The sequence below is a fragment of the Pseudomonas sp. VS40 genome (genome assembly GCF_018587885.1).
Classification (GTDB): Bacteria; Pseudomonadota; Gammaproteobacteria; order Pseudomonadales; family Pseudomonadaceae; genus Aquipseudomonas; species Aquipseudomonas pergaminensis.
In genome coordinates, this window is record NZ_JAGYWD010000006.1 from 1 (window position 1) to 115,000 (window position 115,000).

Consider the following 115,000-nt stretch of genomic DNA (forward strand, 5'->3'; position numbering starts at 1 on the left):
TTCTTTTCGGCCACTTGATTGACCGCTTGGATTTTGAATTCTTCGGGATAACGTGGGTTGCTCATGGCACCTCCTAATTGGCCTCAGTTTAAGGCAAAGAGGTGTCTACGAAACCCGAGGCGATTCAAATCCCACCCACACAACCGATCCCCTGTGGGAGTTGTCGAGCTTTAGCGAGGCTGCGAAAGCGGTGGGTCAGTCGATAAAAATGCCCGCAGTGCCGCCGCCTTCGCAGCCTCGCTGGGGCTCGACAGCTCCCACATTAGATCTCCGTCGCCGCCAAGATTGCGCCAATACAATCGATCCCCTGTGGGAGCTGTCGAGCTCTAGCGAGGCTGCGAAAGCGGTGGATCAGTCGATAAAAATGCCAGCAGTGCCGCCGCCTTCGCAGCCTCGCCAGGGCTCGACAGCTCCCACACCTGATCTCCGTCGCCGCCAAGATTGCGCCCACACAACCGATACTCTGTGGGAGCTGTCGAGCTTTAGCGAGGCTGCGAAAGCGGTGGGTCAGTCGATAAAAATGCCAGCAGTGCCGCCGCCTTCGCAGCCTCTCTGGGGCTCGACAGCTCCCACACTAGAGCTTCGTCGTGGCACAAATCCCACCCACACAACCGATCCCCTGTGGGAGTTGTCGAGCTTTAGCGAGGCTGCGAAAGCGGTGGATCAGTCGATAAAAATGCCAGCAGTGCCGCCGCCTTCGCAGCCTCGCCAGGGCTCGACAGCTCCCACACTAGAGCTTCGTCGTGGCACAAATCCCACCCACACAACCGATCCCCTGTGGGAGCTGTCGAGCTTTAGTGAGGCTGCGAAAGCGGTGGGTCAGTCGATAAAAATGCCCGCAGTGCCGCCGCCTTCGCAGCCTCGCTGGGGCTCGACAGCTCCCACATTAGATCTCCGTCGCCGCCAAGATTGCGCCAATACAATCGATCCCCTGTGGGAGCTGTCGAGCTCTAGCGAGGCTGCGAAAGCGGTGGGTCAGGCGATAAAAATGCCAGCAGTGCCGCCGCCTTCGCAGCCTCGCCAGGGCTCGACAGCTCCCACACTAGAGCTTCGTCGTGGCACAAATCCCACCCACACAACCGATCCCTTGTGGGAGCTGTCGAGCTTTAGCGAGGCTGCGAAAGCGGTGGGTCAGGCGATAAAAATGCCAGCAGTGCCGCCGCCTTCGCAGCCTCGCAGGGGCTCGACAGCTCCCACACTTGATCTTCGTCGTGGCACAAATCCCACCCACACCACCGATCCCCTGTGGGAGCTGTCGAGCTTTAGCGAGGCTGCGAAGGCGGTGGGTCAGGCGATAAAAATGCCAGCAGTGCCGACCCCCCCCACACTTAGATCCATGTCGCGGCTGACACTGCGTCCGTGCTCTTTTACTCGGCGCCAGCTGTCGGTTCGTCAAAGGTGTCAGTCAACGGCACAAACACCCCCGGCGAGGTTTCGGCGTAGCCAAACGCCCCATAGAAGCGGTCCAGTTCGCGCCGCTTCAAGGCCTTGCCGGTGAATACGCTGACGTACTGGGGAATTCGCCGGAACCGCACCACCACGTCTTCGGTGGTTTTCATCGAGATGTAGCCGATCTGTGTGAGGTAGATGGTTCGCGCGCGCACATCGGCGGCTTCGTCATCGTAGCCAAAGCGCCGGAACATGCCGGCCAAGGCGTTGATGCGAGTGTCGTCGGCCAGGGCGATTTCGGCGCTGACCTCCCCCGACTGCATTGCCCAACTGCGCACGGCAAATTCGAACTGCGAGTCGAACAGTTCCGGGTTCAGCCAGCATTCGAAGACGTTGAGGATCGCCTCGCAAATACTTTCGGCATAACGCTCGCACTGGCGCACCAGGTTGCCGGTGTTCTTGTCGCGCCAACGGGTCAGCAACGCGGCGAGCAGTTGCTCGCGGTCTTCATAGAACCAATAGAAACTGGTACGCGACAAGCCCAGTTGCTTGGCCAGCGGCATGACGCGCACGGCGTCGATGCCGGACTCTTTCAGCGCTGTGTACGCGGCGTCCAGCCACACGTCGACCGAGCCTCGCCAGCCCGTGTCCTGGGTCTTGCCTCGGGGTTTTGCGATCATCCGGGTCACCTTGCCTGGGAATTGCAGGCCACTCTACACGCCCAGCTGCATGGTGCACAGGGAGTGTACAGCGACGTACATTTCGACTCGCCCTGGCGCACCGCCTTTTGCGCAACCTGGAGGTTTAACGCACTAAATTGAACGAATCTGACCCTGTTCCGCTCAATACTTCAGGACACACAAACACCCACACGGACGAGGTTGAGGTAGCGGACATGGCAGCGAAAAAGTGTGAAGCATCGACCACACCTGGCTGGGACGAACAACTGGCCGGCAACACCGAACTGTTCTTCGAAGCCGATCGGCTGGAGAAGGCAGCCTACGACATCATCGGCACCAGTCTGGCCGACGCAGCCGCGTGGTTGCGCTTTAGCGAGGCCAAGCAGATTGCCGATGCAAAGCGTACCGAGGCGTACCAAGACTTGATGCGCATACGCCGGGGCATGCTGGACCGAAACTCGCGGCCCTCCCCCCGCGCCGATCACCCTCCCCAGCGCGGCCCCTCCGCCGCCCATTGAGACTGCACGCGTCTCACCCACCGCGAGAAAAAATATTATACAAACCCGCCCCGCTCCCCAAACATCCAGGGGCAGCCCGCGTCAGCGGAACTTCCCTGGTTTTTTAGAGCAGGCCCCTCTATGGCACGATTTAAAACCACGCTGTTGGCTTTCCATTTCCTGACAATCGCAGGCCTATTCATGCCCTCATTGAATGCCCACGCCAACACCCTCGACTCAACTGTGGCAACCCCTTCGCAAGACGCCGTCTACCAACTGCGCATCTACGAAATTTTCGAGACCAACAAGGTTGCGTTTCATCAGCGATTTCGTGATCACGCCATGCGCATCATGGCCCGCCATGGGTTCGATATCATCGCCCTGTGGGAAGCCAAGACCCACCAGCGTACCGAATTCCTCTACGTGATCAGATGGCCTGACGCCGATACGATGCGCCAGGGCTGGAAAAACCTGATGGCTGATCAGGAGTGGTCCGCCATCAAGGAAAAAAGCGCCGCGGAACACGGCGCGATGGTGGGCGAGATTCAGGAAAAGGTGATGGCGTTGACCGACTATTCACTGATACCCGCCGGCCTGCCACGGCCATGACGCAAAGGTAACCTACAGTTCCTTGAAGCGGTGCCGCGGTATTCCCGGCACCGGCAACCGGATGCTGTAGATATTGCCCGCCGCCGGATAGTCCGCGTGCTCCGCCGCCGACATGCCGAACTTGGCAGTGGTGATAAACAAGGTGCGCCTATCCGCCCCGCCAAAGCAGCAACTGGTGGGGCGTGGCACTGGCATTGGCAAGGTCTGGAGCAGGACGCCATTGGGGTCGTATTGGAGCAGGCAGCTGCCATTGAACTGGCAAACCCAGAGGTTGCCCTCGACATCCAGGGCCAGGCCGTCCGGGCGCCCCAGTTCAGCCGGGGTCTGGGCAAATACCGAGACTTGTTCCAGGTAGCTGCCATTTGCCGGGTAGCGGGCACGGTAGAGGGTCCGGGCTACCGAGTCGACGAAGAACAGCTCGCGCCCATCACGTGACCACACCAGGCCGTTGGGCAGGCTGATGTTGTCCAGGATCACCGAGGCGTTCAGGCCGGCGTCGTAGCGGTAGAACTTGCCCGTATTGCGGCTGTGCGCCTCATCCATCAAGCCGGTGATGAAACGGCCCTGGGGATCGCAGGCACCATCGTTGAAGCGGTAGGACGACAGCGTGATGGCCAGCTTTGAGTGCTGGATGACCCGCAGACGGGTGCGGTCGAGGATGGCAACTCCGGCATTCTGGGTAAAAATCAGATTGCCCTTTTCGGTCAATGCCAAGGCGCCAATACGCGAAGGCGACTCATACAACCGTGTCAGGTTGCCCTGTAGATCCAAGGCATTGATCTGGCCGCCACTGATGTCCACGAACAGCAGGCACTGGTGGGTTTCATCCCAGACCGGGCTCTCACCCAGGTCAGCCTGGCAGGGCGAAAAAAGACGAAGCTCTTCCTGAGCAGGCATAGTCAACACTCCTTGATCTGGTCCCAACGTTGGGCGACTTGTTCGGCAGTGGCGGCCTTCACGCGAGCCAGATCGACGGGATAGTCGACACCCGGGTTTTCCACAAACCGCGTCGCCGTAAACTGGCCATTGCTGGCGCGCAGGACGTAACCGGAATCCTGGCATTGCCGCGACGCCAGGAACACCACGCCAGGCGTCACCCATTCGGGCTTGAGGTTTTCCGGTTCGCCCGTCACGCCCCACATGCGGGTCTTGGCCACGGGTGATACCGCATTGACCAGAATGCCCGACTCCGCACCTTCCATGCTCAACGCATTCATGATGCCCAGTTGCGCCATCTTGCCGGCGGCGTACGCCACCAGGCCGGGTTGCGCATAGTGCTGGTACATCGCACGGTCTGACGAGGTCAATATCACCCGGGCGGCAGTAGAGTGTTGGAGGTGTTTCCAGGCATGTTTGCATAACCAGATCGGCGTGTAGATATTGATATCCACCGCGCGACCTATGAATGTTGCATCAGCCTCATCAATGGGTTGATAACCGACCCAACCGGCGTTGTGAATTAAAATATCGAGTTGACCAAACGCCTCGATGGCCGTCGCCACCAACTGCTCGCAACCCTGTTCGGTGGACAGGTCACCGTGATGTCCGACCACGTTAAAACCCTGGTCTGCAAGGGTGCGAGCCGCTTCCATGGCAATCGAGCCATCGCCCCCCGCGCCCAACTTGTCCGCACCAATATCACTGATCACGACATTGGCGCCCAGCGTAGCCAGGGCTTGCGCGTAACTGAACCCCAAGCCTCGGCCTGCGCCCGTTACAACGGCGGTCATTCCTGTAAAGTTCATTGGCTATTCCTCTTGAGTGCCACCTCACCTTAACAATGTATATCGGTGCTGTTTAATACTAACGGCGGCGCAAGTTGATACTTGGCTCATATCAAGTTGATGTTTATTGCGCGCAAACCCGGAATGAACGGCCCCTCCATGAACTTCACTGCGGGATTCAGGTCTGCTGGGTAGTCTTGCAAGTTTTGGATCCAAAGTTTAACTGGGCGATGTTTATTCCTTAGTCGAACACTGGATTAACGGTACCATTGCTGCACCTAGTCCACTGATCAGTTCAAATGAAGGAACAGAAGAAATGATCGAAACCCGCCTGCTACGCCAGTTCATTGCCGTGGCTGAAGAGCTGCATTTCCACAAGGCTGCCATCCGCCTGCACATGGCCCAGCCCCCGCTGAGCCAGGCCATCAATCGCCTGGAAGACAAACTGGGGTTCAGTTTGTTTACCCGTAATAAGCGCGGGGTCAAACTGACCCCGGCCGGCGGTGCGTTCCTGGAGGCCGCGTATAGCACCCTGAAGGCGTTGGAGCAGGGCATCGAACACGCACGTCAGGTGTCCGAGGGGATTGCCGGCAAACTCACGGTGACTGCGGTGTCGATCGCCTACTACGAGTCGCTGCTCAGTACGCTGCGCCAGTTTCGCGAGACCTTTCCCAAGGTCCAGTTGGTCATCAAGGAGATGCCCTCCTCCAGCCAGGCCAAGGCCATTCTGTCGGGAGAGGCGGATATTGCCTTCATGCGCAAGCTGCCAATTTCGGCGGAAAACGTCGAGTCCCGCCTGTTGCTGGATGAAGAGATCGTGATGGCGCTGCCCGCCCATCACCCTAAGGCAAAGGACGGCCAGATAGACTTGAGGGACTTCGCCGGCGAAGACTTCGTGTTCACCCCCGAAGCCCTGGGTACCGGCTATCACAGTCAGCTTATTGCATTGTGTGAAGCCGCCGGTTTTTACCCCAAGGTTGTGCAAGAGGCCGCACAGATCCATACCCTGATCGGTCTGGTAGCCTGTGGCTTCGGGGTCGCCCTGGTACCCGAGTCGATTGCCAACTCAATCATGCGCGACAAGGTACTGTTTCGCCGGATCTACCCGGTGACCGCCTCTCCCAACCCGGCAATCGGCCTGTACATGAGCTGGAACACCCACAACGAATCGCCGTTGATGGACAGCTTTATTTCCATGCTCGACTTCAACGCCGCCCCCGGGGTTGAGGGGGCACTGGCCGTACAGGTCGGTTAGAGTGCCAGCCGATAATCCTTGAGCCATGCGGCAAGGGACAAAGCGGTTTCCAGGTTATTGCGCTTGAGCTGGGAGTTGAAGGCCCCCACAGGCTGTTCAAGCTCGCGACGCAATTGCGTGCGATCAATGATCTGGAAAACCGCGTTGTCGGCTTGTTGCAACAGCGCACGGGTTTGCGCGCGCAGGAACTGTTCATACGCCAGGTTGGCAGACGTCGGGTAGGGACTCTTTTTGCGCTGCATGACAGCGTCAGGTACCAGGTCGGCACAGGCCTGCTTGAGCAACCACTTTTCCACGCCCTCCTTGCCCTTGATGCTCCAGGGTACGTTGTAGACGTACTGCACCAGTTCATGGTCGGTGAACGGCACACGCACTTCGAGACTGGCGTACATGCTCAAGCGGTCCTTGCGATCCAGCAGGATCGGCAGCCAGCGATGCAGGTGCATGTGGCAGACTTCGCGCATCTTGCGCTCCTCAAGGCTGTCGCCCGGCAGATGTTCGACGCTGTCCACCGCCTGGCCATAACTGCTGCGTTGGTATTCGGCGAAATCACACAGTTTGTTGAAGTCCGGGTTGATCATCTCGGCCTGCAGCAGCTGCATGCGCGACAGCCATGGAAAGCGCTGGGCTTCCAGGGCCTGGGGGTCGCGGAACCAAGCGTAGCCACCAAACACCTCATCCGCTGCTTCGCCGGAAATGGCCACGGTGGAGTGCTCGCGGATGGCCTTGAACAGCAAGTGCAGTGAGGTGTCCACATCGCCGAAGGTCTGGGCGGAGTCGTTGGCCCTGAATACCGACTGCCGCGCCACCTCGCTCACCAGTTCCTGGTTGTCGATCAGGATGGTCTGGTGATGGCTGCCGATCGCTTCGGCCGCCGCCAGCGCAAAGGGTTGGTCGCGGTCAGGGCGAAAAGTGTCGGCACGGAACTGTTCGGCCTGGCCGACAAAGTCCACCGAAAACGAGTTGACCACACCGCCTTGTTCGGCTTGCAGTTTTTTCTGCGCCATGGCGGTGAGGACGGTCGAGTCCAGGCCGCCGGAGAGCAAGGTACAGACCGGCACATCGGCATACAGCTGTTCGCCCAGGGCCTTTTCCAGCAAGGCGCGGGTTTTCTCGACGGTTTGTGCGTCGGTGTCGGTGTGCTCATGACGTTCGACAGCCCAATAACGCTGCACCTTCGGTGCGCGCCCCGCCAGCAATTGCAGGCTGTGGCCCGGAGGCAGTTCGCGAATGCCCTTGAAGGCCGTTTGCGCGGTAGCCTTGGACAGGGACAACGCGTCCACAAGGCCGACAACGTCCAGCGCTCGCTGGAACTGCGGATGGGCGAGAATGGCCTTGGGCTCCGAGGCGAACAGCAGGCCAGCGTCCAGCGCCGCATAAAACAGCGGCTTGACGCCCAGACGGTCGCGCAGCAGCAGGAAACGCCCCTGGCGCTCATCGAAAATAGCCATCGCAAACATCCCGGTGAGGTGGTCGACGCATTGCTCACCCCACTCCAGATAGGCGTGCAACACCACTTCCGTATCGCTGCGAGTCGTGAACTGGTGCCCGGCCTTGCTCAAACGTTCACGCAGTTGGACATAGTTGTAGACCTCGCCGGTGTACACCATCGCCACCGTCGCCCCGCCCGCAGTGGTGAATGTCATCGGCTGCACGCCGCCGCTCAAGTCAATGATTGCCAGCCGCCGGTGCCCCAGTAGCGCGTGCTGCCCCTGCCAGATCCCTTCGGCGTCCGGGCCACGTCGCGTGAGGCTGGCGGTCATTTCGGCCACCAGTGGACGTTGATCTTTGAGGTCTCGCGCAAAGTCGACCCAGCCTGTAATTCCACACATATCAAAGGATCCTTATTGGTCGAGTGCAGCCGCCGGCAATGGGCCACGCAGCGTTTCAAGTCGTTTAGCCAAGTCGATCAATTGCAGCTCGCTGTCGCGGCGCCCCATGATCTGCAGGGCCAGGGGGGCCTTGCCGTCAGCACTGAGCATGATCGGCAAGGTGATTGCCGGCAGGCCACTGAAGCTGGCTAAGGGTGTAAAGCCGATTTTGCGTGAGTAATCCGGGTCGGCAGGCGACGGAATGGTCGAATCGCCCGGCAGCGGACGGCGCACATCGAATGGCCGGCAAGGGTCGATGGGAAACACCACCACGTCCACGCCTGCAGCGTCAAAACAACTGTCAATGGAGGCACGCACCGCCTGCATGCGCGCAGTTATCTGCTGATACTCGGCGTCGCTCACCCCGGCACCTACCTCCAGCGCGGCCTGGGTCGACCAGTGCAAATCCGCATCGAAAATTTCACGCCATACCTGGGAAGCCAGCCACGCGTCCCGGGCACATAACTGCCACGCCGAACCACGGCAGTCCCACAGTTCGGGCAACTGCATGGGCACTTGAGGCATACCCAGGTCTGCCAGGAGGCTTTTTGCCTGGTCCATCATCGCCAGCATCGGTGCCGTGGTGACACCGTCGTCAATGTGGCTCAACACGCCAATCCGGTAGGTGCCGGCCAGCGGCTTTTGCACGCCCAGGTGTCGCTCAAGCCCCAGCCTGGGCATCAGGAAGTCCAGGTCATCGGCGGTACGCGTGACCCAGCCGAGGGCGTCCATGGAGGGTGACAACGGGAACACACCGTCCAGATTGGAGGCCTTGTGGGTCATGCGCAGCCCCACCATGCCGCAATGGGCTGCAGGCCAACGCACGGAGCCGAGCACATCGGTGCCCAGGGCGATGTCACACAGGTGTGCGGCCACGGCAACCGCCGAACCGGTGCTGGAGCCGGAGGGGTCTATGCTCGGATACAACGGATTGCGCGCCCCGCAGCCGAAACCGATATTGAGTTCGGTGGTGGCGACCTTGTACAGGATGCGCACCTCGGGATGTACCGCCCACAAGGCGCTGGCTGACACATCGGGATAGTGCCGGTAACTGCGTAACCCCAGACGCGTGGGCATGCCCGCCACGTCGACGGTGTCTTTGACCCCCATGCGGAACGTGGCTGTGTCGTCGGTCACACTCGAGACCAGGCAACGGTATTGGCTGTCCGCCGAGCCTGCCCAGTGGTTGTACTGCCCGGCCCATTGATGCCGCAGTTGCGGCTGTTCCAGCAGCAAACTGTAGCGCTGGCGCAACGGTAACCTGAGAAATTCCGGCACCGCCGTGGCCTGTTCACGTTGGCTCGCGTGGCCGGACAGGTAGGCAGTAATGCTCTGCTCTGCAGTACGGATGCTCATGACTCTCAACTCCCTGTTTGCTGGATAGCCCAAGCCTGCGGCTTGCCGCTGGCCGACAAGGGCAACTGCTCGACGCGTCGAATCTGCACCGGCTTGGGAAAATGAACGCCCAGGCGCTCGATGGCCTGGGCAAGGCTCGCCTCCGTGAGTGTGGGCGAGCTGAAAACCACTTCGTAGGCCTCACCGCGCAACTCATCGCGCAGGGGCATGCACGCCAGGTGCTGGCACTGGGTCACGGCACTGAGTTCAGCGCGCAGGACACCCAGGTCCTGGCGCACACCATTGATTTTTATCAGCTGGCTGGCACGCCCCAACCACTGGAATTGCCCATGCCCAACCGCCAGGATCCAGTCGTCGCTCTGGTGCGTCAGTGCCGACACTTGTCCCTCAGCGGCCCTTGCGATTCGCGGGCTGTGCACGTTGAGTCGCGACTCCACCCCCACCGGGCTGAGCAGCGAGACATCCTCGAATACCGTCCAGGCCGTGGCTGCCTCGCCAATGGGACGATGTGCAATGGCACCGGTCTCGGTCGAGCCGAGCAGTTCGATAAACGTCGCGCCCTGGCCGGCATAACGATCAACGATCGCGTACGCCTTGGAAGGCAGCGCCGAAGCGCTATGCAGTACCAGTACGGGCACCTGCGGCACCAGGCGTTTGAGCAGCGATGCGAGCAATGTCCAGGTGCTGGCGATACACAGGATCACTGTCGGCCCCCTGACCTGCAGGTCCGGCAGCAGGAGTGCTTCCAGGGAGCAGGATTGCAATCGGGCCCGGGTCACATCGGCACCGACCTGCCCCAGAATCATGCCGTAGCTGTGTTCGGTAGGGGCGAACGACAGGATATCCGTGACACCCGCGGCCCACGTACCGAGGATCATCCGTGCTTCCTGCTCCATCTGCCGCCGGGTGCGGGCCCACTGGCGCGGCGCGCTGGTAGACCCGGAGGTACGGAAGACATGCTCCGCGCTCATCGCCTACACCGCCTGCAAGGTGGCAGTGTCTTCCAGGCGCTCCTTGACGAACTGCTCCATTTTTTCCAAGGTCTCGAACCAGTAGCGAACGTCGTCGCCGACATAGTCCACCTCGATACCAAACCGCTCCTCGATGGTGGTCACCACTTCAACCGCCATCAGGCTGTCGAAACGCTCGCCGATAAAGTCGCGAAAACTCTCGTCCGCGCCAATGCTGCGAACTTCAGGCCCCAGTAGTGTTTCCAGGGCGGTGCGGATATCGTCTTTTACAGTGCTGACGTTAGTCATGTTATTAACCCTTGGTGGCAGCGTTAGTCAGTGTTTCATCCGTGGCGTAAAAAACACTTTCAGGAAACACATCCTCGTACTGCAGATAAAAGAATGAATCGGCAAACTGCGTGGTAAAGAAGTTGAACAGTTGCGTGGCAAAATCCTTGCGGAAAAACTGATCACGGCTGGCGGCTATCGAGGCGCGAATAAAGAACACACGACTACGCTTTGTTTCACCATGGTTGATCGCCATGGGTAGGCCGGCACTGAATACACTGTCTTCATCCAGCGCACTAAAAATCACCATGCAGTGCCCCGGATCCAGCCCATGGCCCTTGAGTTCCCGGGCAACTTTCAAGGCGATTTTCTTTTTCTCGCTTATTCCCAGAAACCCGGAGCGAATGTTGATCGTCGGCACATGAGCCTCTCAAGACAAATACAAGTTAGGAAGTACCGGCAACTGCCCCTTGAACCACTGCCCCACCAGACTGCCCAGGCAGGTGGACAGCGCGTCGTGCCCTTCGCGGTACATCGGTGACCAGGCGTAACCGCCGTCCGTCTCGACGTTTTCCAGGAAATACAGCACGTGAGCGCGGTCTACCTCGAGGCCGAAATCGCAGGACGCGGCCATGGCTTCGTAGGTACTGAGCAGGTCCGGAATGCGATTGCCGGTATTGGCGAAACCACCCTGCTTGACCTTGTGCCGCCGCAACAAGGCAAGCATTTCGTCATCATCGCGGTGGCCCAGGTATCGCAGGCATTTGAGCGCCTGGACACTGGATCGGAACGTCGGCACACCGCCCGGGAAATTGGCGAAGGCCAGCGGTTCCTGGGTGACGGCGCAACGCCTTACAAAGCGCTCCAATTGCCCGCAGTCGATTCCGTCACTGCGGCCCAACCGGGTGATGATTGAAACCGCGGAAGCCGTCGACACCATGTCCGAGCCTCGCCCCTCCCAGAAGCCGAAGCCGCCATCGGGGTTCTGGATCCGCCCCAGCCACGCCAACACGGCCTGCCGCGCCTGCGGCGAGTCGCGCAGCGCACCGGCCGCCAAGGCCCACGCCGTACAACGTACTTCTGCGCCACGGCCGGGCATATACATGACGCCGGCTTCGTTGGGCAGTTGACAGCCCTCGATCCACCTCACCGCCGAGGCACGGGCCTGCGGGGAGAGGCGGCCATCCAGGACGGTGGCGGCAGTGGTCAAGACATCCGCCGCCGCGCTTTTTTCACGGTAGGTGTAGCCGCCATTGTCGACATAAAGCTGCTGGACAAACCGGCTGACGCCCAAGGCCAGCCCACTCACATCCTGGCCCAGGGCCTTGAGCGAACCGACCGCACAAAACACCGCCCATACGTCTTCACAGTCATAGCCTTGCCAGCGCACAAACCCGCCTTCAGGGCCACGCAACGACTCGATCCACGCGACGCAATCGGCACTGTGCAATGGCGCGGTTCCCAGTGCGGCGAGGGTCGCAGTGGTGCGATAGGTGGCCCACAGGCACGGTGTATCCGCCGCTTCACTGAAACGAAACCCGCCCCCTTCCAGCTGCTGGGCCTGCATCCAGTGGACCAGTCGATCCATATCCCATGCAGGCACCCAGTCGCCTTGCTGGCTGAGCGCCTTCCAAGCCATCACGCCATAGAAGCACGCGCGCACATCGGCCTTGTTACGCTGGGCAAACGCGGGCGACCAACTCAGCCCGCCATTTTCACACTGCAATGCACTGAGCCACTCGAGCAGCATGGCCGGCTCTTTCACTTGACCGTGGCACACATTGATCAAGGTGCGTACGGCGTAGTGCGTCGCCCACACGTCCGCGCCCTGCCCCGCGCACATGGCGTAGGCCTGCCCGTCCCACAGGCTGTCCAGCCATGGTTCGGTCTTTTCCGACACCTGTTCCAATGCGCCGAGATCGTTGAGGGTTTCCGTGCAGTAAAACGTTGCCCAGGCATCCGAAGGCATGCCTTTGCTCCAGGCATAGCCACCATCGCGATTCAATCGCGTCTCGATGTAGCGACGAATCTGCGGCTGGTCGACGGAATGCAACTGATCGATCCAGGCCAGGCTGCGGATGGCCGCATACGTGCACCAGAGGTCCGGTTGGCCACTGACCACCGCGCGGCCCTCGGGGAAACGTGGCGGGATCGGACTGAAGGCATTCATTGCTGGCCACCGACAAAGCGCAGGTTGGTTTTTTTCCAGCTTTTTTGCGAGGCGCCACTCTTGCTGACCGCCGCCAGGTTGTTGACGAACAGGATCCTGTCCCACTGCAGGTTCATGCGTTCCTGGGAGCACTCGCGCAACGAGTCTGCGAGCCCGGCTTCCAGCGCGTTGTCCCAGACCACGTCGCGCTCCAGGATCAGGCTGGCACTGTCGGTCGTACGGTCCACCTCGATCATGTAGCCGGTGGCGTTGCTGGTGCCGTAGACGATTTCCTCGATCTTGCGGATTTCAAGGTCCACTCCAGAGACCATGACAGCGTCGGAATCTCGACCGTTGACCATCATTGTCGGTCCAGGCAAACCGACTGCACACTCGGACGTGATGGTCACGCTGTCGCCGGTGTCCAGGCGCAACAGGGGGCGGGCGTAAAGATTCAGCGGGGTGACGACCAGGCGCCCGCTGGCGCCTTTGCTCAAGGGTACGATCTGACCGCTGGCGGTCACCAATTCGAAGTAGTTGGTACCCGTGGTCAAACGTTGCACCTTGCCCTGGGTCACCGCCGCCAAGGTGCCGGTTTCGGTGCTGCCGTAGCTGGCGTCGTGAATATCGCAAGCCCACCACTGCGCCAGTTTTTCCCGGAATGGCCGGGTATTGACCTCGCCCAGCAACATGATCGCCTTGATCGACTCACTGACACGCTCCAGCATCTGCCGCTGCTTGAGGTAGCGCGTGAGCTGGACGAGGACCCCCGGCGCGATAAAGATCACCGTCGGACGGTACACCTCGAACATCTTGCACAGGCGCTCCCAATCGGTGATACCGGTGGTGAAGGGGTAGGCACGCACATGGGAGACATCGAGGTATTCGCACACATTGGCGATCAAGTCGCCCACTGGAACGATGTCTGACGGCATCAGATTGGCGACCCGCGAACCGGGCTCGATAACGTGGCGCCAGTGGAACGCTACCGACACCGCGTTCCAAATGATGTCTTCCTTGAGCCTGGGGCTGGGGGTCGGCTCGCCGGTGGTGCCGGTGGTTGCGTAATACTTGGCGGCCTGGCCGTATTCAACGGTGCAGAATGCACGTGGAGAACCTTTCAGGCTGGCCTTGGGTGTCAGCGCCAGGGCCTGGAACCCGGCAAAACTGTAGTCACCCAGGGCGTGGTAGAACTCGCTCTTGCGAGCACGTTCCCATACGGCCCGCAGTTTTCGTTCATAGAAAGGGGCGTCGGGGATCAACTCCCCATGACGCAGGATTTCGCTTTCGGCGCCCTGCAAAACCCCATAGTAATGATCGTTATGCACTAACATTAACTTGCCCTCGTTAAAAAACCCCAGCGAGAATTGGCGAGCCGAGCGATAAAGTAAAATACTTTCGCGGTCTATTTGTAAGAGCCTGCAGATATCAGAGAAAACGCCCGATACTTGGCGACCCGGCGATATTATTTAGTTAGGGTCGTGCCCCCGCGATACGCGAGTCGCCCGCACATTACAACTAACTAAACAGTTCACAGCTCTCTAACACTGGGGGGCACCACGCGCCGACTAATACCCGCCAAAAGTATTAAACAGAGACTTTTATAGTATTTCTCATCTCACTGTTGTCACCGCACTATCACCGCCACCTTGCAAAAACGAGTTCCGGGCATAACCACGACAGTCGCTTAAAAGACGGCGCCAACTTAGTGCACTTGCACCGGTGGGACCTTCGACTTATGCACCGACAAGGAGACGCTGAATGCTGACGACACACAAACACTTCCAGGCCAACGCCACTGGCTGGACACCCGATACGTGGCGCTCACGCACGGCCCTGCACCAGCCCGTCTACCCCTGCCCCACCGAACTCCAGCATACCTTGCAGCGACTGGCCCAGCGGCCCGCGCTGGTGAGCGCTGGCAAGATCCTGCAACTCAAGACCTTGATCGCCCAGGCGCAGGACGGCCAAGGCTTCATCCTGCAAGGCGGCGATTGCGCGGAGTCTTTTGACCACTGCTCCAGGGAGACCACCGCCAGCCAGGTCAAAGTGCTGCAACAAATGACTCAAGTACTGATGCAGCGCCTGCAAATGCCGGTGATCTGCCTGGCGCGCCTGGCTGGGCAATACGCCAAGCCGCGTTCCAGCGACAGCGAAACCCTGGGCCAGGAAACCCTGCCGGTGTACCGCGGTGACATCGTCAACGGCAGCACGTTTAGCCCACAAGAACGCCGCGCCGACCCGCAACGCCTGCTGCAGGCTTACAGTTGTTGCGCTTCAACCCTGGGGTTTATCCGTGCCCTGTATGAAACCGGTATCGATGACCTGCTCAAGCCCGCGCACTGGAGCACGGCATGGATCGACACGCACCCTGAGAGAGCCGCCTTCCATCGCACAATCCAGGGTGTGCAGCACACCGCGCAATTCATGGCGGCGCTGGCAGGCAGCGACACCGACCGTTTTCTGCACCGTGAAACCTTTGTGTCCCACGAAGCCCTGCTGCTGGACTACGAGCATGCCCTGACGCGCCAAGAACCGGGTTTCGACGGCTGGTTCAACCTGTCCACGCACTTTCCCTGGATCGGCAAACGCACTGCAGACCTGGAAGGCGCGCATGTGGAGTACTGTCGCGGCATCCGCAATCCATTGGGCGTGAAAGTGGGTGCCGAGGTCAGCCCCGACGCCTTGCTGGCGCTGATCGAGCGACTCAATCCCCACAACGAACCGGGCCGACTGACGCTGATTCACCGCATGGGCGCTGACCAACTACGCAAGGCACTCCCGCCCTTGCTCAACGCCGTCACTCGCTCAGGCGCCAAGGTGCTATGGCTATGCGACCCCATGCACGGCAATACCGAGACCCTGGCCTGCGGTACAAAAACCCGACGTTTCGAGCAGATCATGGGCGAGATCGAGGTGGCCTTCAGTGTCCATCGCGAACACGGCACGCGTTTGGGCGGCCTGCACTTGGAGCTCACAGGGGAGCACGTCACCGAGTGCCTGGGCGGGGCACGCGACCTGCAGCCCGAGGACCTGTCCCGTCGTTACTTGAGCAAGGTCGACCCGCGCCTCAACTATGAACAAGCCCTTGAACTGGCGTTGCGCGTTGCACACCTGACCTGAACCCGCCCTCCTCCCACCACTGAGTTCCTATGCCAGCTGTCATCTATATTTTTTCGCTCTGCACCTTCACCTTCGGCTTGTCCGAATTCGTTGTCGCCGGCTTGGTATCCGCGATTTCGCTGGACCTGCACGAGTCCATTTCGAACGTCGGCTCGGCCATTGCAGCGTACGCCCTGGGTGCCGCCATCGGCGCCCCGGTCATCACGGCCATGCTGGCCAGCTGGCGCGACAAATCCGTCCTGCTGCTGACCCTCGCCGTACTTGCCGTCGGCAGCGTGGTTATCAGCCTGGCGCCGGATATCCTGACCTTGCACGGCGTACGCCTCATCATCGGCTTGGCGCATGGCGTGTTCATGGCCGTGGCCTCCAACGCGGCAGTCAAACTGGTCGACCCGATGCGTGCAGGGCGCGCGCTGTCGCTGGTGTGGATCGGCCTGACGCTTTCGATTGCCTTTGGCGTGCCCATCGGCACCTTCTTCGGCAGCTACTGGTCCTGGCGGATAGTGTTCCTGGCTATCGGTGGCCTGGGCCTGATCAGCACGGTGGGGCTGGTCCTGCTGATGCGCCGGCAACCCACCGCGTCACCTAACGCTGGCCAAGGCTTGAAACAAGGCCTCGCCGCCCTGTTGCACCGCGAACTGTTGATGGCTGCCACGATCGCGATGCTGGTGAGCGTCGCCACGTTTTCGTTTTTTACCTTCGTGTCGCCGTTTCTGCTGGACATCACCCGTATCCAACCGCAGGTGCTGAGCCTGGCGATGCTGGCGTTCGGTGTCTGCTCCATTCTCGGCAATGTGCTCGGCGGCTATCTCGTGGATGCATTCGACGCGGACCGATGCTTGCTCGGTGGCTTGAGCGCCTTGATGCTCAACCTGATGAGCTTGTATCTGTGGGGGGACTCGGTGATCGCCACCCTGACGCTGGTGGGGCTATTGGGGGTAGTGTTCTTTGCCATTGTGACCATGTCGACCCTGCGCATGCTGCGCCTGGCACACCACTATATTCCGCAATCCAGTGCCGTGGCGTCGGGACTCAATATTGCGTCATTCAACCTCGGAACAGCGTTGGGTGGCGTCGGCGCAGGGTGGGTGATTACCCATTTCGGTCTCGCCTACATCCCCATCGCAGGCGCAAGTGCGGCCCTGTTGGCCATGGGTACACTTGCCCTGCAAATGAAAAGCCGGCCGGGGCTGCAGGAGGCCTTGCGGGAAAGCCCCTGATAGCCAGGGGCCGCCGATCACGGTTTGGGGGCCTCAGTCCGACACTTGCTCGAGGAAAATAAGCTGCAAAGGCTCCTTGAGCAAACCGTCGGCCGCTGCTGCAAATGCCTTGAAGTACGGCGTGGCAAAATGTGCGTCGAGGGCGGCCTGGTTCTTGAAAGCTTCCCGCATGTAGAACGTACCGGGCTCGTCACGCAGCTCAAACAGCACATAGTCAAGGTTACCGGGCTCGGTGCGCGTTGGTTCAACCAACGCCAACAAGCCTTGCTTGAGTGCCTGCTGCTGGCCGGGCTTGGCCTTGAGCACGGCGATGGATACCAAGGGTTTTTGCATGGTGGGCACTCCGTTGGGGGAAAGGCTCGGGTGTTGGCTGGCGCAGCCTGCGGTCAACGACACCAGCAGCGTCAACCCCATCGACCTGATCAAGGTGTTCATGCAAACCCCTCCAGCACAATCTTGCCACGCGCCTTGTTACTCTCGACCAACGCATGGGCACGGCGCATGTTGGCCGCATTGATAGCGCCGAAATGCTCACCCAGGGTGGTCTGCAAAATGCCTTGGTCGATCAGTGTGGCGATGCGATTGAGCAGGTGATGCTGGTGGATCATGTCCGGGGTTTCGAACAGCGAGCGGGTGAACATCAACTCCCAGTGCAGGGACAATGACTTGAGTTTGAGCGGCATCACATCCAAGGTGCGGGGATCATCGATCACCCCCAGGCGCCCTTGGGGTCGCAACACTTCGATCAATTGCGCCAAGTGCTCCTCGGTGTGCGTCAGGCTGGCCACATGACTGACCTCGCCAACCCCCAGCGCTTGCAGTTGGGCCAACATCGGCAGGCGATGGTCGATCACATGATCGGCGCCCATGCGCTTGACCCAGTCGACGGTCTCCGGGCGCGAGGCAGTCCCGATCACGGTCATGCCGGTCAGCTCGCGGGCCAATTGCACCAGCATCGAGCCCACGCCGCCAGCGGCACCCACCACCAGCAATACATCGCCGTCGCCGCCGTCTTCGCGCACTCCGAGGCGATCAAACAACAATTCCCAGGCAGTGATCGAGGTCAGCGGCAAGGCCGCCGCGTGGGCAGCGCTCAACGACTGCGGGCGGTGCCCGACAATACGCTCGTCCACCACCTGCAGTTCACTGTAACTGCCTGCCCGGGTCAGCGAGCCGGCGTAGTAGACCTTGTCCCCCGGCTTGAACAACCGGACGTCGGCGCCGACGTCGCGCACGGTACCGGCCGCGTCCCAGCCGAGCACCTTTGGCTCCTTGGCGAAGCTGCCGGAGCGGACTTTGGTGTCCACCGGGTTGACCGCGACCGCCTCGACTTCTACCAGCAAGTCCCTGGGGCCAGGCGTGGGTGCGGCGATGTTGACGTCTTGCAGTGAGCGCGGGTCGTGGATGGGCAGACCGTGTTCGGTAAAGGCGATGGCTTTCATGGCAGCTCATTGATGAAGGAAGTGGCGAGCATCTTTACCGTTCCCACTACAAAGAAAAATCAACACAATGCAGCAACACTTTCACTCTGGAAGAGAAAATGATCCGTATCGATGACCTTGGCTTGTTCCTGCGCAGCGCCGCCCTGGGCAGCTTTACCGCCGCCGCAGTCGAGGCCGATTTGCTACCTGGGCAGGTGGCCGCTGCAATCAAGCGTCTGGAGCGGGAACTGGAAGTGCGCCTGTTCACCCGCACGACGCGCAGCCTGCGCCTGAGCGCTGAAGGTGAGCAGTACTTGCCCACGGCGCGGTCAGTGCTCGAACACCTGGAGCAAGGTCGGGCCAACCTGCACGGTGACAATGCGCCGCTGCGTGGCACCCTGCAGATCGCCGCCCCGTCGGACCTGGGGCGCAATATCCTGCTGCCGTGGCTCACCGAATTCCGCCGGCTGCACCCGGAGTTGAACCTGCGCTTCCTGCTCTCGGACCACGTGAGCAACCTGTTTCGTGACCCGGTGGATGTGGCCATCCGCTACGGCCTGAACGAAGACGCCAACTATATCGCCCTGCCCCTGGTGCCCGGCAACCGCCGGGTACTGGTGGCGTCCCCGGACTACCTGGCACGCCAGGACGCGCCCCGAACGCCGCAGGACCTGTCGCGTCACACGTGCCTGCCGTACCTGCAAAGCGGTCGGCTGCATGACCGCTGGCAACTGGGCACGCAAACCGTGCACGTCGCCGGCCCGCTATTCAGCGATGACGCGGATGTGGTGCGCCGATGGGCCCTGGAGGGTGAAGGGATCGCCTACAAATCCTGGCTGGATGTCAGCGCCGACGTCCAGGCAGGCCGTCTGGTGGTACTGCTGACCGACTATCCCGGTGATGTGTACCCCCTGAGTTTCGCCTGCCCCCATCGCGGGCAGGTCTCGCGATCAGTGACTGCGCTGCATCAATGGCTGAGGCAGCGGTTCAGTGCTATGGCGCCTTTTGCGATCGAGCACTAGCCCACCGTCGTGACGGTGCTCATCAAATTACTGCTGACTCTTGCGCTTCCGGTATTATGGTATACCATCATACACAAACCCACCGTACCCAGATGGAGCAGCCATGAGTTTCGAAATCCGCAAGATCGTCAGCTACGTAGAAGAAACCTTTATCGAAGGCGGCAAGGCTTCTGACACGCCGGTGACCATGGTCGGCCTGGCGGTCGTCCTGAAGAACCCGTGGTTGGGTCGCGGCTTTGTCGAAGACCTGAAACCCGAGATCCGTGCCAACTGTTCGGATCTCGGCGCGCTGATGGTGGAGCGCCTGGTCGGCATCATCGGCGGCGCAGAGAAGATCGAAGCCTATGGCAAGGCCGCCGTGGTCGGTGCCGACGGCGAGATCGAACACGCCTCGGCCATCATCCATACCCTGCGCTTTGGCAACCACTACCGAGAAGCGGTCAACGCCAAAAGCTACCTGAGCTTTACCAACAAGCGCGGCGGCCCGGGCACGTCGATCCAGATCCCGATGATGCACAAGGATGACGAAGGCCTGCGCTCGCACTACATCACCCTGGAAATGCACATCGAGGATTCGCCGCGTGCCGACGAAATCGTCGTGGTCCTGGGCTGTGCCGATGGCGGTCGCCTGCACCCACGCATCGGCAACCGTTACATCGACCTTGAGGAACTGGCCGCTGAAAAAGCCCAGTAATCAAGGCTCGTCACTCAAACAAAAAGGTATGCAGGAGCGCTCCATGATTCGGCTCACCGCTGAACGCACCCCGGCTGGCACCAGTTATCTGGCGACCGGCCAAGGCCAGCCTGTGGTTTTGATCCACGGCGTGGGCCTGAATAAAGAAATGTGGGGCGGGCAAGTCGTTGGCCTGGCCCCGCACTATCGCGTGATTACCTATGACATGCTCGGACACGGCGCCAGCCCGCGGCCGGAAAACGGCACACCGTTGCTGGGGTATGCCGACCAACTCCTGGAGCTGCTTGACCACCTGCAATTGCCCCAGGCGACGGTGATCGGTTTCTCCATGGGCGGGCTGGTGGCACGCGCGTTTACCCTGCATTACCCCGAGCGCCTCAAAAGCCTGGTGGTGCTTAACAGCGTGTTCAATCGCAGCCCCGAGCAGCGCGCCGGCGTTATCGCGCGCACCGCCCAGGCCGCCGAGCACGGGCCGGATGCGAATGCCGAAGCCGCCCTCTCGCGCTGGTTCAGCCGTGAATACCAGGCAGCCAACCCGGCGCAGATCGCGGCGTTGCGCCAGACGCTGGCGGGGAACGACCCACAAGGCTACCTGACCACCTACGAGCTGTTTGCCACCCAAGACATGTACCGCGCCGACGAGCTGGGCAACATCAAGTCTCCCACCCTGGTGGCGACCGGCGAACTGGACCCCGGCTCGACACCGCAGATGGCCCGCCAATTGGCTGATCGGATTCCGGGCGCCACCGTGGCTATATTGGCCGAGCAACGGCATATGATGCCGGTTGAATCGCCGCGCCTGGTCAACCAGCTGTTGCTGGACTTTCTCGAAACGGCACACGCCCAACAACAAACGATAAAGGGGATCGTGGCATGACGCTTGAACGCTTCCAGATGTGCATCGGCGGTGAATGGGTCGATGCCCTGTCCGGCAAGACCTTTGACAGCCTTAACCCGGCCCTGGCAGCACCCTGGGCGCAACTTCCGGATGCCGATGAAGCCGATGTGGAGCGCGCCGTACAAGCCGCACAGACGGCTTTCGACAGCCCGGCCTGGCGTGGCCTGACCGCCACGGCACGCGGCAAAATGCTGCGCCGCCTGGGTGACCTGATCGCCGAGAACAAGGAACACCTGGCCCAGTTGGAAAGCCGCGACAACGGCAAGCTGATCCGCGAGACACGCGGCCAGGTCAGCTACCTGCCGGAGTTCTTCCACTACACCGCCGGCCTGGCCGACAAGCTCGAAGGCGGCACCCTGCCACTGGACAAGCCCGACCTGTTTGCCTACACCGTGCACGAAGCCATGGGCGTGGTGGCAGCGATCATTCCGTGGAACAGCCCGCTGTACCTGACCGCGATCAAGCTTGCGCCTGCCCTGGCGGCGGGCAACACCATCGTGATCAAGCCGTCGGAGCACGCCTCGGCGACCATCCTCGAACTGGCGCGCCTGGCCCTTGAAGCCGGCATCCCGCCTGGCGTGGTCAACGTGGTCACCGGCTACGGCCCCAGCACTGGCGCCGCCCTCACCCGTCACCCGCTGGTGCGCAAGATCGCCTTTACCGGCGGCGCGACCACGGCACGGCATGTGGTGCGCAGCAGCGCCGAGAACTTCGCCAAGCTGTCCCTGGAACTGGGCGGCAAGTCACCCAATATCATCTTTGCCGACGCTGACCTGGACAGCGCCATCAACGGTGCGATTGCCGGGATCTATGCGGCATCCGGCCAAAGTTGCGTCTCGGGCTCGCGCCTGCTGGTGCAGGATGAGATCTACGACGAATTCGTCGAGCGCCTGGTTGAGCGTGCCCAACGCATCCGCATCGGCAACCCGCAGGACGACGCCAGCGAAATGGGGCCGATGGCCACCGCGCAGCAACTGGCCGTGGTCGAAGGCCTGGTGGCGGACGCCATCGCTGAAGGCGCACGCCTGCGCACCGGAGGCAAACGCCCGCAGAACCTCGGCGAAGGCTGGTTCTATGAGCCGACGCTGTTCGAATGCGACCGCAATTCGATGAAGATCATGCAGGAAGAAGTCTTCGGTCCGGTGGCCTCGGTCATCCGTTTCAAGGACGAAGCCGAAGCGCTGGCCATCGCCAACGACTCGCAGTTCGGCCTCGCCGCCGGCATCTGGACCCGCGACCTCGGACGTGCCCACCGCCTGGCCCGGGACGTGCGCTCGGGGATCATCTGGGTCAACACCTACCGCGCGGTGTCGGCCATGGCCCCCATCGGTGGTTTCAAGAACAGTGGCTACGGACGCGAAAGCGGCATCGACTCGGTGCTGGCCTACACCGAACTGAAAACAGTGTGGATCAACCTCTCCCAGGCGCCCATGCCTGATCCTTTTGTGATGCGTTAAGAGACCCAGACCATGATCGAACCCGGCATTTACAAAGACGTCATGAGCTCATTCCCATCCGGGGTCACGGTGGTCACCACCCTCGACCCGGACGGCGGCATCGTCGGCATCACCGCCAGTGCATTCAGCGCGCTGTCGATCGACCCGGCCCTGGTGCTGTTCTGCCCCAACTATGCCTCGGACACCTACCCGATCCTGCGCGACAGCAAGCGCTTTGCGATTCACCTGCTGTCGGCTGACCAGACTGCCGAGGCCTATGCCTTCGCTGGCAAAGGCAAGGACAAGGCCAAGGGCATCGAGTGGCATTTGAGCGAGTTGGGCAACCCGCTGCTGGCCAAGGCCACGGCGATCATTGAATGCGAGTTGTGGCGCGAATATGACGGCGGTGATCATGCAATCATTGTCGGCGCGGTGAAAAACCTGATCCTGCCTGCGCAGCCGGTCACGCCGATGATCTACCACAAAGGCAAGCTGGGCCCGTTGCCCACGCTGGCGTGAGGAGCGCCGGGGGCCGGATGGCGGGCGCCGCGAGGGTTTGTCGCTTAAAGAACGCAGCATGATAAACTTCGGCACGATTTCGGCCTCAATCGGCGCAGCCGCCCCTGGCCTCCAGTTAACCGCCACATTCAGAGCAGACCCCATGAAACGCCTGCCACTCGACGACAGCTTCAAGGTCAATCACAACCCAGTTACCCTGCGCGAAATCGTGCTGGAGAAACTGCGCAGCGCCATCATGAACTTCCAACTGCTGCCGGGTGACCGCCTGGTGGAGCGCGACCTTTGCGACCGCCTCGGCGTCAGCCGCACGTCGGTGCGCGAAGCCTTGCGTCACCTGGAATCCGAAGGCCTGGTGGAGTTTGCCGATGCCAAGGGTCCGCAGGTAGCGATCATCACCCTGGCTGATGCCGTCGATATCTACGAACTGCGCTGCGTGCTCGAAGGCCTGATCGTGCAGCTGTTCACCCTGCGCGCCAAGGCCAAGGACATCAAGGCCCTGGAAAAAGCCCTGGAGGAAAACCGCAAGGCCCTCAAGGATGGCGAGTTGCAACAGGTCATCGACTCGGTACAGGGCTTCTACGACGTATTGCTCGAAGGCTCCGGCAACCACGTGGCCGCCACCCAGTTACGCCAGTTGCAGGCCCGCATCAGCTATCTGCGCGCCACTTCGGTGTCCCAGGAAAACCGCCGTGGCGACAGTAACCAGGAAATGGAACGCATGGTCCAGGCGATCAAGAGCGGTGACCCCCTGGCCGCCCACCAAGCCTGTGTCGATCATGTGCGCGCCGCCGCCGCCGTGGCCCTGGACTACCTCAAGCGCAAGCAGGAAGAAACCGGCAAGCTCCCGGAAATCACCCTGCCCATCGCCCTCAAAGAACCCCGCATAGGCCATTGACCGTGCCCAGCCCACGCTTTTGCCCGACGTGCGGCGCCAGTGACCTCAGTCACCAGCTGCCACCGGGCGATACGCATGAGCGCCTGATGTGCCGGGGCTGCGGCTATATCCACTACATCAACCCCAAGATCATCGCCGGCTGCATCATCGAGCAGGACGGCAAATACCTGCTGTGCCAACGGGCGATCCCGCCCCGCCCCGGCACCTGGACCCTGCCCGCCGGCTTCATGGAAGGTGGCGAAACCACCGAGCAGGCCGCGTTGCGTGAAGTGTGGGAAGAAAGCGGCGTACGCGCGGAGATCCTTTCGCCCTACTCGATCTTCAGCGTGCCCAGGATCAGCGAGGTGTACATCATCTTTCGCGCCATCGCGCTGGAGGTCACCGGCCAGTTCGGGCCGGAAACCCTCGACTACAAATTCTTTGCGCCCGAGGATATCCCTTGGGACAGCATCTACTACCCGGCGATCCGGCAGATCCTCGAGCGGTATATCGAGGAACGCCGGGCGGGGGTGTATGGCATTTATATCGGGAATGACGACAGCGGCAGGATCCACTTTATTCGCTGACCTTCAGGCGGAACCGCGTCAACGTGTGGGAGCGGGCTTGCTCGCGAAGGCGGCCTACCAGACGGCCCCCCTCTAACTCTAACCCCGCGATCCAAATGTGGGAGCTGGCTTGCCTGCGAAAGCGGCCTGACAGCCGACCACCCTCCAACTGTCCCCCCGCGATCCAAAAATGTGGGAGCTGGCTTGCCTGCGAAGGCGGCCTGACAGCCGACCACCCTCCAACTTCCCCCCCGCGATCCAAAAATGTGGGAGCTGGCTTGCCTGCGAAGGCGGCCTGACAGCCGACCACCCTCCAACTGCCCCCCCGCGATCCAAAAATGTGGGAGCTGGCTTGCCTGCGAAGGCGGCCTGACAGCCGACCACCCTCCAACTGCCCCCCCGCGATCCAAAAATGTGGGAGCTGGCTTGCCTGCGAAGGCGGCCTGACAGCCGACCGGGATGTTGGATCAGACCGAGTACATATCCGTTACTTGGGTAACGGCTGCTATGGGTTCCGCCCTTACGGCGGCTCACTTTTGAAAAGCGCAAAAGTAAGCAAAACGCTCTTGCCCCAACACTCGGCACCTCGCCTAGGCTCGGTGTGCCCGTAATCCGCCAGGTATTTGGGGGGGCCGCCGCCACGCGCCATCCATGGCGCGGGGCGGCTAAACCGGCATCCCTGCCGGTTTACCCCCCAAATCCCTGTCGAATTCCGGCCAGCGTGTTTGATGGGGCGCCTGAGATCAACAGCAAGAGCAAGAGCAAGAGCGGCTCGCTTCGCATCGTGGTGAGTGTTGGGGGTTACAACGTTGTGTAGATACCTATGCTGATCTACCGAGGTGCCTGCATCGCAGGCATGCCTGCTCCCAGATTCGAGCTGCCTTGGCCTGATAGACCTAGGGTGCCAGCCCTTCAACAATAATGATCTGCGCGTGTCCCGCGCCCTCGCGGTGTGCTTTCGCCTCCTGGTACTCCGCCGATTCGTAACACGCCACGGCCTGTTCGTAGCTATCAAACTCGATCACTACATTGCGCTGTCGTGCCGGCCCGCCTTCCAGCGCCACACTGCGCCCGCCCCTGGCCAGGAAGCGCCCGCCAAACTTCGCAAACGCCGCCGGCGCGCGTTGGGTGTATTGCGTGTACTGCTCTGCATCGGACACATCCACGTGGGCAATCCAGTAGGCCTTCATCACGACATCCTCTTGTTGAGTTTTTGTGGTATACCATAATACATACAACCAACAGACCGAGCATCCCCAATGTCTTTCAACAGCATCGCAGACATCATCGAAGACTATCGCCAGGGCAAGATGGTGCTCCTGGTTGACGACGAAGATCGGGAAAACGAAGGCGACCTTTTGCTGCCTGCGGCGTGTTGCACCGCCGAGACTATCAGTTTCATGGCCCGCGAAGCCCGTGGCCTGATCTGCCTGACCCTGACCGATGAACACTGCCAGCGCCTGGGCCTGGAACAGATGGTGCCAAGCAACGGCAGTGTGTTCAGCACCGCGTTTACCGTGTCCATCGAAGCCGCCACCGGCGTGACCACCGGCATCTCCGCCGCCGACCGCGCGCGCACGGTGGCGGCAGCCGTGGCTATCAACGCCGGGCCTGCGGACATTGTGCAGCCAGGGCATATCTTCCCGTTGCGCGCCAAGGACGGCGGCGTGCTGACCCGAGCCGGCCACACCGAGGCTGGCTGCGACTTGGCACGCCTGGCCGGGCATGCACCGGCCTCGGTGATCGTCGAAGTGATGAACGACGACGGCACCATGGCCCGCCGACCTGAGCTTGAGGTGTTTGCGCGCAAGCACGGCATCAAGATCGGCACCATCGCCGACCTGATCCACTACCGCCTCAGCACCGAACGCACCGTGGTGCGCATCGGCGAACGTGACTTGCCCACGGTGCATGGCACCTTCCGCCTGATCACCTTCGAAGACCGCATCGACGGTGGCGTGCACATGGCGATGGTCATGGGCAACCTGCATCGCGATACGCCTGCGCTGGTCCGCGTGCATGTGATCGACCCGCTGCGCGACCTGGTCGGCGCCGACTACAGCGGCCCGTCCAACTGGACCCTGTGGGCGGCCTTGCAACGCGTCGCGGCAGAAGGCAGCGGCGTGGTAGTGGTGTTGGCCAACCATGAATCGTCCCAGGCATTGCTGGAGCGCGTGCCACAGCTGACCCAGGCGCCACGCCAGTTCAATCGCTCGCAGTCGCGGATTTACTCGGAAGTGGGCACCGGTGCACAGATTCTCCAAGACCTCGGCGTGGGCCAGTTGCGCCACCTCGGCCCGCCGCTGAAATACGCGGGCTTGACCGGTTATGACCTGGAAGTCGTGGAGAGCATTCCGTTCGTTGAGTGACGTCGGCCAGATGGCCGGTATGGCAAAATGCTTGCGCAAAGTTTGGAATACCATAATATGATATCCCATAGGTTGAATGACCCTTCAAGGGTCATCCACACCGACTGCTCCCGATAGGCGGGCACTCAAAAGCCCCGCTCATAAACACAACAATGAGGGCGTAAAAATGGTGTTGAACACACGTATCAGCGCAGTCCTGTTCGCGGGTTTGCTGGCCACCGCCAGCCATGCCGCCATGGCGGCCGAAAGCGTCAACTTCGTGAGCTGGGGCGGTAGCACCCAGGACGCACAGAAGCAGGCGTGGGCCGACCCATTCAGCAAGGCCAGCGGCATCACCGTGGTACAGGACGGCCCGACCGACTACGGCAAACTCAAGGCCATGGTCGAAAGCGGCAACGTGCAATGGGACGTGGTGGATGTGGAGGCTGATTTTGCCTTGCGCGCCGCCGCCGAAGGGCTGCTCGAACCCCTGGATTTCTCGGTGATCCAGCGCGACAAGATCGACCCGCGCTTCGTCTCCGACCATGGCGTGGGCTCGTTCTTCTTCTCCTTCGTGCTCGGCTACAACGAAGGCAAGCTCGGCGCCGGCAAGCCGCAGGACTGGGCCGCGCTGTTCGACACCAAGACCTACCCCGGCAAACGTGCGCTCTACAAATGGCCAAGCCCCGGCGTGCTCGAACTGGCACTGTTGGCCGACGGCGTCCCCGCCGACAAGCTCTACCCGCTGGACCTGGATCGCGCCTTCAAGAAGCTCGACACCATCAAGAAAGACATCGTCTGGTGGGGCGGCGGCGCGCAGTCGCAACAACTGCTGGCCTCCGGTGAAGTCAGCATGGGCCAGTTCTGGAACGGCCGCATCCACGCCCTGCAGGAAGATGGCGCCCCCGTGGGCGTAAGCTGGAAGCAGAACCTGGTGATGGCCGACATCCTCGTGGTGCCCAAAGGCACCAAGAACAAGGCCGCCGCGATGAAGTTCCTGGCCAGTGCCAGCAGCGCCAAAGGCCAGGCCGACTTCTCTAACCTGACTGCTTATGCACCGGTGAACATCGACAGCGTACAGCGCCTGGATTCGGTCCTTGCGCCCAACCTGCCGACGGCGTATGCCAAGGACCAGATCACCCTCGATTTCGCCTACTGGGCCAAGAACGGCCCGGCCATTGCGACACGGTGGAATGAATGGCTAGTCAAATGAAAATGACGGCAACCACGCCGACCGGGAGCGCCCTCGGCGCTGCCGGCACGGTTTCCCGCAACAGTCGGGCACCGTCCCTGGCGCAGCGCTGGCGGGGGTCGAGCAACCTGATCCCGGCCCTATTGTTCCTCGGTCTGTTCTTCCTCGCACCGTTGATCGGCCTGCTGCTGCGTGGCGTGCTGGAGCCGGTGCCGGGCCTGGGCAACTATGAACAACTGTTCGCCAACTCGGCGTACGCGCGCGTGCTGCTCAACACCTTTTCGGTGGCCGGCCTGGTGACGCTGTTCAGCCTGTTGCTGGGTTTCCCGCTGGCGTGGGTCATTACCTTGGTGCCACGTGGATGGGGGCGCTGGATCCTGAATATCGTGCTGCTGTCGATGTGGACCAGCCTGCTCGCCCGCACCTATTCCTGGCTGGTCTTGCTGCAAGCCTCCGGGGTGATCAACAAAGTGCTGATGGCGATGGGCATCATCGATCAACCGCTGGAAATGGTGCACAACCTCACCGGCGTGGTCATCGGCATGAGCTACATCATGATCCCGTTCATCGTGCTGCCGCTGCAGGCGACCATGCAGGCTATCGACCCGATGATCCTGCAAGCCGGCGCCATTTGTGGTGCCAGCCCGTGGACCAACTTCTTGCGCGTATTCCTGCCGCTGTGCCGGCCGGGGCTGTTCTCCGGCGGCTTGATGGTGTTCGTGATGTCGCTCGGTTACTACGTCACCCCGGCGTTGCTTGGCGGTGCGCAGAACATGATGCTGCCCGAGTTCATCATCCAGCAGGTGCAATCGTTCCTCAACTGGGGCCTGGCCAGTGCCGGCGCGGCATTGCTGATTTTCATCACGCTGGTGCTGTTCTACTTCTACCTGAAGCTCCAGCCGGAATCCCCGGTTGGCGCCAGCAACGCGAGGTAAGCTGTCATGCTCCTGACTCCCAATGCCATGAGCCGCAGGATGCGCTTGGGCCTCTATACCACCACCGGCTTGATTGGTTTGTTCCTGCTGTTGCCGATCGTGTTCATCGTCCTGCTGTCGTTCGGTTCATCCCAGTGGCTGGTGTTCCCGCCGCCGGGCTGGACGCTGAAATGGTACGGCCAGTTTTTCTCCAATGCCGACTGGATGAACGCGGCGATGGCCAGCCTCAAGGTGGCGGTGCTGACCACCGTGTTCGCCGTCGCGTTGGGCCTGCCCACCGCGTTTGCCCTGGTGCGTGGCCGCTTCCCCGGCCGCGAACTGCTCTATGGTCTGTTCACCTTGCCGATGATCGTGCCGCTGGTGATCATCGCCGTGGCGGTGTATGCGCTGTTCCTCAAGCTCGGCTACACCGGCACGATGTTCGCCTTTGTGGTCAGCCACGTGATCGTTGCACTACCGTTCACCATCATTTCGATCATCAATTCGCTGAAGCTGTTCGACCAATCGATTGAAGACGCGGCGGTCATCTGCGGCGCGTCACGTGTGCAGGCGGTGTTCAAGGTGACCTTTCCGGCAATACGCCCTGGCATGGTGGCCGGTGCCCTGTTCGCCTTCCTGGTCTCGTGGGACGAGGTGGTGCTCAGCGTGATGATGGCCAGCCCGACCCTGCAAACCCTTCCCGTAAAAATGTGGACCACCCTGCGCCAGGACCTGACGCCTGTGATCGCCGTCGCCTCGACGTTGTTGATCGGCCTGTCGGTGCTGGTCATGGTGATTGCCGCCGTCGCTCGTCGACGCACTGAAACCCGCGCTTGAGCGCCGAGGATTAAGACATGAGTGCAGTGATCAAAGACCCCGCCCAGCACCCAGGCCAACCCCTGGTCAGCCTGCGCAACCTGAACAAGTACTACGGCGAATTCGCCGCCGTGGACAACCTCTCGCTGGACATCAAGGACGGAGAATTCCTCACCTTCCTTGGCTCCAGCGGCTCGGGCAAGAGCACCACCCTGTCGATGCTCGCCGGCTTCGAAACGCCAAGCAGCGGCGAAATCCTGGTAGGCGGCCAGTCGCTGGTCAATGTGCCGCCGCACAAGCGCGACATCGGCATGGTGTTCCAGCGTTACTCGCTGTTTCCGCACTTGTCGGTGCGCGACAACATCGCGTTCCCCCTGGCGATCCGCAAACTGGCCAGCGCCGAGCGTGAGAAGCGTGTCGACGCCATGCTCAAGCTGGTGCAGTTGGAACCGTTCGCCCACCGCCGCCCCTCGCAACTGTCTGGCGGCCAGCAGCAACGGGTCGCCATCGCCCGGGCACTGGTGTACGAACCGCGCATCCTGCTGATGGACGAACCTCTCGGCGCCCTCGACAAAAAACTGCGAGAAGACCTGCAGGACGAACTGCGCCAACTGCACCGACGCCTGGGCATCACCATCGTCTACGTGACCCACGACCAGGAAGAAGCCATGCGCCTGTCCCAGCGCATCGCGATTTTCAGCCACGGCAAGATCGTCGGCCTGGGCAGCGGGTTCGACCTGTACCAGAACCCGCCGAATGCGTTCGTCGCTTCGTTCCTTGGCAACTCCAACTTCCTCAAGCTCAACGCCCAGGGCAATGCGGCCGCGTCGTTTGAAGGGCAGTCGTTGTCAATCCGCCTGACCAGCGGCCTGCACACCGAGCAGGAGGTGCTGCTGATGGTACGCCCGGAAAAAGCCCTGGCGCTGAGCGCGGAACAGGCTGCTGAACAACCTTTGAAGGCGGGCTGGAACGAAGTGTCGGCGATTGTCGATGAAGTGCTGTTCCTCGGCGAAAGCCAGACCTGCACGGTGAAAACCCTCGGCGGTACCTCGATGACGGTCAAGGCGCTGTCTGCCGCCGGCATGCCGCTCAAGGCCGGCGACCCAGTGCGTGTACGCTGGGCAACGGCGGATGCGTGTGTGTATACCGAGTGGACGGAGAGCGATTTGAACAAGGCGGCTGGGGCGCATTGACGTGCGGACGGTTCAGGGTTGGGGAGTGGATTTCAAACGCTTCAAGAAATCCGCCGTCCATTCCTGAACCATCACTGTGTAGGGCGCATCGGGTTCTCCCATTTCCTTCATTTGCTGGAGCAAAAGATCCCGCAGGCTGCTCAGGCGCCCCATCACCTTCTGCTTGCTCGTCGGCGCGATACCCTCCTCGTCTTCCAGCTCCATCATCAGCGAACTCAACTCCATCACCATCCGCTCCAGAAATACCAGATGCCTCAGAACTCGCGTGCGGTCCTGCACCAGGCCGAGCCTGTTGAGTCCATAGGTTTGAATCGACACAGCGCCCTTCACACTGAGCCTTGTCGCGCGGGCCCTGCTGATCTCGGCCGCCAGCTCATCCGCGGCCCCTTCCACATCGCCCACAGGCAAGCCTGCCCCGTCGTGGGACCGGGGCAGCACGAGCCCGATCAAGTTATCCCGATCAATATGAAAACGTAAATGCTCGCTGGGGTTGTCCCGGCAGGGATCAAGCAATAGCGGGTATTCAGCCAGATAGTTTGGCTCGGACTCGGTGGCGCGCTTACCCAGGATAGGAAAGCTGTCGTGCTTGCCGCTTTGCACCTGGCTGGACGCACTGAACTGCGTCCCCGCCTTGATCAGTTGAACCAGTTGCGCCGAAAGAGTGGGAGTAACCTGACCGCTGCGCCGGTTGCAATGGATGCAGCTCGGCAAAAGGTTGTCCCACGTCGCCGCCAACCACCAGTAACCGCCATGTTCGGCATCCTCCTGCAACCGCCCCTTGGGCCGAAAATGCTCGGTATCGACCGGCGCCGTAGAGAAGTAAAAGCTCTCACAGTAGGCACACTTTCCATGAAACAGTTCGTGCAGACGCTCCTCGACACTCGAATGCTTATAAACGCTGAAGGTCGGCTTGGATTCCTTCGCCTCATCATCTGCTTCAGCATTTTTAATCACAGGGGCCTGCCCGATGGCCGCCGCATGCTGGGCGGCCAATGCAGCGTCGTTTTTCTGCGCAAAGTACACCCTGAACCGAGCAACTTCCCTGTCGGCAGGCGAAGGATCCCCATTGGATTTTTTTTGCATCGCCTTGGGTGTCACCGTACCTCGATCGACGAATCGCATAGTCAGAATTGCTCCAGGATATTGATTATCTCGTCGCGATACTGCTTGCGCAGGTTGGCCATTTGGCTGGAGGGCTCACTGGCACGTGCCTTGAGAAACTCGGCAACGGCTTCCTGGACCAACCGTTGCGCCTCAGAACCGCCAATCGGAAGGACGGACCTGAGCTCCCCTTCGAAAGCCTTCACAGCGGCACCTTCATCTGTGCTGAGCGCTTCGCCCGCGGACTTTTTAGCGAGTAAATCGGCGATATGCGCCAGTTGAAACGCCACCTCGGGTTGATCGGTCGTCATCAGGTTGAAAAAGTCCGACGTCAGCAATTGCTCAATCGTGAGTTTTCCGACATCAGGCAGGTGGCTCAAACACTCAACGCGCACCGACACATCCGCATCCACATCGATCCGACGGCGCATCACCACCACTTCGCCGTGATGCATACCGCGCAGGCACAAAGGGTCATGGGAGGTCGCAATGATCGTCACCCCAGGGAGTGCCTCTCGCAACGCGCTCATCACGCGGATTTTCCAGCGCGGGTGCAGATGTGCTTCGACTTCATCAATTAACACCACTGCCTGTGCGGTGGGAAAACTCTGGAAATAGGGGCTGATGTCAGGGTCCATCAACCCGCGCAGGATGTCGCACACCATGGCCAACAAGGAGCGATAACCCGATGACGCCAGTTGCAAGGGGGTTTTACCAGCGGGTTTTTCGTCTTTGGCGTTGGTCACCAGCAGGCAACGCATGTGCTTCTTATCTCTCAACATGAAGGCAAAGTTGCTATCGACAGAAAAGATGATGCGCAAAACCCGTACCACCTCATCGAACGCACGTTTTTCCAGACTCATCAACCAAGTTTCAGGGTTGAGCAGGAAACGATTCGGGTGGAACAAATTGACGATTGAACCGGGCGGTGCCGCATCCAGCGCGTTGGTATCCAGGTATTGGCGAAACGCGCCGTAGGCGAACACAGGAGGCGTGGAGAATGGCCCACTGACATCCAGCCCGCCCTTCTTAATGCCAAGCACCCTATTTTCACCTCCCTGGAACCTTAGAGTCACAGTCGTGGTAAGCGCGCGTTTTTTTTGTGCAACCCCGAGCAGGGAGGTATCGAGTATCAGCGTGTCTGTGTTTATTTCCAGCGCCCTCCTGCCACCCTCCTGCGCCAACGCCAACGCCATACCTTCAAGAATGGAGCTCTTACCCGTCGAGTTTTCCCCGAGGATCAGCAGCGCAGGCGCCTGATTGGGCAGTAACTGAGCGGACTGGTTGATTTCAAGGCTAAGGTCCTCAACGCTTCTGAAGTTTTTAATGGTCAAGCCGTAGAGGGCTGGATACTCCACCGGCGGTAAGCCTTGCGCGCCTTTTGGCTTGACCCATTTGCCACGTTTTTGCGTCATTCGAAGCGAGTAACCATAGGGGGTCCGGCGAGCCATCCCCCGTAGAGCCTCCAATGCCACGGCAAAGTGCGGCAATCGCACGATCAAGGCAAAGGTCTCGCCGATGCGTTCGGGGCTCAGTGCTTCTTCATTGGTCAAGTAAGATTTGGAAGTCAGCAGCCGGGCAATTTGCCTGCACTGCAAATACCAGAGCCCGCCAAATTCCAGTCTTGCAAAGTCCAGCCCTTCGAACGGAAGGGCGTCACTGTCGCGCAACTCCTTAAAACCACGCGTGAAGAGCAGTCCCAAATACTCTTGCAGGCGCTTTGCACGCAAAGGCTCGAGTTCAGGCCGATCCAGGTGGAAAAATTCGAGCGTGGTTTCACCCTGATGGCTGCAAGGTTTTACTTGGCCCCCGAAGGTGATATTGAGGTGTTTATGAAATGAGTGCTCGTAACAGGGGTCCAGAAGGTGGCTTCGTTCCTTCAGGGGATAGTCGCCCCATAGCCCGGAATCGCTGATTACATAACTGTCCAACTTGCGTCGATCAGGCAATGCAACCCGTGCGCCCGAAACAGGAAAATAATCGGGACGGTGGGGAATACACTCTCGACAAATGGGATAAATGTTCTCCCAGGCCAGAGTCAGCCAGGAATAATAGAGGTGCTGGTCCTTGGCTTTGGCCGTCGGCAGTGCCTCGGCGACGGGACGAAACCGATAGGGCTGCAGGTCCACGTGAAGACGCTCACAGAACGCGCATTTATCGCGAAACAATCTCCGTAAAGCCTGCATGACATTGTCGTTATCCAACACCACGGCAGAAGATGGCGTGGCAGTCTGTGAGCGCTGAGCGAGCGGCAGCAACAGGAACTTTCGTATTTCACGCCTGGCCTTGCCGACCTCTTCACTGAGCAGAAAATCCGGTGGGCTCACCCAACTGCGCTCGAACCGTTGCATGCATCTCGTCCTTGAAGATCAAAAAACAACGAGATTAATAGCATTAAGCCATTAAGTGAACGCACCACCCGACATTTACTTTACATACTTCAATTTCCCCACCAGCTCACGCGTCTCTTTCCCCCGCGTCGCCAAGCAGTAATACAACGGACACGTCACCACCAACCCCACCAGCCACGACAGGTCCGCACCTTCCACCAGGTTGGCCCACGGCCCCACATACAGCGATGTATTGGCAAACGGCAGTTGCACGATGATGCCGATGAAATACGCGACGATCGCATGCAGGTTGAACCGCCCGTAAACCCCGCCATCCGCGCGGAAGATCGAGGCAATGTCGTAGGCGCCGCGCTTGATGATGTAGAAGTCGATCAGGTTGATCGACGCCCACGGCACCAGCACCAGCAACAGGGCGAGGATCAGGCCGATGAACTGCGAGATGAAGTCCGCCGACGCGCCCAGCGCGACCACGCAGCAACCGGCAAGGACCACGCCCGACAGCACCACGCGCACCTTGATGCTCGGCGTCCACTGGCTGGCGAAGGTCTGGATCGAGGTGATGATCGACAGCACCGCGCCATACAGATTCAGGGCGTTGTGGCTGATGATGTTGAGCAGGAACAGCACCATCAAAATCGGGCCTAGCCAGCCGGTGGCTTGCTTGACCGCGACCATGGCTTCGGTGCCCTCCGGCGTCGCCAGCGCCGCAACCAGGCCAAACGCGAAGGACAAGATGGTGCCCAGGGTCGCGCCCAGGTAGGTCGCGATAAACGGCCGGGTAATGCCGATATCTGCCGGCAGGTAGCGTGAGTAATCGCTGGTGTAGGGCGAGAAGCTGATCTGCCAGATCACGCCAAGCGACACCGTGGCCAGCCAGCCGGCGGCATTGAAGCCGCCACGGGTGAAGAAGTCTGCCGGCAGGTCATGGGCAAAGATGTAGATGAAGCCGGCCAGCAACGCGCTGCCCATCACCCAGGTGCCGATGCGGTTGAGGCTATGGATAAAGCGGTAGCCGATCACGCCGATGGCCGTGGCGCTGAGTGCGCCGATAAGGATACTCGCCGGCACCGGAACCGAAGGCACGATGCCAACGATGGACTTGCCCGCCAGCACGATGTTGGAAATGAAGAAACCGATGTAGATCAACGCCGCGAAGAACACAATCAGCAGCGCGCCATAACGGCCGAACTGCCCACGGCTCTGCACCATCTGCGGGATACCCATACGCGGGCCCTGGGCCGACGCGAGGGCAATCACGACGCCGCCGAGCATATGCCCGAGGGCAATCGCCAGCAGCCCCCACATCAGGTTGAGATGGAACACCTGGGCCACCATGGCACCGGTGACAATCGGCAGCGGTGCGATGTTGGTGCTGAACCATAAAGTGAACAGGTCGCGGGCCTTTCCATGGCGCTCTGCGGGAGGAACGTAATCGACCGTGTGATTCTCGATCAGGGGATCTTGCCGGGACATCTGGGGCATGGAAATGAACTCGCGTTTGTCTGATCTTATAGTTGTTTGACGCCATACCGGGGACGCTTCATGGCCGCCCCTCAGATGAAGACCATATTATGGTATTCCAACATTTTCACAAGACTGATCCGTAGTCCTGGCGCGCATCTGATCCGTAATTGTGCCACAGGATTTCACCTCACCTCATGGCAAAACCCCCGTATTTATTGGTTATAAGATCAAAGACAGACGTTCATCGGCTGGCTTAAAAAGCTGTTGCATCGATTGTATTACGGTATACCATCAGACCTATAAATTCATAAAAACCGCTCTACCCTAAGAGGACCGTCCCATGATCGATGCCGCCATCTACAAACAAGTGATGGGTTCTTTTCCGTCCGGGGTCACCGTGATCACCACACTGGACGACGACGGCCAGATCGTCGGGCTGACCGCCAGTGCCTTCAGCTCGCTGTCGATGGACCCGGCGCTGGTGCTGTTTTGCCCCAACTACAGCTCCGACTCGTACCCGGTGTTGATCAAGAACAAACGCTTTGCCATCCACGTGCTCTCCGGTGGGCAGCAGACCGAAGCCTACGCCTTCGCGCGCAAGGGCAAGGACAAGGCCCAGGGCATTGAATGGACCTTGAGCGAGCTGGGCAACCCGATCCTGGCCAATGCCACGGCAGTGATCGAGTGCGAGTTGTGGCGCGAATACGAAGGCGGCGACCACGCGATCATGGTCGGCTCGGTCAAGAACCTGATCGTGCCCCAGCAGAACGCCGGGCCACTGGTGTATTGCCACGGCAAGATGGGCGCCCTGCCCCTGCCGGCCTGATACCCCTATTTGAAGGCTCCACACATCAAAATGTGGGAGCGGGCTTGCTCGCGAAGGCAGTTTTTCAGTCGATGCATTCAGTGACTGACACACCGCATTGGCGAGCAAGCCCGCTCTCACCTTTTTTGCATTTCAAATAAAAGCAAGCGGCGGTGGTCAGGTACGGAAACGACTGACCAACTGATTCAACGTCTGCGACAACGCCGTCAATTGCTGGGCATCCTGGCGCGTGGCATCGGCCAGGCTTGCCACCAATTGTGCGTCCCCGTGAATCTGGCTGATATGCCGATTGATGTCTTCAGCCACCTGATGCTGCTCTTCAGCGGCGGTGGCGATCTGGGTATTCATGTCACGGATCACGTCTACCGACTCCCGGATCAGGCCAAAGCTGGCCCGCGCCTCATTGATCGACACCACAGTTTCCTGGGACACCTCCAGGCTCGCGTGCATCTGCTTGCCCATCTGGTGAGTGCGGCGTGCTAGGTTGCCGAGCAGCCCGTCGATCTCGCCGGTGGAGTCTGACGTGCGCTTGGCCAAGGCGCGTACCTCGTCCGCCACTACCGCGAAACCACGGCCCTGTTCGCCCGCTCGCGCGGCTTCGATGGCGGCGTTGAGCGCCAGCAGGTTGGTCTGTTCGGCGATGGAGCGGATGGTGCCGAGAATCGACTGGATGTCGTTGCTGTCTTTTTCCAACTGCTCCATGGCCTGGGCAGAATGGCCGATCTCTTCGCTCAAGCGCCCGACACTGCTCACCGCCGCGTCGATTTGCTGCTGCCCGGTATGGGCCTGACGCTGGCCGTTGTCGGCCGAGTCAGCCGCCTGGCTGCACGAGCGTGCGACCTCGTTGGAGGTGGCGACCATTTCATGAAACGCCGTGGAGACCATGTCCACCGCTTCGCGCTGGCGCTCGGCGACGTCGGCCATTTCCACCGACACGTCGGTGGCGCTGCCAGAGCTGCTGTGGATCTGCCCGGCGGCCTGGCCGATGCGCTGGATCAACGTGCGTATGGCTTCGAGGAACTGGTTGAACCAGCCGGCGAGCTGCGCCGTCTCGTCGCGGCCTTTCACTGCCAGGCGCGCGGTCAGGTCACCTTCGCCCTGGGCGATGCTTTCCAGGCCACTGGCCACGCCGCGAATTGGTTTGACGATCAGCCCGGCAAACCACGCACCCGCCACCGCGAACAACACACCGCACACCAGTGCGATGCCCGCGATCAGCCACGTCAGGCGTGCCGCGCCGGCCATCACCTCACTCTCGCGCACCAGCCCGACAAACCGCCAGCCCAAGGCCTTGGACGGCCATACCAGGGCCATGTAGCGCTCACCCGCCAACTCGACCTGCACCAGGCCTTGGCCGGCCTCGCTCAACTGCCGATAGCCTTCACCCAACTGGCCCAACTGCTTGAAATTGTGGGACGGGTCATGCGGGTCGACCAGCACGGTGTTGTTGGCTTCCATCAGCATCAGGTAGCCGCTTTCGCCCAGCTTGATCTGCTTGACCAGGTCGGTCAGCTGCTTGAGGGAGACGTCGATGTTGACCACCCCGCTCGCCTTGCCCTGTTGGTCATTGAAACTTTGCACGGTGCTGACCAGCACCACATCGTCGGCGGCCCAGTAATAGGCTTCGGTGCGCAGGGTCTTGCCCGGCTGCGCCATGGCCGTCTTGTACCAGGGCCGCGTGCGGGGGTCGTAGCTGGCAAGCTTGGGGTCGCCGGGCCAGAACACGTAGCCGCCGTCCTCGGTGCCCAGGGACAGGTAGGTATAGGCCGAATGACTCTTGGCCAGCCCCTCAAACAAGGTGAACAGTTGCTGGTCGCGTGCGCCGGGAGCGATTTGCGCGGCATCGCTGGCCAGGTAGCGTTTCACATCGGCATTGATCGCCTGTAACTGCGGATGCGCGGCCAGGTAAGCGACGTTCTGGCTGATCCCTTCGAAAAACAGCTGCATCGCGTTGTCGACCTGGCGAATCTCGCGCCCACTGCTGTCGACAAAGCCGTCCCGTGCCTCATGGCGCACATTGAGGATGATCAGCACAGCCACCAGAATCACCGGTAGGCTGGCAATCACCGCAAAGGCCAGGATTAGTTTTTGTTTTATGTTCATCGAGCTCGCCTTCCTTGTGAGGTGAGGGTGTAACCGTTGGAGAGAAAAGTTTTGCGGATATGCCGTATTATGGTATACCAACAATCAATCCGCCGAACAGCCGTCTTCACCGGCATGCTTCACCCAGGCGAGAGTACTTAAGGGCCCGCAGTCGACAGGCCGATCACAATAGATCCGAGGTAAGCGTCATGAAGTTTTCCCTGTTCGTACACATGGAACGTTGGGATGAGAGTGTGAGCCATCGCCAGTTGTTCGAAGACCTGACCGAACTGACCCTGATGGCTGAGGCCGGTGGCTTCAGCACCGTGTGGATTGGTGAACACCACGCCATGGAATACACCATCTCGCCAAGCCCGATGCCGCTTCTGGCTTACCTCGCGGCCAAGACCACCACCATTCACCTGGGCGCCGGTACCATCATCGCGCCGTTCTGGCACCCTCTGCGCGTGGCGGGCGAATGCGCCCTGCTCGACGTGATCAGCAACGGGCGCATGGAAGTCGGCCTGGCCCGAGGCGCCTACCAGGTTGAGTTCGACCGCATGGCCGGCGGCATGCCCGCCTCAAGCGGCGGCCAGGCGCTGCGCGAGATGGTGCCGGTGGTGCGCGCCCTGTGGAAAGGCGACTATGCCCACGACGGCGATATCTGGAAATTCCCCACCTCCACCAGCGTACCCAAGCCGATCCAGCAGCCCAACCCGCCGATGTGGATCGCCGCCCGCGACCCCGACTCCCACAACTTCGCAGTGGCCAACGGCTGCAACGTGATGGTCACCCCGTTGATGAAGGGCGACGAAGAAGTCCTCGACCTGAAAAACAAATTCCAGGCCGCCCTCGACAACAACCCCGACGTGCCGCGCCCGCAATTGATGGTGCTGCGCCACACCCACGTGCACGCAGTCGATGACCCCGAAGGCTGGAAAGTCGGGGCCAAGGCGATCTCGAAGTTCTATCGCACCTTCGATGCGTGGTTCGGTAACAAAACCGTGCCCGTCAACGGCTTCCTTGATCCAAGCCCGGAAGAGAAATTCGTCGGGCGCCCCGAATTCGAACTGGAAAGCCTGCACAAGACCGCGATGATCGGTACACCGGAAGAAATCATCCCGCGCATCCAGTACTACCAGGAACTGGGCGTCGACGAGTTCAGCTTCTGGTGTGATAACAGCCTGCCCCACGCCGAGAAGAAAAAATCCCTGGAGCTGTTTATCAAGCACGTGGTGCCCGCGTTCCGTTAAGCGTGCGGTGAAGTGCACGGCGGCCAACTGTGCACTCAGCCAATGTGTAGATCGAAGCGCTGCGGGCACGCCGTGAAGCCTTGGTGGATACCAGGCGCGCTCGGCAGCGTTTTCCTTCCGGCTTTTTCAGCCGGCAATTCTCTAGATTTGCGAAAGACCGCCATCGACCATCAGCTCAACGCCGTTGACATATTTGGCATCGGCGGACGCCAGGAACAGGGCTGAACTAGCGATCTCTTCTGGTTGGGCCATGTAGCCCAAAGGGGTGATCTGCTCGACGTATTGGCGAAGCGCGTCGATCTCGGTCTCGCTCATTTTCAAACCGTTATCCATCAGTGGGGTGCGGGTGAAGCCAGGGCTCAATACATTCGCGCGAATCTTGCGGCCTTTGAGCTCATTCGCCCAAGTGCGTGCAAAGGATCGCACTGCTGCCTTGGACGCGTTATAGAGACTCAGCCCCTCCATACCGTTGCTGGAGCAGATGGAAGCCGTCAAGACCACTGACGAGCCGTCTTTCATCAACGGCAAGAGCGTTTGGACCGTGAAGAAGACACCCTTCACGTTAATGTCGAAAACGCTGTAGTACGTTGCCTCTTGGGTCTCGCCCAGCGGATTTTTTTCACAGATACCCGCGTTGGCAAATACCGCGTCCAACTGATCACCCTGCGCCTCGATTGTCGCCCTGAGGCCATCAAGATCGGACTGACGTGATACATCGGAAAGGACCGCAACCGCCTTGTCGCCCAACGTGGCGACCGCTGCCTCGAGCGTGCCGAATGAACGTCCAGTGATGTAAACGCGCCTTGCCCCCTCGGCAATCAACGCCTGCGCAATCGCAAATCCGATCCCGGTGGAAGCGCCCGTCACAACGGCAACTTGATCACTGAATTTACCTGACATACCTGACTCCTCGGCGGTGGTTGTGTGGATCATTGACATAACAATGGCCCTATTGTGGGAGTCATTCGGGGTGAGCGGCACTGCCATAACTGAACGCCGGACGTACATATTTGTGCGGCGAAATCCGGCGATGAATCGTTTAGTTTTGAACCCGATCGGCTCTGGGAATGCCCCGAAATCCAAGAGATTGTGCCGATGAGTCATTCAAACAGCCCGAGGCGCCCTCAAGTGATGCTGGACGCCGTGGATGCCTGATCGGGTACACGCTGCGTCTGCCCGACGGGTGTTCAGGCCTCTAATAAATTTGGGAACCCTACGGTCTCAAACAGGACACCCCTTATGTCTCAGATCGAAGTGATGCCAGTCGAACGGCGACGCTGGTTTATGTTCGCAATCCTGTTGGTCGGCGCTTTTCTGCCACCTCTGGACTTCTTCATCGTCAATGTCGCACTACCGTCTATTCAAGAGGAGTTAGGCACCTCCTCCTCCGCCGAACAGCTGGTCATTTCGTCATATGCCGCGCTCTATGCCGTCACGTTGATCACCGGCGGACGACTCGGCGATCTTTACGGTCGCGGGCGGATGTTTTTCCTCGGCTTGATAGGTTTCGCGGCAGCTTCGCTGATATGCGGGCTGGCCTCTTCGCCTTGGGTTTTGATCAGCGGTCGTGCGCTACAAGGCATCACGGCCGCGGTGATGGCGCCCCAGGCGCTCGCTTCGGTGCAGGCGATTTTCCCGGAATCCGAAAAGCCCTTGGCGCTCAGCCTCTATGGGGCTGTCTTTGGTCTGGCGTCGGTGATCGGCCAGGCTCTGGGCGGAATCTTGATTTCGCTCAATCTGATGGGCATGGGGTGGCGGGCGATTTTTCTTGTGAATCTGCCGATTGCACTGCTGGTCATTCTGTTTGGCATCCCCGCATTGAGGGAAACGCGTACCCGCCATGCGAGCAAGCTGGATCTGGGCGGCACGGCGCTGTCGATGATGACGCTGGGCGCGCTGATCGTGCCATTGATCGAAGGGCGTGAAGCGGGTTGGCCTCTGTGGTCATGGCTTTCAATTGCTGCCGCGCCGTTGTTGGCCTGGTTGTTCTGGCAATACGAAACGCGTTTGCGCCTGGTCGGTGGCGCACCGTTGCTCGACCCGGCCGCGCTGCAGGCGCCGGGGCTGGGTCGAGCGCTGCTGGTTGCCCTGTCCTTCTACTCGATCGGTGTGTTTTTCTTGTTGTTTTCGATGTATTTGCAAAGCGCACTGCATGCAACCGCACTCAGCGCGGGGCTGATCTTCCTGCCATTCGGCACGGGATTTCTGCTTGGGCCGTTGTCGACTTCGCAAGGCAGGCGCTTGTTAGGCGCTTACGTAAATTGCGCAGGCATGGGATTGGAGGTCGTCGGGTTGCTGGCCTTGACCTGGCTTGTGTTGGTGACACCGACCGGCGTCACTCCGCCATCCCTGCTGCTTGCGGTGATCCTGTTTGTGATCGGCTTCGGGCAAGGGCTCGCCATGCCAACATTGATGCGAATGGTCACCGGGCGCGTGGCGCCGGCCTACTCCGGCATGATTGCAGGTATTACCAGTTCCACGTTGCAAGTCAGTACGTCGCTGAGCGTCGCGTTGATCGGCGGTATTTTCTATACCTTGCTAGGCGCGCGCACAGACGCGGCGGCCATCACTCACGCCTTCACCATGTCCATACTGTGTATTGCCGCGTGCCTGGCCCTGGGCGCGGGACTGAGCGTCACCCTGGCGCGCCAGCCTGCGCCCATACCGGATGCATCAAGGGTGCGCCCAAGCTGAGTGGACCGGCCCACCCCTCACTCGGAGCCGATCATGCTGGACGCTAGGTCGGCGAGCGCGCGCAGCCTGTCCATCTGCCGCATGTCCTGGTGATACCCCATCCAGATATCACGGCCCGGTGGCGGCTCATCCGGATCAAGCAGCTTGAGTGCAGGCACCTGGTCGCCAAGCGAACGCGGCAGCACTGCCACGCCGAAGCCTTGCGCACACATCTGGGCCTGAACCGTGCGGCTGCTGCTGGTGAACACGGTCCGGGCAAGCGGATAACGCTGCTGCAACCATTGCACATCCGGGTAGTGGGCTTGGGCGATGTTCATGGTGATCAAACCCAGGCCTTCACCCTGGGGCTTCGGCACAGGTAATCCAACGGCCGAATACAGGCCGTAGGGCATGGTTGTCAGCTTGCGGTGAACGATGTCGGGTTCTGTGAAGGGGACGATACGAAAAGCGATATCCGCATCGCGGCGAGACAGGTCAAATAGCCGATGCCCGGCGATAACCTCAGGGACGATCAAAGGGTAACGTCGCGCCAACTCGCTCAGGACCGGGGACAGGACGTAACAGGCAAACCAGTCCGCAGATGAAATCCGCAACAGACCTTCAGGCTGGGCACTGTCACCCGCCATGCGCCGCTCGATGGCCAGCGCACTGTGCTCCATCTCTTGCGCCAGGCTGAGGATCTTTTCACCACTGTCGGTCAGTACCAACCCTTGGGCAGTCCGAAGAAAAAACGGCTGCCCGCTGCCCTGTTCAAGTACCTGCAAGCGTCGCCCCACTGTCGGGTGGCTGACACCCAACTGTTTGGCAGCACCGCCCAAAGAGCCGCTGCGGGCAATCGCCAGGAAGACCCGCATGTCACTCCAGTCCATCCCTCACCTCGTACAAACATGAACGATGAGAGTGCAACATTGACCCTCCCGTAGCAATCCCCTCGCCCACATACTCAGCGGCCTGGATGCTCGCCCGAGCCGAAAAGCGGGGACCCGTATGAATATCGGCTTAATCGGGACGGGAAGCCTGGGCAAAGCCATCATCCCGCTGCTCATCGTAGAAAAGGCCAAATCGCAGGCAAAAAAAAGCCACTCGTTAGAGTGGCTTTTTCTTTGTATTTGGAGCGGGAAACGAGACTCGAACTCGCGACCCCGACCTTGGCAAGGTCGTGCTCTACCAACTGAGCTATTCCCGCGTCTTGGTGATGCGCATTCTATAGAATTATCAGAACCCGTCAACCCCTTGATTCAAAAAAGTTTTATTTCTTTTCAACGGTGGTGCGCAGATGCGGCCAAGCGGCGCGCAGATACTGGAGCATGGACCACAGCGTCAGGCCCGCAGCAATGAGCAGCAAGGCGTAGCCCAGCAGGACCCAGAAGGTGAAGTCCGACGGGTTGGCCAACAGGATAACCAGCGCAAGCATTTGCGCAGCGGTTTTCCATTTGCCCATATTGGAGACGGCGACGTGAGCGCGGGCGCCGATTTCGGCCATCCATTCGCGCAGGGCCGAGACCACGATCTCGCGGCCGATGATCACGGCGGCCGGCAGGGTCAGCCACAGGTTGCCATGTTCTTGCACCAGCAGGACCAGGGCGACGGCGACCATGAGTTTGTCGGCCACCGGGTCGAGGAACGCGCCGAACGGCGTGCTCTGTTCCAGGCGGCGGGCCAGGTAACCGTCGAGCCAGTCGGTGGCGGCCGCGAAGGCAAACACCGAACTGGAGGCCGCGTAGCTCCATTCATACGGCAAATAGAACAACAGGATAAAAATCGGAATAAGCAGGACGCGTAGAACGGTGATCAGATTAGGGATATTCATCGGCACAACTGGCTACGAGGTGGAAAGGCATTCTATTCGCTATGCAGATTCGCATAAATCAACTCAGCGAGCTTTTTACTGATACCGGGTGCTTTGGCTATTTCGTCAATGCTGGCACGGGACAGCTCCTGCAAGCCACCAAAATGTTTAAGCAAGTCGCGACGCCGTGTCGGCCCAACCCCCGCCACCCCTTCCAGGGTTGAGGTTCGCCGGGTTTTGCCACGCCGGGCGCGGTGGCCGGTAATTGCGAAACGGTGGGCTTCGTCGCGGATCTGCTGGATCAGGTGCAGCGCGGGTGAGTCACCCTTCAAGGTGAACTCATGGGCGGCATCATTCAAGTACAACGTCTCGAAACCAGCCTTGCGCGTGGCGCCCTTGGCCACGCCGAGCAGGATCAAGTCGGGCACCGCCAGCTCGTTGAGCACATCGCGGGCCATGGACAACTGACCCTTGCCGCCGTCGACCAGCAGGATATCCGGCAACTTGCCCTCGCCGTCCTTCAACTTGCTGAAACGCCGGGTCAAGGCCTGGTGCATGGCCGCGTAGTCATCGCCGGCGGTGACGCCTTCGATGTTATAGCGCCGGTAATCGGATTTGATCGGCCCTTCCGGGCCGAATACCACGCAGGAGGCCACCGTGGCCTCGCCGCTGGAGTGGCTGATGTCATAGCACTCCAGGCGCTGCGGCGGTTCGTCCAGGTTGAGGACTTCGGCCAAGGCATCGAAGCGTGCAGCGACGTGCTGTCGATTGGCCAGCCTCGCGCCCAGGGCCTGTTCGGCATTGGTCACCGCCAGTTGCTGCCACCGCGCGCGGGTGCCGCGTACGCGGTGGCTGATGTCCAGCTCGCGGCCGCGCAGTTCGTGGATCGCCTCGATCAGCGTGGGGAAGTCTTCATGCACCACATTGACGATCAGTTCCGACGGCAGGTCGCGCTCGGGGCTGCTGACGTAGTACTGCCCAAGGAAGGCCGCCATGACTTCGGCCACTTCCTCATCGATACCGGTCTGCGGAAAGAAGTTCTTGCTGCCCAGTACCCGCCCGCCCCGCACGCTGATCAGGTGCACGCAGGCGCCGCCCGGATTGACGAAGGCCGCGATGACATCCACGTCACCGCTGCCGCCTTCCATGCTCTGCTGATCCTGCACACGGCGCAGCAGCGAGATCTGGTCACGCAGCTCAGCGGCGCGCTCGAAGTCCAGGGTGCTGGCGGCCTGCTCCATGGCGCCGGAAAGCTCGTCGGTGAGGGCATTGCTGCGCCCTTCGAGGAACATCACCGAATGGCGTACATCCTCGGCATACTCGGCCGGCTCGACCAGGCCGACGCACGGGGCCTTGCAGCGCTTGATCTGGTATTGCAGGCACGGCCGCGTGCGGTTCTTGTAGAAGCTGTCTTCGCACTGGCGGACAAAAAAGGTTTTTTGCAGCAGGCTCAGGCTTTCGCGGATCGCGCCGGCGCTCGGATAGGGGCCGAAGTACTTGCCCTTCTGCTTCTTTGCGCCCCGGTGAATGCTCAGGCGTGGGAAGTTGCCGTCGGACAAAAACACGTACGGGTAGGATTTATCGTCGCGCAGCAGAATGTTGTAGGGCGGCCGCCATTCCTTGATCAGCGTCTGCTCGAGCAGCAGCGCTTCGGTTTCATTGGCGGTAATGGTGGTTTCGACCTGGGCGATACGCGCCACCAGCGCCGCGGTCTTGGGCGCGAGACCGCTCTTGCGAAAGTAGCTCGCCAGGCGGTTTTTCAGGTTCTTGGCTTTGCCGACATAGAGCAGGCGTGCCTCGCTGTCGAACATGCGGTACACGCCGGGGCGGCCACTGCAGGTAGAGAGGAAGGCACTTGGATCAAACGGTGTGGTCATGTCAGGCGCTGGCGTCCACCATGCCGTGGCGCACTGCGAGCAGGGTCAATTCAACATCACTGCTGATGGCGAGCTTCTCGAAAATGCGATAGCGGTAGGTGTTGACGGTCTTGGGCGACAGGCACAGCTTGTCGGAGATCGTCTGCACCTTCTGGCAACCGACGATCATCAAGGCGATCTGGATTTCCCGCTCCGACAGCGCATCGAATGGCGAGTCGCTGACGGGCTGGAAAGATTTGATGGCCAATTGCTGGGCAATCTGCGGACTGATGTAACGCTGGCCGGCAAACACCAGGCGGATGGCTTGCACCATCTCGGCCAGGCCTGCACCTTTGGTCAGGTAACCGGCTGCGCCCGCCTGCAACAGGCGAGTCGGGAACGGGTCTTCTTCACACACGGTCACCACCACGACTTTGATGTCCGGATGGCTGCGCAACAATTTGGTCGTGGCGCCAAGACCGCCGATACCAGGCATCTTGACATCCATCAGCACCACATCGGGTTTCAACTCCCGGGCCTTGATCAGGGACTCTTCACCCGATTCGGCCTGGCCGACTACTTGCAGGCCATCGATGTCAGCCAGCATTCGTGTAATGCCTGTACGAACGAGATCATGGTCATCGACTACTAGCACCCTAATCAAGCAGACACCTCGCGATATGGTCTTATAGGTTGCTGAACACCTTAGCAAAAAACCAAGGCGCAGACCTAGCTGCAAGCGTCATATATATAGCGTTTGAACACACAGTGGCCGCCCACCAAGGGGTGAACGGCTGTATTTGTTGGGCAGCGGGTCAGGAATCCTGGGGCTGCGGCTTGGTTTTCCCGTTCTGCAAAACGGAGTGCTCGGCCAGAGTTGACGTCAAGCGGCGGATCGCAGCCTGGTCTTCCTTGAACATTGCGCGGTAGTCACCCAGTACCTTTTCTTCGATCTGGCTGAGGTTTTCCAGCTGGATCGGCGTAGTCACACCGGTCAGCACGTACAACACATCTACTCCCTTTTCGGCCACACGCGACAAGTAGTCAGCCTTGGGTGCTCGCCCTCCGCTTTCGTATTTACCTTGCGCGTTGGCTTCAACGCCTCCTATTTCACCAAATACTTTTTGCGACAGGCCAAGTCGCTCTCTCTCTTGCCTCAAACGCGAACCGATTCCACTCATTTGGATGTATGATCCTTTTTGGCACACCCCAAGAGGTGACACCCTCATCTCATTGTTAAACGAATTTGAACGGTTTTGAACTATGCCCGGAATCCGTACTGCTGCACAAGCCAAGGCCTGGCTGGAACATCAAGGCAAGTCAGTCCAAGCGTTCGCTCGTGAACATGGCGTTGATCCGGCAACCACCTATCAAGTGCTCGCTGGGCGCAAAAAGGGACGGCGTGGAGAAGCCCACAAGGTGGCGGTCCTGTTGGGCATGAAAGAAGGGATCATCCTTGCTGAGGCCGATAGCCAGCACAACGCTCAGGAAGTCATTTCCTGAAGCCAGTATGCGCTTATTAGCGTCAGATGCATGGTTTAGCTTGAATGGCAGACGCGCTCCATGCGCCAGAAGCAGTCTTCCTCACCGACAATGCTCAACCCGCAGCGCTGATAGAGCCTCCTCGCCGGATTGGTCTTGAACACGGTCAGGCGCAACAAGCCCAGGGCCTGGGCCTTGATTGCCATCTGCTCCAACACCCAACTGCCCGCGCCCAGCCCTCGACAGGCCTCGAGCATATGCAACTCGCGGATATAGAGCGCTCGGCTGTCGCGGCTCAAACTGATAAAGCCCATCACCCCTTCCTCGTTGCAGACCAGCCAGTTCTCGCGGCCCGCCCAGGCGACGTCGAAGCCATCGTTGGACCACACCAGGCCGTACTGCCGGTAGTAACGGCTCATGGCTGCAAAGGTCAGGTTTCGTGCAAACGGCAGGTCCTGGTCTGTCGCCGCGCGCAGATGGAACGCCATTCAGACGGCAACCACTTGACCGGCCCACTGCCCGCCCTGGCGACGGGCAATCACCAGCGCCTCGCCGACACCAGGAACGGCGGCGAGTAAACCGCCGTCAGCCGTCCAGATAGCGCTGCGACCGGCGCACACATAACCACCGGATGGGCCACCATGGTTGGCCATCAACACCAGCAGGCCATGCTCGGCCGCATAGCCCTGGAGCAACGCGCTGTCTGTGGCGTAGCCGCCCTCGCTGATCAACACGCCGGCGGCGTAAACCGTGGCGCCGGCCTCAGCCGCGAGACGCGGATGGCTGCCATGGGTGAAGTCCGCGCACACCGCCAGCGCAATTCGGTCGCTCCCCCGTTCCAGGGCCGCGCCGCCCTGCCCCGCGACAAATGCCAGTTCTTCGCCAGGATGCAAATGCTGTTTGGTGTAGACCGCCACGGAGCCATCCGCGGCCAACACCAGCGCACCGATCAACACTCCCCCTTCAGGCGCCAGGCGGATGGGCATCCCCACCACCGCCGTCAGCCGCAGTTCCCGCGCCATGTCCCGCAGTGGCGTCAACACAGGGTCGTCAGGCGCAATCGCCAAGCCTGCCGCCAATGACGGTTCGTACCCGGTCAACGACAGCTCCGGAAACACCAGCACTTGCACGCCATGGCCGGCAGCCGCTTGCATGAATGCCAGGTGGCGTTCGATATTGGCCGGCAGGTCGCTCGCGATGGAAAGGGTTTGAGCAGCAGCAAGGGTCAGGGCAGTCATGGTCGCGTCCAAGCATCATCAAGTGCCTACAAGCATATCTCGCCCCATAGCGGTTGGGGTCGGTGCGCGATAGAAATTACTGATTGAATCCTCCTGCATGCCTCTAGTAAGCTCCCCCCATCATTTGGAGACCTACCATGTTGCAACTCACCCACACTCAGGTTTGCCCTGCTGCCAGCGCCTCGCGCTCGGTGTCGGCTACCCGTGTGAGCGGTTCGAGCGCAGCGGTAAGCTTTTATTTTGGGTATTGGTTTAGCCACTGGCGCGCCTGATACCTGAAATCGGCGCCCACTACTCAAGGGGTCGCCTACCAGAGAAATCTAAACCCCCGGTCGGCTCCCCGACCGGGGGTTTTGTTTTTTCAGGCCTCTATCAATTTTGCAGAACACTTTAAAGGACACACGACATGAACTACGCCACCTATTACCGCTACGAAACCTCCACCGCATGGCGATTTAGCCAGCTCCGCTCGGGACAGCCTGCCGCCTCCGATCGGTCACCTATTGGTGGCAAGCCAACACACGTAGCCAACACGGCCAATTGTCGAACACCCCAGTAGGGCAAAGCGCGCGGGAACTGCCCGCCGCTTGCCCAGGAAGCCTTGAATATGAACTCTGCCACCGCCGCTCTGCCCGTTTCTGCCCTCACCAGTGCCAATGAAGCCCTGACCCAGCGTCTGCCCAGCTCCCTGGATGTAAAGCTCAAGCTGCCGCTCAGCCCCTTCCTCAACGAACAAGTCCACGCCCATCGCCACGCCGTGCGCGCCATCCTCAATGGCGAAGATTCGCGTTTGCTGGTGATCGTCGGCCCGTGCTCGATCCACGACCCGGAATCGGCCATGGAATACGCGCGCAACCTGAGGAAGCTCGCGCTGGAAGTCAGCGACCAGATGCTGCTGGTGATCCGTGCCTACGTCGAAAAACCGCGCACCACCATCGGCTGGAAAGGCCTGGCTTACGACCCGCACCTGGATGGCAGCGATGACATGGCCGCCGGCCTCACGCTGTCCCGCGAACTGATGCGAGAAATGCTGCGCCTGGGCCTGCCGGTCGCCACTGAACTGCTGCAACCGATGGCCGCCGGCTACTTCGATGACTTGCTCAGCTGGGTCGCGATTGGTGCGCGCACCACCGAATCGCAGATCCACCGCGAGATGGCCAGCGGCCTGGGCATGCCCGTGGGCTTCAAGAACGGCACCGACGGCGGCGTGGCGATTGCCTGCGACGCGATGCGCTCGGCCTCTCACCCGCACCGCCATTTCGGCGTCGACAGCCAGGGCCACCCGGCGATTATCCAGACCCCGGGCAACCCCGACACGCACCTGGTACTGCGCGGCGGTCATCGTGGGCCGAACTACGATGCGCAGAACGTAGCGCAGGTGAAGCACGACCTGGCCAAGTCCAAGGTGGCGGCGCGGATCATGGTCGATTGCAGCCACGCCAACAGCGGCAAGGACCCGTTGCGTCAACCGGCGGTGTTCAACGAAGTACTGGAACAACGCCTTAAGGGCGACACCTCGCTGATCGGCATGATGCTCGAAAGCCACCTGTTCGAAGGCTGCCAGCCGCTGAGCGCGTCGATGAAATACGGCGTGTCCGTGACCGACGGCTGCCTGGGCTGGGACGGCACCGAGCAATTGCTGCGCAGTGCGGCCGAGCGTTTGCGCCAACAACACAAAACCAACTGATTGGTCGAGATCGAAATGTGGGAGCCGGCCCGCCTGCGATGGCGCAGTGTCAGGCTACAAAACTGTAGCTGATGTACTGTTATCGCAGGCAAGCCAGCTCCCACATTTGATCAGTGTTTGGCTCACGACAGGGGATACAGCGCCTCATCAAACTGCTCAAGCTTCGGAAACACCAAGGGCTGTTCATCCGCCAGCCCTTGCAACCGCTGCGCATACCCCACCAGGAACTCCTGTCGCGCTTCAGCACTGATATACGGCACATGCCACGCCACGTACGGTGCCAGTACGTCATAGCCCACATACGCCAGCGTTCCGCGCAGAATCGGCCGTAACATATCCTCCAGCGGCCCGTGGATCGCGCCCTCACCAAACATGTGCTCGCGTCCGCCCAGGGTCACCGTGACCAGCGCACGCTTGCCCGCCAGCCCACCCTGATCGTAAAAGCGCTTGCCGCCGTAACACACCCCCGACACCAGCACCCGGTCGATCCAGCCCTTGAGCATCGCCGGCGCCGAGAACCAGAAGATCGGAAAGTTGAGGATCAACAGATCAGCCCACAGCAGCTTGTCCAATTCGCCCTGGATGTCCGCCGCGATCGACTGCTTTTTCACCCCAAGGCGCTGCTCCAGGGCATACACCAGGTAGTCGGGATTTTCCCGCGACGAAAAGTCCGCCGCCGACGCCACCGGGTTCCACTGCATGGCGTACAAATCACTGACCTGAACCTCATGCCCCTGGCGCTCCAGCGTGGCGACCGCCTGGTCGCGCAAGGCAGCGGTAAACGACTGCGGCTCAGGGTGGGCGTGAACAATCAAAACCTTCATACAAATTCCTCAAACGGTGTGCGCTGCCCGTTGGGCCAGCAAGTGATCGAGCCAGTCCGGGTCCATTTCCGGCTCCGATGAAAACAGCAGGCCGGTGTAGTCCTGGTACGGCGGGGTAAAAATCGCGTTGCGGCTGCCCTGGTCCACCACCCTGCCCCGCTGCATCACCACCACCTCGTCGGCAATCGCGCGCACGGTGGCCACGTCGTGGGTGATAAACAGGTAGGCCACGCCCAATTGCTGTTGGAGGCGGTCGAGCAGTTTCAACACGCCCTCGGCCACCAGTTGATCGAGGGCCGAGGTGACTTCGTCGCAGATGATCAGTTGCGGGTCGGCCGCCAGCGCGCGGGCGATGCAAATCCGCTGTTTCTGGCCACCGGACAGCTCGCGCGGCTGGCGCGCCATGAACACCGCCGGGTCCAACTCGATCATCTCCAGCAACTCGGCGACCCGCGCGCGCAGGGCCTTGCCTTTGAGGCCCAGGTAAAACGTGAGCGGCCGGCCGATGATGTCGACGATGCGCTGACGCGGATTCAGCGCGGTGTCCGGGACTTGATAGATCATCTGGATACGTCGCAATTGCTCCTTGCTGCGCTTTCGAAAGTCCGCGGGCAAGGGCGCGCCGTCATACATCACCTGCCCCGCCGTCGCCGGCAACAACCCGGTGATCAAACGCGCCGTGGAGCTTTTGCCACTGCCGGACTCGCCAATCACCGCCAGGGTCTGGCCACGATAGAGCTTCATCGACACCTCATGCAGCACCGGTTGATGCCCATAACTGGCGCTCACCTGCTGCACATCCAACAACGGCACTTGCTGGACCGGACACGCCTTGGGCTCGGTGCGAAAACTGCGCACTGCCCACAGGGACTTGGTGTAGTCCTGCTGCGGCTGGCTGAGCATGCTGCGGGTATCGGCCTCTTCCACCAGCTTGCCATGGCGCAGCACCATGATGCGGTCGGCCATCTGTGCCACCACCGCCAGGTCATGACTGATGTACAACGCGGCGCTGCCAAAGGTTTTTACCGCGTCGCGGATGGCTGCCAGTACTTCGATCTGGGTGGTGACGTCGAGGGCCGTGGTGGGTTCATCGAAGATAATCAGGTCCGGGTGACAGGCCATGGCCATCGCGGTCATCACCCGTTGCAACTGCCCGCCGGAGACTTGATGGGGGTAGCGCTGGCCAATGGTCTGCGGGTTGGGCAGGCGCAGCACACGGTACAATTGCACCGCTTCGCGCTCGGCCTGGGCACGGTCGACGCCGCCGTTGATCACCGCCGTTTCCACATGCTGGTCGATCAGGCGATGCGCCGGGTTGAACGACGCTGCCGCACTTTGCGCCACGTACGCAATGCGCAAACCACGCAGCTGGCGCAGCGCCTCGGGTTTGGCCCGCAGCAACTGGATGCCGTCGAAACACACCGAGCCGCCGGTGATGCGGCAACCGTCCCGCGCATAGCCCATCGCTGCCAGACCGAGCGTGGATTTACCCGCACCCGACTCGCCGATCAGCCCCAATACTTCACCGCGCTGCAAGGTCAGGTCGATGCCCTTGATCAGCGGGTGCCAGGCGTCTTCGTAATGCCCTTCGATCTGCAGGTTGCGGATTTCCAGCAGTGGCTTGTCCATCCTCAGCACTCCTTCAAGCCGCTGGATTTATGCAGCATCCAGTCGACGACAAAATTCACGCTGACGGTGATCAACGCCACCGCCAGGGCCGGCAGCAAAGGGCTGATGTCGCCGAAGGTAATCAACACCGCGTTGTCGCGCACCATGCTGCCCCAGTCGGCGGTGGGCGGCTGGATGCCCAGGCCGAGGAACGACAGCGCGCTGATAAACAGAAACACAAAGCAGAAGCGCAGGCCGAATTCGGCAATCAGCGGCGCGGCGGCGTTGGGCAGGACTTCGCGGGTGACCAGCCACCACAAGCCTTCACCGCGCAGGCGGGCGGCCTCGACAAAGTCCTGCACCACCACGGTCATCGCCACGGCACGCGAGAGGCGAAACACCCGGGTCGAATCCAGCAACGCAATCACCAGCACCAGCGACGTGGCGTTGGTGCCCACCACACTCAGAATCAGCAAGGCGAAGATCAACTGCGGAATGGCCATGAGCACATCCACCACCCGCGACAAACCCTGGTCAATCCAACCGCCCTTGATCGCCGCCACCAAACCGCTCAAGCCGCCGAGCAGAAACGCCAATGTGGTGGTCAGGAACGCGATGCCCAGGGTATTGCGCGCGCCGTACACCAGGCGGCTGAACATGTCGCGCCCCAGGTTATCGGTGCCCAGCAGGAACTGGCCGCTCCAGGGCGCAAAACCCTCGCCCACCACCTGGGTTTCGCCATAGGGCGCCAGCAGCGGTGCGAACAGCGCAACCAGGACGTACAACACAATGATCAGCAGGCCGAACTTGGCGCTCAACGGCGCGCGGGCCACTTGGCTCAGCAGGTTCATGGGCTACCCCTTGGGATGCATCAGGCGTGGGTTGCTGGCGATGGACAACACGTCAGCCCCGGTATTGAGCAGGATGTAGGTCGCGGCAAAGATCAGGCTGCAGGCCTGCACCACCGGGATGTCACGCTTGGACACCGAGTCCACCAGCAACTGGCCGAGACCGGGATAGACAAACACCACCTCGACCACCACCACACCCACCACCAGGTACGCCAGGTTCAGCGCGACCACGTTGACGATAGGCGCCAGTGCGTTGGGTAACGCGTGCCGCCAGATAATCCGCGATTGACTGATACCCTTGAGTCGGGCCATTTCGATATAGGGACTGGCCAGCAGGTTGATCAGCGACGCGCGGGTCATGCGCATCATCTGTGCGATCACCACCAGGCTCAGGGTGGCTACCGGCAGTACCGAGCGTTCCAGGATCGTGCCAAGGGTGGCATCCGGCGCCAGGTTGGAAAGGCTGGGGAACCAGCCGAGTTTCACCGAGAACACCAGGATCAGCAGGTAGGCCACAAAGAACTCCGGGAACGACACCGCGCTCAACGCCGAGGTATTGAGCAGGCGATCGAACCAGCTGTTGCGATACAGCGCCGCCAGCATGCCCAGCACCAGCGCCGTGGGCACCGAGACCAACGCTGCCAGTGCGGCCAGGCTCAGGGTGTTGCCCAGACGCGCGCCGATCAGCTCGGCGATGGGTCGCTGGTTCGCCAGGGATGCACCCAGATCACCGTGCAGCAGTCGCAGCAGCCATTGCGCAAACCGCGTGAACGGCGGCAAATCCAGGCCGAGTTGCGCCCGGAACGCCGCCACGGTTTCCGGGGTGGCAGACTGGCCGAGCATGGCCTGGGCGATATCTCCCGGCAGCATGCCCACGGCCAGGAAGATGATCACCGACACGGCAAACAACGACAGCACGCCGAGGGCCAGGCGTTGGAGGACCAGTTTCAACAAGCTATTCATCGTGGGATTCCTTGAAAGGGCACGCGTTCAAAGACATCACCGCCCTGATGTAGGAGCGGGCTTGCCAGCGATGAGGCCAGCGGCATCACCGCCAACCTCCGGTCCGCCATCGCCGGCAAGCCGGCTCCCACAAGGGTCAGGCCTGCCACCACCGCTCGATCAACCGCAACCCATCCAACTCGCCATAAGGCGCCGTCAGCGGCCCATGGTTGACCCGGTTCGAACGCGCCGCCACCGAGCTGGCAAACAGCGGCACAATCGCGCCGCCATCGTCCCGGCACAGCGCCTGCATTTCGTTGTACATCTCCTGGCGCAGCGGCGCGTTCATCTCGCCACGGGCGGCGTTGAGCAGTTGGTTGAAGCGCGGGTTGTCCCAGTGGGTTTCATTCCAGGCCGCCCCCTTGGCATAGCCGATGCTGAACATGCGGTCGGCGGTCAGGCTGCTGTACCAGAAGGAGGTGGTGAACGGCTGCTTCATCCACACATTGGAAAAGAACCCGTCGGCCGGTTCGCGCACCACATCGATGTCGATGCCGGCCTGGCGTGCCTGTTCCTTGAACAACACCGAGGCGTCCACCGCGCCGGTGTAGGCGGCGTCAGAAGCTTGCAGGCGTACCTTGAGCGACTCCACACCGGCCTGGCGCAGGTAGAAGCGCGACTTGTCCGGATCGTAGGCACGTTGCTCCAGGGCGCTATTGATAAAACGGCTGCCGGGCTGGATCGGGTGGTCGTTGCCCACCAGGCCATAGCCGTGCAGCACCGAAGCCAGAAGCGTCTCGCGGTTAATCGCGTGCTTCATTGCCATGCGGATGTCGTTGTTCTTGAACTCATTGCTGTCGCACAGCATCGGGAAGGTGTAGTGCTGGGCGCCCTTGGTTTCTTCAATCACCAAGCCGGGGTTGCGCTTGAGCAGTGCCACGGTTTTCAGGTCGACCTTGTTGATCACATCCACCTGCCCGGTGACCAACGCATTGACCCGCGCGGCGCCGTCGGCGATGGCGAGCAATTCGGCGCTGGCGAAGTGCGCGCGGCCGGGTTTCCAGTAGTCGGGGTTGCGCTCCAGGTCCATGCGCACGCCGGGTTCGAAGCTTTTCAGGCGATAGCCGCTGGTGCCTACGCCGGCTTGCCAGTCAGCCACGCCGTCCTTGGCAGGCATGATCACCAAGTGGTAATCGGCGACCACGTAGGCGAAGTCAGCATTGCCCGAATGCAACTCGAACACTACCGCATCCGTACCTTTGGCCGTGACGCTGGCGACATCGCCGAGGACGGTCTTGGCGGCTGAAGTGGACTTGGCGTCGAGGTGATGATTGATCGACGCCACCACATCCTCGGCGGCCAGGCTCTTGCCGTTGTGAAAGGTCACGCCCGGGCGCAAGTAGAAGGTCCACACCCGCGCATCGGGCGTGGATTCGAACCGTTCGGCCAATTCGGGAATCGCGCTGCCATCCACCGCGATTTCGGTGAGGGTGTTGTACACCGCCGAAAAGCCGACAAAGGTGAAGGTGTCGACCCAGGAGCCAGGGTCGCGGGAATCGGTGGTACTGCCTCCGGCCAGGCCCAGGCGCAACACGCCGCCAGGCTTGGGCGTGGCTTCGGCGGCAAAGGCGTGCAACGGCAGGCCCATGGAAAACGCCGCGGCCACCGCGCCAGCCACGGCGCTGTGTTTGAGGAAGTCGCGGCGGTGCATCGCTTGAGTCATTTTGTTGTTGTTTTCGCTCATGGTCTTGTCTCTCTAAAGGTCAACAGGCACAGGCATGTTTCAACTCGATCAAGGTCACGCCGTTGCGTTTGAACGCGTTGCGCAGGTCCGTCTGCAATTCATCCAGGTTGCGGGGCTGGTTCACGGTGCAGCCGAACGCCTGGGCGAACAGCGCGAAATCCGGGTTGCGTGGCAGCACGCCGATGGGTTCGATGTCCAGGTCGAGCATGTCGTCGCGGATCTGGCCGAGGGCGTCGTTGTTCCATAGCAGCACCACCAGCGGGCTGTCCAATTCCTCGACGGCAGTGGCCAGTTCCTGGGCGGTGTAGAGAAAACCGCCATCGCCCACCAGCACCAGGCCCGGTCGTTGCGGCGCGCCGAACTTGGCGCCAATACCCGCCGGCAGGCCATAACCCAAGGTGCCGTAGCCGGTGGGATGCAGCCAGCTACGGGGGGCGCGACTGCGGTAGGCGTAGTTGCCGGTGTAGGCCAACTGGGTCATGTCGCTGCTCACAAAAGCGTTGGCAGGAAGCTCGGCTGCAATGCGGTCGAGAATGGCTTGGTGGATGGACTGCAAGGGGCCGTGGCCCAACTCGACCGCCTGCAGCAAGGCAGACACCTTCGCGATGGCATCATCCGCGTTACGCGGGGTGGACGGCAGGCGTTCCAACAAGGCTTGAACGGTCTGGCGGGCATCGCCTTGCAGCGCCACGGCACAGGGGTAGAAGTCATTGAACTTGCGCGGGTCGATGTCGACCCGCAGCAGCTCACCGCCGAGGGGCAGACGCTCGCGCCAATAGTCGGTGTCGGCCATTTCCGTACCCACCGCCAGCACCACATCCGCCTCGCTGATCAGTTGCCAGCCCGGAGCGACACACAGGGTGGAACCCGCATTGAGCGGGTCGTCGACCGGTAACAAGCCCTTGCCCGCCACACTGGTAAAGAAGGGCGCCGCCAAGTGGGTGCTCAAGCGCTGCAACGCCTCGCCCGCCCCCAGTGCACCGCCGCCGGCAATGATCATTGGCCGCTTGGCCACCGAGAGCTTGGCCGCGGCCTGATCCAAGGCTTCAGCAGACGGCAGGCCGCGACCTGGGCGACGCACCACTTCGTGGCTCCAGTCGCGCTTGATCGGCGCGGCCAACACATCCAGCGGCACCGAAATATGCACTGGGCGTGGTCGCTCACTGTCGAACACCGCGTAGGCGCGGGCGACCAGCTCGGGCAAATCCTCCGCGCTCAACGCCACCGCCGAAAACGCCGTGATCGGCGCGGTGATCGCACGCTGGTCCTGGGTTTCGTGCAGGCTGCCCCACCCTTTGCCGAGGCTGGCGGTGCTGTTGACGCTGGAGATCACCAACATCGGAATCGAGTCGGCATAGGCCTGGCCTATAGCGGTGGCCGCATTGGTCACGCCAGGGCCTGTAATCACAAAGCACACGCCCGGCTTGCCGCTGACCCTGGCATAGCCGTCGGCCATGAAACCGGCGCCTTGCTCATGGCGCGTGAGCACATGCCGAATGCCACTGCCGGGCAGGCCGCGATACAGTTCCAGGGTATGCACGCCGGGAATGCCGAACACCGTGTCGACGCCATACTGCGCCAGCAACCGCACCAGGGCCTGGCCGCCGGTCATGGTTTTATCGTGCATGTTCATCTCCTAGACGAATCAATGCATCGACCGCCACGGCGCCCTGGGCATTGACCAACAATGGGTTTACATCCAACTCCAGCAACTGCCCGGCGTTGGCGCAGGCGTAATCCGCGACCGCGCGGATCGCTGCCACCAACGCGTCCATGTCCGCCCGGTCTCGACCGCGAAAACCGTGCAGCAACGCGGCGCTGCGCAGGCTGAACAGGGCATTGCGGATTGCGCTGTCGGTGGTGGGCAGCAGCAAGCTGCGGCTGTCCTTGAGCAATTCGACCAGGATGCCGCCGGCGCCAATGACCAGCGCCAGGCCAAAATCGTTTTCGCGCTTGATGCCCACGATCAACTCGGCCAGCGGTGGTGCAGCCATGGACTCCAGCAGCAGTTGGTCAAAGGCGACACCCGGCGCATAAGCCGCGATGTGCTCGCGCATCTGCGCCAATGCGGTGGTCAGCGCCATACCGTTTTGCAGGTTGAGCACCACGGCACCGGCTTCGGTCTTATGCGGCAGCTGGGTGCTGACTGCCTTGAGCACCAGCGGATAACCCAGTAGTTCTGCATCGCTGACAGCCCTTCCCGGCGTGCTCAGCACCCCGGCGGGCGTAGTCAGGCCGAATGCACGCAACGCCTGCTTGGAGGCCCATTCGTCGAGCGCCTCGCCGCTGCCCGTAAGGCCTTGGGGGCACAGCGGTTCGAGGATCGATTCGCCCCGCTCCAGCAAGACGCGTCGGTTGTTCTGGTAGTCGGCAATCCGCCCCCAGGCCGCCAGTGCGTCTTCAACTCCCTGCAACGCCGCAATGCCTTGGGCATGCAGGCGCTCACGGGCATGGGCCGGCAGCAATTCGGGAAAGGCTGAGGTGACAAAGCCGGGCTTGCCATGGCGACTGACCGCGTTACAGAACAGCTCCAACAGCAGGTCGCACTCCTGGCGCTCGCCCGTGAATTCGGCGGGGTAATCCAGCACCAGCATGGCGGCATCGGCTTCGGTGCGCAGGGCGGTGTCGAGCATGGTGTTCAGGGCTTCACGGTTGCCCCAGATGGCGGTCGTGAAATCCAGCGGGTTGACCAGGTTGGCATAGCTGGGCAATACCTGCGCCAGCTCACTGCGCTGGCGTTCATCGAGCTTGGGCAGGGCCAGGTGATTGCACTCGGCATAGTCGGCAATCAGCCCCGCATCGCCTCCGGAACAGGCCAATGCGATCAGGCTATTGCCCGCAGGAAGATTGCCGCACGCCGCAGCCTTGAGGGTTTCGACAAAACTCACCGGCCCGCTGACGCGGATCACGCCCAGCCGTGCGAACAGGCTGTCGTACAGAACGTCGGAGCCGGACAGCGAACTGGTATGACTCAAGGCCAGCTCGGCACCGATCTGCGAGACACCGGTTTTCAGCGCGATAATCGGAATGCCTTTCTCCAGCGCTTTGTGCGCTGCGCGGGCAAACCCCGGCACGTTCTTCAAGCCTTCCAAGTGCAGACCGATAGCGGTGACGCGCGGCTCATCGAGCAGCACATCCATCAATTCCGCAACGCCCAATTGCGCCTGGTTACCCACCGAGGCCATGTAGGCCACCGGCAGCGAACGGTCGCTCATCGACAGGTTGTAGGCGAAGTTGCCGCTTTGGGTCAGCACCGCTACGCCCTGCTCTACCGCCTTGCCGCCGTGGGCTACCGGCCACAGCGCCGAGCAGTGCAGGTAGTCCAGCAAGCCGTAGCAGTTGGGGCCGAGCAAGGCCATGTCACCCGCCGCCGTCAAGAGCTGTTGCTGCATGACCGCCCCGCTGGCCCCGGTTTCGGCAAAGCCCGAGGCATAGCAGATGGCGCCGCCCGTGCCGATGGCCGCGAGTTCGGCGACGCAGGTCAACGTGAGTTCGCGGTTGGTGGCGATAAATACCGCGTCCGGCCCACAGGGTAAATCGGCAACATGGCGCACACAGGGGACGCCATCGAGGCTGTCATGCTGCGGGTTGACCAGCCACATGGGCCCGGTGAACCCGCCATCGGCGCAGCGCTTGAGCGCACGCGCCATGCTGCGCCCGCCGACGAAGGCCAGGTGCCGGGGCGCCAGCAGGCGCTTGAGATTGTCGCGAATAGCCTGGGACATAAGCGTTCTCCGCGCCGATCAGCGCAACAGCGGCCGCAACAGTTCACGGGCAATGATATGGCGCTGGATTTCCGAGGTGCCCTCCCAGATCCGCTCGATCCGCGCGTTGCGCCAGATGCGTTCCACTGGCCCCTCGTCCATCAAGCCCATGCCGCCGAAAATCTGCACCGCCTCGTCAGCGACCTTGCCCAGGGTTTCACTGGCAAACAGCTTGGCCATGCCGGCCTCGCCGTCGGTCATGGTGCCCTGGTCCATCTTCCAGGCGGTGTGCAGGGTCAGCAGTTCGGCTGCGCGAATCTGCGTGGCCATGTCCGCCAGCTTGAAGCTCACGCCTTGATAGGTGCCGATGGGCTGGCCGAATTGCTTGCGGTCCGCCGCCCATTGCAGCGACACCTCCAGCGCGCGCTGGGCCTGGCCGACGCAGTTGGCGGCGACCATCACGCGGCCGGCGGTGAGCCAGGCGTTGGCCACGTCCCAGCCCTTACCCACTTCGCCCAGTACTTTGGAGGCCGGGACACGGCAGTCGTCGAAGAACATTTCATAGGTGTGGTAGCCCCGGTTGCTCACGCATTTGGGGCCACGGCGGATGGTCATGCCGGGGGTGCCACGATCCACCAGGAACGCGGTCACGGCGTTGCGCTGCCGACCATTGTGTTCATAGGTATCGGTGACCGCGAACACGATGGCGAAATCGGCGTGCCCGGCATGACTGATAAAGTGCTTGCTGCCATTGATCACGAAGTCATCACCCCTGCGCACCGCACGGGTCTTGATGGCGTTGGCATCGGAACCGGCGCCGGGTTCGGTGAGGGCAAAGCAGTCGATTTTCTTGCCCTGCACGCACGGCAACAAGTAGTCGCCAATCTGTGACCCCGTGCACGCCATCAAGATCTTGGACGGCCGTGCGACAAACACGTGCAGTGCCCACGAGACCTTCGACAACTCCCTCTCGATCAGGGCCTGGGACAGGTAATCCAGGCCTCCGCCACCCACCTCTTCCGGCATGTTGAACGCGTAGAAACCGGCGGCAATCGCCTTGTCGCGAATCTGTGCAGCCAGTTCGGGCGAGACCTCATCGGCACGGTCCACCGCCTCCTCATGAGGCAACAATTCCTTGGCAACAAAACTGCGTACCGCGTCCACCAACATGTCTTGTTCTTGGCTGAGTTGGAAATTCATGGCGCTACCTGTTCGGAGGTGTTGTTGTTATTTGCCGCAGAAATTCGGGAGGCGTTTTTCCATGGATGCGCGCAGGGCTTCGGCGCCGTCGGCACTGCGACCGCACAACAGGCCGGCGGCCAGTTCGGCCTGCAACTGCTCGGGCAGGCTGCGGTCGGCGCCTTCGCGGATCAGGGTTTTGGTCTGGGCGAAGGCGAAGGTCGGGCCGCTGGCCAGGCGTGCGGCCAATTCGGTGGCATGCGCCTGGAGCTGATCATCGGCGACCACTTCACCCACCAGGCCAGCGACCAGCGCGCGGTCGGCACTCCACAGCTCGTCGAGGAACAGCAGGCGCTTGGCTTGCTCGCTGCCAATCAGGCGTGGCAAGTGCCAGCTGGCGCCTGCGTCCGGCGAGTAGGCCATGCTGGTGTAGCCGGCCTTGAAGCGCGCCGATTGGGCCGCGATGCGCAGGTCGCAGCACAACGTCAGGTCCATGCCGGCGCCGACGGCCGTGCCATTGATCGCAGCAATCGTGGGTTTATCGAGGGTGTGCAGGCGGGTCATCAACGCGTGGGCGGTTTCGGTCCAGCCGTAGGTTTCGAGGGCGCCACGGGCTTCGGCGTCGGCCCATTCGGCCAGGTCGGCACCCGCGCAGAAACTGCGACCGTTGCCGGTCAATACCACGACGCGCACAGCGGCGTCGGTGTTGAAGGCATCGAGCAAGGTGTGCAGGTGCTTGAGGGTGGGGATGTCCAAGGCGTTGCGCTGCGGGCCACGGTTGAGGGTGATCCAGGCAACGCCTGCTTGTACCTGACTGAGCACGGGCGAATCGGTCGTCATGGCTTCCTCGAATTATTTTATTTGGCTTGAGGGGTGCGACATGAGGCGATACTAAACAAGTGTTCAGTAAGAAGGCAATCAGCAAACCGCAAATATTTTCAAAGCGGGAAATGCCGGCCCGAACCTGGCGTTCGGGCGGCGGGATGGGCTCAGGGTTTGAGCTGATATCGCTGGCGACCACCGGCCTGCAGCCCGTCCACCCAGGCTTCACAGATTTGAATGCCCTGCTCGGGTGTGAAGGTGCCGGGGTTGAGCCCCGACTCCAGCCATAACCCGTCGAGCAATGCGCTCAAGCCGATGGCGGCGAGGTCGGCGTCGAAGTGCTTCCAGCCCTCCTCCCTGGCCATGTCGGTCAGGGCCGAACGCATGATGGTGCGGTATTCGCCATAGGAGTGTTCGTGAGCCAGGTTGATTGCCGGCGCCGTCTTTACCGCGCCCCAGAACACCAGCCAGGCGTCCAGCAGGTGCGGGTCGAGCAATTCGGCGGAAAACGAGCCACGGAACAACGCCGACAGACGCTCCCTGGGGTTCGGCGGTGCCTTGGCCATGGTCTCGCGCAGCAGGCTCATGACCTGGCCGGTGATGGTCCGGTAGGCCTCGGCCACCAGTTCATCCTTGCCCGAATAGTGATGGCTGATCAGCCCCACCGACACCCCGGCCTCGGCGCTGATCTTGCGGATCGACGCGCCCTGGAAACCATCTCGCTTGAGGCACGTGAGCGTGGCCTGCACCAGCGTGGCCTTGCGCACTTCCGGCTCCATCCTGGAAAAACGGGATTCCTGGGTCATACGGCGGTGTCCTTGGGTTGAGTCGGCAGCACGACTCTACATCAGTCGCGATACCCCGGCGACACCCGATCCAGCATCCGCAGCAACGCCGCCCACGCCAATTGCATGGCGTCCAGGTCGACCAGCTCGCCCTCCTCCAGTGGTCGCCCAGGGTTGTTGAATTGCTGCTCGGTGTAGGCGCAGACCTCGGCAGGCGGCAGCACCAGCGGGCCGCACGCCTGGGCGGCAATCTGGATATCGCAGGCCTTCTCCAGATAGTACATGCGCAGGAACGCCTGGCTGACCGTCTCGCCGACGGTGAGCAAACCGTGGTTACGCAGCATCAGCACCGGCTTGTCGCCCAGGTCCTGTACCAGCCTCTGCTGCTCATCCATGTCGAGGGCCACGCCTTCGTAGTCGTGGTAGGCGACTTTGCCGTAGAACTCCATCGAAATCTGGTTAACCGGCAACAACCCGCACGCCAGCGCGGCCACCGCACAGCCTGCACGGGTGTGGGTGTGCAACACGCACTGGGCGTCTTCACGCGCACCGTGGATCGCGCTGTGGATCACAAAACCCGCCGGGTTGACCGCATAGGCGGAGGGTTCCACGGCGTGGCCGTCCAAGCCGATCTTGACCAGGCTGGACGCGGTGATTTCGTCGAACATCAGCCCATACGGGTTGATCAGGAAGTGATGTTCAGGCCCAGGGATGCGCACCGAGATATGCGTAAAAATCAGGTCGCTCATGCGGTAGTGCGCGATCAATCGATAGCACGCGGCGAGCTGTTCACGCAGTTGTTGTTCGGTGGAGTGCGTCATTTTTATTCTCCAGGCACGGGTTGGTGAGGGCGACGCTAATCCAGCCGCCAGTAAAAAAACAAGTTGATTTTTTACTGGCGCTCGCCTCCTATAGAACGATAACAATAACAGCGCCTGGAGTATTCGCACCATGTCGCACCCTGCCTTTCCCCATCTGTTCGAACCCTTGGTGCTGCGCGGCAAACGCCTGAAAAACCGCATCATGTCCAGCGGGCATGACACCTCGATGCCCACCGATAACCGCGTCAATGCGCAGCTGATCGCCTACCACCGCGCCCGTGCCGAAGGCGGTGTGGGGCTGATCGTGTTGCAAGTCGCTGGGGTGCATGACAGCGCGCGGTACACCTCCCATGTGCTGATGGCGACTGACGACGGCTGCATCGACGGCTACCGCGAACTGGCCAATACCTGCCACGCCCAAGGCACCGTGGTGCTCTCGCAGATCTTTCACCCTGGGCGCGAAATCATGGAGTCGGCCGACGGCTTGCTGGCCGTGGCGTACTCGGCGTCCGGCGTGCCCAATGAGCGCTTTCGCGTGATGCCAAGGGCGTTGGACCAGGCGATGATCGACGCGATCGTCGCAGGTTATGCAGCGGCGGCCAGGCGCCTGCACCAGGCCGGGATCGACGGGGTTGAAGTGGTCGCCAGCCATGGGTACTTGCCGGCGCAATTTCTCAACCCTCGGGTGAACCGGCGCAGTGATGCTTACAACGGCTCCCTGGAGCATCGGCTGAAGTTCTTGAGAGACATCATCGCGGCGGTACGGGCCGCCACCGACGACCAGTTCATCATCGGCCTGCGCATTTCTGCCGATGAACGCGATGCCGAGGGGCTCACCGAAACCGAATCCCTGGAGGCCGTGCAACGTCTGCAGGCACAGCTGGATTACGTGCATATCGTCGCGGGTACATCAGCCTCCCTGGGCGGCGCGATCCATATCGTGCCACCCATGGCGATTGCCGCTGCGTACCTTGCCGATGAGGCGGCGAGGTTCAAGGCCAGCCTGTCGATTCCGCTTTTCGTCACCGGGCGGATCAACCAGCCTCAGGAGGCGGAGCTGATATTGGCGCGCGGCCAGGCCGATGTCTGCGGCATGACGCGGGCGTTGATCTGCGACCCCCGGATGCCGGCCAAGACCCTCGAGGGGCGCACTGAAGATGTGCGGGCGTGCATTGCCTGCAATCAAGCGTGCATCGGTCATTTTCACAAGGGTTTGCCGATCTCCTGCATCCAGCATCCGGAGACCGGCCGCGAGCTGATATTTGGTGAAATGCAAGGGACGTTGAAGCGCAAACGCATCATGGTAGTAGGGGGTGGCCCGGCAGGCATGAAAGCGGCGGCAGTCGCCGCACAACGCGGGCATGACGTGACGCTGTACGAAGCCAGCGGGCAATTGGGTGGCCAAGTATTGCTGGCCCAACTGTTACCACGGCGCAGCGAATTCGGTGGCGCCAGTACCAACCTGCAACGTGAGATGGAACTGGCCGGTGTACGGGTGGTGCGCAATACCCGGGTCGACCGTGCCTTGGTGGAACAGGAACGTCCCGACCACGTGATCATCGCCACCGGCGCCGAACCTTACTGGCCAACCTTCGAGCAAGGCGGCGAGCTGCAGGTGGTGGACGCCTGGCAGGTGCTGCGCGAGCAAGTCCCCCTGGGGTGCTCAGTGGTGGTGGTCGACTGGCGTTGCGATTGGATCGGCCCCGGCATTGCCGAGCGCCTGACACGCGCAGGCCACCGGGTACAACTGGCGGTCAATGGCACTCACTGCGGGGAAAACCTGCCGCTGTACGTGCGCGATCAACTGGCGGGCGAACTGCATCGGCTGGGCATCCCGATCATCCCCTACGCCCGCCTCTACGGTTGCGACGACACCACGGTCTACCTGCAACACACCGCCAGCGGCGAGCCGATGCTGCTGGAGAATATCGACACCCTGGTGTTGTGCCAGGGGCACCAGCCGGTGGACACTCTGGGCGCGGAGCTGCATGGCCTGGTGCCCTTTGATCGGATCGGCGACTGCCTGGCCCCGCGCACCGCCGAAGAGGCGATCTACGAAGGACTCAAGGTAGCGTGGAACCTGTGACAGACGAACCCCAGCAACTGTTTCTCGGCACGCGCATTCGTGGCCTGCGCAAGGCGCGTGGGCTGACCCTCACCGCCTTGGCGCAGGCCAGTGAATTGACTGCCGGTTACCTCAGCCAGTTGGAGCGTAACCTGGCCTATCCCTCGATCCCGGCACTGTTCAACATTGCCCGCAGCCTGGGCGTGACCACCCAGTGGTTCTTCGCCAGCGACACCGTGCCCGCGGTCGAGGACGAAGGCTACGTGGTCCGCAAAGGCAATCGCCAAAGCATTCACTACGAAGATGGCATCGTCGACCAACTGTTGACGCCCCTGCCCAACCACCAGCTGGAAATGCTGCAATCGAGCTTTCCGCCCGGCGCCTATAGCCAGCAGAGTTACAGCCATGAAGGCGAAGAAGCAGGCTACGTGCTGAGTGGTCGGTTTGAGCTGTGGGTGGGTGAGCGGCATTTTCTGCTGGAGGCGGGCGACAGTTTCAGCTTTGCCAGCAATGAGCCCCATCGGTACGGCAACCCTGGCAAGGTGAACACGGTGGTGATCTGGGTGATTACGCCGCCGACGTTTTAAGCCGCTGGCGGGAATGAGAACGTTGCTACGGGAACTGACGACAGTGGCAAGGCGGCCATTCGTGACCTGTGGTAAAGAGTCCTTTTCGGATTCGACGGTTTTTCCGAAGGAACGACGGGCGGATACTCGACTCCATTGTTCACACCCCGTCTGGAGTTACTGATGTCTACCCCTATGCAAAACGTTCCGGCCTTTGGCCTCGGCACCTTCCGCCTGCAAGGCCAGGTCGTGATCGATTCCGTCAGCACCGGCCTGCAACTGGGCTACCGCGTTATCGACACCGCGCAGATCTACGAGAACGAAGCCGATGTCGGCCAGGCGATTGCCGACAGTGGCATCCCGCGCGATGAGCTGTTCATCACCAGCAAGATCTGGATCGCCAACTTCGCCGAAGGCCAGCTGATTCCAAGCCTGAAAGAAAGCCTGCGCAAACTGAAAACCGACTACCTGGACTTGACCCTGATCCACTGGCCCTCGCCGGAAGACCAGGTGCCTATCGCCGAGTTCATGGGCCAACTGTTGGAAGCCAAGCGCCTGGGCCTGACCCGCCAGATCGGCATTTCCAACTTCACCGTCGACTTGATGAAGCAGGCGATTGCAGCCGTGGGCGCCGAGAACATCGCCACCAACCAGATCGAACTGCATCCCTACCTGCAAAACCGCAAGGTCGTGGACTTTGCCACCGCCCACGGTATCCAGATCACGTCCTACATGACCCTGGCCTACGGCGAAGTGCTCAAGGACCCGGTGATCCAGCAGATCGCCGAGCGCCATCAGGCCACCCCGGCGCAAGTTACGTTGGCCTGGGCCATGCAACTGGGCTACGCAGTCATTCCGTCGTCGACCAAACGCGCCAACCTGGAAAGCAACCTCAAGGCCCTGCAACTGACCTTGAACGCTGCCGACATGGCACAGATCGCCGCACTGGAACGCGGCCATCGCCTGACCAGCCCCAAGGGCATCGCGCCAAAGTGGGACTAAACCCTGGCCACGTGGCTGCGCGATAGCTCCCGCAGCCACGGCAACACCCGCAGGCCGGCCGTGGCTGCGGGTGGGTCGATGATGTCCATGAAGTGTTCAAGGTTGACGGTGTCCGGCACGCCGGGCAGGCGTACCAACACCGCAGGCTTTTTATCGGCGGGCGTGTCCGGGTTCAGGTCCAGGTGATCGTAGACCAGTACATGATGCGCCTGGGGTTGAGGCCCGCACGTGTGGGTGGCCAGCCCCGCGTTGATGATCAGCACATCAAAAGGCTGGGCCGGGATGGCGGTGAGCAGTTGGACCTCTTCGAAGGTCTGCACCGGGACGATCCGGTGATACCCCAACTGGTTGAGCATCTTCTCGATGTACAAGCGTTGCAGGTGTTGCTCATCGGCAATCAGAATGGTCAGTGCTTTGTTTGGCATGGCGAACTCCTGGGCAGGCAGTGCTCGTCATTGAGCCTGGCCCATTTTCCAGACATACCTCGAAGACAAAATCAGGCTTGTTCCCTATCCATGTAGGAGTTCTCCCAAATACACCGAATGGCTAACACACTCGGTCAAGCCTGCTTGCAGTGCTGGCTGAGACTACGGTGCAAGCCGTCAATGGCCACGCCTACGGCCTCAACCGCAGCCCATGACGCATCGTGGTCGCGCCGTTCACATACGCCCTCCAAGGTTTCGCAACAGGCGACCAGCACCTGAGCCTTGACCATGCGGGCCCCGCCTTTGACGCGGTGAGCCAGGTCATGCAGCCTGGCAAAGTCCACCGGATCAAGCAGCGCCGGTAGCAGCAGGCGGTCCTCGACGAGGCTGCCGAGCAATGGCTGCAACAACTCGTCGAGTGCGGCCTTGTCGCCGCCCGTCAAGGTAATCAACGCGCTCAAATCAAACACCGGTTCGGCTTTAGGCGTGGCAGCACTGGCCGTGCGTGATGCCAGCGCTGCGCGCAAATCATCCAAACCGGTCGGTTTGAACAAACAACCATCCATGCCCGCCTGTCTGCAGCGCTCCGTTTCCTCCGGCTGGGCGTTGGCGGTGAATCCCAATATCAGGCAAGGCACCAGGCCACGTTGACGCTCTTGGGCGCGGATATCTCGCGCCAACGTGTAGCCGTCCATGATGGGCATGTTGCTGTCGGTGATCACCCCGTCAAAATGACCGGCCTGCCACAGCGCAAGGCCCTCGGCGCCATCGTCGGCGGTGACGATGCGGTGCCCCAGGAAACTCAATTGTCGAGCCAGCAGCAGACGGTTGGCCGGATAATCATCGACCACCAGCAGGTTCAAGGCCTGGGTAGGGGGAACGCGTGACACCGGTACGGAAACCGGCGTTTGCGTGGTCAACGCCAGCGTCAACGCCACGTCCACCCGCGTGCCTTTTCCGAGCACGCTGCTCAAGTGCAATTGCCCGCCCATCATCTCGCACAGGTTGCGGCTGATCACCAACCCGAGGCCGGAACCACTGCGTGCCGATTGGGCGTGATTGCTGCCCTGGATAAACGGGTTGAACAAGCGCTGCTGATCTTCGGCACTGATGCCTATCCCCGTATCTTCCACAGACAACCGCAGGTTTACGTGCTCATCAGCGGACGCCGGCGCGCACTGGGCACCCAAGCGCACCTGGCCGGTGGCGGTAAACTTGATGGCATTGCCTAGCAGGTTGGACACCACCTGCTTGAAACGCAAAGGATCTATGAGCACCGAGCAGTCGGTCATCGGGTCGAGTTCGACATGCAGCGACAGCCCCTTATCCCGCGCCAACCCCTCGAACACCCGCGCTACTGACGCCAGCAACTCGCGCGGATTAGCCGGCGCCAGAGTCAGGGACAGGTGACCGGTTTCGATCCGCGCAATGTCCAGGATATCGCCGATCAGCTCCAGCATGCTGCGCGAGGCCATCGACGCCACCTCCAGCGCATCCTGATCGGCACGACCTTGCTCGGCGTTTTTCTGGGCCAACTCAATCATGCCGATCACCGCGTTCATGGGCGTGCGGATCTCATGGCTCATGGTCGCCAGGAACGTGGTCTTGGCGCGGTTGGCCGCGTCGGCCTCCTCCTTGGCTTCCTGCAACTGGCCCAGCAGGCGCTGGCGCTCACTCACATCGACCCACCCGGCAATCATGCCCACGACGTTGCCGTTGCTATCGCGGTACGGCAGCATCCACTGGTAAATGGTCAGTACACCACCACCGGGCACCTTAAGGACGCGGTCCTGGATCTGTGGCTCACCACGCGCCATCAGGCTCAAGTAATCAGCATGGAAAGACTGGGCCTGGGGCGGGTTACCGGTGTCGGTTTCCACGACCGTCTTGCCGATGACGTCCTCCAGCTTGAAGCCGAACACATCCAGGTAGGCGTTATTGCACGCCATCAACCGCCCCTGGCGATCGCGCACGTAAATCGGGTGGGGTGTGCCGTCGATCAGCACGCCCATGAACCGCATCTGGTCGCTCAAGGCCCGCTCGGCCTGGGCCCGCTTGCGAATCAGGTTGCGCAGGTAGAGCACCCAGCCCAGGGTAATCACCAGCAACAGCGCCGCCAGGCCAAACCCCTGGATAATCACGTTGCGGTGGCTGACCCAGTAACTGTCTTCGACGATGATCTCACTGCGCCAATGGTTGGACAGTTCGTCCATCTCTTCGGGTGTGATGCTCAGCAGCGCCTTCTCCAGGATCGAATACAGCTCCAATTGGCTGCGGTTGACACCAAAGGCAATCCTCGCTGGTTCCGTCCCGACTGTGCTGGTGATCCGCAGGCGATCCCGATAATCGCGCGCAATCATGTAGCGTGCGCTGATCAGCGAAACCACCGTCGCATCAACATTGCCTTTAGCGACCTGGCTCAGGGACGCTTCAGGGTTCTCGACGTCGACAAACTCGATACCTGGGTAATCCTTGGCAATTTGCGCGGCGAGGCTGTTGCCGCCGATGAACGCCAGGCGTTTGCCAGGCATGTCCTCCAGCGTAACCACGTGCTCATCAGCGGCGCGCACCACCAGCACATAAGGATTGGACAAGTAAGGCCGGGTAAAGCGGATCTTCTCGGAACGCTCGACGCTGGGCGTGATCACCGCCAGCATGTCCACTTGACCGGTGCTGACTTCGTCAATTTGCCGAGGCAGCGAACTGCCCTGCACCACGTCGAACTTCAACCCGGTGCGCAAACTGATCCGCGATAAAACCTCGTCACTCAAACCGGCGAACTGCCCTTGTTCATTAAAAAACGACAGCGGCATGAATTTATCGAGGGCCGCCACTCTTACCCGTGGATGCTTCTCCAGCCAACGCTGTTCGTTGTCACTCAGCCGCAAACGGTCGGCCTCCAGGACACCGGTGCCACCGGCACTCCAGCGCCGCAGGATATCCATCTGCTGGCTGGCCGGGATAACCGCCAGCGCCGTGTTGATAATGTTCAACAGGCGAAGGTTGTCGGCGGTAAACGCAAACCCGAACGGATTGACTTCCAACGCGGAAAAATCCGCCATGCGCACATTGTTCAGGTGGTTCTTGTTGATCAGATAGCGGGTACTGATGGCGTCGCCCAGGTAGACATCCGCCTGGCCGAACGCTACGGCACCGATCGCCTGGTGCGTCGATCCATACAACTGCAAATGTGCCTTGGGGTAAAAAGCCTGGACTGCGTCGGGCTGCATATAGTGGTAGAGCATCGCCACGCGCTTGTCGGCGAGGTCGGCGCTCAATGAATGACTGTCACCTGCACGGGTGACCAGCACAGGTTGATCATTGGCGTAGGAACGCGACAGTACCAACGCCTTGTCGGCCGCTTCGTAACCATTGGCCGACCCGACGAAATCCACATCGCCTGACTTGAGTGCCTCGATCACTTCATCGCGGGTATCGTAGCGCCGCACCTCGATGGGGATGTTCAAGACCTGGCTGACCAGCCCCGTGTAGTCAGCCGTGATGCCTTCAAAGTCGTCATGGTTGCTCAAATCGAAAGGGGCGTAGTCGGGTGCCGACACCCCCATCACCAACGTGCGTCGCTCACGCAGCCAGCGCCAATCGCTTTCATCAAGCGCAACATCGGGGTGTTCAAGGGTGGAGTGGCCAAGCAGGCGCAGGGGATAGGGTTGATCCAGGGCCATCGCCGCCAAGGGTAACAGCCCTATCAGCAGAATGGCCGTGAGTTTCACCCGCCGAGAGGTGGTCATTTCAGATCAGATGGTTGCGCTGGGCGAACTTGGCCAGGTGCACCACCGAATCCATACGCAGTTTCTCCTTGAGGCGCGTCTTGTACGTGCTGACGGTCTTGTGGCTCAGCAGCATGTCCCTAGCGATGTCCTTGTTGCCCAGGCCCAGCGCCAATTTTTGCAACACTGTCAATTCACGGTCCGACAGCGCGTCCACCAGTTCATGCTCGGTGGTCTGCAGATCATCACGGCGTACCGAACTGCTCGGCAGGCTCGGAAAGCAACTGTAGCCAGACCGGATCGCCCTGATCGCCTTTTGCAACTCATCAAGTTCGCCCGTCTTGGCCACAAAGCCCATGGCCCCGGCGCGCATGCAACGGGTGGAAAAGAACACCGCCAGGTAAGAGGTCAGCACCAGGATCTTGCAAGGCAACTCCAGCGCTTTGATCCGACTGATGACCTCCAGACCACCGAGCTTGGGCATTGCCAGATCGAGAATGATCAGGTCCGGTTTCTGCTCACGGGCAATCTGCATGGCATCGGCCCCGTTGCCCGCCTCAAAAATCTCAACAAAACCTTCCTGCTTCAACAGGTACTTCACGGTGGCACGTATAAAAGGGTGATCGTCCACAATTAAAGCTTTGTTGCTCATAAGACTCCCCTAAGAGGATCAGTACGCTTACATATCACGCGGGACCTATCTACCTGTGAAAAGTAACAGTTCCGACGGACGGCACTGATGACTCTACGTAACATATCAGGCAGTACAGACCCCTCCTTTTGATCAAACACGGTAATAACGTAGAGCTGCGTCTTGGTTGCTGAGCAGACGCAAGCGCGCAACCTTATCAACGGCGTGTTGTTTCAAATGAAGGGATAGTCTCGAATGCTTGTAGGACTTTTCCTCTGAGTAGCATAGCCGGCTTTGCGCGCGGCATTGCCTGACAGACACAGCCTACTCCGTAGTACTTGGACTCCAGAATGCCTGCACCACCAGGGTCGACATCGAGATGCGCGCCACCAGGGCGTCCAACTCGTCACCGTCTACCGAGGTCACGGCCAAGGTGGCTTCGATTTCGACTTCTTCCGTGCCGAAGGGGCGAACATCCACATCACTGGCGGGGTAATTGCACCGTGCCAGCTCAGCTTCCAGCAACGCCAGAACGGCTTTTTGCTGGGTGCGCCGGGCGATCACATACAGGATGTTGGTGACTTCTGCCGACACCACATCCAGCGGCTGGCGGTTGATGTTGTTGACGATCGGGCGCAGCAAGGTATTGGCCGCCAGCACAAACAACGTGCCCAGCAGCGCTTCCAGGATCAAGTCGGCACCCGCGCAGGCACCCACCGCAGCCGAGGCCCAGAGGGTGGCGGCAGTATTGAGCCCACGCACGTTGCCCTCTTCGCGCATGATCACGCCGGCACCGAGAAAGCCAATACCCGACACCACATAGGCCACCACCCGCACGGCGCCTTCGGCACCACCGAGACGGTTGGCCATGTCGACGAAGATCGCCGCACCCACCGCCACCAGCACGTTGGTCCGCAGGCCCGCCGTGCGCTGGCGGTACTGGCGCTCGAAGCCGATCAGGCCGCCGAGAATAAAGGCCGCAGTAAGGCTGACCAGGGTATCAATCAGCGAATTGAGGTTGATGTTGTTGATTGCTTGCATGAAAACTCTCCTTGACCACTCACCCCTGTAGGCGCTGGCTTGCCAGCCCATACAAGGGGCGTTGTTACTGCTGTTACTGCCAGCCAAATTTACGGATGTAGTAGCCCTTCACCGCCTGGGTCAGGGCCATATACGCCAGCAGAATCACTGGCAGGAACACAAAGTACAGCGATGGCAGCGCCTGCAATTTAAAGTAGTGCGCCAGTGGGCCCATCGGCAGGAATATGCCCACGGCCATGATCACGCCCGTCATCACCATCAATGGCATCGCCGCACGGCTCTGCAGGAACGGGATTTTCGGGGTGCGGATCATGTGCACGATCAACGTCTGGGTCAGCAGCCCCACCACGAACCAGCCGGACTGGAACAGGGTCTGGTGGTCGGGGGTGTTGGCATCGAAGACATACCACATGAGTGCGAACGTGGTGATGTCAAAGATCGAACTGATCGGCCCGAAAAACAGCATGAAACGGCCGACATCGCCCGGCTGCCAACGTTGGGGTTTGCTGAGCATCTGCGCATCGACGTTATCGAACGGAATCGCAATCTGCGAAATGTCGTACAGCAGGTTCTGCACCAGCAAGTGCATCGGCAGCATCGGCAGGAACGGGATAAACGCACTGGCCACCAGCACCGAGAACACGTTGCCGAAGTTGGAACTGGCGGTCATCTTGATGTACTTGAGCATGTTGGCGAAGGTGCGCCGGCCTTCCAGCACGCCCTCCTCCAGGATCATCAGGCTCTTCTCCAGCAGGATGATGTCGGCAGCTTCCTTGGCGATGTCCACCGCACTGTCCACCGAAATGCCGATGTCGGCGGTACGCAGCGCCGGCGCGTCGTTGATGCCATCGCCCATGAACCCCACCACATGCCCGTTGGCCTTGAGCAGGCGCACGATGCGCTCCTTGTGGGACGGTGTCAGCTTGGCGAACACATTAGTGGTTTCCACGGCCTTGGCCAGCTCGGCGTCGGTCATGTCCTCGATGTCGTTGCCCATCAGCAGGCCCTGTTGCTCCAGCCCCACTTCGCGGCAGATCTTGGCGGTGACCAGTTCGTTGTCGCCGGTCAGCACTTTCACGGCGACGCCGTGGGCTTTAAGCGCCTTGAGCGCAGGCGCGGTGCTTTCCTTCGGTGGGTCAAGGAACGCCACGTAGCCGATCAGCGTGAGGTTTTTCTCATCCGCCAGGCTGTACGTATCTTGCCCCGGCGCCATCGGCTGCGCCGCCACAGCCACCACACGCAGACCTTCTTCATTGAACGCGGCAGTCACCTGGCGAATACGTGCCAGGAGGTCTTCGGTCAGCGCTTCGTTGACGTCGCCATGGCGCACGTTGGTGCACACCGACAGGATCTCTTCCACCGCGCCCTTGCAGATCAGCAGATGCGGCTGGCCTTGCTCGGCGACCACGACCGACATGCGGCGGCGATTGAAGTCGAACGGGATCTCATCGACTTTCTGGAACGCGGTGCCGACCTTCAGCTCACGATGCACCTCCACATGTTCCAGCACCGCCACGTCCAGCAGGTTTTTCAGGCCCGTCTGGTAGTAGCTGTTGAGATAGGCCATTTCCAGCACATCGTCGGACTCTTCGCCCCACACGTCCACATGGCGTGCGAGGAAAATCCTGTCCTGGGTCAAGGTGCCGGTCTTGTCGGTGCACAGCACGTCCATGGCGCCGAAGTTCTGGATCGCGTCCAGGCGTTTGACGATGACCTTTTTGCGCGACAGAAACACCGCCCCCTTGGCCAGGGTGGAGGTGACGATCATCGGCAGCATTTCCGGGGTGAGGCCCACGGCAATCGACAATGCGAACAGCAGCGCCTCGGTCCAATCGCCCTTGGTGAACCCATTGATGAACAGCACCAGCGGCGCCATCACAAACATGAAGCGAATCAGCAACCAGCTGACCTTGTTGACGCCGTGCTGGAACGAGGTGGTGGCGCGGTCGGTAGCGGTCACACGCTGGGCCAGCGCGCCGAAATAGGTACTGTTGCCGGTGGTCAGGATCACCGCCGTCGCCGCACCGGACACCACGTTGGTGCCCATGAACAGGATATTCTCCAGGTCCAATGGGTTGCGGGTCTTGGCGTCCTGCTGCTGGGCGAACTTCTCCACCGGCATCGATTCGCCGGTCATCGCCGCCTGGCTGACGAACAGGTCCTTGGCGCTGAGCACGCGGCAGTCGGCAGGGATCATGTCACCGGCCGACAGGATGATCAGGTCGCCCGGCACCAATTGCTTGATCGGCAGCTCGATGCGCTTGGCTTCGTCCCGGCGCAACACGGTGGCGGTGTTGCTCACCATGGCCTTGAGGGCGTCGGCAGCCTTGTTGGACTTGGCCTCCTGCCAGAAACGCAGCAGCGTCGACAGCACCACCATGGAGAAAATCACCGTGGCGGCCTTCATGTCTTCGGTCAGCCAGGAGATCACCGCCAGCAAGGTCAGCAGCAGGTTGAACGGGTTTTTGTAGCAATGCCACAGGTGCACCCACCATGGCAGCGGCTGCTCATGCTCGACTTCGTTGAGGCCGTATTGCACGCGCAGCGCATCGGCTTCCTGGGTGTTCAAGCCTTCGGCGTGGCTGCCCAGGGTACCGAGCAATTGCACGGCACTGCTGTTGGCCGAGACCACCAGGGTGTGCGCCAGGGTCGGCGGTACTTCGCGGCTGACACTGGCGTCGGTCACGGTTTCGAGCATCGCCAGGCGGCGGAAGTGCCGGGCGATGTGCCGGGTCCGCAGGAAGCCGGCGAAGAACTCTTTCAACAGAGTGAAGTTCATGGTGTTACTCCTGCGCGAGGAAACCGTCGTGCAGGTACCGCCGTCTGCACCGCGCCCGTTTCATGGGCACAGTCAGCTTGGCCCGCCTGCCGAAAAAAGGCAGGCGCGTCCGTAGCATCCCGAGGCGAGTCAGGTGCTGGTCAGCGTCGATGAGAGGGATTCGGGCAGGTGCCAGGATTGGCCGCTGCCGGGATGCCGCTTCTCGCTTTTAGTGGCGAGACAACGGCATCGGAAAAATGCGCGTTACCTTGCCAAGCCTGTGCCGGTTACCGAAACCGGCCGACTACTGTCACTCGAACAAGTACCCACTGAGGGTCTCCGCTATTGATGAAAACGCGCGAAGCTTACGCCCCGATGAAAGGAGAGTAAACCGTAGGAAAGTTTCCGTATGGGGAATAAGAAGATTCTTCAGGATGGGTTCAGGAAGGTACATCCACTTGATCTCGCGGCACCAATGTCAGGTAATCACCCACCTGCCCACCTGTCAGGGCCTTGACCTGAATCGATACGCTGTTCACCTGACGCCCCATCGTGATCCCTTCGCGGGTGCGTACCTGCACATAGCCAAGTTTTGGCCAGAAACGTTCGGCCTTGGCATTGCCGATGACTACCGTCAAACGCAGCCATTGAGCGCCATTGCCCGCCGCCCAAGCCTCAAGATCGGCGTGCAGCCGCTGCGCCAACCCAGTGCCATGCAAGCGTGCATCCACCAGCAACAGCCCGATATGCCAAACACCAACAGCCAGCAAGTCCGCCGCAATGTTCACCACCGCCACCAGCTGGTTTTCCACATCGCGGTAACCCAGCCAATACATCCGACTGCACGCCCACCCTGCGGGCAACTGTCCCTGCAACTCCTCATGCGCTTCGGTCGCAGTGGCGGGTGCGCCGTTGACCGCGATGAAGTAATCCGGCGCCCGCTCAAAAAACCGCTGCAACTCGACCTCATCGCGATCACCCAGCTCAACGACCTGAATGCCCACGACGGAACACGCCGGCCCCCCCTGTGAATCAACCTCCATGTCCATCGTCCTCAATCGTCCCGCGTCAGCACTTCCAGCAACTCAATCTCAAAACGCAGGTTGCTGTTGGGCTTGATATGCGCGCCCATCGACCGCTCGCCATAGGCCAGATGCGCCGGCACAAACAGCGTGCGCACACCGCCCACCTGCATGCCCATCAAGCCCAGGTCCCAGCCCTTGATCACACGCCCGGTGCCAATCACACACTGGAACGGCTTGCCGCGCTCCCAAGAGGAATCGAACACCGTGCCATCTTCCAGGGTGCCGGTGTATTGGGTGGTGATCAACGCGCCCTTGACCACGGCTTTGCCGGTGCCGGGGCGGATGTCGGTGATTTGGAGTTCTTCGGGGCTCATAGGGCGCTCGTTGACGGTACAAAGGGTGGGGTTTTCCCAGAATTGGGTAGGTTTGGCAAGTGTAGGAAGAGTCGCTGCGATGACATTTCCCTTTATCTCGCAGGACGTTTCCGAGAGAATCCCAACCGCTTGCGCCGCTCAAATCACGTGGCTAGTCTTCGTCGGTCACTGCCAATTCAGTGACTCGGGGTTTGGTAGACCACGAGTGATTAGGCGCTAAGCGCCCCCTTCTGCAAGGCGCTTTTTTTCGGCCCTGCGTCATGGTGGCCGTGCGCAGGGCACCTTCGGGTGCACCGGGTCCTAATCACCGGTCTACCAATCTGCGTACGGTCACCACCCTAAAAGTCGTTTGGTAGCGATCGTGGTGACATTCCAACTTAGATTAGGAGTTGAACCCATGGACAAACCTGTCCCCGCGCCGCCCGCTTCAGAACTGCAATTCTTCACCACCACCCCAGACCTCAGCGTAGAAGACGCCCTGGCCCACGCCAGCAGCGTGTTGCGTTGTGCTGCCGTTGCGGCGCAAACCGCCGGGGATCAACTGGAAGGGACTTCACGCACATTGGTGCTGTCGGTCATGCACCTGGTGGACATGGCCAGTGTGATGGTGGATCGGTCGCTGGAGTGTATGCAGCCGAGCTAAGTCCGTTCGCATCAAGCAAAACCTTGTGGTGAGCGGGCTTGTCCCGCGCTGGGCTGCGAAGCGGCCCTAAAACAGACTCGTTCTAATCAGGCAGAACGCTTTTTTTGGGGCCGCTTCGCGCCCCAACGCGGGACAAGCCCGCTCACCACAACAAGCCCTGCCCACCACAATAGTTAACTTGCTCCTCACAACCACCGCCAAAACCGACTCCAAAACCCCCGCCCCAAATCATCTTTGCACCGCGCATATTGCGCCGCATACATCTGCGAGCGCGCCTGTACGTTGCTGGCCACCGGCGGCAGCCAGGCCTTGGCGGCGTAGGTGCGTTGGCGGTAGCCGCCCCAGCCTTCGTGGTAGTTCAGGTATTGGCCGTAGGCGTCGTATTTGTAGACGCCATTGATGGTGTAGGTCTTGTCCATGTACCAGCCGACAAAGTCGATGGCGTCGTCGAAGTCCTGGCGGCTGGCGCCGGTGCGGCCGGTGCTCTTGCGGTAGTCGTTCCACACTTCGTCCTTGGCCTGGGCGTAGCCGGCGGCGGTGGAGACGCGGCCCCAGGGGATGATCCACAGCAGGTATTTGCGGGGGGCCAGGGCGTCCTGGCGGAAGCCGGACTCCTGGTACATGATGGCGAACGGTACCTGGATCGGCACGCCCCAGCGCTTTTGCGTGACTTTGGCGGCGTCGTACCAGTCGTCCTTTTCGCGGAAGATGCCGCACAGGTCATTGGGCGTGCGTGGCGGCGAGGTGCCGCACGCCGCCAACAGGGAGGTGAGTAGTAACAGTCCGACGGCTTTGGCTGCGCTCAAGGGGCACCTTTGCGAGATACGCGTAAAAAAACCGGCATTTTACGCGTTCATTGAGGTGAGTGCCGATGTGTCATCCAGTCGTTTTGATAACGGCGGTGACCTCCAATTCCAGCATTCCGCCACTGGGCAACCCCGCCACGCCGACCGCCGACCGCGCATGCCGGCCCTGCTCGCCAAACACGTCAATCAACACCTGGGAAGCGCCGTCGACCACGTTGGAAAAGCGCTGGAAACCCTCGCCGCCAAACACAAAACCTCGCACAAACAGAATGCGCTCGACGTTCTCCAACCCTACCGCCTGATCCAGCACGCTCAAGGCGCGCAACGCGCAGGTTTGACCGGCCTGTGTCACCCGCGCTGGCGAGGTCTGGTCCGTCACCGGTCCGCTGATCACGCCATCGCCCAGCCGGCACACTTGTCCTCACATAGGCCATACCCGCATGAATCGTCACTGGCACATAGTCACCCTTGGGTCCTGGCGCCTCGGGCAGTTGCAACCCCAAGGCCACGACACGCGCGTGGTGACAGATTTGTGGCGCACGGGATCGGGCCGGATCATGCGCGGGACATCGGTGATCGGGGGTGCGCCTGGAGGAACCGACTCGAATGTGGGAGCTGGCTTGCCGGCGATGGTCGTCAACGATGACGCGGAAAGCCAGAACGTATGCGGCGCCTTTACGTTTTTCACCGGTAAGCCGGCGCCTATAGGGTGAGTCGTGCGGCCAGTGCCTTGGCTTGCAGCGCTACATCGGTCACTGCGGTGCTTTCCCACCACATCCCGCGCAACGGCGGGCCCATGGCGAACAGGCGCCGGCTGATATTGCCCTCGGCGTCCAGCACCGCGCCCGACGCGTCCGCCGCAATCCCCAACGCCAGAGGCCCCGGCTGGATCAGCCCACGCTTGAGCAATTGCTGCGGCAGCGCACGGGCCACGCGGCGCCAGTCGTATTCGATACCGCTGGAGTTGATCAGCGCTGCGCCCGAGACCTGGGTGATGGCTTGCTCGCCGCGATGACGCAAGCGAATGGTCACGCCTTCAGCCGAAGGTTCCAAGCCCTTGAAAGAGGCTGCCCGGATCCGTAACCGCCCCTCATCATGCAAGCGTGCCACTAACTGCGCGCTCAACGGCGGCGAACGGTGGTGATGGCTTTCCCACCACGGCCGCACATGCCGTACGAACTGGCGTTTCTCGCGCTCGCTGGCCTGGCTCCACAGGCGGCCGATGTGTGCGCGCACGGTGTCCAGCGGCGCTTGCCAATCGATGCCCTGCGTTTGCGCAATAGCGCATTGCCGACGCACTTCGCGCAGCAATTGCCGAGGGCTGCGCAGACGGTGATCCTCGCCGAGAAAATCCGCCCAGCTCGGCGGTTGCCGGCGCACATGGGGCAGCAAGCCGTGACGCGAGAAAACCTCGATGGGTCCGCGATGCCCGGCCTGTTCCAGGGAGACTACAGCGTCGACCATCGTCAGCCCCGATCCGATGATCAGCACCGGCGCTTGTGGGTCAATCTCGGTCATCGCCTTGACATCCCACGGGTCCACCGCCGCCGCATTCAGCCCGCTGGATTCGGTTTGTGGCGTGCGTGCCGCCGGGAACATGCCGGTGGCCAGTACCGCAAACCCGCCGCGCAGTGGCTGGCCGTTATCGAGGGTCAGCAGCGTCGAGGCTTCCTCCACTTGCAGGTCGACCACTTCGCCGCGCACGTGCTCGACGCTGGATGCAGACTGCGCCTTGGCCTCAGCCAAGCGTTGCTGGGCGTACAAACCAAAAATCCCGCGCGGCGGGAACAGTTCGCTGATCGGCACGCGTTGCTGGCCGGACTCCGGCCAGCCGCCGGCGCCGATGTAGTCGGTGAGCCATTGGGTCAGGTCGTCGGCATTGTCCGGGTCGACACTCATGCGCGCCGCATTGCCGTTGAGGGTGTGGCCCAGTTCGACAGCACTGTAGGCCTCGCCGCGCCCCAGTTCCGCGCGCGGCTCGATCACCAGGATCCGGCGTTGGCCGGGCAGGCGCAGCAGTTGCACGGCCAGCATCGTGCCGCTCAGGCCGCCGCCGATGATCAGTACATCAGCGTTGCGGATGGATTCAGTCATGCAGAGTTGCCCTTACTGTTTGCCCAGATAAATGTCATGCAAGTCGCCCCGCGCCAACAGTTCAGCGGCGCTGCCACTCAAGGCCACGCGCCCAGTATCCAATACGTAGCCGTGGGACGCATAGTTCAGCGCAACGTTGATGTTCTGCTCGGCGATCAGGAAGCTCACCTGCTGCTCGCGGTTGAGCTGCGCGATGATCGCGAAAATCTCCTGCACGATCATAGGCGCCAAACCCATGGATGGCTCGTCGAGCAGTACCAAAGTAGGACGGGTCATCAACGCCCGTCCAATGGCGACCATCTGCTGCTCGCCGCCCGAGGTGAGACCAGCGCGGGTGTGGCGCTTGGTCTTGAGCCGTGGGAACCAGGCGTAGATGCGTTCCAGGTCGTGCTCCATCTCCTTGCGGCTCAGGCGCCGGACAAAACCGCCGCTGCGCAGGTTGTCTTCCACGCTCAGTTGGCCGAACACATGGCGACCTTCCAGCACGTGGACCATGCCCTGGCGCACGCGCTGGCTGGGGTCGACGCCGGCCAGGTCGGCACCGGCGTATTCGATCGTGCCCCGGCTGACCTCGGCCCGCTCGGCACGCACCAACCCGGAGATGGCCTTGAGCGTGGTGCTCTTGCCGGCGCCATTGGCTCCGAGCAAGGCCACGATCGCGCCCTTGGGTACGCTCAGCGACACCCCGGCCACCGCGAGGATCGCGCCGTCGTAGATCACTTCGATGTCGTTGACGCTCAACAGCGCCTGGCTGGCGGATTCAGCGGCGGGCTGGCTCATGGTTTATTCATCCCCGGTGCAGGTACGCGGCGTCAGGCCTTTTTCCTTGGCGAACGCTGCCGACTTTTCATCGATCAGCGGGCGCAACAGGGCGCGGTCGGCGGCGATCCAGTCGCTGATCAGCGTCCAGTTGGCGCCGTCCCACTGTTGCACCCGCGCCGAGCCGCCACCTTCGTGGTCGCGGCACGACAGCTTGAGGTTCTGCATCAGGCCCAGGTAGCCCATGTCCTTCAAGCGCGCATCATCGATGTTCAGGCGTTCCAGGCCCCAGCGGCCTTCTTCGCCATTGAGCGGGCGCTTGCCGAACTTGGCCTGGCCGGTGCGAATCGCTTCTACCGCCACGGCGGCGTTCACCAGGCCGGAGTTGTAGTAGACGCTGCCGAAGTTCTTCAGGTCCTTGAGGTCACTGTGGCCCTTGTCGAGGATGTACTGCTTGAGGCGTTTGTGGATCTCGAAATCAGCCCCGGCCGGGTATGGCGTGAGGGCCAGGTAGCCCTTGGCGGCCGCTCCGGCGGGCAACACGTCTTCGCTGGAGCTGGCCCAGATATCACCGACGATGTGGTCCACCGGGAAGCCGAAACGCGCAGCGGTCTTCACCGCGACCGGTGTGGACACGCCCCAGGTGCGCAGAAACACCCAGTCCGGGTTGGCCTGGCGCACTTGGCGCCATTGCGCGGACTGTTCGTTGCCGGGGTCAGCCACTGGAATCTGGATGTTTTCAAAGCCGTACTTTTCCGCCAGCAATTTCAGCGGGCCGAGGGTTTCGCGACCATAGGCCGAGTCGTGGTAGACCGTGGCGATCTTCTTGCCCTTGAGTTTGTCGAAGCCGCCTTCGCGCTGGGCGATGTAATTCACCAGTGTCGACGCCTCGCTATAGAAGGTCAGCATCACCGGAAAGTTGTAGGGGAACACGGTGCCGTCGGTGGCTTCAGTGCGGCCGTAGCCGAGGGTGATCAGCGGGATCTTGTCGACTTCCGCGCGCTCGCTCAGCGCATACGCCGCTGGCGCGCCGTTGGGCTGGTACACCGCAACCGGCGCGCCATCCAGGCCATTCTTGAAGCGCTCATAGCACTCGATGCCCTTCTCCGCCGTCCACTCGGTTTCGCACTCCTGCCACACCAGCTTCACACCATTGATGCCGCCTTCGACCTCGTTGATATAACGCAGGTAGTCGATCATCCCGGCCCACACCTGCACACCGCTGGAGGCGTAGGCGCCCACGCGGTAGGTGGCCAGGGGAATGAATTGCTGGTCCGGCGAGGCCATCGCCTGGGGGACCGCACTGGCCAGGGTTGCCAGCGTAAACGCAGCGCCGATCATGGAACGTTTCAAGGATGCACGCATGGGAATTCTCTTGAGGGAATGTTAGAAACGCAGCGGCCACTGCCGCACACGGTCACGCAGGTTGTGCAACAGGCGAATCAAACCCTCGGGTTCCTTGATCAGGAACACGATGATCAATACGCCAAAGATGATTTTCTGCAGGTTCTGCAACTGCCCCGCATCCACCGAACCGCCGAACAGTGCCTGGCCGGCATGACTGAGGAAGATCGGCAGCAGGCTGATGAAGGCCGCGCCGACAAAGTTGCCGGCGATGCTGCCCATGCCGCCGATAATGATGATGAACAGGATTTGGAAGGAGCGATTGATATCGAAGCTGCTGGCGCTGGCCGTGCCCAGGTAGGCAAAGGCCCATAGCGCGCCGGCGATGCCTAGGTAAAACGAGCTGACCGCAAACGCCAGGCGCTTGTAACGCACCACCGGAATGCCGACCACGGCGGCGGCGGTGTCCATGTCGCGGATCGCCATCCAGTTGCGGCCGACCTGGCTGCGCACCAGGTTGATCGCGGTCCAGGTCAACAGCACCACGGTAACCAGGGTCAGCAGGTAACGGCCCAACGGCGTGTTGAGGTCATGACCGAACAGCGCCAGCTTCGGCGCGGAGATGGTCCCTGACGAACCGTAGTTGTAGAACCAGGGGAACTTGACGAACAGCCACTCCAGGAAAAACTGCGCGGCCAGGGTGGTGACCATCAGGTAGAAGCCCTTGATCCTCGAGCTCGGCAGGCCAAACAGCAGGCCAACCAAAGCGCTGATAATGCCACCACCGAGCAGCGCCACCGGCAACCCCAGCTCCGGCAGGCGCAGCAAAAAACCGTAGGTGGCAAATGCGCCGACGGCCATGAAGCCGGCCGCCCCCACCGAGGTCTGGCCGGTGTAGCCGGTGAGCAGGTTCAGGCCCAGCCCGGCCAGCGACAGCACCAGGAACGGGATCAGGATCGCGTTCAGCCAGTAGTCATTGCCCCACAGCGGCACCACGATAAAGGCCAGCGCCATCAGGCCGCTGAGGGCCCAGGGGATGCGCCGCTGAATCAGCAGCAACGGCGCGGTGTCTTGAGCAACGGGGATCGACATGGTTTCAGACTCGCTCGATGGCGCGCTCGCCGAACAGGCCGGCGGGACGGATATACAGGAAGGCCAGGGCCAATACGTAAGCGAACCACGGCGTGATGCCGCCGCCAATCAACGGGCCGATGTACACCTCGGCGAGGTTCTCCGCCGCGCCGACGATCAGCCCGCCGATTATCGCCCCGCCAATCGAGGTAAAGCCGCCGATGATCAACACCGGCAAGGCCTTGAGCACCACCAGCGACAAGGAGAACTGCACGCCCTGGCGCGCGCCCCACAGCAGGCCCGCCACCAGTCCGACAATGCCCGCCACCGCCCAGACGATCTGCCAGATGCGGTTGAGGTTGATGCCGATGGACAGCGCCGCCGTGGTGTCATCCGCCACTGCACGCAGCGACACGCCGATGCGAGTCTTGTTGAACAGCAGCGCCAGCACTGTCACCAGCACCACGGCAGCAGCGGCGGCGATCAGGTCGAACTGGCTGAGCATCAGCGGGCCAACGAACAACGGTACGTCGTCGATGCCCAGGTCGAGGGCGCGCACCTGGGAGCCCATCAAGCCCTGGGCCAGGCCTTCGATAATGAACGACAGGCCCAACGTGGCCATGAACAAGGTGATCTGCGAACGGTTCACCAGCGGCCGCAGCACCAGGCGCTCGATGAGCAAGGCGCCGACGATCATCACGATCACGGTCAGTAGCAGCGCCAGGGCAAACGGCACGCCTTGGTCATGCAGGCTGACAAAGGTCAGCGCCGCAAACAGCAGCATCGAGCCCTGGGCGAAATTGAACACACCACTGGCCTTGTAGATCAGCACGAAGCCGATGGCGACCAGCGAATACATGGTGCCGGCGAGCAGGCCGCCGAGAAGGGTTTCGAAGAAGAACGTCATGGGTTTACAACTCCCAGGTAGGCCGCGATCACCTCGGGATTGGCCTGCACGTCGACAGGCGTGCCATCGCCGACCTTGCGCCCGTAATCGAGCACCACCACATGGTCGGACAGGCCCATCACCACGCCCATGTCGTGTTCGATCAACACCACCGTGGTGCCGAGGTCACGGTTTACGTCAGCGACGAAGCGCGCCATTTCCTGTTTTTCTTCGGCGTTCATGCCGGCCATGGGCTCGTCCAGCAGCAATAGGCTCGGCCCGGCGATCAACGCCCGCCCCAGTTCCACGCGTTTTTGCAGGCCGTAGGACAGGTTGCCGACCAACACGTCCCGGTGGGCTTGCAACTCCAGGAATTCAAGAATGCCCTGGGCCCGCAACCGGAATGCCTCGGCTTCTCGACGTGCGCGGGGCAAGCCCAGGGCCTGCTCGATAAAGCTGCTGCGCATGTGGCGCGACAGGCCGGTGAGGAGGTTGTCGAGCACGCTCATCTTCTTGAACAGCGCGTTGTTCTGGAAAGTGCGGCCAATGCCCCGGCGCGCGGCACCCAAGGGGTCGATGCGGTGGAAGTGCTGGTCTTCGAAGACAATCTCGCCAGCATCGAAGCGATACACGCCATTGAGCACGTTGAGCAGCGAGCTTTTACCGGCACCATTGGGGCCGATCAGCGCGCAGATTTCGCCGCGCGCCACCTCAAAGGACAAGGCATTGATCGCCTTGACGCCCTTGAACGACAGCGAAATATCCCGCACTTGGAGAATGGCCTGGCTCATGCGATGTCCCGCTTGAATTCCGCCAGCCACGCCGGCGAAGGGGTGGATTTGACGGGTTGCCAGATATACGCCAGGCGCTGGAAACCCAGGAGTTTGCGCACGCGGTTTTTCAGCAGGCGACGCAGGCCGCTTTGCGGATGGGCGATGGCCCACTCGCAGAGGCGACGGCGCCAGGTGCCGTAGGGCGCCAGGCGGCTTTCGATCTCGTCGGCCAAGTGCTGCAGACGTGCGGGCGACAGCAGCAGGCCGGTGGGGGCGACTTCACTGCGGTCACGTCGCGCCGACGCCAGGCTTTCCGGGAAGGCCAGGCCATGGCCGCTGTTCAGCCACTGCTCCAGGACCACCGCCAGGCCGCCCTGCCAATGGGTGCCCTCTTCGCTCCACAGCACGGTCTCCCCCGTGGGATGCCACCAACGTGCGAGGTGTTGCGCGGGCGCCAACGGACCGAGCAATTGGGCGAAGTCCATCAGATTGGCCGACTGCCAATGCCGCACGCTCTGGCGGCTCTGCACATAGGAATGGGTGGGGCGAATGCGCCACAGGTGCTGCTGGAGCGCCTCGGGTTCCAGGTCGTCGGCCAGGGTCAGGACCTGCCCGCCGATGGATTGCGCCGCCAGCGCCAGCAACAACAGGTTCGGCTCGAACGCGCCGCTCAGGGCCAGCCGCGAGTGCTCGCTGAAACCTTGCTGGCGCAAGCCATCGGCCAGGCGCTCGACGTCACGCAATGCGTCAATCCAGCGCCACGCGTACCACTGCCCCTGGCGCTTGTGGCGCAAGGCGGTATGCAGCGGCGTGATCTGCGCCCAGTGCTGCAGTTGTTCCAGCGCCTTGGGCAGGTTGCCGAGGCATTCGGCGGGCCATTCCAGGACCAGCGGACGTTTGAGTTCGTGCACGCTCATAGGGGTGATGCTCCTATTCAAGTGATGTGCGTGCGGTGGTCCGCTGGCCGTTTTTTTTGAATCGACACCGATCTACTGTGGGAGCGGGCTTGCTCGCGAAAGCGGCAAATCAGTCGACATACATGTTGAATGTCAGTCCGCATTCGCGAGCAAGCCCGCTCCCACATTGGAAGGGTGCAAGGCCGCCAAATCGCGGTAACCGGCCCCCGGATGATTCGCCGCCAACCTCGCACCATCGCCAAACAACTTCTCGCGCAACGTGCCCTGGGCATACTCGGTCTTGTACACGCCACGCTTCTGCAACTCCGGCACCAGCAGGTCCACGGCGTCGATGAAGGTTTCGTGGGTCAGTGCATAGGCCAGGTTGAAGCCGTCGACATCGGTTTCTTCGACCCACTCCTGCAACAGGTCTGCCACGGTTTCCGGGCCGCCGACAAACAGCGGGCCAAAGCCGCCGATGCCGACCCAATCGGCCAGTTCGTTTGGCGTCCAGACCTTGTTCGGGTCCGCCGTGGAGAAGGCTTCCACCGCCGATTGAATCGCGTTGGTGTGCACGTGCTTGAGCGGTTCATCGGGCTTGAACTGGCTGAAGTCGATGCCGGTCCAGCCAGAGATCAGCGCCATTGCGCCCTCGTAGCTGACGTAGGATTTGTATTCGTCAAACTTGGCCTTGGCCTTGGCGTCGGTCTCACCGACGATCACCGTCTGCAAGTTGAAGATCAGGATCTTCTTCGGATCCCGCCCGGCGTCGGCGGCACGCTGGCGGATGTCAGCGACGGTCTTTTTCAGCAGCACCTTGGAGGGTGCGGCGACGAATACGCACTCGGCCTGTTCGGCGGCGAACTGCTTGCCACGGCTGGACGCCCCGGCCTGGTAGAGCACCGGCGTGCGCTGCGGTGACGGCTCGCAGAGGTGAATGCCGGGCACCTGGAAGTGTTTACCGACATGGCGGATTTCGTGGATCTTGCTCGGGTCGCTGAAAATCCGACGCTCGCGGTCGCGCAGCACGGCGCCCTCCTCCCAACTGCCTTCCCAGAGTTTGTAGCAGACCTGCAGGTATTCCTCGGCGTAGTCGTAGCGCGCGTCGTGTTCGGTCTGGGCTTTCTGCCCGAGATTCTTGGCGCCGCTTTCCAGGTAGGAGGTAACGATGTTCCAGCCGATGCGACCCTTGGTCAGGTGGTCGAGGGTGGAGAGACGGCGGGCGAACGGGTACGGATGCTCAAAGGACAACGAAGCGGTGAGGCCAAAACCCAGATGCTCGGTGACCAGCGCCATCGGCGCGATCAGAGACAGCGGGTCATTGACCGGCACCTGCGCGGCTTGGCGAATCGCCGCATCACCGTTACCGTTGTAGACGTCATAGATGCCCAGCACGTCGGCGATAAACAGGCCGTCGAACTTGCCGCGCTCCAGGATTTTCGCCAGGTCGGTCCAGTATTCCAGGTCCTTGTACTGCCACGAACGGTCACGCGGGTGCGCCCACAGGCCCGGGGATTGGTGGCCGACACAATTCATGTCGAAGGCATTCAAGCGGATTTCACGGGACATCAAAGCACTCCGTTGAGGTGGTAGTTGCCGACAACCTGGTATTTCCAGCGCAGGGGGGCGTCGAGGGTCGACGGCAGTGCGGTGCGTTGGCCGGTCAGTTCGAATTCGGCGTTGCTCGCGGCGATCAGGGCTTCGGCGGCGGCAATTTGCGCTTCGGTGGCGGCCACCGGGCTGGGATGGGTTTCGGCGCGTTCCAACAGGGCAGCGGCGACATCGACGCGAATCTGTAAGTCGCCAAAGCGGCTGATGACGTAGGGGTCATCGCTTTTCTCGACATGCCGGCGGGTGCTGTCCAATAGTTGGCGCGCAAGGCTCAGTGCAGTCATGGTTAAGCTCCTTAGTTCCAGGCGTGGCGCGCGGGCTTCACACCGTTGAGCACGAAGTTGCCAATCAGGTGGTATTTCCAGCGGGCCGGGTCGTGCAGGGTGTGGGTGCGTGCGTTGCGCCAGAAGCGGTCGAGGTTGTGCTTGCCGGTGACCGAGCGGGTGCCAGCCAGTTCGAAGAGTTTGCTGCTGGCGAGCAAGGCGGTTTCGGCCGACAGCACTTTGGCCTGGGCGACCACCAACGAGGCATGGGCCACGCTGTCTTCACTCGGTTCGGCGAGGGCGCGGTCCACCGCCAGACCAGCCTTGGCGAGAATGGCTTCGGTGCCGTGCACCCGCCATTCCAGGTCGCCGATGGCGGCGATGGTGAACGGGTCTTGCCAGCCGTGATCCTGCTGGCTGTCGATCCAGGGCCGCGCTTGGCGTGCGTAGTGCTTCGCCTCCTCCAGCGCGCCGAGGGCGATGCCGGTGTCGACGGCGGCCTGGATGATCTGCGAGATCGGGCCATTGGCCGTGGGCTGGTCGAAGGCCAAGTGGGCTGGAATCACCGCGCTCACGGGCACGGTCACACCGTCGAGGGTCACGCCGCCACTGGCAGTGGTGCGCTGGCCGAAACCGTCCCAGCTGTCGATCACGTTCAGGCCGGGCGCGTCGCGTTCGACAAAGGCAATAAAGGCCTGGCCGTTTTCATTGTTGCCGACGGTGGGCACCAAATGGGCGAACAGCGCGCCGGTGCAGTAGAACTTCTCGCCGTTGATTTGCGCGGTGTCGCCATGGAAGCGAATCTGCGTGTCGAAGGTGCCGGCGTTCTTGCTCTTGGCTTCGGAGAAGGCGTTGCCGAAGCGATAGCCCTGGAGGACTTTGCCGAAGTAGTGCTGTTTTTGTTCCTCGGTCGCCGTTTGCAACAGGATGTCGACGACACCGAGGTGGTTCTGCGGAATCTGCCCCAGGGACGGGTCGGCGGCGGAGATCAGCTTGATCACCTCGGCCACGGTCACATAGGACACGCCAGCTCCACCGTACGCTTTGGGAATGGTGATGCCCCACAGACCGCTGGCGGAGAACTCGTCAAGCTCGGCCACCGGCAGGCGCCGCTCACGGTCGCGCGCGCTGGCCTCGACGGCAAAGCGTTTGGCCAGGCGCGTGGCGACCTCGATGGCTTCCGCGTCCGAGCGGATGATATGGGCAGGGTGTTGAGGGTGGGCTGACATGGGCCGACTCCAGGCTCCGAGGGGATTACCTGGGTGATTGCAGGAGTCGTGCCTGAATCTAATCGCCAATAAAATCAGCGAGTTGCTGGCATTCCAGCGCAGCCGAGCGCGTTTTCAAACCAGCAAAGTGTCCATCCACTGTTGCCGGAAGAACAGTTAGATCACCACATTGCGCACAAAGCGCACCGCCACGTCGCCGTCATTGCGATAACCATGCACGTTCCGGCTGGCGAACATATAAAACTCACCAGCGGCGACGCGCTTTTCTTCATCGCCCACCAGCAGCGTGAGGCAGCCTTGGAATACGAATAACTGCACGCTCCAGCCATCCGGGTCGGGGTCAGGGCTGTAGCGATCGCCCGGCTCCAGTTGCATTTCCCACAACTCGACCTCGCGCCGCGCCGTGGCCTTGGCCAGCAACACCGCCTTGCTGCCGGGAATGTCACCGGCCCAGGCCAGTTCGTTGATACGGCTGTGGTCAGGCGCATCCGGGGCCTGGATCAGGTCGCTGAACGCCACGTCCAACGCTTCGGCCACGCGGTCGAGGGTGGACAGGCTGACGTTCTTTTCGCCCGCCTCGATGGCCACCAGCATGCGCCGGCTGACCCCGGATTTTTCCGAGAGCGCGGTCTGGCTCAAGTCGGCCGCGTGGCGCAGGCGACGAACGTTCTGGCTGACGTGCTGCAGGACCGAAGCCCGTTGCGGATTTTCTTTGTGCACTATATTGCTCAATAGGTGGGTGTGCGCAGTATACTGCCCAGCGTGCGGCGCATTGTGCGGTCCGTGCCTTTCCCTTGCAAGACCGAGCCGCCATGACCACCCCGAACTCCCCTTCGCGTTTCAACCGTTTCAGTAAAGCCGAATGCATCCTGGTGGTGATCACCATGATCTGGGGCGGCACCTTTTTGCTGGTGCAGCATGCGATGACCGTCAGTGGCCCGATGTTTTTCGTCGGCCTGCGGTTTGCGGCGGCGGCCATCGTGGTGGGGTTCTTTTCCTTGCGCACCCTGCGCGACCTGACCCTGTTCGAGTTGAAGGCCGGGGTGTTTATCGGCGTGGCGATCATGTTTGGCTACGGGTTGCAGACCATTGGCCTGCAGACGATCCTGAGCAGCCAGTCGGCGTTTATCACCGCGCTCTATGTGCCCTTCGTGCCATTGCTGCAATGGCTGGTGCTGGGCCGGCGCCCGGGGTTGATGCCAAGCATCGGCATCATGCTGGCGTTCACCGGGTTGATGCTGCTGACCGGGCCGGCGGGCGCTTCGTTGAATTTCAGCCCCGGTGAAATCGCCACCTTGATCGGCGCGGTCGCGATCGCGGCAGAAATCATCCTGATCAGCGCCTTTGCCGGGCAGGTGGATGTGCGCCGGGTGACCGTGGTGCAACTGGCCACGGCGTCGTTGTTGTCGTTCCTGATGGTGGTGCCGATGGGCGAGGCACTGCCGGGGTTTTCATGGTTATTGCTGTTCAGTGCCGTGGGCCTGGGCTTGACCAGTGCGGTGATCCAAGTGGCGATGAACTGGGCGCAGCAAAGTGTTTCGCCCACCCGCGCCACGTTGATCTATGCCGGCGAGCCAGTGTGGGCCGGCGTGGTGGGGCGGATTGCGGGGGAGCGTTTTCCGCCGATTGCGATGCTGGGGGCGGCGTTGATTGTGGCGGCGGTGATTGTCAGTGAGATGAAGACCAAGGGGCAGAAGGCCCTCGAATTGCGCGATGAGCGGGAACAGGAACAGCAGGGATAGGGTCCGAATGCTTGCGGTGGCTGTCAGATTGCCATCGCGGGCAAGCCCGACTCCCACAGGGAGCGGTGTCGCCCGTAGGAATGCGGTCACTTTAAACAAGGCTAAATGAGCAGTTTCGACCTATCTTGTAGGATCCTGCCACATGTTGCCGTTTGGTGATCGTTAAAGCGGCACGTATGATGCATCCCAAACTCCCGCAGATTAGAAGCCTATGTCCTTGATAGTTCTACTGCTTCTGCCGTTTATTGGCAGCTGTCTGGCGGCCTTGCTGCCGCACAATGCACGTAACACCGAATCCCTGCTGGCTGGCCTTGTGGCCCTGGTCGGTACCGTTCAAGTCGCCCTGCTCTACCCCCAAATCGCCCACGGTGGCGTGATCCGCGAAGAATTCATGTGGTTGCCCAGCCTTGGGCTGAACTTCGTGTTGCGCATGGACGGGTTTGCCTGGCTGTTCTCGATGCTGGTGCTGGGCATCGGCACGTTGGTGTCGCTGTATGCGCGCTACTACATGTCGCCGGATGACCCGGTGCCGCGCTTCTTTGCGTTTTTCCTGGCCTTCATGGGCGCCATGCTCGGGCTGGTGATTTCCGGCAACCTGGTCCAGATCGTGTTCTTCTGGGAACTGACCAGCCTGTTCTCGTTCCTGCTGATCGGCTATTGGCACCACCGCGCCGACGCGCGACGCGGTGCATACATGGCGTTGATGGTCACCGGCGCCGGTGGTTTGTGCCTGCTGGCGGGCGTGATGCTGCTGGGGCATATCGTCGGCAGCTATGACCTCGACCAGGTGCTGGCAGCGGGCGATCAGATTCGCGCGCACGCGCTGTACCCGGTCATGCTGGCCCTGGTGCTGATCGGCGCCTTGAGCAAAAGCGCCCAGTTCCCCTTCCACTTCTGGCTGCCCCACGCGATGGCGGCGCCCACCCCGGTGTCGGCGTACCTGCATTCGGCGACGATGGTGAAGGCCGGCGTGTTCCTGCTGGCCCGCCTGTGGCCGTCGCTGTCCGGTAGCGAAGAATGGTTCTGGATCGTCGGCGGTGCCGGCGCTCTCACCCTCCTCCTCGGCGCCTACTGCGCCATGTTCCAGAATGATCTCAAGGGCCTGCTGGCCTACTCCACCATCAGCCACCTCGGGCTGATCACCTTGCTGCTGGGGCTCAACAGCCCGCTGGCTGCCGTCGCAGCCGTGTTCCATATCCTTAACCACGCCACGTTCAAGGCCTCGCTGTTCATGGCGGCGGGCATCATCGACCACGAAAGCGGCACGCGGGATATCCGCAAGCTCAGCGGGCTGGTGCGGTTGATCCCCTTTACGGCGACACTGGCGATGGTGGCCAGTGCGTCCATGGCCGGCGTGCCGTTGCTCAACGGTTTCCTGTCCAAAGAGATGTTCTTCGCCGAAACCGTATTCATCACCTCGACCGCTTGGGTGGAGTTTGCCCTGCCGTTGATCGCGACCATTGCCGGTACGTTCAGCGTGGCCTACGCGCTGCGTTTCACGGTCGATGTGTTCTTCGGCCCAACCGCGACCAACCTGCCGCACACGCCCCACGAACCGCCGCGCTGGATGCGTGCGCCGGTCGAGCTGCTGGTGTTCACCTGCCTGCTGGTGGGCATTTTCCCGGCCCAGGTGGTGGGTTCGATCCTCGCCGCTGCCGCCCTGCCAGTGGTGGGTGGTGTGCTGCCGGAGTACAGCCTGGCGATCTGGCACGGCTGGAACGCGCCGATGATCATGAGCCTGGTGGCCATGTCCGGCGGCGTTGTGCTCTACCTGCTGCTGCGCAAGCAACTCAAGCGCGGCCGCTTCAAATACCCACCGGTGATCAGCTACTTCAACGGCAAGCGCGGTTTCGAGCGCAGCCTGGTAGTGATGATGCGCGGCGTGCGCAAGATCGAGAAACGCATCAGCACCAAGCGCCTGCAGACGCAACTGTTCTTGCTGGTGTTGGTGGCGGTGATCGGCGGCATGATCCCGATGCTCAACAGTGGCCTCAGTTGGGGCGACCGACCGAAGATCCCCGGTTCCATTGTGTTCGTGACCCTGTGGCTGCTGGCGATTGCCTGTGCCCTCGGCGCCGCCTGGCAAGCCAAGTATCACCGACTGGCAGCCCTGACCATGGTCAGCGTGTGCGGCCTGATGACCTGCATCACCTTTGTGTGGTTCTCGGCGCCGGACCTGGCGCTGACGCAGTTGGTGGTAGAAGTGGTCACCACTGTGCTGATCCTGCTGGGTCTGCGTTGGCTGCCACGGCGGATCGAAGAAGTCTCGCCACTGCCCAGCTCGCTGCGCAAGGCTCGCATCCGTCGCTTGCGTGACTTCCTGTTGTCCACGGTGGTGGGTGGCGGCATGGCGCTGCTGTCCTACGCGATGCTGACCCGCCAGACACCCAACGACATTTCCTCGTTCTACCTCAGCCGCGCCCTGCCCGAAGGCGGCGGCAGCAATGTGGTGAACGTGATGCTGGTGGATTTCCGTGGCTTCGACACCCTGGGCGAGATCACCGTGCTCGGCGCCGTGGCGCTGACGGTGTACGCCCTGCTGCGGCGCTTCCGCCCATCCAAGGAAAGCATGCAACTGCCCGCGCAACAGCGCCAGTTGGCACCGGACGTGGCCACCGACCTGGTCAACCCGCGCCAGGCCAGCGACACCGCCCTGGGCTTCATGATGGTGCCGGCGGTGCTGGTGCGCCTGCTGCTGCCGATAGCGCTGGTGGTGTCGTTCTACCTGTTCATGCGCGGCCACAACCAACCGGGCGGCGGGTTTGTCGCCGGCCTGGTGATGTCGGTCGCGTTTATCCTGCAATACATGGTTGCCGGCACGCAGTGGGTCGAGGCACAGATGAGCCTGCGGCCGATGCGCTGGATGGGCTTCGGGCTGTTCTCGGCGACGCTGACCGGGCTCGGTGCACTGTTTGCCGGCTACCCGTTCCTCACCACCCATACCTGGCATTTCAGCCTGCCGGTGCTGGGCGACATCCATGTCGCCAGCGCCTTGTTCTTCGACGTCGGCGTGTACGCCATGGTCGTCGGTTCGACGCTGCTGATGCTTACCGCCCTCGGTCACCAGTCCGTGCGGGCCCATAAACCGAGCAACCAGGCCAAAGTGGTTGCCGCAACGGAAGGAGCCGCCTGATGGAAGAAGTCATCGCAATTGCCATTGGGGTCCTGGCGGCCTCCGGCGTCTGGCTGATCCTGCGGCCACGGACGTTCCAGGTGGTGATGGGCCTGTGCCTGCTGTCGTACGGGGTCAACCTGTTCATTTTCAGCATGGGGAGCCTGTTTATCGGCAAGGAGCCGATCATCAAGGACGGCGTGCCGCAGGACCTGCTCAACTACACCGATCCACTGCCCCAGGCGCTGGTGCTCACGGCCATTGTGATCAGCTTCGCCATGACCGCGCTGTTCCTGGTGGTGTTGCTGGCGTCCCGGGGCCTGACCGGCACTGACCATGTGGACGGCCGGGAGCCCAAGGAATGACGTGGATGAATCAACTGATCGTCGCGCCGATCCTGCTGCCGTTACTTACCGCCGCCCTGATGCTGATGCTCGGCGAGAAGCATCGGCCGCTGAAAGCGCGTATCAACCTGTTCTCCAGCATGATCGGGCTGGGCATCGCCATCCTGCTGCTGTACTGGACGCAAAAAGGCGGCCCCGGCTCCATCGGCGTGTACCTGCCGGGCAACTGGCAAGTGCCGTTTGGCATCGTGCTGGTGGTGGACCAATTGTCGGCACTGATGCTGGTGCTCACCGGGATCATCGGCGTGAGCGCGCTGCTGTTCGCCATGGCCCGCTGGGACCGCGCGGGCACCAGCTTCCATGCGCTGTTCCAGGTGCAGATGATGGGTTTGTACGGGGCCTTTCTCACCGCCGACCTGTTCAACCTGTTCGTATTCTTCGAGGTGCTGCTGGCGGCGTCCTATGGCTTGATGCTGCACGGTTCCGGGCGTGCGCGGGTGTCCTCGGGCCTGCATTACATTGCGATCAACCTGCTGGCCTCGTCACTGTTCTTGATTGGCGCGGCGATGATCTATGGCGTCACCGGCACGCTGAACTTCGCTGACCTGGCGCTGAAAATCCCGCTGGTGCCCGAGGCGGATCGCGGCCTGTTGCACGCCGGTGCGGCCATCCTCGCGACGGCATTCCTGGCCAAGGCCGGCATGTGGCCGCTGAACTTCTGGCTGGCCCCCGCCTACTCCTCGGCGAGTGCGCCGGTGGCGGCGATGTTCGCGATCATGACCAAGGTCGGCGTGTACACCGTGCTGCGCCTGTGGACCCTGCTGTTCTCCGGCCAGGCCGGTGCCTCGGCGCTGTTTGGCGGCGACTGGCTGGTGTATGGCGGCATGGCGACCATCATCTGCGCGGCGCTGGCGATGGTGGCGGCGCAGCGGCTGGAGCGCATGGCCAGCTTGAGCATCCTGGTGTCGGCCGGGATCCTGCTGTCGGCCGTGGGTTTCGCCCAGCCGAGCCTCACCGCTGGGGCGCTGTTCTACCTGGTCAGTTCGACCTTGGCGCTGAGTGCGCTGTTCCTGCTGGCCGAACTGATCGAGCGGTCGCGCTCGGCCAACGACCTGCCGCTGGATGAAGAGATCGATGCGCTGCCCAAGGCCATGGAATCCCTGCATCCGCGTCCTGGCGTCAACCTCGATGACGAGCAGAAAGCCGTGATCGGCCAGGTGATTCCCTGGACCATGGCCTTCCTGGGCCTGAGCTTTATCGCCTGCGCCCTGCTGATCATCGGCATGCCGCCGCTTTCCGGGTTTATCGGCAAGCTCAGCCTGTTGAGTGCGCTGGTTAATCCACTGGGCCTGGGCGTCAGCGTTGACGCGCCGATCCGCCCGGCTGCCTGGGGCTTGGTGGCGTTGCTGATTCTTTCCGGCCTGGCCTCATTGATCGCCTTCGCGCGCCTGGGCATCCAGCGCTTCTGGACCCCGGAAGAGCGTCCATCGCCACTGCTGCGTCGCTACGAGTGCCTGCCGATCTTCTTCCTGCTCGGCTTGAGCATCCTGCTGACCTTCAAGGCCGAGCCGCTGATGCGCTACACCCAGGACACGGCTGTCAGCCTGAACAACCCGGAGCACTATGTTATGGCGGTGATGGCGACGCGACCGGTGCCGAGCCCTGAGGCCAAAGCCGCCGCGCTGGAGGTGCAGCCATGAAACGCCTGTTACCTGCCCCGTGGTTGTCGCTGGCGTTGTGGGTGTTGTGGCTGGTGCTGAACCTGTCGGTAAGCCCCGGCAACCTGCTGCTGGGCGCGCTGTTGGGCTTTCTCGCGCCGCTGCTGATGGCGCCGTTGCGGCCGTTGCCCATCCGCATCCGCCGCCCGGGGGTGATTATTCGCCTGTTTTTCCTGGTGGGCCGCGACGTGATCGTCTCCAACCTGCAAGTAGCTTGGGGCGTGCTGATGTGTGGCGCCCGCCCGCCGCGTTCGCGCTTCATCAAGATCCCCCTGGACTTGCGTGATGCCAACGGCCTGGCCGCGCTGTCGATGATCACCACGGTAGTGCCTGGCACCATCTGGTCGGAACTGGCGCTGGACCGCAGCATCCTGCTCCTGCATGTGTTTGACCTGGAGGATGAAGCGTCTTTCATCGAGCACTTCAAGTCCGCCTACGAGCGGCCCCTGATGGAGATCTTCGAATGAGCGCCCTGCTCTCCAATGCGATCCTGTTCAGCCTGTTCCTGTTCTCCCTGGCCATGGTGCTGACGCTGATCCGCCTGTTCAAGGGCCCGTCGGCCCAGGACCGGGTACTGGCGCTGGACTACCTGTACATCCTGGCGATGCTGATGATGCTGGTGCTGGGCATTCGGTACGCCAGTGACACCTACTTTGAAGCGGCGCTGTTGATCGCGCTGTTCGGCTTCGTGGGCTCGTTTGCCCTGGCCAAATTCCTGCTGCGTGGGGAGGTGATTGAATGATGCCGTTGTGGATGGAAACCGTCGTGGCGGTGCTGCTGGTGCTCAGCAGTGTGTTTGCGCTGATCGGCGCGATCGGGTTGTTGCGCATGAAGGACTTCTTCCAGCGCATGCACCCGCCAGCACTGGCCTCGACGCTGGGAGCGTGGTGTGTGGCGTTGGCGTCGATCATTTATTTTTCGGTGCTCAAGTCCGGGCCGGTGTTGCACGGGTGGTTGATTCCGATTTTGCTGTCGATCACCGTGCCGGTGACCACGTTGCTGTTGGCGCGCACTGCGCTGTTCCGCAAGCGCATGGCCGGTGATGACGTACCGGCCGAAGTCAGCAGCCGCCGCTGATTCATCAAGCGAACACAGTAAAAAAGTGTGGGAGCGGGCTTGCTCGCGAATGCGGTTTTTCAGTCAGCACATCAGCGACTGACCCACCGCATTCGCGAGCAAGCCCGCTCCCACATTTGGTTTTGCATTAGACAAATGATCTGATGTGCGCCGCCAACTCCGCTAGCTCGGCATCATCCGCCCGCACAAAATCGTGGGACGAGATATAGCCCTCATAGGCGTCGAAGAACTTCTCCACCTTGGAGCTGATGGGCTTGAAGGTACTGTCCCCGCCCGTCCCATGCATGGGAAACAACTTCGCATGCAGATGATCCACCCCGTACCCTTCCAGCATCATCCCCGTACGGGCCACATCGGGAAACGCACGGTCGATCTGAAGCGCGGTTTTCTTCGCTGCAACGGCAAGCCCGGCCAACACCTCATCCGACTGCGCAAACGCATAGCTGCCGTAGTGCTGCTTGGGGATTACCACGCTGAAACCCGGAGTATTGGGAAAGATCGAAAGAAACGCCATATGCTGGTCGTCTTCCCACAGAATGTGCGCTGGGGAGGTCTTTTGAACAATGCTGCAGAAGATACAATCCATTTTAATCACCGCTGGTTTCATCGTGGGTTTGGTCGTGTCGACCATCTAAAGCCAGGCTGCGGCGGACGTCAAAAAAAATGGCAACTTTCCGAAATGTCCTAGGACTTATGCGATGAGTAAACCCTACACCCCTGCCACCGCCGCCGCTGACGTCGAAACCACGCTCGCCTGGCTTGGCGGGCGCTGGAAGCTGATCATTCTGTTCCACCTGTTCGGCGGCCAGGTGCAGCGTTATTCCGACCTTGAGCGACTGATCCCGGATATCTCGCAGAAGATGCTCGCCCAGCAATTGCGCCAGCTCGAAGCCGATGGCCTGGTACAGCGCACGGTCTACCCAGTGGTGCCGCCCAAGGTGGAATACCGTATGACCGAGTGGGGGCAGAGCCTTTGCCCGGTACTGGATGGCCTGCTCAAATGGCAGGCCGCCAAACCGGCGATTTAGACCGTAGGGACGGTGCCGCCGTCGATCACGTACTCGGTGCCGCTGATCGACGCGGCGCGGGGCGAGACCAGGAAGGCGATCAAGTCAGCCACCTCCTGGGGCTTGGCCGGCCGTCCAAGCGGAATACCGCCGAGCGCCTGCATGATGATCTGCTTGCCCCCCGCGTAATCCGTTCCCGCCTGCTCCGCCAGGCGCTCCGCCAGTGCCACCGCCGCGTCCGTCTCCACCCAGCCCGGCGAAACCCGCACCACCCGAATACCCTTGGGCGTGACTTCTTTCGACAGGCTCTTGCTGTAGGTCGCCAACGCTGCCTTTGCAGCGGCATACGCCGTGGTCGATTCCGGCAACGGTAACTCCCGCTGGATCGATGTGACATGAATAATCACCCCGGCGCCGCGCGCGAGCATCCCAGGCAGAAGCGCCCGATCCACCCGCACTGCCGCCATCAGGTTCTGGCCCAGGGCATTCGCCCACTGCTCATCATCGAGCACCGCAAAACCACCGCCGGGCGCGCTTGAGCCGCCGAGCACATTGACGATGATATCGACACCGCCAAGCCGAGCCTTCACCGCCTCAGTAGCACTCGCACAACCGGCGGCAGTGCCTAGGTCGGCAGCGATGAAATGCACGCCTTCGGGCGTCGAATCCGCCGCCGAACGCGCGACCGAAATCACCTGGGCGCCTTGTTCACGCAACACCGCCACCACGGCGGCGCCGATACCTTTGGTGCCACCGGTGACCAGCGCACGAAGGCCTTTTAGTCCGAGATCAAAGCTCATGGAACCTACTCCTGGATAAACGAAGACCGCAGGATAGGAACCGGGCAGACAGCCCACAAGAACGCACGAAAAGGTAATGGGCTAACCCAAAAGTTAGTATCTGGATTCAGGGGCCCTCGTAACACAGCCAACTGTAGGAGCCGGCTTATCGGCGATGGCGGCGTGTCAGTCGCCGTCAATGTAGCGGATACGCCGCCATCGCCGGCAAGCCAGCTCCTACAGGGGTAATGAGGGCTTGTCCTTACAGGATCGGCGCGCCAAATCTGTTCAGGCGTGGCATCCAGTGATCCAGGATCTGCGCCGACGCCAGTACATGATGCGCCCGCCCGATCAACAGCCGGCGTGGCACAACGCCGATATACCGTGAGTCATCGCTGTTATCACGGTTGTCCCCCAGCATGAAGTAACTGTCGGCCGGCACCACCACCGGCCCGAAATTACGCATTGCCCGCACCGTCGGCATGAACTGCACCGTGCGCTGACGGTTAGCCGCCCGCTCGTTCAGCTTGATTCCTGGCACCGTATGGCCGGGCAGGATGGGTTCGCTGATGTCCTGCGCGTCACTGTAGGTAGCCGGCACGCCGTTGACCCACAACACCTCATCTTTCATTTCCAGGGTGTCACCGGGTATGCCGACGATGCGCTTGATCAGGCGCATACCGTCCTTGGGCGATGAAAACGTCACCACATCGCCACGTTGGGGGTTATCGAGCTTGGCCAGGGAAATGTCCGTGAGCGGCAGCTTGAGGTCGTAGGCCACCCGGTTCACCAACACCACATCGCCCTCCAGCAAGGTCGGGCGCATGGAGCCAGAGGGAATGGGATTCCAGTCGGCCAGGGACGTACGGAAAACGCCGAAGCACATCCAGAAAATGATTGCGTAACGGTAACGGATCAACCAACTTCGCATACATCCTCGCACGGCAGAAAGGGGCATCAGGATTGTGTCTAGACGCCCGGTTGTTGCACCCGAGGATTAAATGAGTATTAGCGTCCACGCGCACTAAAAGGAGTTTTCGCCATGGCTATCCAATGTTCGGTCTTCATCGCAGCCAGCATCGACGGCTTTATTGCCCGCCCGGACGGTGATATCGAGTGGTTGCACCGACCAGAGTACGAAACCGCCGAGCTGAACGGCGTGACCTATGAACGCTTCATCGCCATGGTCGATGCACTGGTAATGGGTCGCAAAACCCTGGAGAAAATCTTGTCCTTCCCCGAGTGGCCCTACGAGGGCACGCCCGTCATTGCGCTGTCCCACCAGCCTCTGCAGATCCCTGCGCACCTGGAGGGCAAGGTCGAGGTCATGGCAGGAGACGTCACCTCACTCGTGGCAACGTTAGCCGAGCGCGGCATGAAGCACCTCTATATCGACGGAGGCCAGACCATCCAGGCGTTTCTTGAAGCGGGCCTGATCGATGAGCTGATCATTACGCGTATCCCGGTTTTACTCGGGCAAGGCGTTCCACTGTTCAGCCAGGTTGGCAGTGAGCGGCAGCTGCACCATGTAGGCACCTACGTGTCGGACAATGGTTTTGTGCAGAGTCGATATCAAGTGACGGCAGGCGCTCACGCCGCGCAATAATGGACTTCTCTGAAGGAACAGACCATGTACCCACCCCTCGCATTGGTCGCAGGCATAGGAAGTCGTAACCGCTCCATCGGCAAAGCCGGCGGGTTGTTGCGAATGGTGCCGGATGATTTTTACGTGAGGCGTGGATCAGCAACTGAATGAAGCGGGCACCGTAAAAAATGTGGGAGCTGGCTTGCCAGCGATAGCGGAATATCAGTCTGCATCTTCGGTGACTGGCACTCCGTCATCGCAGGCAAGCCAGCTCCCACAGTGGATCGAGTGAGCCGTTAAAACGGTGTGCAAAAAAAACGCCCCGAACCAGTCGGGGCGTTTTTCATTCAGCGTTTACCGATCAGGCCTGATCAGCCAACCGCCACGTCGTCCCACCCTTCCCGTCTTCCAACACCACGCCCATGGCGGTGAGTTGGTCGCGGAGTCGGTCGGATTCCGCCCAGTCCTTGTTGGCACGAGCAGTCAAACGCGCCTGGATCAACGCATCCACTTCAGCCGCATCCACACGCCCTTCGGCGCCGGCTTGCAGGAAATCTTCAGGCTTCATTTGCAGAACCCCCAGCACGCTGGCCAGTTCTTTCAAGCGCGCCGCCAGACCCGCCGCCGCATCAAGATCGCTCTCACGCAAACGGTTGATCTCGCGCACCATCTCGAACAGCACCGCGCAGGCTTCCGGGGTGCCGAAGTCGTCGTTCATGACTTCGGTAAACCGTGCGACGAAGGCTTCGCCACCGGCCGGTGCCACGGAGGGCAGGCCTTTCAACGCGTGGTAGAAACGCTCCAGGGCGCCCTTGGCGTCCTTGAGGTTGTCTTCCGAGTAGTTGATAGCGCTGCGGTAGTGGCTCGACACCAGCAGGTAACGCACGACTTCCGGATGGTACTTTGCCAGCACGTCGCGGATGGTGAAGAAGTTGTTCAAGGACTTGGACATCTTCTCGCCATTGATGCGGATCATGCCGCAGTGCATCCAGGCGTTGGCGTAAGTCTTGCCGGTGGCGGCCTCGCTTTGGGCGATTTCGTTTTCGTGGTGCGGGAACTCAAGGTCGCTGCCGCCGCCATGAATGTCGAAGGTCTCGCCCAGGCAGCAGGTGGACATCACCGAGCATTCAATGTGCCAGCCCGGACGCCCGGCGCCCCACGGCGATTCCCAGCTCGGCTCGCCGGGCTTGGTGCCTTTCCACAGCACGAAGTCGAGCGGGTCCTGCTTGGCTTCGTCGACTTCGATACGTGCGCCGATGCGCAGGTCTTCGATTTTCTTGCGTGACAGCTTGCCGTAGCCCATGAACTTGGCGACGCGGTAGTACACGTCGCCGTTGCCTGGGGCGTAGGCGTAACCCTTGTCGATCAGGGTCTGGATCATCGCGTGCATGCCCGGGATGTGGTCCGTGGCACGCGGTTCCATGTCCGGCTTGAGGATATTGAGGCGGGCCTCGTCCTCGTGCATCGCGGCGATCATGCGCTCGGTCAGCGCGTCGAACGACTCGCCGTTTTCATTGGCGCGGTTGATGATCTTGTCGTCGATGTCGGTGATATTGCGCACATAGGTCAAGTCATAGCCGCTGAAACGCAACCAGCGGGTCACCAGGTCGAAGGCAACCATGCTGCGGCCGTGGCCGATGTGGCAGTAGTCGTACACGGTCATGCCGCACACGTACATGCGCACCTTGTTGCCATCCAGCGGCTTGAAGACTTCTTTGGTCTTGCTGAGTGTGTTGTAGATCGTTAGCACAACGGCTTCCTTAGAGAATCACTGGCCCCACGAATCACGCAAGGTCACGGTACGGTTGAATACCGGCTGACCTGGTTTCGAGTCCTTGATATCCGCGCAGAAGTAACCTTCGCGCTCGAACTGGAAACGGTCTTCCGGCTGTGCGTCGCCAAGCGATGGCTCGGCACGACAACCAGTGAGTACTTGCAGGGAGTCAGGGTTGATGTTGTCGAGGAAGCTGGCGCTGTCTTCGGCCTTTTCAGGGTTCGGCGAGCGGAACAGGCGATCGTACAGGCGCACTTCGCACTCGATGCTGGCCGCGGCTGGCACCCAGTGGATCACGCCCTTGACCTTGCGGCCTTCAGGGTTCTTACCCAGTGTTTCCGGGTCGTAGGAGCAACGCAGTTCGACGATGTTGCCATCGGCGTCCTTGATCGCTTCGTCGGCACGGATCACGTAGCTGCCGCGCAGGCGCACTTCGCCGTTCGGCTCCAGGCGCTTGTAGCCCTTTGGCGGCTCTTCCATGAAGTCATCGCGGTCGATGTAGATTTCACGGGCGAACGGCAGCTTGCGCACGCCGAGTTCTGCTTTTTGCGGATGACGTGGCAGCTCGAGGTGGTCGACCTTGTCTTCCGGGTAGTTGGTGATCACGACTTTCAACGGACGCAGCACGCACATGGCGCGCGGGGCGTTGGCGTCGAGGTCCTGGCGGATACTGAATTCGAGCATGCCAAAGTCGACCACGCCGTCGGAACGGTTGGTGCCGACCATGTCGCAGAAGTTGCGGATCGATGCCGGGGTGTAGCCGCGACGGCGGAAACCCGAGAGCGTCGACATGCGCGGGTCGTCCCAGCCGTTGACGTGCTTTTCATCGACCAGTTGCTTGAGCTTGCGCTTGCTGGTGATGGTGTAGTTCAGGTTCAGGCGGCTGAACTCGTACTGACGCGGGTGCGCCGGTACCGGCAGGCTGTCGAGGAACCATTCGTACAGCGGACGGTGGCTTTCAAACTCCAGGGTGCAGATGGAGTGGGTGATGCCTTCGATGGCGTCCGATTGGCCGTGGGTGAAGTCGTAGTTCGGGTAGATGCACCACTTGTCGCCCGTCTGGTGGTGATGGGCGTGGCGGATGCGGTACATGATCGGGTCGCGCAGGTTCATGTTCGGCGAGGCCATGTCGATCTTGGCGCGCAGCACGCGGGCGCCGTCCGGGAACTCACCGGCGCGCATGCGGGCGAACCAGTCGAGGTTCTCTTCTACCGAACGGTCGCGGAACGGGCTGTTCTTGCCCGGCTCGGTCAGAGTGCCGCGGTATTCCTTGGCCTGCTCCGGGGTCAGGTCGTCGACGTAGGCCTTGCCGGCCTTGATCAGCTCGACGGCCCAGTCGAACAACTGGTCGAAATACTTCGAGGCATAGCGCACTTCACCGGACCATTCGAAACCCAGCCACTTGATGTCGCTTTCGATGGCGTCGATGTATTCCTGGTCTTCCTTGGCCGGGTTGGTGTCGTCGAAACGCAGGTGCGTGACGCCACCGAACTCCTGGGCCAGGCCGAAGTTCACACAGATCGACTTGGCGTGACCGATGTGCAGGTAGCCGTTGGGCTCTGGCGGGAAGCGGGTGACGATCTGCGTGTGCTTGCCCGAATCCAGGTCCGCCTGGATGATCGGGCGCAGGAAATTGACCGGGACGGCAGGTCCGGCCTTGGCATTCGAGGTAGGGTCGACAGTGGGCTTGCTCATAGGATCCTTGAACAGACAGGTTCGTGGCCGGGTGAGGCCAGATAAAACAAAGGCGATATCATAGCCGATGCTGTCAAGCACCTGACAGGGCAGCACCGAAAACTGCAGCATTTATTGCACAGGCGGTAAAAAACCACCTCGAAATTCCCGCCGGGCACGCTAAACTGCGCCCCTTGGCCGCAGTTTCGCCATACCGGTCGTGGTGCCCAGGCACCCAAACCCACGAATTCCCTGAAAAGAGTAGTGAACATGACTCAAGTCAAACTGACCACCAACCACGGTGACATCGTCATCGAGCTGAACGCCGAGAAAGCGCCGATCACCGTCGCCAACTTCATCGAGTACGTGAACGCCGGCCACTACGAAAACACCGTTTTCCACCGTGTCATCGGCAACTTCATGATCCAGGGCGGCGGTTTCGAGCCTGGCATGAAAGAAAAGAAAGACAAGCGTCCAAGCATCCAGAACGAAGCGGACAACGGCCTTTCCAACGACAAGTACACCGTCGCCATGGCCCGTACCATGGAGCCGCATTCGGCCTCCGCGCAGTTCTTCATCAACGTCGCCGACAACGCCTTCCTGAACCACAGCGGCAAGAACGTGCAGGGCTGGGGCTACGCGGTATTCGGTAAAGTCACCGAAGGCCAGGACGTCGTCGACAAGATCAAAGGCGTGCAGACCACCGGTAAAGCCGGTCACCAGGACGTTCCGGTAGACGACGTGATCGTCGAGAAAGCTGAGATCGTTGGGTGATATTGCTGATTTCAGATTTGCATCTGGAAGAGGAGCGCCCGGATATTACCCGGGCGTTTCTGGATCTGCTCCACCACCGCGCTCGTGGCGCCCAGGCGTTGTACATTCTGGGGGACTTCTTTGAAGCCTGGATTGGCGACGATGGGATGACCCCCTTCCAGCGTTCGATCTGCGAGGCTCTGCGCGAGCTGAGCGACAGCGGCACCCCGATTTTCATCATGCACGGCAACCGCGATTTCCTGATCGGCAAGGCGTTCTGCAAAGCAGCAGGTGCCACCTTGCTCAAGGACCCGAGTGTCGTGCAGCTCCATGGCGAGCCCGTGCTATTGATGCACGGCGACAGCCTCTGCACCCGCGACGTCGGCTATATGAAGCTGCGGCGCATCCTGCGTAACCCGATTGTGCTGTTTATCCTGCGGCACCTGCCGCTGGGCACGCGCCATAAACTGGCACGCAAGCTGCGCAGTGAGAGCCGTGCACAGACACGCATGAAGGCCAACGACATCGTCGATGTAACCCCCGAGGAAGTGCCCCGGGTGATGCAGCAGTTTGGCGTGCGCACCCTGGTCCACGGCCACACCCACCGGCCTGCCATTCACAAGCTGCAGATTGGCGACCAGGCGGCCAAGCGCATTGTGCTGGGGGATTGGGACAAGCAGGGCTGGGCGTTGCAGGTAGATGAGCAAGGGTTTCAGTTGGCGGCGTTTGACTTCGTCAATCCGCAATTGGCGTTGCCTGGGGCTTGAGCCACCAACACCCCAGATCCCCCGTGAAAAGAGATCGAAATGTGGGAGGGGGCTTGCCCCCGATGGCTGTGGATCTGTCAGCAGATTTTTGACTGAGCCACCGCGATCGGGGGCAAGCCCCCTCCCACAGTTGATTGCATTCCAGCCTTTGCGGATCAGTGGCCGGAGGCCTCCGGCCCTGCCTTGGCGCCAAACGGCGGCTTGGCCAGCCACACCAGCAGCATCAACCCCATGAACATCCACCCCAGCAACGTGAAGTAATCCACGGTGGACATCATGTACGCCTGGCTGGTGAGGATCTGGTCCAGCTGCGTGTAGGCCTTCTGCCCTGCCCCGCCCAGCGCCTGCAAGGCATCGCGGGTCGCGGAGTCGTAGGTGGTCATGTTCTCGCTCATGTACGCATGGTGCTGGTCCGCCCGGCGAATCCAGATCCAGGTGGTCAGCGACGCTGCAAAGCTGCCGCCCAGGGTCCGCAGGAAAGTCGCCAAGCCCGCACCGTCGGCAATCTGGCTCGGCGGCAGGTCGGACATCAGGATGCTCAAGGTCGGCATGAAGAACAGCGCCACACCGATACCCATGAACAGCTGCACCAGGGCGATATGCTGGAAGTCCACCTCATTGGTGAAGCCCGCCCGCATGAAGCAGCTCAAGCCAATCGCCAGGAACGCCAGGCCCGCCAGCAGGCGCAGGTCGAACTTGTGCGCGTACTTGCCGACAAACGGCGACATCAGCACCGGCAAGATGCCGATCGGCGCCACTGCCAGGCCGGCCCAGGTGGCGGTGTAGCCCATCTGGGTCTGCAACCACTGCGGCAGGATCAGGTTGATGCCGAAGAAGCCCGCGTAACCGAGGATCAACACGATGGTGCCGATGCGAAAGTTACGGTAGGCAAACAGCCGCAGGTTGACCACCGGGTGTTTGTCGGTGAGCTCCCAGATGATAAACACCGCCAGGGCAATCACCGAAATCGCCGCGCCAATGATGATGAAGTTGGATTCGAACCAATCCAGGTCGTTGCCCTTGTCGAGGATGATCTGCAAGGCGCCGACCCCGACGATCAGGCTCAACAGCCCCACGTAGTCCATTGGCTGGAAACTGGTGACCACCGGGCGTTTCTTCAATTGTGAACGCACCACCATCACCGCAAAGATGCCGATGGGCACGTTGATAAAGAAGATCCACGGCCAGCTGTAGCTGTCGGTGATCCAGCCGCCGAGGATCGGCCCCGCAATCGGCGCCACCACCGTGACCATCGCCAACAGCGCCAGGGCCATGCCTCGCCTCGCCGGTGGGTACACGGCGATCAACAGCGTCTGGGTCATTGGGTACAACGGCCCGGCCACCAGGCCTTGTATGACCCGAAACGCGATCAGCTCCGGCATCGAGGTGGAAATACCACAGAGGAACGACGCCAGCACAAACAGCAGGGTCGCCCACAAGAACAGCTTCACCTCGCCAAACCGGCGGCTGAGCCAACCGGTGAGCGGCAAGGCGATGGCGTTACTCACCGCAAACGAGGTGATGACCCAGGTGCCCTGCTCCGAACTCACGCCAAGGTTGCCGGAAATGGTCGGCAACGCCACGTTGGCGATGGTGGTGTCGAGCACCTGCATGAAGGTCGCCAGCGACAGGCCAATAGTGGCCATCAACAGGCTGGGTGGCGTGAAGGAGGCGTTATTGCTCATTAGCGTTGCGCAGCCTTGGGTGCGGCGGTGCTGTTGTCATGGATCAACTGGTTGATCATGGCGTCAGCCTCGGCCAATTGCCGGTCATACACGTTGGTGGTGAACGAGGCCTTTTGTGGGGGCTGTTGCGCCAGTACCGGGCCGCTCTGGTCATGCAGGTCCACGTTGACCACGGTGCTCAAGCCCACGCGCAGTGGGTGCTTGGCCAACTCGTCGGCGTTGACGTGGATGCGCACCGGTACCCGTTGCACGATCTTGATCCAGTTACCGGTGGCGTTCTGCGCCGGCAGCAGGGCAAACGCACTGCCGGTACCGGCACCCAGGCTGTCCACGGTGCCGCTGAACTTCACGTCACTGCCGTAGATGTCCGACTCGATGTCCACGGGTTGGCCGATACGCATATTGCGCAGTTGGGTTTCCTTGAAGTTGGCGTCGATCCACAGCTGGTTCAGCGGGATCACCGCCATCAACGCGGTGCCCGGCTGGACGCGCTGGCCCAGTTGCACGGTGCGTTTGGCCACGTAGCCAGTGACCGGTGCGATCAAGGTGCTGCGCGCATTGGTCAGGTAGGCCTGGCGCAATTGCGCGGCAGCGGCCTGCACATCCGGGTGGGAACTGATCACCGTGTCGTCCACCAACGCATTGGTGGTTTTGAGTTGCTGCTCAAGGTTGGTCAGGGCGTTTTTGGCCGCAGTGAGGCTGTCACGGGCATGGGACAGTTCCTCCTGGGAAATCGCCCCGCCCTGGGCCAGGGTTTTACGACGATTGAAGTTGTCCTGGGCGGTTTGCACGTCGGCTTTCTGTGCATTGACCTGGGCCTTCATGCCGTCGACGTTGCTGTACAGGCCGCGCACTTGGCGCACGGTACGGGCCAGGTTGGCCTGGGCACTTTGCAGGCCGACAGCGGCGTCGTTCGGGTCGAAGTTGATCAGCACCTGGCCTTCGTGGACCAGGTCGCCATCGTCGGCGCCGATGCTGACCACGGTGCCGGTGACCAACGGGGTGATTTCCACCACGTTGCCGTTCACGTAGGCGTCGTCGGTGCTTTCGTTGAAACGGCCGTAGAGCTCATACCAGCCCCACACGCCGACCACGGCGAGGATGACGATCAGCGCCAGGCCGATCAGCATCACTTTGCGTTTGCGTGGGTTGTTGTCTTTGGGTTGTTCGGTTGCGTTGGTGTTTTCGGCAGTGGCCATGACAAATACCTCAAATTATTCCGTGCGTGTGGCTGGGGTGGTCGCTGCCACGTTGTCGGCGCTGTAGCCGCCGCCCAGGGCCTGCATCAATTGAATCGACAGGTCGATCTGCGCCGCATTCAGGGTCGCCAGCTGGCGCTGGGCCTGCAGCAATTGCTGCTCGATGCTCAGCACATCCAGGTAATTACCGATCCCGGAGCTGTAGCGCTGCACGCCGGTGTCGTAGGACTGCTGGGCAATGTCCGCGGCGTGTTGCTGGGCCTGGATCTGCCGGCCGGTGTCGCGCAGTTGCGAAAGGGTGTTGCCGATATCGCCCAGGGCTTGCACCAGGGTCTTGTTGTACTGCGCCACCGCCAGGTCGTAGTCGGCGTCACGGGCGTCGAGGTCGGCACGCAGGCGGCCGCCGTCGAAGATCGGCAGCGAGATCGTCGGCGCAATGTTGAAGAAGCGGCTGGCCGATCCGAACATCGCATCCCCCAGCAACGACTCGGCCCCGGCACTCGCGCTCAGGTTGAGGTTGGGATAGAAGCGGGTCTTGCTCGCATCAATGTTCTTGCCGGCCGCCTCCACACGCCAGCGCGCGGCGATCAGGTCCGGGCGACGGCCAAGCAGCTCGGCCGGCAGCACGGATGGCACCGCGACGGCGCTGGGTTTCAGCACGGCGGGCCGCGCCAGTTCACTGCCCCGGTCCGGGCCTTTGCCAAGCAACACCGCCAAGGCAATCTTGGCGCTTTGCAGTTGTTTTTCCGCGTCGATCAGTTGCGATTGGGCGCTGGCTTCCAGGCTTTCGGTCTGCTGGAACTGGTACTGGCTGTCGATGCCCGAGTTCAGGCGACGCTTGCCCAGGTCGAGCATCTGCCGGGTGCGCTTGAGGTCGTCATTGGCCAGGTCCCGCACGATATGGGCCTGGCCCAGGTCGCTGTAGGCCTTGGCCACGTTGGCGGCCAGGGTCAGGCGTGCCGCCTGCTGGTCGACTTGGGCGGCACGCGCCTCACCCAAGGCAGCTTCCCAGGCAGCCCGCTGGCCGCCCCAGAGGTCGAAGTTGTAGTTGAAGCTGGCGCCGATGTTGCGCACGGTCGAATAAGCATCGCCTTCACCGCGCGGGTCCTGGTCTTTGGCCAGGCGCGAGCGGCTGACACCGGCGCTGGCGTCGAGGGTCGGCATGCGCTCGGCGTTGGCGGCGTAGGCAGCGGCTTCGGCCTGGTGGGCACGGGCGCTGGCGACTTGCATATCGGGGCTGTTTTGCAGGGCTTCCTGGATCAGGCCGTCGAGCTGTGGGTCGCCGAGGCTTTTCCACCAGTCGGCGGTCGGCCAGGCAGCGCTCGACAGGGTCATGCCGCTCAGGGACTTACCGGTTTGCAGGGTGTTGGCGTCGAGGCGTTTGCCTTGGGTGTCGAGGCCACTGTAGTTGGCACAACCGGCCAGTGTCATCGCCACCAGCACCAGGCTGAATGCGCGTGTGTTCATGAGTTACCTACCCGCTGGATGACGATGGCGTCACCGGCTGCGACGAGAATTTTCTTGAGGATTTTTTCCAGGGTTTGCAGCTCGCCAGGCTCCAGGGCGCCGGCCAGCTCGTTCATCGACTGGGCGCCGATGTGCGGCAGCATGTCTGCCAGGCGCTGGCCGTCTTCCGTGAGGACCAGCCGCACCTGGCGCCGGTCCTGCTCGGAACGCTGGCGCGCCAGCAAGCCCTTTTGCTCCAGGCGATCGAGCATGCGGGTCATGGAGCCACTGTCCAGGGACAGGTTGCGGCACAGCTCCGCCGGGGTATCGACGTCGAACTGGGCAATGATGATCAACACTTTGAACTGCGCGGCAGTCACGCCGTGCGGTTCCATATGGGTGTCGATAATGCGGTCCTTGAGCAGCGCCGCCCGGCCCAGGAGCAGGCCGAGGTGGCAGTTGCGAAAGCTGTCAGGGGTGAAGTGGGGCATCGGAAGTCACCTTATTACTGCCTAGGCAGTGAATGTATGACAAGATGTTACTGCTTAGGCAGCGAATGTCAAATGGAATTATTAGCTTGCTTGGTATCTGGCGGACAAACGGCGGGATGCACAAGACTGTAGGCGCCGGATTGCCGGCGCCTACACGGTTGGTGGGGGTTAGAAATCGCGCTTGTAGAAGATGTCCAGGGAGCTGGCCACGCCGCTCGCCACCTCCAGGTACACCTTTTTGCTCAACAGGTAGCGCAAGGCAATGGTACTGGCCGGCTCGAACACCCCCACCCCGTAACGTAGGCTGAGTTTTTCGGTGATCTTGCCGCTGGCGACAACAGACGTGTTGTTTCCGGAGCCTTGAGTGTCGAGGTCGAAGTCCTGGATACCCAGCTTAGTGGCAATATCTGAAGTCACTCCAGCACTGCCCATCAGGCCAAGGCCCAAGGCCGCTTCGGCCAGCATATTGTTGTCTTCACCGGTGTTGTTGCGCGAACGTCCCAGCACCAGATAAGACAGCGCATCCTCCTGAGCCATCGCGGGCTCGGAGAAAACCTGCGTGGTCGGCTGTTCGGCGCTGCCACTCAGGCGAATACCCGCAGTCACCGTCCTGGAGGGCTCGGTAACGAGGCGCACCGCCTCAACATCCAGGAACGGTTGATCGAGCGGCCCCGTAAATAGCAGCCGCGCACGGCGCACATCCAGGCGCTGCCCATAGGCACGGTAGCGGCCATCGTTGAGCCAAAGCTCGCCACGGGTGTCGAGGTTGTCGCCGATGTGCACATGGCCCTGTACCTTGGCGGTGAGGCCAAAGCCCGAGAAGTTGAGCTTGTCCTCGCCCACTACCACGTCGATGTCCATGGCCATCGCCATCGGCGGCTTGCCCTCTTCGGTCTGGCTGCCGACGATCACCGTGTCATCGGAGACCTTGACGGTGGACGGCGGCAACTCGCGCACGGTGATATCGCCACGTGGGATATGCACCTTGCCGGCAACCGCCAGCTTGTCGTTCTTCAGGCTGATCTTCAGGTCGGGCGCCACCTCCAGCACGGCGTAAGGCTCGACCGTGACCGGCAGTTGCGTGCCCTGCAAGCTCAGGTCCACCACCAGCGCCTGGCCCCAGTCAATCTGGCCCTTGAGGCTGCCCTGCCCCACCTTGCCACTGTGCCAGGCGCCGTTGAGCTGCACGCTTTCGCCCGCGATCAGCGCTTGCACATTCAGGCCTTCCAGGCTGATCGGCAGTTCCGGACCGGATACCTCGCCGCCCACCAGGTTCACGTTGCCGTTGACCTGGGGTGCCAGCAAACCACCGGAAATACGGCCATTACCGTTGAGCTTGCCGCTGAGGGTTTCCACCATCGGCACAAACGGCCGCGCCACGGAAAGGTCAAGGCCGGCCAGGTTGAAATTGCCGGTGATCGGCTTGTTCTTCGGCAACGGGTTGATTTGCGCCTGCACCATCAATTCACCCAACTTGCCGCCACGGAAGTTGAGCTGCGTATCGATGCGCTTGGGGTTAAGGGTGGTTTCAAGCTTCAAGGTGTCGTATGGGAAATCCAGCCACTGGTCCTTGTCCTTGACGCGCAGGGTGCCGCCACTGGCGTCCACCGAAACCACGCCTTTGGGGCCGCTGTCCGGGAGGTCCAGTTGCAGGTCGGCGTTGAGCTTGCCCTGCCAGGCAAAATCCTTGGGCAGGAATGCCGCCAGGCTGTCGATGGGGAATTGCTTGAGGTGGTAGCGCAGCTTCGGCTCGGGCATCAGACGCTGGTCTTCGCCACACAGGCTGGCGGGCCCGGACACCCAGCAATGCGCGGCAAAGGTGAGCTTGCCATCGGCCATGCGCTCGATCTTTGCCGGCGCCTGCAGTTTCCAGTCCTGGCCACCGGCCTGTACATCACCACTGGCCAGGCGCCCGCGCCAATTGCCTTTGTCGAGATTGCCGTCCAATGCCAGGGCCAGCTTGACCAACGGGCCGGCCAGGTCCAGTTGGACTTTCTGGTTCTTGATATCGCCCTGGGCGCTGGCCGTCAGGGTGCCGACCTGGGTGTCGCCGGCCTGGATACCGCTGCCCTTGAGGTCGATTTTGGCGCGCTGGGCATTATCCAGGTTGGCATCGAGGGTGAGGCTTTGCAGGCGGTTCTCGGCAAACGCCAGTTGCTGGCCCTTGAGGGCGAGTTTGCCCTGAGGCGCGTTGAGGCTGCCAGCCACGTCGAGCCGGCCATTGACCTGGCCGCGCAACTGCGGCCACAACTGGGCCAGGCGCGCCAGCTTGATATCGATCTGCCCAGCCAGGCGTTGTTGCAGGCTGCCACTGCCGTTGATGCGGTTGTCGCCGAGGCGGATGTCCAGGTTGGCCAGGGTCCACTGCTCGCCCGCGCCTTCGGCCTTGGCCGCCAGCACCGCGGTTTGCCCGCGCAGGCGGCCCTTGAGGTCGAGGTCGGCATTGAGCTTGAGTTGCTCGTTCTTGAACTCGCCCTTGCTGCGCAACGGCCCTGCCAGGGTGCCGGGCAGTTCGGCCACCCAATATGCCGGGTTCAGCGCCGACAGGTCGAGGGCCGTGTCCCAGGCAATGCCATCGGCAAATTGCAGGTTCAGGTGGCCTTCGGCCTTGCCTTGGCCGGCGGTGAGTTTCAGCTCGGGCAGGAAGATTTGCGTGAGGTCGCCACTGAACGGCGTGACCACATTGAACTTGCCCGCCGGGCCATCAAGGTCGGCCTTGAGATTGCCCAGGTAGTTGCCGTCTTTATAGGAAATCTCGCCATTGAACGTACGCAGGGTGACTTGCGGCTCGTCGATCACCGGATAGAGGCGATGCCAGGGGAAGTCCAGCCAATCGATCTTGGCGTCGGCGCTGAAGCCTTGTTGCCAGTCCAGCTGGGCCGTTAGCTTGAGGTTTTGCTTGTCACCGGCATTCAGGTCCAGGCCGGCGATCTGTGCACCCTTGGCGTCGACCTTGCCTTGCAGCAGCAAGTCCACCGGGCCTTTTTCCGCCGGCAGCACGGCTTTGCCCAGCAGTTGGTAGCCACGGCTCAAATCACCTTGGGCGGTGAGGTCGAGTTGATTGAGTTGGAGGGTGTCGGGCAGCTCGGCGCTGGGCTTGAAGCCGTCGGCGGTGATGTGTAATTGCGCGGGGAGGTTTTCCACCAGGGGTTGAAGTTCCCCCGTGAGCTTGGCCGGCAAATAGCCCGTGCTGTCGGCGTCAAGCTTGAGGGTCTTGAGCAGGTCGCCCTCAACCTTGAGCGCCACCTTCCAGGGTGCATCACCTGGCGCGTAGGGCAGGCTCAGATTACCGCTGGCGCTCAACGGCCAGTCGCCGGAGGGTTGCAGCAGGCCAGCCAGGTCCAGCACCAGGCCATCGCGCTGCAGGTGCACCGAGTCGATCTGCATACCGGCGGCGGTCCAATGCGCCGCCAGTTGCAGGCCCTTGAGCTCTTCGCTGCCGTTGAACAGCAGGCTACCGACGCGCACGTCGCCCAACTGGATGGCCACGGGCAGCTTCAAGTCAGGCAGTGCGATGGGGCCGCTGCTGTCTTCGGTGCTCGGTGGAAATTGCAGGCTGACCTGTTCCACGTCCAAGCGGTCGATGCACAAGGTCATGCGCAACAGGCACGCCGGTGACCAGTCGAACTGCGGCGCCTGGAGTTCGACGCGGCTGCTGTCCTGCTGCCACAGCAAATGGTCGGCGCTCCATTGGCCGCCCAGATGCCCCTGGAAATTGTCGACACTCAAGCCCGGCACGCGTGCCAAGGC

Annotated in this window: 103 protein-coding genes, 1 tRNA gene and 1 pseudogene (1 of these 105 cut by a window edge); 37 read left to right on the plus strand and 68 right to left on the minus strand. The window is 61.5% G+C overall.

Annotated features, from left to right (window positions below; all coding sequences use genetic code 11):
* Positions 1-1,367: 1,367 nt before the first annotated feature.
* On the minus strand, positions 1,368-2,069 hold the full coding sequence (locus KHP07_RS18335; protein WP_078049133.1) for a TetR/AcrR family transcriptional regulator: 702 nt from the start codon (positions 2,067-2,069) through the stop codon (positions 1,368-1,370).
* A 215-nt stretch (positions 2,070-2,284) separates the two neighbouring features.
* On the opposite strand from KHP07_RS18335, the gene KHP07_RS18340 reads away from it, so the two are divergent.
* Both KHP07_RS18340 and KHP07_RS18345 read left to right on the plus strand, forming a co-directional pair.
* On the plus strand, positions 2,285-2,587 hold the full coding sequence (locus KHP07_RS18340; protein WP_250883641.1) for a hypothetical protein: 303 nt from the start codon (positions 2,285-2,287) through the stop codon (positions 2,585-2,587).
* 180 nt (positions 2,588-2,767) lie between these two features.
* Entirely contained in the window at positions 2,768-3,175 is a 408-nt protein-coding gene (locus tag KHP07_RS18345; protein WP_214497709.1) for an NIPSNAP family protein, read from the plus strand.
* Between the two features lie 12 nt (positions 3,176-3,187).
* On the opposite strand, the gene KHP07_RS18350 is transcribed toward KHP07_RS18345, so the two are convergent.
* Both KHP07_RS18350 and KHP07_RS18355 read right to left on the minus strand, forming a co-directional pair.
* Positions 3,188-4,072 carry an SMP-30/gluconolactonase/LRE family protein gene (locus tag KHP07_RS18350; protein WP_099492773.1) on the minus strand — a complete coding sequence of 295 codons (885 nt, stop codon included), beginning with the start codon at positions 4,070-4,072 and terminating at the stop codon, positions 3,188-3,190.
* A 2-nt stretch (positions 4,073-4,074) separates the two neighbouring features.
* Positions 4,075-4,920, minus strand: a complete 846-nt coding sequence (locus KHP07_RS18355) for an SDR family NAD(P)-dependent oxidoreductase (protein ID WP_214497710.1) — start codon at positions 4,918-4,920, stop codon at positions 4,075-4,077.
* A gap of 295 nt (positions 4,921-5,215) precedes the next feature.
* Between KHP07_RS18355 and KHP07_RS18360 the strand changes: the two genes are divergently transcribed.
* Entirely contained in the window at positions 5,216-6,154 is a 939-nt protein-coding gene (locus tag KHP07_RS18360) for a LysR family transcriptional regulator (protein ID WP_099492775.1), read from the plus strand.
* Here the strand turns inward: KHP07_RS18360 and asnB are convergent.
* Genes asnB through KHP07_RS18395 form a run of 7 tightly spaced genes read right to left on the minus strand, consistent with a single transcriptional unit; the run spans position 6,151 to position 14,102 of the window.
* Positions 6,151-7,986, minus strand: a complete 1,836-nt coding sequence (gene asnB, locus KHP07_RS18365) for an asparagine synthase (glutamine-hydrolyzing) (protein ID WP_078049138.1) — start codon at positions 7,984-7,986, stop codon at positions 6,151-6,153. The genes KHP07_RS18360 and asnB overlap by 4 nt on opposite strands.
* 12 nt (positions 7,987-7,998) lie before the next feature.
* Positions 7,999-9,381: an amidase gene (locus KHP07_RS18370; protein ID WP_100490331.1), complete on the minus strand. Its 1,383-nt coding sequence runs from the start codon at positions 9,379-9,381 to the stop codon at positions 7,999-8,001.
* 5 nt (positions 9,382-9,386) lie between these two features.
* The gene (locus tag KHP07_RS18375; RefSeq protein WP_214497711.1) at positions 9,387-10,352 is read right to left on the minus strand and encodes a class I adenylate-forming enzyme family protein; all 966 of its coding nucleotides are present in this window, start codon (positions 10,350-10,352) and stop codon (positions 9,387-9,389) included.
* A 3-nt stretch (positions 10,353-10,355) separates the two neighbouring features.
* Complete coding sequence (locus KHP07_RS18380; protein WP_100490329.1) at positions 10,356-10,640, minus strand: acyl carrier protein; 285 nt, start codon at positions 10,638-10,640, stop codon at positions 10,356-10,358.
* Positions 10,641-10,644: 4 nt separating this feature from the next.
* Positions 10,645-11,040: a hypothetical protein gene (locus tag KHP07_RS18385; protein ID WP_099492778.1), complete on the minus strand. Its 396-nt coding sequence runs from the start codon at positions 11,038-11,040 to the stop codon at positions 10,645-10,647.
* A gap of 9 nt (positions 11,041-11,049) precedes the next feature.
* Entirely contained in the window at positions 11,050-12,789 is a 1,740-nt protein-coding gene (locus KHP07_RS18390; RefSeq protein WP_100490328.1) for a prenyltransferase/squalene oxidase repeat-containing protein, read from the minus strand.
* Entirely contained in the window at positions 12,786-14,102 is a 1,317-nt protein-coding gene (locus tag KHP07_RS18395; RefSeq protein WP_099492780.1) for an AMP-binding protein, read from the minus strand. Before KHP07_RS18395 ends, KHP07_RS18390 begins: the two co-directional genes overlap by 4 nt.
* Before the next feature lie 427 nt (positions 14,103-14,529).
* Here KHP07_RS18395 and KHP07_RS18400 point away from each other — a divergent pair, with 427 nt between their 5' ends.
* Both KHP07_RS18400 and KHP07_RS18405 read left to right on the plus strand, forming a co-directional pair.
* Positions 14,530-15,891 carry a 3-deoxy-7-phosphoheptulonate synthase gene (locus KHP07_RS18400; protein WP_214497712.1) on the plus strand — a complete coding sequence of 454 codons (1,362 nt, stop codon included), beginning with the start codon at positions 14,530-14,532 and terminating at the stop codon, positions 15,889-15,891.
* Between the two features lie 29 nt (positions 15,892-15,920).
* Complete coding sequence (locus KHP07_RS18405; RefSeq protein WP_214497713.1) at positions 15,921-17,111, plus strand: MFS transporter; 1,191 nt, start codon at positions 15,921-15,923, stop codon at positions 17,109-17,111.
* Positions 17,112-17,144: 33 nt separating this feature from the next.
* Here KHP07_RS18405 and KHP07_RS18410 read toward each other — a convergent pair whose 3' ends face one another.
* On the minus strand, positions 17,145-17,444 hold the full coding sequence (locus tag KHP07_RS18410; RefSeq protein WP_078050951.1) for a putative quinol monooxygenase: 300 nt from the start codon (positions 17,442-17,444) through the stop codon (positions 17,145-17,147).
* 98 nt (positions 17,445-17,542) lie between these two features.
* A complete protein-coding gene (locus KHP07_RS18415; RefSeq protein WP_078049149.1) occupies positions 17,543-18,553 on the minus strand; it encodes a zinc-binding alcohol dehydrogenase family protein in 1,011 nt (336 codons plus the stop codon).
* Between the two features lie 98 nt (positions 18,554-18,651).
* On the opposite strand from KHP07_RS18415, the gene KHP07_RS18420 reads away from it, so the two are divergent.
* From KHP07_RS18420 to KHP07_RS18450, 7 genes are all read left to right on the plus strand, one after another.
* Positions 18,652-19,554, plus strand: a complete 903-nt coding sequence (locus KHP07_RS18420) for a LysR family transcriptional regulator (protein ID WP_078049150.1) — start codon at positions 18,652-18,654, stop codon at positions 19,552-19,554.
* A 103-nt stretch (positions 19,555-19,657) separates the two neighbouring features.
* A complete protein-coding gene (locus tag KHP07_RS18425) occupies positions 19,658-20,248 on the plus strand; it encodes an amino acid synthesis family protein (protein WP_078049151.1) in 591 nt (196 codons plus the stop codon).
* Positions 20,249-20,291: 43 nt separating this feature from the next.
* Complete coding sequence (locus KHP07_RS18430) at positions 20,292-21,125, plus strand: alpha/beta fold hydrolase (RefSeq protein ID WP_214497714.1); 834 nt, start codon at positions 20,292-20,294, stop codon at positions 21,123-21,125.
* Entirely contained in the window at positions 21,122-22,603 is a 1,482-nt protein-coding gene (locus KHP07_RS18435; RefSeq protein ID WP_214497715.1) for an aldehyde dehydrogenase, read from the plus strand. The genes KHP07_RS18430 and KHP07_RS18435 overlap by 4 nt, the downstream gene beginning before the upstream one ends.
* Positions 22,604-22,615: 12 nt before the next feature.
* The gene (locus tag KHP07_RS18440) at positions 22,616-23,101 is read left to right on the plus strand and encodes a flavin reductase family protein (protein ID WP_214497716.1); all 486 of its coding nucleotides are present in this window, start codon (positions 22,616-22,618) and stop codon (positions 23,099-23,101) included.
* Positions 23,102-23,243: 142 nt separating this feature from the next.
* A complete protein-coding gene (locus KHP07_RS18445; protein ID WP_078049157.1) occupies positions 23,244-23,996 on the plus strand; it encodes a GntR family transcriptional regulator in 753 nt (250 codons plus the stop codon).
* Between the two features lie 2 nt (positions 23,997-23,998).
* Positions 23,999-24,562 (plus strand): NUDIX hydrolase, encoded by a 564-nt coding sequence (locus KHP07_RS18450; RefSeq protein ID WP_214497717.1) that lies wholly within the window; start codon positions 23,999-24,001, stop codon positions 24,560-24,562.
* 875 nt (positions 24,563-25,437) lie between these two features.
* Here KHP07_RS18450 and KHP07_RS18455 read toward each other — a convergent pair.
* Positions 25,438-25,731 (minus strand): DUF1330 domain-containing protein, encoded by a 294-nt coding sequence (locus KHP07_RS18455; protein ID WP_078049161.1) that lies wholly within the window; start codon positions 25,729-25,731, stop codon positions 25,438-25,440.
* 69 nt (positions 25,732-25,800) lie between these two features.
* On the opposite strand from KHP07_RS18455, the gene ribBA reads away from it, so the two are divergent.
* The 5 genes from ribBA to KHP07_RS18480 all read left to right on the plus strand — a co-directional run bounded on the left by ribBA (position 25,801) and on the right by KHP07_RS18480 (position 31,004).
* Complete coding sequence (gene ribBA / locus KHP07_RS18460) at positions 25,801-26,910, plus strand: bifunctional 3,4-dihydroxy-2-butanone-4-phosphate synthase/GTP cyclohydrolase II (RefSeq protein ID WP_078049167.1); 1,110 nt, start codon at positions 25,801-25,803, stop codon at positions 26,908-26,910.
* 166 nt (positions 26,911-27,076) lie between these two features.
* Positions 27,077-28,102, plus strand: coding sequence for an ABC transporter substrate-binding protein (locus tag KHP07_RS18465; protein WP_078049168.1), 1,026 nt, complete (start codon positions 27,077-27,079; stop codon positions 28,100-28,102).
* Positions 28,099-29,016: an ABC transporter permease gene (locus tag KHP07_RS18470; RefSeq protein WP_214497718.1), complete on the plus strand. Its 918-nt coding sequence runs from the start codon at positions 28,099-28,101 to the stop codon at positions 29,014-29,016. The genes KHP07_RS18465 and KHP07_RS18470 overlap by 4 nt, the downstream gene beginning before the upstream one ends.
* A 6-nt stretch (positions 29,017-29,022) precedes the next feature.
* Entirely contained in the window at positions 29,023-29,832 is an 810-nt protein-coding gene (locus KHP07_RS18475; protein WP_078049170.1) for an ABC transporter permease, read from the plus strand.
* Positions 29,833-29,849: 17 nt separating this feature from the next.
* Entirely contained in the window at positions 29,850-31,004 is a 1,155-nt protein-coding gene (locus KHP07_RS18480; RefSeq protein WP_214497719.1) for an ABC transporter ATP-binding protein, read from the plus strand.
* A gap of 12 nt (positions 31,005-31,016) precedes the next feature.
* Here the strand turns inward: KHP07_RS18480 and KHP07_RS18485 are convergent, their stop codons facing one another.
* From KHP07_RS18485 to KHP07_RS18495, 3 genes are all read right to left on the minus strand, one after another.
* On the minus strand, positions 31,017-32,126 hold the full coding sequence (locus KHP07_RS18485) for an HNH endonuclease family protein (RefSeq protein WP_250883640.1): 1,110 nt from the start codon (positions 32,124-32,126) through the stop codon (positions 31,017-31,019).
* Positions 32,127-32,128: 2 nt separating this feature from the next.
* Complete coding sequence (locus KHP07_RS18490; RefSeq protein WP_214497720.1) at positions 32,129-34,456, minus strand: AAA family ATPase; 2,328 nt, start codon at positions 34,454-34,456, stop codon at positions 32,129-32,131.
* Between the two features lie 75 nt (positions 34,457-34,531).
* A complete protein-coding gene (locus KHP07_RS18495; RefSeq protein ID WP_214497721.1) occupies positions 34,532-35,938 on the minus strand; it encodes a purine-cytosine permease family protein in 1,407 nt (468 codons plus the stop codon).
* Positions 35,939-36,260: 322 nt separating this feature from the next.
* Between KHP07_RS18495 and KHP07_RS18500 the strand changes: the two genes are divergently transcribed.
* The gene (locus KHP07_RS18500) at positions 36,261-36,746 is read left to right on the plus strand and encodes a flavin reductase family protein (protein ID WP_078049173.1); all 486 of its coding nucleotides are present in this window, start codon (positions 36,261-36,263) and stop codon (positions 36,744-36,746) included.
* A gap of 156 nt (positions 36,747-36,902) precedes the next feature.
* On the opposite strand, the gene KHP07_RS29950 is transcribed toward KHP07_RS18500, so the two are convergent.
* Positions 36,903-37,670, minus strand: coding sequence for a methyl-accepting chemotaxis protein (locus tag KHP07_RS29950; protein WP_410896884.1), 768 nt, complete (start codon positions 37,668-37,670; stop codon positions 36,903-36,905).
* Positions 37,671-37,760: 90 nt separating this feature from the next.
* Positions 37,761-38,849, minus strand: a pseudogene (locus tag KHP07_RS29955) (cache domain-containing protein); the annotation flags it as partial.
* A 188-nt stretch (positions 38,850-39,037) separates the two neighbouring features.
* Between KHP07_RS29955 and KHP07_RS18510 the strand changes: the two are divergent.
* Entirely contained in the window at positions 39,038-40,081 is a 1,044-nt protein-coding gene (locus KHP07_RS18510; protein ID WP_099492788.1) for an LLM class flavin-dependent oxidoreductase, read from the plus strand.
* Positions 40,082-40,222: 141 nt separating this feature from the next.
* Here the strand turns inward: KHP07_RS18510 and KHP07_RS18515 are convergent, their stop codons facing one another.
* Entirely contained in the window at positions 40,223-40,981 is a 759-nt protein-coding gene (locus KHP07_RS18515) for an SDR family NAD(P)-dependent oxidoreductase (protein WP_214497722.1), read from the minus strand.
* A 339-nt stretch (positions 40,982-41,320) separates the two neighbouring features.
* Here KHP07_RS18515 and KHP07_RS18520 point away from each other — a divergent pair, with 339 nt between their 5' ends.
* Positions 41,321-42,775 (plus strand): MFS transporter, encoded by a 1,455-nt coding sequence (locus KHP07_RS18520; RefSeq protein WP_214497723.1) that lies wholly within the window; start codon positions 41,321-41,323, stop codon positions 42,773-42,775.
* A gap of 17 nt (positions 42,776-42,792) precedes the next feature.
* Here KHP07_RS18520 and KHP07_RS18525 read toward each other — a convergent pair whose 3' ends face one another.
* The 6 genes from KHP07_RS18525 to KHP07_RS18550 all read right to left on the minus strand — a co-directional run bounded on the left by KHP07_RS18525 (position 42,793) and on the right by KHP07_RS18550 (position 47,601).
* Complete coding sequence (locus KHP07_RS18525) at positions 42,793-43,644, minus strand: LysR family transcriptional regulator (protein ID WP_078049177.1); 852 nt, start codon at positions 43,642-43,644, stop codon at positions 42,793-42,795.
* A gap of 241 nt (positions 43,645-43,885) precedes the next feature.
* Positions 43,886-43,961: transfer RNA gene (locus KHP07_RS18530), tRNA-Gly, on the minus strand.
* 63 nt (positions 43,962-44,024) lie between these two features.
* Entirely contained in the window at positions 44,025-44,585 is a 561-nt protein-coding gene (pgsA, locus tag KHP07_RS18535) for a CDP-diacylglycerol--glycerol-3-phosphate 3-phosphatidyltransferase (protein ID WP_099492790.1), read from the minus strand.
* 32 nt (positions 44,586-44,617) lie between these two features.
* Positions 44,618-46,441: an excinuclease ABC subunit UvrC gene (gene uvrC / locus KHP07_RS18540; protein WP_078049179.1), complete on the minus strand. Its 1,824-nt coding sequence runs from the start codon at positions 46,439-46,441 to the stop codon at positions 44,618-44,620.
* A 1-nt stretch (position 46,442) separates the two neighbouring features.
* The gene (gene gacA, locus KHP07_RS18545) at positions 46,443-47,084 is read right to left on the minus strand and encodes a response regulator transcription factor GacA (RefSeq protein WP_032886613.1); all 642 of its coding nucleotides are present in this window, start codon (positions 47,082-47,084) and stop codon (positions 46,443-46,445) included.
* Between the two features lie 151 nt (positions 47,085-47,235).
* The gene (locus KHP07_RS18550) at positions 47,236-47,601 is read right to left on the minus strand and encodes a helix-turn-helix domain-containing protein (RefSeq protein WP_078049180.1); all 366 of its coding nucleotides are present in this window, start codon (positions 47,599-47,601) and stop codon (positions 47,236-47,238) included.
* Between the two features lie 82 nt (positions 47,602-47,683).
* On the opposite strand from KHP07_RS18550, the gene KHP07_RS18555 reads away from it, so the two are divergent.
* Positions 47,684-47,923: a DNA-binding protein gene (locus KHP07_RS18555; protein WP_078049181.1), complete on the plus strand. Its 240-nt coding sequence runs from the start codon at positions 47,684-47,686 to the stop codon at positions 47,921-47,923.
* A gap of 35 nt (positions 47,924-47,958) precedes the next feature.
* Here the strand turns inward: KHP07_RS18555 and KHP07_RS18560 are convergent, their stop codons facing one another.
* Positions 47,959-48,390: a GNAT family N-acetyltransferase gene (locus KHP07_RS18560; protein WP_214497724.1), complete on the minus strand. Its 432-nt coding sequence runs from the start codon at positions 48,388-48,390 to the stop codon at positions 47,959-47,961.
* Positions 48,391-49,140, minus strand: a complete 750-nt coding sequence (locus tag KHP07_RS18565) for a carbon-nitrogen hydrolase family protein (RefSeq protein ID WP_214497725.1) — start codon at positions 49,138-49,140, stop codon at positions 48,391-48,393. It lies immediately after the preceding gene.
* A 607-nt stretch (positions 49,141-49,747) separates the two neighbouring features.
* On the opposite strand from KHP07_RS18565, the gene KHP07_RS18570 reads away from it, so the two are divergent.
* A complete protein-coding gene (locus tag KHP07_RS18570; protein ID WP_214497726.1) occupies positions 49,748-50,827 on the plus strand; it encodes a 3-deoxy-7-phosphoheptulonate synthase in 1,080 nt (359 codons plus the stop codon).
* A 122-nt stretch (positions 50,828-50,949) separates the two neighbouring features.
* Here KHP07_RS18570 and KHP07_RS18575 read toward each other — a convergent pair whose 3' ends face one another.
* The 11 genes from KHP07_RS18575 to KHP07_RS18625 form a co-directional block, all read right to left on the minus strand.
* Entirely contained in the window at positions 50,950-51,651 is a 702-nt protein-coding gene (locus KHP07_RS18575; RefSeq protein ID WP_099492796.1) for an NAD(P)H-dependent oxidoreductase, read from the minus strand.
* A gap of 9 nt (positions 51,652-51,660) precedes the next feature.
* Positions 51,661-53,280, minus strand: coding sequence for an ABC transporter ATP-binding protein (locus tag KHP07_RS18580; protein WP_214497727.1), 1,620 nt, complete (start codon positions 53,278-53,280; stop codon positions 51,661-51,663).
* 2 nt (positions 53,281-53,282) lie between these two features.
* Complete coding sequence (locus KHP07_RS18585) at positions 53,283-54,110, minus strand: ABC transporter permease (protein WP_099492799.1); 828 nt, start codon at positions 54,108-54,110, stop codon at positions 53,283-53,285.
* Between the two features lie 3 nt (positions 54,111-54,113).
* Positions 54,114-55,073 (minus strand): ABC transporter permease, encoded by a 960-nt coding sequence (locus KHP07_RS18590; RefSeq protein WP_214497728.1) that lies wholly within the window; start codon positions 55,071-55,073, stop codon positions 54,114-54,116.
* A 136-nt stretch (positions 55,074-55,209) separates the two neighbouring features.
* Positions 55,210-56,796 (minus strand): ABC transporter substrate-binding protein, encoded by a 1,587-nt coding sequence (locus KHP07_RS18595; protein ID WP_214497729.1) that lies wholly within the window; start codon positions 56,794-56,796, stop codon positions 55,210-55,212.
* Between the two features lie 19 nt (positions 56,797-56,815).
* Positions 56,816-58,423 (minus strand): 5-guanidino-2-oxopentanoate decarboxylase, encoded by a 1,608-nt coding sequence (locus KHP07_RS18600; protein ID WP_214497730.1) that lies wholly within the window; start codon positions 58,421-58,423, stop codon positions 56,816-56,818.
* Positions 58,413-60,521: an acetate--CoA ligase family protein gene (locus KHP07_RS18605; RefSeq protein WP_214497731.1), complete on the minus strand. Its 2,109-nt coding sequence runs from the start codon at positions 60,519-60,521 to the stop codon at positions 58,413-58,415. Before KHP07_RS18605 ends, KHP07_RS18600 begins: the two co-directional genes overlap by 11 nt.
* 18 nt (positions 60,522-60,539) lie before the next feature.
* Positions 60,540-61,700 (minus strand): acyl-CoA dehydrogenase family protein, encoded by a 1,161-nt coding sequence (locus KHP07_RS18610; RefSeq protein ID WP_214497732.1) that lies wholly within the window; start codon positions 61,698-61,700, stop codon positions 60,540-60,542.
* A 27-nt stretch (positions 61,701-61,727) separates the two neighbouring features.
* Positions 61,728-62,519 (minus strand): enoyl-CoA hydratase/isomerase family protein, encoded by a 792-nt coding sequence (locus tag KHP07_RS18615; RefSeq protein WP_100490307.1) that lies wholly within the window; start codon positions 62,517-62,519, stop codon positions 61,728-61,730.
* 149 nt (positions 62,520-62,668) lie between these two features.
* A complete protein-coding gene (locus KHP07_RS18620) occupies positions 62,669-63,307 on the minus strand; it encodes a TetR family transcriptional regulator C-terminal domain-containing protein (protein WP_078049192.1) in 639 nt (212 codons plus the stop codon).
* 41 nt (positions 63,308-63,348) lie between these two features.
* A complete protein-coding gene (locus tag KHP07_RS18625; protein ID WP_078049193.1) occupies positions 63,349-64,107 on the minus strand; it encodes a class II aldolase/adducin family protein in 759 nt (252 codons plus the stop codon).
* A 130-nt stretch (positions 64,108-64,237) separates the two neighbouring features.
* On the opposite strand from KHP07_RS18625, the gene KHP07_RS18630 reads away from it, so the two are divergent.
* From KHP07_RS18630 to dkgB, 3 genes are all read left to right on the plus strand, one after another.
* Positions 64,238-66,193: an oxidoreductase gene (locus tag KHP07_RS18630; RefSeq protein ID WP_214497733.1), complete on the plus strand. Its 1,956-nt coding sequence runs from the start codon at positions 64,238-64,240 to the stop codon at positions 66,191-66,193.
* Entirely contained in the window at positions 66,181-66,759 is a 579-nt protein-coding gene (locus KHP07_RS18635; RefSeq protein ID WP_352152407.1) for a helix-turn-helix domain-containing protein, read from the plus strand. Before KHP07_RS18630 ends, KHP07_RS18635 begins: the two co-directional genes overlap by 13 nt.
* Before the next feature lie 162 nt (positions 66,760-66,921).
* Positions 66,922-67,740, plus strand: coding sequence for a 2,5-didehydrogluconate reductase DkgB (gene dkgB / locus KHP07_RS18640; RefSeq protein WP_214497734.1), 819 nt, complete (start codon positions 66,922-66,924; stop codon positions 67,738-67,740).
* Here dkgB and KHP07_RS18645 read toward each other — a convergent pair.
* The 7 genes from KHP07_RS18645 to KHP07_RS18675 all read right to left on the minus strand — a co-directional run bounded on the left by KHP07_RS18645 (position 67,737) and on the right by KHP07_RS18675 (position 77,722).
* On the minus strand, positions 67,737-68,165 hold the full coding sequence (locus KHP07_RS18645) for an ANTAR domain-containing protein (protein WP_214497735.1): 429 nt from the start codon (positions 68,163-68,165) through the stop codon (positions 67,737-67,739). The two genes, dkgB and KHP07_RS18645, sit on opposite strands and share 4 nt — an antisense overlap.
* A gap of 134 nt (positions 68,166-68,299) precedes the next feature.
* Positions 68,300-71,914 carry a transporter substrate-binding domain-containing protein gene (locus tag KHP07_RS18650; RefSeq protein ID WP_078049198.1) on the minus strand — a complete coding sequence of 1,205 codons (3,615 nt, stop codon included), beginning with the start codon at positions 71,912-71,914 and terminating at the stop codon, positions 68,300-68,302.
* 1 nt (position 71,915) lies between these two features.
* A complete protein-coding gene (locus KHP07_RS18655; protein WP_214497736.1) occupies positions 71,916-72,545 on the minus strand; it encodes a response regulator transcription factor in 630 nt (209 codons plus the stop codon).
* Positions 72,546-72,848: 303 nt separating this feature from the next.
* The gene (locus tag KHP07_RS18660; RefSeq protein ID WP_025854501.1) at positions 72,849-73,565 is read right to left on the minus strand and encodes an MgtC/SapB family protein; all 717 of its coding nucleotides are present in this window, start codon (positions 73,563-73,565) and stop codon (positions 72,849-72,851) included.
* 73 nt (positions 73,566-73,638) lie between these two features.
* On the minus strand, positions 73,639-76,344 hold the full coding sequence (gene mgtA, locus KHP07_RS18665) for a magnesium-translocating P-type ATPase (RefSeq protein ID WP_078049200.1): 2,706 nt from the start codon (positions 76,342-76,344) through the stop codon (positions 73,639-73,641).
* A 419-nt stretch (positions 76,345-76,763) separates the two neighbouring features.
* On the minus strand, positions 76,764-77,366 hold the full coding sequence (locus KHP07_RS18670) for a GNAT family N-acetyltransferase (RefSeq protein WP_214497737.1): 603 nt from the start codon (positions 77,364-77,366) through the stop codon (positions 76,764-76,766).
* A gap of 11 nt (positions 77,367-77,377) precedes the next feature.
* On the minus strand, positions 77,378-77,722 hold the full coding sequence (locus KHP07_RS18675) for an FKBP-type peptidyl-prolyl cis-trans isomerase (protein WP_061436125.1): 345 nt from the start codon (positions 77,720-77,722) through the stop codon (positions 77,378-77,380).
* A 397-nt stretch (positions 77,723-78,119) separates the two neighbouring features.
* Between KHP07_RS18675 and KHP07_RS18680 the strand changes: the two genes are divergently transcribed.
* Complete coding sequence (locus KHP07_RS18680; protein WP_214497738.1) at positions 78,120-78,365, plus strand: DUF6124 family protein; 246 nt, start codon at positions 78,120-78,122, stop codon at positions 78,363-78,365.
* 185 nt (positions 78,366-78,550) lie between these two features.
* Here KHP07_RS18680 and KHP07_RS18685 read toward each other — a convergent pair whose 3' ends face one another.
* The 13 genes from KHP07_RS18685 to KHP07_RS18745 all read right to left on the minus strand — a co-directional run bounded on the left by KHP07_RS18685 (position 78,551) and on the right by KHP07_RS18745 (position 90,817).
* Positions 78,551-79,171 carry a transglycosylase SLT domain-containing protein gene (locus tag KHP07_RS18685; RefSeq protein ID WP_214497739.1) on the minus strand — a complete coding sequence of 207 codons (621 nt, stop codon included), beginning with the start codon at positions 79,169-79,171 and terminating at the stop codon, positions 78,551-78,553.
* A 70-nt stretch (positions 79,172-79,241) separates the two neighbouring features.
* Positions 79,242-79,565: a RidA family protein gene (locus KHP07_RS29580; protein WP_352152408.1), complete on the minus strand. Its 324-nt coding sequence runs from the start codon at positions 79,563-79,565 to the stop codon at positions 79,242-79,244.
* A 308-nt stretch (positions 79,566-79,873) separates the two neighbouring features.
* Entirely contained in the window at positions 79,874-81,265 is a 1,392-nt protein-coding gene (locus KHP07_RS18695) for an FAD/NAD(P)-binding protein (protein ID WP_214497740.1), read from the minus strand.
* A gap of 12 nt (positions 81,266-81,277) precedes the next feature.
* On the minus strand, positions 81,278-82,045 hold the full coding sequence (locus tag KHP07_RS18700; protein ID WP_078049207.1) for an ABC transporter ATP-binding protein: 768 nt from the start codon (positions 82,043-82,045) through the stop codon (positions 81,278-81,280).
* Between the two features lie 3 nt (positions 82,046-82,048).
* A complete protein-coding gene (locus tag KHP07_RS18705) occupies positions 82,049-83,389 on the minus strand; it encodes an ABC transporter substrate-binding protein (RefSeq protein WP_214497741.1) in 1,341 nt (446 codons plus the stop codon).
* 21 nt (positions 83,390-83,410) lie between these two features.
* The gene (locus tag KHP07_RS18710; protein ID WP_214497742.1) at positions 83,411-84,460 is read right to left on the minus strand and encodes a branched-chain amino acid ABC transporter permease; all 1,050 of its coding nucleotides are present in this window, start codon (positions 84,458-84,460) and stop codon (positions 83,411-83,413) included.
* Between the two features lie 4 nt (positions 84,461-84,464).
* Complete coding sequence (locus KHP07_RS18715) at positions 84,465-85,346, minus strand: branched-chain amino acid ABC transporter permease (protein ID WP_078049210.1); 882 nt, start codon at positions 85,344-85,346, stop codon at positions 84,465-84,467.
* On the minus strand, positions 85,343-86,116 hold the full coding sequence (locus tag KHP07_RS18720; protein WP_214497743.1) for an ABC transporter ATP-binding protein: 774 nt from the start codon (positions 86,114-86,116) through the stop codon (positions 85,343-85,345). Before KHP07_RS18720 ends, KHP07_RS18715 begins: the two co-directional genes overlap by 4 nt.
* On the minus strand, positions 86,113-87,015 hold the full coding sequence (locus KHP07_RS18725; protein ID WP_078049212.1) for an AMP-binding protein: 903 nt from the start codon (positions 87,013-87,015) through the stop codon (positions 86,113-86,115). The genes KHP07_RS18720 and KHP07_RS18725 overlap by 4 nt, the downstream gene beginning before the upstream one ends.
* 132 nt (positions 87,016-87,147) lie before the next feature.
* Entirely contained in the window at positions 87,148-88,563 is a 1,416-nt protein-coding gene (locus KHP07_RS18730) for an LLM class flavin-dependent oxidoreductase (RefSeq protein WP_214497744.1), read from the minus strand.
* Entirely contained in the window at positions 88,563-88,889 is a 327-nt protein-coding gene (locus KHP07_RS18735) for an acyl-CoA dehydrogenase (protein WP_214497745.1), read from the minus strand. The genes KHP07_RS18730 and KHP07_RS18735 overlap by 1 nt, the downstream gene beginning before the upstream one ends.
* A gap of 11 nt (positions 88,890-88,900) precedes the next feature.
* Positions 88,901-90,097 (minus strand): SfnB family sulfur acquisition oxidoreductase, encoded by a 1,197-nt coding sequence (locus tag KHP07_RS18740; RefSeq protein ID WP_214497746.1) that lies wholly within the window; start codon positions 90,095-90,097, stop codon positions 88,901-88,903.
* A 156-nt stretch (positions 90,098-90,253) separates the two neighbouring features.
* Positions 90,254-90,817: a helix-turn-helix domain-containing protein gene (locus KHP07_RS18745; RefSeq protein ID WP_214497747.1), complete on the minus strand. Its 564-nt coding sequence runs from the start codon at positions 90,815-90,817 to the stop codon at positions 90,254-90,256.
* A 92-nt stretch (positions 90,818-90,909) separates the two neighbouring features.
* On the opposite strand from KHP07_RS18745, the gene KHP07_RS18750 reads away from it, so the two are divergent.
* From KHP07_RS18750 to KHP07_RS18780, 7 genes are all read left to right on the plus strand, one after another.
* Complete coding sequence (locus KHP07_RS18750; protein WP_099492835.1) at positions 90,910-91,839, plus strand: DMT family transporter; 930 nt, start codon at positions 90,910-90,912, stop codon at positions 91,837-91,839.
* Positions 91,840-92,050: 211 nt separating this feature from the next.
* Positions 92,051-94,972: a monovalent cation/H+ antiporter subunit A gene (locus KHP07_RS18755; protein ID WP_078049218.1), complete on the plus strand. Its 2,922-nt coding sequence runs from the start codon at positions 92,051-92,053 to the stop codon at positions 94,970-94,972.
* Positions 94,972-95,316, plus strand: a complete 345-nt coding sequence (locus KHP07_RS18760; RefSeq protein WP_003192163.1) for a Na+/H+ antiporter subunit C — start codon at positions 94,972-94,974, stop codon at positions 95,314-95,316. The genes KHP07_RS18755 and KHP07_RS18760 overlap by 1 nt, the downstream gene beginning before the upstream one ends.
* Entirely contained in the window at positions 95,313-96,995 is a 1,683-nt protein-coding gene (locus KHP07_RS18765) for a monovalent cation/H+ antiporter subunit D (protein ID WP_099492837.1), read from the plus strand. Before KHP07_RS18760 ends, KHP07_RS18765 begins: the two co-directional genes overlap by 4 nt.
* Positions 96,992-97,480: a Na+/H+ antiporter subunit E gene (locus tag KHP07_RS18770; RefSeq protein WP_078049220.1), complete on the plus strand. Its 489-nt coding sequence runs from the start codon at positions 96,992-96,994 to the stop codon at positions 97,478-97,480. Before KHP07_RS18765 ends, KHP07_RS18770 begins: the two co-directional genes overlap by 4 nt.
* Complete coding sequence (locus KHP07_RS18775) at positions 97,477-97,755, plus strand: K+/H+ antiporter subunit F (protein ID WP_005789171.1); 279 nt, start codon at positions 97,477-97,479, stop codon at positions 97,753-97,755. Before KHP07_RS18770 ends, KHP07_RS18775 begins: the two co-directional genes overlap by 4 nt.
* On the plus strand, positions 97,752-98,090 hold the full coding sequence (locus KHP07_RS18780; protein WP_078049221.1) for a Na+/H+ antiporter subunit G: 339 nt from the start codon (positions 97,752-97,754) through the stop codon (positions 98,088-98,090). The genes KHP07_RS18775 and KHP07_RS18780 overlap by 4 nt, the downstream gene beginning before the upstream one ends.
* Positions 98,091-98,217: 127 nt before the next feature.
* Here KHP07_RS18780 and KHP07_RS18785 read toward each other — a convergent pair whose 3' ends face one another.
* Positions 98,218-98,676 (minus strand): HIT family protein, encoded by a 459-nt coding sequence (locus KHP07_RS18785; RefSeq protein WP_100492440.1) that lies wholly within the window; start codon positions 98,674-98,676, stop codon positions 98,218-98,220.
* A 112-nt stretch (positions 98,677-98,788) separates the two neighbouring features.
* Here KHP07_RS18785 and KHP07_RS18790 point away from each other — a divergent pair, with 112 nt between their 5' ends.
* On the plus strand, positions 98,789-99,118 hold the full coding sequence (locus KHP07_RS18790) for a winged helix-turn-helix transcriptional regulator (protein ID WP_078049222.1): 330 nt from the start codon (positions 98,789-98,791) through the stop codon (positions 99,116-99,118).
* Here the strand turns inward: KHP07_RS18790 and KHP07_RS18795 are convergent.
* Together KHP07_RS18795 and lepB are read right to left on the minus strand one after the other, a co-directional pair.
* Positions 99,115-99,897, minus strand: a complete 783-nt coding sequence (locus KHP07_RS18795) for an SDR family oxidoreductase (RefSeq protein ID WP_028616869.1) — start codon at positions 99,895-99,897, stop codon at positions 99,115-99,117. The genes KHP07_RS18790 and KHP07_RS18795 overlap by 4 nt on opposite strands.
* Positions 99,898-100,138: 241 nt before the next feature.
* Positions 100,139-100,807: a signal peptidase I gene (gene lepB / locus KHP07_RS18800; RefSeq protein WP_214497748.1), complete on the minus strand. Its 669-nt coding sequence runs from the start codon at positions 100,805-100,807 to the stop codon at positions 100,139-100,141.
* A 111-nt stretch (positions 100,808-100,918) separates the two neighbouring features.
* Between lepB and KHP07_RS18805 the strand changes: the two genes are divergently transcribed.
* Positions 100,919-101,482 (plus strand): dihydrofolate reductase family protein, encoded by a 564-nt coding sequence (locus KHP07_RS18805; protein ID WP_214497749.1) that lies wholly within the window; start codon positions 100,919-100,921, stop codon positions 101,480-101,482.
* 340 nt (positions 101,483-101,822) lie between these two features.
* Here the strand turns inward: KHP07_RS18805 and cysS are convergent, their stop codons facing one another.
* Complete coding sequence (cysS, locus tag KHP07_RS18810; RefSeq protein ID WP_214497750.1) at positions 101,823-103,211, minus strand: cysteine--tRNA ligase; 1,389 nt, start codon at positions 103,209-103,211, stop codon at positions 101,823-101,825.
* A gap of 18 nt (positions 103,212-103,229) precedes the next feature.
* Positions 103,230-104,930, minus strand: coding sequence for a glutamine--tRNA ligase/YqeY domain fusion protein (locus tag KHP07_RS18815; protein WP_100492439.1), 1,701 nt, complete (start codon positions 104,928-104,930; stop codon positions 103,230-103,232).
* A 249-nt stretch (positions 104,931-105,179) separates the two neighbouring features.
* On the opposite strand from KHP07_RS18815, the gene KHP07_RS18820 reads away from it, so the two are divergent.
* Both KHP07_RS18820 and lpxH read left to right on the plus strand, forming a co-directional pair.
* Positions 105,180-105,683, plus strand: coding sequence for a peptidylprolyl isomerase (locus tag KHP07_RS18820; RefSeq protein ID WP_078049226.1), 504 nt, complete (start codon positions 105,180-105,182; stop codon positions 105,681-105,683).
* Positions 105,680-106,429, plus strand: a complete 750-nt coding sequence (gene lpxH, locus KHP07_RS18825) for a UDP-2,3-diacylglucosamine diphosphatase (protein ID WP_078049227.1) — start codon at positions 105,680-105,682, stop codon at positions 106,427-106,429. The genes KHP07_RS18820 and lpxH overlap by 4 nt, the downstream gene beginning before the upstream one ends.
* Before the next feature lie 155 nt (positions 106,430-106,584).
* Here lpxH and KHP07_RS18830 read toward each other — a convergent pair whose 3' ends face one another.
* The 5 genes from KHP07_RS18830 to KHP07_RS18850 form a co-directional block, all read right to left on the minus strand.
* Entirely contained in the window at positions 106,585-108,114 is a 1,530-nt protein-coding gene (locus tag KHP07_RS18830) for a DHA2 family efflux MFS transporter permease subunit (RefSeq protein ID WP_078049228.1), read from the minus strand.
* On the minus strand, positions 108,114-109,313 hold the full coding sequence (locus KHP07_RS18835; protein ID WP_078049229.1) for an HlyD family secretion protein: 1,200 nt from the start codon (positions 109,311-109,313) through the stop codon (positions 108,114-108,116). The genes KHP07_RS18830 and KHP07_RS18835 overlap by 1 nt, the downstream gene beginning before the upstream one ends.
* A 15-nt stretch (positions 109,314-109,328) precedes the next feature.
* Positions 109,329-110,780, minus strand: coding sequence for an efflux transporter outer membrane subunit (locus KHP07_RS18840; RefSeq protein ID WP_078049230.1), 1,452 nt, complete (start codon positions 110,778-110,780; stop codon positions 109,329-109,331).
* Entirely contained in the window at positions 110,777-111,250 is a 474-nt protein-coding gene (locus KHP07_RS18845) for a MarR family winged helix-turn-helix transcriptional regulator (protein WP_078049231.1), read from the minus strand. The genes KHP07_RS18840 and KHP07_RS18845 overlap by 4 nt, the downstream gene beginning before the upstream one ends.
* Before the next feature lie 168 nt (positions 111,251-111,418).
* Positions 111,419-115,000, minus strand: the 3' portion of a protein-coding gene (locus KHP07_RS18850) for a translocation/assembly module TamB domain-containing protein (protein ID WP_214497751.1). The gene runs 102 nt beyond the window's last position; only the last 3,582 of its 3,684 coding nucleotides appear in the window; its start codon lies beyond the right edge, outside the window; it ends in the stop codon at positions 111,419-111,421.

Coding starts and splice junctions, on each gene's coding strand:
- KHP07_RS18335 (WP_078049133.1), bottom strand. CDS start 2,069: ATGATCGCAAAACCCCGAGGCAAGACCCAGGACACGGGCTGGCGAGGC.
- KHP07_RS18340 (WP_250883641.1), top strand. CDS start 2,285: ATGGCAGCGAAAAAGTGTGAAGCATCGACCACACCTGGCTGGGACGAA.
- KHP07_RS18345 (WP_214497709.1), top strand. CDS start 2,768: ATGCCCTCATTGAATGCCCACGCCAACACCCTCGACTCAACTGTGGCA.
- KHP07_RS18350 (WP_099492773.1), bottom strand. CDS start 4,072: ATGCCTGCTCAGGAAGAGCTTCGTCTTTTTTCGCCCTGCCAGGCTGAC.
- KHP07_RS18355 (WP_214497710.1), bottom strand. CDS start 4,920: ATGAACTTTACAGGAATGACCGCCGTTGTAACGGGCGCAGGCCGAGGC.
- KHP07_RS18360 (WP_099492775.1), top strand. CDS start 5,216: ATGATCGAAACCCGCCTGCTACGCCAGTTCATTGCCGTGGCTGAAGAG.
- asnB (WP_078049138.1), bottom strand. CDS start 7,986: ATGTGTGGAATTACAGGCTGGGTCGACTTTGCGCGAGACCTCAAAGAT.
- KHP07_RS18370 (WP_100490331.1), bottom strand. CDS start 9,381: ATGAGCATCCGTACTGCAGAGCAGAGCATTACTGCCTACCTGTCCGGC.
- KHP07_RS18375 (WP_214497711.1), bottom strand. CDS start 10,352: ATGAGCGCGGAGCATGTCTTCCGTACCTCCGGGTCTACCAGCGCGCCG.
- KHP07_RS18380 (WP_100490329.1), bottom strand. CDS start 10,640: ATGACTAACGTCAGCACTGTAAAAGACGATATCCGCACCGCCCTGGAA.
- KHP07_RS18390 (WP_100490328.1), bottom strand. CDS start 12,789: ATGAATGCCTTCAGTCCGATCCCGCCACGTTTCCCCGAGGGCCGCGCG.
- KHP07_RS18395 (WP_099492780.1), bottom strand. CDS start 14,102: ATGTTAGTGCATAACGATCATTACTATGGGGTTTTGCAGGGCGCCGAA.
- KHP07_RS18400 (WP_214497712.1), top strand. CDS start 14,530: ATGCTGACGACACACAAACACTTCCAGGCCAACGCCACTGGCTGGACA.
- KHP07_RS18405 (WP_214497713.1), top strand. CDS start 15,921: ATGCCAGCTGTCATCTATATTTTTTCGCTCTGCACCTTCACCTTCGGC.
- KHP07_RS18410 (WP_078050951.1), bottom strand. CDS start 17,444: ATGCAAAAACCCTTGGTATCCATCGCCGTGCTCAAGGCCAAGCCCGGC.
- KHP07_RS18415 (WP_078049149.1), bottom strand. CDS start 18,553: ATGAAAGCCATCGCCTTTACCGAACACGGTCTGCCCATCCACGACCCG.
- KHP07_RS18420 (WP_078049150.1), top strand. CDS start 18,652: ATGATCCGTATCGATGACCTTGGCTTGTTCCTGCGCAGCGCCGCCCTG.
- KHP07_RS18425 (WP_078049151.1), top strand. CDS start 19,658: ATGAGTTTCGAAATCCGCAAGATCGTCAGCTACGTAGAAGAAACCTTT.
- KHP07_RS18430 (WP_214497714.1), top strand. CDS start 20,292: ATGATTCGGCTCACCGCTGAACGCACCCCGGCTGGCACCAGTTATCTG.
- KHP07_RS18435 (WP_214497715.1), top strand. CDS start 21,122: ATGACGCTTGAACGCTTCCAGATGTGCATCGGCGGTGAATGGGTCGAT.
- KHP07_RS18440 (WP_214497716.1), top strand. CDS start 22,616: ATGATCGAACCCGGCATTTACAAAGACGTCATGAGCTCATTCCCATCC.
- KHP07_RS18445 (WP_078049157.1), top strand. CDS start 23,244: ATGAAACGCCTGCCACTCGACGACAGCTTCAAGGTCAATCACAACCCA.
- KHP07_RS18455 (WP_078049161.1), bottom strand. CDS start 25,731: ATGAAGGCCTACTGGATTGCCCACGTGGATGTGTCCGATGCAGAGCAG.
- ribBA (WP_078049167.1), top strand. CDS start 25,801: ATGTCTTTCAACAGCATCGCAGACATCATCGAAGACTATCGCCAGGGC.
- KHP07_RS18465 (WP_078049168.1), top strand. CDS start 27,077: ATGGTGTTGAACACACGTATCAGCGCAGTCCTGTTCGCGGGTTTGCTG.
- KHP07_RS18470 (WP_214497718.1), top strand. CDS start 28,099: ATGAAAATGACGGCAACCACGCCGACCGGGAGCGCCCTCGGCGCTGCC.
- KHP07_RS18475 (WP_078049170.1), top strand. CDS start 29,023: ATGCTCCTGACTCCCAATGCCATGAGCCGCAGGATGCGCTTGGGCCTC.
- KHP07_RS18480 (WP_214497719.1), top strand. CDS start 29,850: ATGAGTGCAGTGATCAAAGACCCCGCCCAGCACCCAGGCCAACCCCTG.
- KHP07_RS18485 (WP_250883640.1), bottom strand. CDS start 32,126: ATGCGATTCGTCGATCGAGGTACGGTGACACCCAAGGCGATGCAAAAA.
- KHP07_RS18490 (WP_214497720.1), bottom strand. CDS start 34,456: ATGCAACGGTTCGAGCGCAGTTGGGTGAGCCCACCGGATTTTCTGCTC.
- KHP07_RS18495 (WP_214497721.1), bottom strand. CDS start 35,938: ATGCCCCAGATGTCCCGGCAAGATCCCCTGATCGAGAATCACACGGTC.
- KHP07_RS18500 (WP_078049173.1), top strand. CDS start 36,261: ATGATCGATGCCGCCATCTACAAACAAGTGATGGGTTCTTTTCCGTCC.
- KHP07_RS29950 (WP_410896884.1), bottom strand. CDS start 37,670: ATGGCCGACGTCGCCGAGCGCCAGCGCGAAGCGGTGGACATGGTCTCC.
- KHP07_RS18510 (WP_099492788.1), top strand. CDS start 39,038: ATGAAGTTTTCCCTGTTCGTACACATGGAACGTTGGGATGAGAGTGTG.
- KHP07_RS18515 (WP_214497722.1), bottom strand. CDS start 40,981: ATGTCAGGTAAATTCAGTGATCAAGTTGCCGTTGTGACGGGCGCTTCC.
- KHP07_RS18520 (WP_214497723.1), top strand. CDS start 41,321: ATGTCTCAGATCGAAGTGATGCCAGTCGAACGGCGACGCTGGTTTATG.
- KHP07_RS18525 (WP_078049177.1), bottom strand. CDS start 43,644: ATGGACTGGAGTGACATGCGGGTCTTCCTGGCGATTGCCCGCAGCGGC.
- pgsA (WP_099492790.1), bottom strand. CDS start 44,585: ATGAATATCCCTAATCTGATCACCGTTCTACGCGTCCTGCTTATTCCG.
- uvrC (WP_078049179.1), bottom strand. CDS start 46,441: ATGACCACACCGTTTGATCCAAGTGCCTTCCTCTCTACCTGCAGTGGC.
- KHP07_RS18550 (WP_078049180.1), bottom strand. CDS start 47,601: ATGAGTGGAATCGGTTCGCGTTTGAGGCAAGAGAGAGAGCGACTTGGC.
- KHP07_RS18555 (WP_078049181.1), top strand. CDS start 47,684: ATGCCCGGAATCCGTACTGCTGCACAAGCCAAGGCCTGGCTGGAACAT.
- KHP07_RS18560 (WP_214497724.1), bottom strand. CDS start 48,390: ATGGCGTTCCATCTGCGCGCGGCGACAGACCAGGACCTGCCGTTTGCA.
- KHP07_RS18565 (WP_214497725.1), bottom strand. CDS start 49,140: ATGACTGCCCTGACCCTTGCTGCTGCTCAAACCCTTTCCATCGCGAGC.
- KHP07_RS18570 (WP_214497726.1), top strand. CDS start 49,748: ATGAACTCTGCCACCGCCGCTCTGCCCGTTTCTGCCCTCACCAGTGCC.
- KHP07_RS18575 (WP_099492796.1), bottom strand. CDS start 51,651: ATGAAGGTTTTGATTGTTCACGCCCACCCTGAGCCGCAGTCGTTTACC.
- KHP07_RS18580 (WP_214497727.1), bottom strand. CDS start 53,280: ATGGACAAGCCACTGCTGGAAATCCGCAACCTGCAGATCGAAGGGCAT.
- KHP07_RS18585 (WP_099492799.1), bottom strand. CDS start 54,110: ATGAACCTGCTGAGCCAAGTGGCCCGCGCGCCGTTGAGCGCCAAGTTC.
- KHP07_RS18590 (WP_214497728.1), bottom strand. CDS start 55,073: ATGAATAGCTTGTTGAAACTGGTCCTCCAACGCCTGGCCCTCGGCGTG.
- KHP07_RS18595 (WP_214497729.1), bottom strand. CDS start 56,796: ATGAGCGAAAACAACAACAAAATGACTCAAGCGATGCACCGCCGCGAC.
- KHP07_RS18600 (WP_214497730.1), bottom strand. CDS start 58,423: ATGCACGATAAAACCATGACCGGCGGCCAGGCCCTGGTGCGGTTGCTG.
- KHP07_RS18605 (WP_214497731.1), bottom strand. CDS start 60,521: ATGTCCCAGGCTATTCGCGACAATCTCAAGCGCCTGCTGGCGCCCCGG.
- KHP07_RS18610 (WP_214497732.1), bottom strand. CDS start 61,700: ATGAATTTCCAACTCAGCCAAGAACAAGACATGTTGGTGGACGCGGTA.
- KHP07_RS18615 (WP_100490307.1), bottom strand. CDS start 62,519: ATGACGACCGATTCGCCCGTGCTCAGTCAGGTACAAGCAGGCGTTGCC.
- KHP07_RS18620 (WP_078049192.1), bottom strand. CDS start 63,307: ATGACCCAGGAATCCCGTTTTTCCAGGATGGAGCCGGAAGTGCGCAAG.
- KHP07_RS18625 (WP_078049193.1), bottom strand. CDS start 64,107: ATGACGCACTCCACCGAACAACAACTGCGTGAACAGCTCGCCGCGTGC.
- KHP07_RS18630 (WP_214497733.1), top strand. CDS start 64,238: ATGTCGCACCCTGCCTTTCCCCATCTGTTCGAACCCTTGGTGCTGCGC.
- dkgB (WP_214497734.1), top strand. CDS start 66,922: ATGTCTACCCCTATGCAAAACGTTCCGGCCTTTGGCCTCGGCACCTTC.
- KHP07_RS18645 (WP_214497735.1), bottom strand. CDS start 68,165: ATGCCAAACAAAGCACTGACCATTCTGATTGCCGATGAGCAACACCTG.
- KHP07_RS18650 (WP_078049198.1), bottom strand. CDS start 71,914: ATGACCACCTCTCGGCGGGTGAAACTCACGGCCATTCTGCTGATAGGG.
- KHP07_RS18655 (WP_214497736.1), bottom strand. CDS start 72,545: ATGAGCAACAAAGCTTTAATTGTGGACGATCACCCTTTTATACGTGCC.
- KHP07_RS18660 (WP_025854501.1), bottom strand. CDS start 73,565: ATGCAAGCAATCAACAACATCAACCTCAATTCGCTGATTGATACCCTG.
- mgtA (WP_078049200.1), bottom strand. CDS start 76,344: ATGAACTTCACTCTGTTGAAAGAGTTCTTCGCCGGCTTCCTGCGGACC.
- KHP07_RS18670 (WP_214497737.1), bottom strand. CDS start 77,366: ATGGAGGTTGATTCACAGGGGGGGCCGGCGTGTTCCGTCGTGGGCATT.
- KHP07_RS18675 (WP_061436125.1), bottom strand. CDS start 77,722: ATGAGCCCCGAAGAACTCCAAATCACCGACATCCGCCCCGGCACCGGC.
- KHP07_RS18680 (WP_214497738.1), top strand. CDS start 78,120: ATGGACAAACCTGTCCCCGCGCCGCCCGCTTCAGAACTGCAATTCTTC.
- KHP07_RS18695 (WP_214497740.1), bottom strand. CDS start 81,265: ATGACTGAATCCATCCGCAACGCTGATGTACTGATCATCGGCGGCGGC.
- KHP07_RS18700 (WP_078049207.1), bottom strand. CDS start 82,045: ATGAGCCAGCCCGCCGCTGAATCCGCCAGCCAGGCGCTGTTGAGCGTC.
- KHP07_RS18705 (WP_214497741.1), bottom strand. CDS start 83,389: ATGCGTGCATCCTTGAAACGTTCCATGATCGGCGCTGCGTTTACGCTG.
- KHP07_RS18710 (WP_214497742.1), bottom strand. CDS start 84,460: ATGTCGATCCCCGTTGCTCAAGACACCGCGCCGTTGCTGCTGATTCAG.
- KHP07_RS18715 (WP_078049210.1), bottom strand. CDS start 85,346: ATGACGTTCTTCTTCGAAACCCTTCTCGGCGGCCTGCTCGCCGGCACC.
- KHP07_RS18720 (WP_214497743.1), bottom strand. CDS start 86,116: ATGAGCCAGGCCATTCTCCAAGTGCGGGATATTTCGCTGTCGTTCAAG.
- KHP07_RS18725 (WP_078049212.1), bottom strand. CDS start 87,015: ATGAGCGTGCACGAACTCAAACGTCCGCTGGTCCTGGAATGGCCCGCC.
- KHP07_RS18730 (WP_214497744.1), bottom strand. CDS start 88,563: ATGTCCCGTGAAATCCGCTTGAATGCCTTCGACATGAATTGTGTCGGC.
- KHP07_RS18735 (WP_214497745.1), bottom strand. CDS start 88,889: ATGACTGCACTGAGCCTTGCGCGCCAACTATTGGACAGCACCCGCCGG.
- KHP07_RS18740 (WP_214497746.1), bottom strand. CDS start 90,097: ATGTCAGCCCACCCTCAACACCCTGCCCATATCATCCGCTCGGACGCG.
- KHP07_RS18750 (WP_099492835.1), top strand. CDS start 90,910: ATGACCACCCCGAACTCCCCTTCGCGTTTCAACCGTTTCAGTAAAGCC.
- KHP07_RS18755 (WP_078049218.1), top strand. CDS start 92,051: ATGTCCTTGATAGTTCTACTGCTTCTGCCGTTTATTGGCAGCTGTCTG.
- KHP07_RS18760 (WP_003192163.1), top strand. CDS start 94,972: ATGGAAGAAGTCATCGCAATTGCCATTGGGGTCCTGGCGGCCTCCGGC.
- KHP07_RS18765 (WP_099492837.1), top strand. CDS start 95,313: ATGACGTGGATGAATCAACTGATCGTCGCGCCGATCCTGCTGCCGTTA.
- KHP07_RS18770 (WP_078049220.1), top strand. CDS start 96,992: ATGAAACGCCTGTTACCTGCCCCGTGGTTGTCGCTGGCGTTGTGGGTG.
- KHP07_RS18775 (WP_005789171.1), top strand. CDS start 97,477: ATGAGCGCCCTGCTCTCCAATGCGATCCTGTTCAGCCTGTTCCTGTTC.
- KHP07_RS18780 (WP_078049221.1), top strand. CDS start 97,752: ATGATGCCGTTGTGGATGGAAACCGTCGTGGCGGTGCTGCTGGTGCTC.
- KHP07_RS18785 (WP_100492440.1), bottom strand. CDS start 98,676: ATGGATTGTATCTTCTGCAGCATTGTTCAAAAGACCTCCCCAGCGCAC.
- KHP07_RS18790 (WP_078049222.1), top strand. CDS start 98,789: ATGAGTAAACCCTACACCCCTGCCACCGCCGCCGCTGACGTCGAAACC.
- KHP07_RS18795 (WP_028616869.1), bottom strand. CDS start 99,897: ATGAGCTTTGATCTCGGACTAAAAGGCCTTCGTGCGCTGGTCACCGGT.
- lepB (WP_214497748.1), bottom strand. CDS start 100,807: ATGCGAAGTTGGTTGATCCGTTACCGTTACGCAATCATTTTCTGGATG.
- KHP07_RS18805 (WP_214497749.1), top strand. CDS start 100,919: ATGGCTATCCAATGTTCGGTCTTCATCGCAGCCAGCATCGACGGCTTT.
- KHP07_RS18815 (WP_100492439.1), bottom strand. CDS start 104,930: ATGAGCAAGCCCACTGTCGACCCTACCTCGAATGCCAAGGCCGGACCT.
- KHP07_RS18820 (WP_078049226.1), top strand. CDS start 105,180: ATGACTCAAGTCAAACTGACCACCAACCACGGTGACATCGTCATCGAG.
- KHP07_RS18830 (WP_078049228.1), bottom strand. CDS start 108,114: ATGAGCAATAACGCCTCCTTCACGCCACCCAGCCTGTTGATGGCCACT.
- KHP07_RS18835 (WP_078049229.1), bottom strand. CDS start 109,313: ATGGCCACTGCCGAAAACACCAACGCAACCGAACAACCCAAAGACAAC.
- KHP07_RS18840 (WP_078049230.1), bottom strand. CDS start 110,780: ATGAACACACGCGCATTCAGCCTGGTGCTGGTGGCGATGACACTGGCC.
- KHP07_RS18845 (WP_078049231.1), bottom strand. CDS start 111,250: ATGCCCCACTTCACCCCTGACAGCTTTCGCAACTGCCACCTCGGCCTG.